This window comes from Leifsonia sp. Y878, assembly GCF_057669685.1.
In genome coordinates, this window is the sequence record NZ_JBYHFS010000004.1 from 284,506 (window position 1) to 399,848 (window position 115,343).

99 protein-coding genes (1 of these 99 running past the window's edge) are annotated in these 115,343 nt (G+C 65.1%); 54 read left to right on the forward strand and 45 right to left on the reverse strand.

From position 1 onward, the window contains the following. Window positions 1-195 precede the first annotated feature (195 nt). The 5 genes from dnaK (at window position 196) to AC25Y4_RS14670 (ending at window position 5,425) form a co-directional block, all read left to right on the forward strand. A complete protein-coding gene (gene dnaK, locus AC25Y4_RS14650; RefSeq protein WP_488121155.1) occupies window positions 196-2,064 on the forward strand; it encodes a molecular chaperone DnaK in 1,869 nt (622 codons plus the stop codon). Further along, complete coding sequence (locus tag AC25Y4_RS14655) at window positions 2,064-2,657, forward strand: nucleotide exchange factor GrpE (protein WP_488121156.1); 594 nt, start codon at window positions 2,064-2,066, stop codon at window positions 2,655-2,657. Before dnaK ends, AC25Y4_RS14655 begins: the two co-directional genes overlap by 1 nt. Beyond that, window positions 2,650-3,648: a DnaJ C-terminal domain-containing protein gene (locus tag AC25Y4_RS14660; protein ID WP_488121157.1), complete on the forward strand. Its 999-nt coding sequence runs from the start codon at window positions 2,650-2,652 to the stop codon at window positions 3,646-3,648. The genes AC25Y4_RS14655 and AC25Y4_RS14660 overlap by 8 nt, the downstream gene beginning before the upstream one ends. Before the next feature lies 1 nt (window position 3,649). Beyond that, the gene (locus AC25Y4_RS14665) at window positions 3,650-4,066 is read left to right on the forward strand and encodes a heat shock protein transcriptional repressor HspR (RefSeq protein ID WP_488121158.1); all 417 of its coding nucleotides are present in this window, start codon (window positions 3,650-3,652) and stop codon (window positions 4,064-4,066) included. Between the two features lie 207 nt (window positions 4,067-4,273). Then, the gene (locus AC25Y4_RS14670; RefSeq protein ID WP_488121159.1) at window positions 4,274-5,425 is read left to right on the forward strand and encodes a class I SAM-dependent methyltransferase; all 1,152 of its coding nucleotides are present in this window, start codon (window positions 4,274-4,276) and stop codon (window positions 5,423-5,425) included. On the opposite strand, the gene AC25Y4_RS14675 is transcribed toward AC25Y4_RS14670, so the two are convergent. Both AC25Y4_RS14675 and AC25Y4_RS14680 read right to left on the reverse strand, forming a co-directional pair. After that, window positions 5,403-6,725 carry a glycosyltransferase 87 family protein gene (locus tag AC25Y4_RS14675; RefSeq protein WP_488121160.1) on the reverse strand — a complete coding sequence of 441 codons (1,323 nt, stop codon included), beginning with the start codon at window positions 6,723-6,725 and terminating at the stop codon, window positions 5,403-5,405. The two genes, AC25Y4_RS14670 and AC25Y4_RS14675, sit on opposite strands and share 23 nt — an antisense overlap. A gap of 129 nt (window positions 6,726-6,854) precedes the next feature. Further along, window positions 6,855-7,676 carry an EI24 domain-containing protein gene (locus AC25Y4_RS14680; protein WP_488121161.1) on the reverse strand — a complete coding sequence of 274 codons (822 nt, stop codon included), beginning with the start codon at window positions 7,674-7,676 and terminating at the stop codon, window positions 6,855-6,857. Window positions 7,677-8,136: 460 nt separating this feature from the next. Here AC25Y4_RS14680 and AC25Y4_RS14685 point away from each other — a divergent pair, with 460 nt between their 5' ends. The 4 genes from AC25Y4_RS14685 (at window position 8,137) to AC25Y4_RS14700 (ending at window position 18,614) form a co-directional block, all read left to right on the forward strand. Beyond that, window positions 8,137-10,218: a purple acid phosphatase family protein gene (locus tag AC25Y4_RS14685; RefSeq protein WP_488121162.1), complete on the forward strand. Its 2,082-nt coding sequence runs from the start codon at window positions 8,137-8,139 to the stop codon at window positions 10,216-10,218. A 77-nt stretch (window positions 10,219-10,295) separates the two neighbouring features. Next, a complete protein-coding gene (locus AC25Y4_RS14690) occupies window positions 10,296-14,459 on the forward strand; it encodes a metallophosphoesterase (RefSeq protein ID WP_488121163.1) in 4,164 nt (1,387 codons plus the stop codon). Between the two features lie 181 nt (window positions 14,460-14,640). Next, on the forward strand, window positions 14,641-16,809 hold the full coding sequence (locus tag AC25Y4_RS14695) for an ATP-dependent Clp protease ATP-binding subunit (protein WP_488121164.1): 2,169 nt from the start codon (window positions 14,641-14,643) through the stop codon (window positions 16,807-16,809). Window positions 16,810-17,060: 251 nt separating this feature from the next. Further along, window positions 17,061-18,614, forward strand: a complete 1,554-nt coding sequence (locus tag AC25Y4_RS14700) for an amino acid permease (RefSeq protein WP_488121264.1) — start codon at window positions 17,061-17,063, stop codon at window positions 18,612-18,614. Here AC25Y4_RS14700 and AC25Y4_RS14705 read toward each other — a convergent pair. Then, window positions 18,611-20,083 (reverse strand): GntT/GntP/DsdX family permease, encoded by a 1,473-nt coding sequence (locus AC25Y4_RS14705; protein WP_488121165.1) that lies wholly within the window; start codon window positions 20,081-20,083, stop codon window positions 18,611-18,613. The genes AC25Y4_RS14700 and AC25Y4_RS14705 overlap by 4 nt on opposite strands. A gap of 17 nt (window positions 20,084-20,100) precedes the next feature. Beyond that, complete coding sequence (locus AC25Y4_RS14710) at window positions 20,101-20,676, reverse strand: gluconokinase (protein ID WP_488121166.1); 576 nt, start codon at window positions 20,674-20,676, stop codon at window positions 20,101-20,103. A 129-nt stretch (window positions 20,677-20,805) separates the two neighbouring features. On the opposite strand from AC25Y4_RS14710, the gene AC25Y4_RS14715 reads away from it, so the two are divergent. The 3 genes from AC25Y4_RS14715 (at window position 20,806) to AC25Y4_RS14725 (ending at window position 24,098) form a co-directional block, all read left to right on the forward strand. Then, a complete protein-coding gene (locus AC25Y4_RS14715; protein WP_488121167.1) occupies window positions 20,806-21,855 on the forward strand; it encodes a zinc-dependent alcohol dehydrogenase family protein in 1,050 nt (349 codons plus the stop codon). A 334-nt stretch (window positions 21,856-22,189) separates the two neighbouring features. Then, the gene (locus tag AC25Y4_RS14720; RefSeq protein ID WP_488121168.1) at window positions 22,190-22,888 is read left to right on the forward strand and encodes a M23 family metallopeptidase; all 699 of its coding nucleotides are present in this window, start codon (window positions 22,190-22,192) and stop codon (window positions 22,886-22,888) included. A 379-nt stretch (window positions 22,889-23,267) separates the two neighbouring features. Further along, window positions 23,268-24,098 (forward strand): M23 family metallopeptidase, encoded by an 831-nt coding sequence (locus tag AC25Y4_RS14725; protein ID WP_488121169.1) that lies wholly within the window; start codon window positions 23,268-23,270, stop codon window positions 24,096-24,098. 111 nt (window positions 24,099-24,209) lie between these two features. Here AC25Y4_RS14725 and AC25Y4_RS14730 read toward each other — a convergent pair whose 3' ends face one another. After that, on the reverse strand, window positions 24,210-24,791 hold the full coding sequence (locus AC25Y4_RS14730) for a TetR/AcrR family transcriptional regulator (RefSeq protein ID WP_488121170.1): 582 nt from the start codon (window positions 24,789-24,791) through the stop codon (window positions 24,210-24,212). A 175-nt stretch (window positions 24,792-24,966) separates the two neighbouring features. On the opposite strand from AC25Y4_RS14730, the gene AC25Y4_RS14735 reads away from it, so the two are divergent. After that, entirely contained in the window at window positions 24,967-25,347 is a 381-nt protein-coding gene (locus tag AC25Y4_RS14735) for a DUF1304 domain-containing protein (RefSeq protein WP_488121171.1), read from the forward strand. A 66-nt stretch (window positions 25,348-25,413) separates the two neighbouring features. Beyond that, window positions 25,414-26,466 carry an NADP-dependent oxidoreductase gene (locus AC25Y4_RS14740; RefSeq protein WP_488121172.1) on the forward strand — a complete coding sequence of 351 codons (1,053 nt, stop codon included), beginning with the start codon at window positions 25,414-25,416 and terminating at the stop codon, window positions 26,464-26,466. A 262-nt stretch (window positions 26,467-26,728) separates the two neighbouring features. On the opposite strand, the gene AC25Y4_RS14745 is transcribed toward AC25Y4_RS14740, so the two are convergent. The 3 genes from AC25Y4_RS14745 to AC25Y4_RS14755 all read right to left on the reverse strand — a co-directional run bounded on the left by AC25Y4_RS14745 (window position 26,729) and on the right by AC25Y4_RS14755 (window position 30,216). After that, complete coding sequence (locus AC25Y4_RS14745; RefSeq protein ID WP_488121173.1) at window positions 26,729-27,313, reverse strand: nitroreductase family protein; 585 nt, start codon at window positions 27,311-27,313, stop codon at window positions 26,729-26,731. Between the two features lie 141 nt (window positions 27,314-27,454). Further along, on the reverse strand, window positions 27,455-29,146 hold the full coding sequence (locus tag AC25Y4_RS14750; protein WP_488121174.1) for a long-chain-fatty-acid--CoA ligase: 1,692 nt from the start codon (window positions 29,144-29,146) through the stop codon (window positions 27,455-27,457). Beyond that, window positions 29,146-30,216, reverse strand: coding sequence for a threonine aldolase family protein (locus AC25Y4_RS14755; RefSeq protein WP_488121175.1), 1,071 nt, complete (start codon window positions 30,214-30,216; stop codon window positions 29,146-29,148). The genes AC25Y4_RS14750 and AC25Y4_RS14755 overlap by 1 nt, the downstream gene beginning before the upstream one ends. Here AC25Y4_RS14755 and AC25Y4_RS14760 point away from each other — a divergent pair. Beyond that, window positions 30,199-30,363 carry a hypothetical protein gene (locus AC25Y4_RS14760; RefSeq protein ID WP_488121176.1) on the forward strand — a complete coding sequence of 55 codons (165 nt, stop codon included), beginning with the start codon at window positions 30,199-30,201 and terminating at the stop codon, window positions 30,361-30,363. The genes AC25Y4_RS14755 and AC25Y4_RS14760 overlap by 18 nt on opposite strands. Here the strand turns inward: AC25Y4_RS14760 and AC25Y4_RS14765 are convergent. The 10 genes from AC25Y4_RS14765 to AC25Y4_RS14810 all read right to left on the reverse strand — a co-directional run bounded on the left by AC25Y4_RS14765 (window position 30,337) and on the right by AC25Y4_RS14810 (window position 40,698). After that, window positions 30,337-31,500, reverse strand: a complete 1,164-nt coding sequence (locus tag AC25Y4_RS14765) for an ABC transporter permease (protein WP_488121177.1) — start codon at window positions 31,498-31,500, stop codon at window positions 30,337-30,339. The genes AC25Y4_RS14760 and AC25Y4_RS14765 overlap by 27 nt on opposite strands. Then, window positions 31,497-32,381: an ABC transporter ATP-binding protein gene (locus tag AC25Y4_RS14770; RefSeq protein ID WP_488121178.1), complete on the reverse strand. Its 885-nt coding sequence runs from the start codon at window positions 32,379-32,381 to the stop codon at window positions 31,497-31,499. Before AC25Y4_RS14770 ends, AC25Y4_RS14765 begins: the two co-directional genes overlap by 4 nt. 149 nt (window positions 32,382-32,530) lie before the next feature. Beyond that, on the reverse strand, window positions 32,531-32,983 hold the full coding sequence (locus AC25Y4_RS14775) for an SRPBCC family protein (protein WP_488121179.1): 453 nt from the start codon (window positions 32,981-32,983) through the stop codon (window positions 32,531-32,533). Between the two features lie 58 nt (window positions 32,984-33,041). Continuing rightward, entirely contained in the window at window positions 33,042-33,410 is a 369-nt protein-coding gene (locus AC25Y4_RS14780; RefSeq protein WP_488121180.1) for an ArsR/SmtB family transcription factor, read from the reverse strand. Between the two features lie 286 nt (window positions 33,411-33,696). Beyond that, the gene (locus AC25Y4_RS14785; RefSeq protein WP_488121181.1) at window positions 33,697-34,620 is read right to left on the reverse strand and encodes an aldose 1-epimerase family protein; all 924 of its coding nucleotides are present in this window, start codon (window positions 34,618-34,620) and stop codon (window positions 33,697-33,699) included. Beyond that, entirely contained in the window at window positions 34,617-35,423 is an 807-nt protein-coding gene (locus AC25Y4_RS14790) for a response regulator (RefSeq protein WP_488121182.1), read from the reverse strand. The genes AC25Y4_RS14785 and AC25Y4_RS14790 overlap by 4 nt, the downstream gene beginning before the upstream one ends. Then, entirely contained in the window at window positions 35,420-36,910 is a 1,491-nt protein-coding gene (locus AC25Y4_RS14795; RefSeq protein ID WP_488121183.1) for a sensor histidine kinase, read from the reverse strand. Before AC25Y4_RS14795 ends, AC25Y4_RS14790 begins: the two co-directional genes overlap by 4 nt. Window positions 36,911-37,078: 168 nt before the next feature. Then, window positions 37,079-38,458, reverse strand: a complete 1,380-nt coding sequence (locus AC25Y4_RS14800) for a hypothetical protein (RefSeq protein ID WP_488121184.1) — start codon at window positions 38,456-38,458, stop codon at window positions 37,079-37,081. Between the two features lie 148 nt (window positions 38,459-38,606). Next, window positions 38,607-39,293 (reverse strand): SDR family NAD(P)-dependent oxidoreductase, encoded by a 687-nt coding sequence (locus AC25Y4_RS14805; RefSeq protein ID WP_488121185.1) that lies wholly within the window; start codon window positions 39,291-39,293, stop codon window positions 38,607-38,609. Further along, a complete protein-coding gene (locus tag AC25Y4_RS14810; RefSeq protein WP_488121186.1) occupies window positions 39,286-40,698 on the reverse strand; it encodes a DUF6421 family protein in 1,413 nt (470 codons plus the stop codon). The genes AC25Y4_RS14805 and AC25Y4_RS14810 overlap by 8 nt, the downstream gene beginning before the upstream one ends. A gap of 230 nt (window positions 40,699-40,928) precedes the next feature. Here AC25Y4_RS14810 and AC25Y4_RS14815 point away from each other — a divergent pair, with 230 nt between their 5' ends. Then, window positions 40,929-41,657 carry a DNA alkylation repair protein gene (locus tag AC25Y4_RS14815; RefSeq protein ID WP_488121187.1) on the forward strand — a complete coding sequence of 243 codons (729 nt, stop codon included), beginning with the start codon at window positions 40,929-40,931 and terminating at the stop codon, window positions 41,655-41,657. A gap of 145 nt (window positions 41,658-41,802) precedes the next feature. Here AC25Y4_RS14815 and AC25Y4_RS14820 read toward each other — a convergent pair whose 3' ends face one another. Continuing rightward, window positions 41,803-43,032, reverse strand: a complete 1,230-nt coding sequence (locus AC25Y4_RS14820; RefSeq protein ID WP_488121188.1) for a methyltransferase — start codon at window positions 43,030-43,032, stop codon at window positions 41,803-41,805. 276 nt (window positions 43,033-43,308) lie between these two features. Between AC25Y4_RS14820 and AC25Y4_RS14825 the strand changes: the two genes are divergently transcribed. Next, window positions 43,309-44,532 (forward strand): MFS transporter, encoded by a 1,224-nt coding sequence (locus AC25Y4_RS14825; RefSeq protein WP_488121189.1) that lies wholly within the window; start codon window positions 43,309-43,311, stop codon window positions 44,530-44,532. Here the strand turns inward: AC25Y4_RS14825 and AC25Y4_RS14830 are convergent. From AC25Y4_RS14830 to acs, 6 genes are all read right to left on the reverse strand, one after another. Next, window positions 44,525-44,890, reverse strand: a complete 366-nt coding sequence (locus AC25Y4_RS14830) for a MerR family transcriptional regulator (protein WP_488121190.1) — start codon at window positions 44,888-44,890, stop codon at window positions 44,525-44,527. The genes AC25Y4_RS14825 and AC25Y4_RS14830 overlap by 8 nt on opposite strands. Window positions 44,891-45,105: 215 nt before the next feature. Beyond that, window positions 45,106-46,098, reverse strand: a complete 993-nt coding sequence (locus AC25Y4_RS14835) for an LLM class F420-dependent oxidoreductase (protein WP_488121191.1) — start codon at window positions 46,096-46,098, stop codon at window positions 45,106-45,108. Window positions 46,099-46,143: 45 nt separating this feature from the next. Continuing rightward, window positions 46,144-47,055, reverse strand: coding sequence for an ABC transporter permease (locus tag AC25Y4_RS14840; RefSeq protein WP_488121192.1), 912 nt, complete (start codon window positions 47,053-47,055; stop codon window positions 46,144-46,146). A gap of 88 nt (window positions 47,056-47,143) precedes the next feature. Next, window positions 47,144-48,187: an aliphatic sulfonate ABC transporter substrate-binding protein gene (locus tag AC25Y4_RS14845; RefSeq protein ID WP_488121193.1), complete on the reverse strand. Its 1,044-nt coding sequence runs from the start codon at window positions 48,185-48,187 to the stop codon at window positions 47,144-47,146. 126 nt (window positions 48,188-48,313) lie between these two features. Further along, window positions 48,314-49,315 carry an ABC transporter ATP-binding protein gene (locus AC25Y4_RS14850; protein ID WP_488121194.1) on the reverse strand — a complete coding sequence of 334 codons (1,002 nt, stop codon included), beginning with the start codon at window positions 49,313-49,315 and terminating at the stop codon, window positions 48,314-48,316. 128 nt (window positions 49,316-49,443) lie between these two features. Continuing rightward, window positions 49,444-51,504, reverse strand: coding sequence for an acetate--CoA ligase (gene acs, locus AC25Y4_RS14855; RefSeq protein WP_488121195.1), 2,061 nt, complete (start codon window positions 51,502-51,504; stop codon window positions 49,444-49,446). 168 nt (window positions 51,505-51,672) lie between these two features. Between acs and AC25Y4_RS14860 the strand changes: the two genes are divergently transcribed. The 3 genes from AC25Y4_RS14860 (at window position 51,673) to AC25Y4_RS14870 (ending at window position 55,901) form a co-directional block, all read left to right on the forward strand. Further along, window positions 51,673-52,506 (forward strand): SDR family oxidoreductase, encoded by an 834-nt coding sequence (locus tag AC25Y4_RS14860; protein ID WP_488121196.1) that lies wholly within the window; start codon window positions 51,673-51,675, stop codon window positions 52,504-52,506. 154 nt (window positions 52,507-52,660) lie between these two features. Further along, on the forward strand, window positions 52,661-55,576 hold the full coding sequence (locus AC25Y4_RS14865) for an esterase-like activity of phytase family protein (RefSeq protein ID WP_488121197.1): 2,916 nt from the start codon (window positions 52,661-52,663) through the stop codon (window positions 55,574-55,576). 133 nt (window positions 55,577-55,709) lie between these two features. Then, complete coding sequence (locus AC25Y4_RS14870) at window positions 55,710-55,901, forward strand: hypothetical protein (protein ID WP_488121198.1); 192 nt, start codon at window positions 55,710-55,712, stop codon at window positions 55,899-55,901. On the opposite strand, the gene AC25Y4_RS14875 is transcribed toward AC25Y4_RS14870, so the two are convergent. Further along, on the reverse strand, window positions 55,898-56,587 hold the full coding sequence (locus tag AC25Y4_RS14875; RefSeq protein WP_488121199.1) for a nucleoside/nucleotide kinase family protein: 690 nt from the start codon (window positions 56,585-56,587) through the stop codon (window positions 55,898-55,900). The genes AC25Y4_RS14870 and AC25Y4_RS14875 overlap by 4 nt on opposite strands. A 42-nt stretch (window positions 56,588-56,629) precedes the next feature. Here AC25Y4_RS14875 and AC25Y4_RS14880 point away from each other — a divergent pair, with 42 nt between their 5' ends. Continuing rightward, entirely contained in the window at window positions 56,630-57,643 is a 1,014-nt protein-coding gene (locus tag AC25Y4_RS14880; RefSeq protein ID WP_488121200.1) for a serine hydrolase domain-containing protein, read from the forward strand. A 710-nt stretch (window positions 57,644-58,353) separates the two neighbouring features. Here the strand turns inward: AC25Y4_RS14880 and AC25Y4_RS14885 are convergent. Beyond that, complete coding sequence (locus AC25Y4_RS14885) at window positions 58,354-59,190, reverse strand: exodeoxyribonuclease III (RefSeq protein WP_488121201.1); 837 nt, start codon at window positions 59,188-59,190, stop codon at window positions 58,354-58,356. 159 nt (window positions 59,191-59,349) lie between these two features. Here AC25Y4_RS14885 and AC25Y4_RS14890 point away from each other — a divergent pair, with 159 nt between their 5' ends. Next, window positions 59,350-60,543: an alpha/beta hydrolase gene (locus AC25Y4_RS14890; RefSeq protein ID WP_488121202.1), complete on the forward strand. Its 1,194-nt coding sequence runs from the start codon at window positions 59,350-59,352 to the stop codon at window positions 60,541-60,543. On the opposite strand, the gene AC25Y4_RS14895 is transcribed toward AC25Y4_RS14890, so the two are convergent. Beyond that, window positions 60,432-60,692, reverse strand: coding sequence for a DUF1697 domain-containing protein (locus AC25Y4_RS14895; RefSeq protein ID WP_488121203.1), 261 nt, complete (start codon window positions 60,690-60,692; stop codon window positions 60,432-60,434). The two genes, AC25Y4_RS14890 and AC25Y4_RS14895, sit on opposite strands and share 112 nt — an antisense overlap. Before the next feature lie 103 nt (window positions 60,693-60,795). Between AC25Y4_RS14895 and AC25Y4_RS14900 the strand changes: the two genes are divergently transcribed. The 5 genes from AC25Y4_RS14900 (at window position 60,796) to cofC (ending at window position 65,823) form a co-directional block, all read left to right on the forward strand. Further along, on the forward strand, window positions 60,796-61,896 hold the full coding sequence (locus AC25Y4_RS14900) for an alpha/beta hydrolase (protein ID WP_488121204.1): 1,101 nt from the start codon (window positions 60,796-60,798) through the stop codon (window positions 61,894-61,896). Window positions 61,897-62,013: 117 nt separating this feature from the next. Beyond that, a complete protein-coding gene (fgd, locus tag AC25Y4_RS14905) occupies window positions 62,014-63,018 on the forward strand; it encodes a glucose-6-phosphate dehydrogenase (coenzyme-F420) (RefSeq protein ID WP_488121205.1) in 1,005 nt (334 codons plus the stop codon). A gap of 80 nt (window positions 63,019-63,098) precedes the next feature. Beyond that, on the forward strand, window positions 63,099-64,100 hold the full coding sequence (locus tag AC25Y4_RS14910; protein ID WP_488121206.1) for a TIGR03557 family F420-dependent LLM class oxidoreductase: 1,002 nt from the start codon (window positions 63,099-63,101) through the stop codon (window positions 64,098-64,100). Continuing rightward, window positions 64,100-65,122 carry a coenzyme F420-0:L-glutamate ligase gene (gene cofE / locus AC25Y4_RS14915; protein ID WP_488121207.1) on the forward strand — a complete coding sequence of 341 codons (1,023 nt, stop codon included), beginning with the start codon at window positions 64,100-64,102 and terminating at the stop codon, window positions 65,120-65,122. The genes AC25Y4_RS14910 and cofE overlap by 1 nt, the downstream gene beginning before the upstream one ends. Continuing rightward, on the forward strand, window positions 65,119-65,823 hold the full coding sequence (gene cofC / locus AC25Y4_RS14920) for a 2-phospho-L-lactate guanylyltransferase (RefSeq protein WP_488121208.1): 705 nt from the start codon (window positions 65,119-65,121) through the stop codon (window positions 65,821-65,823). The genes cofE and cofC overlap by 4 nt, the downstream gene beginning before the upstream one ends. Here the strand turns inward: cofC and cofD are convergent. After that, window positions 65,820-66,821, reverse strand: coding sequence for a 2-phospho-L-lactate transferase (cofD, locus tag AC25Y4_RS14925; RefSeq protein WP_488121209.1), 1,002 nt, complete (start codon window positions 66,819-66,821; stop codon window positions 65,820-65,822). The genes cofC and cofD overlap by 4 nt on opposite strands. A gap of 188 nt (window positions 66,822-67,009) precedes the next feature. Here cofD and AC25Y4_RS14930 point away from each other — a divergent pair, with 188 nt between their 5' ends. Beyond that, a complete protein-coding gene (locus AC25Y4_RS14930) occupies window positions 67,010-67,723 on the forward strand; it encodes a YceI family protein (protein ID WP_488121210.1) in 714 nt (237 codons plus the stop codon). Window positions 67,724-67,779: 56 nt separating this feature from the next. On the opposite strand, the gene AC25Y4_RS14935 is transcribed toward AC25Y4_RS14930, so the two are convergent. The 4 genes from AC25Y4_RS14935 to AC25Y4_RS14950 form a co-directional block, all read right to left on the reverse strand. Beyond that, window positions 67,780-68,721 carry an ABC transporter ATP-binding protein gene (locus tag AC25Y4_RS14935; RefSeq protein WP_488121211.1) on the reverse strand — a complete coding sequence of 314 codons (942 nt, stop codon included), beginning with the start codon at window positions 68,719-68,721 and terminating at the stop codon, window positions 67,780-67,782. Continuing rightward, entirely contained in the window at window positions 68,718-69,875 is a 1,158-nt protein-coding gene (locus AC25Y4_RS14940; protein ID WP_488121212.1) for a putative F420-0 ABC transporter permease subunit, read from the reverse strand. The genes AC25Y4_RS14935 and AC25Y4_RS14940 overlap by 4 nt, the downstream gene beginning before the upstream one ends. Next, window positions 69,872-70,888: a putative F420-0 ABC transporter substrate-binding protein gene (locus tag AC25Y4_RS14945; protein WP_488121213.1), complete on the reverse strand. Its 1,017-nt coding sequence runs from the start codon at window positions 70,886-70,888 to the stop codon at window positions 69,872-69,874. The genes AC25Y4_RS14940 and AC25Y4_RS14945 overlap by 4 nt, the downstream gene beginning before the upstream one ends. A 197-nt stretch (window positions 70,889-71,085) precedes the next feature. Next, a complete protein-coding gene (locus AC25Y4_RS14950; RefSeq protein WP_488121214.1) occupies window positions 71,086-72,453 on the reverse strand; it encodes an aminotransferase-like domain-containing protein in 1,368 nt (455 codons plus the stop codon). Between the two features lie 196 nt (window positions 72,454-72,649). Between AC25Y4_RS14950 and AC25Y4_RS14955 the strand changes: the two genes are divergently transcribed. The 13 genes from AC25Y4_RS14955 (at window position 72,650) to AC25Y4_RS15015 (ending at window position 87,804) form a co-directional block, all read left to right on the forward strand. Beyond that, window positions 72,650-73,498 carry a nitrilase-related carbon-nitrogen hydrolase gene (locus tag AC25Y4_RS14955; RefSeq protein WP_488121215.1) on the forward strand — a complete coding sequence of 283 codons (849 nt, stop codon included), beginning with the start codon at window positions 72,650-72,652 and terminating at the stop codon, window positions 73,496-73,498. Window positions 73,499-73,537: 39 nt separating this feature from the next. After that, window positions 73,538-74,998, forward strand: a complete 1,461-nt coding sequence (hydA, locus tag AC25Y4_RS14960) for a dihydropyrimidinase (RefSeq protein ID WP_488121216.1) — start codon at window positions 73,538-73,540, stop codon at window positions 74,996-74,998. A gap of 11 nt (window positions 74,999-75,009) precedes the next feature. Next, complete coding sequence (locus AC25Y4_RS14965; protein ID WP_488121217.1) at window positions 75,010-76,026, forward strand: TIGR03842 family LLM class F420-dependent oxidoreductase; 1,017 nt, start codon at window positions 75,010-75,012, stop codon at window positions 76,024-76,026. Next, a complete protein-coding gene (locus AC25Y4_RS14970; RefSeq protein ID WP_488121218.1) occupies window positions 76,023-76,907 on the forward strand; it encodes an ABC transporter permease in 885 nt (294 codons plus the stop codon). The genes AC25Y4_RS14965 and AC25Y4_RS14970 overlap by 4 nt, the downstream gene beginning before the upstream one ends. Further along, on the forward strand, window positions 76,904-77,755 hold the full coding sequence (locus AC25Y4_RS14975; RefSeq protein WP_488121219.1) for an ABC transporter ATP-binding protein: 852 nt from the start codon (window positions 76,904-76,906) through the stop codon (window positions 77,753-77,755). Before AC25Y4_RS14970 ends, AC25Y4_RS14975 begins: the two co-directional genes overlap by 4 nt. Continuing rightward, entirely contained in the window at window positions 77,752-78,516 is a 765-nt protein-coding gene (locus AC25Y4_RS14980) for an ABC transporter permease (protein ID WP_488121220.1), read from the forward strand. The genes AC25Y4_RS14975 and AC25Y4_RS14980 overlap by 4 nt, the downstream gene beginning before the upstream one ends. 124 nt (window positions 78,517-78,640) lie before the next feature. Beyond that, complete coding sequence (locus AC25Y4_RS14985) at window positions 78,641-79,795, forward strand: ABC transporter substrate-binding protein (RefSeq protein WP_488121221.1); 1,155 nt, start codon at window positions 78,641-78,643, stop codon at window positions 79,793-79,795. 160 nt (window positions 79,796-79,955) lie between these two features. Beyond that, complete coding sequence (locus AC25Y4_RS14990) at window positions 79,956-81,308, forward strand: aminotransferase class III-fold pyridoxal phosphate-dependent enzyme (RefSeq protein WP_488121222.1); 1,353 nt, start codon at window positions 79,956-79,958, stop codon at window positions 81,306-81,308. A 75-nt stretch (window positions 81,309-81,383) separates the two neighbouring features. Next, window positions 81,384-82,883 (forward strand): CoA-acylating methylmalonate-semialdehyde dehydrogenase, encoded by a 1,500-nt coding sequence (locus tag AC25Y4_RS14995; RefSeq protein WP_488121223.1) that lies wholly within the window; start codon window positions 81,384-81,386, stop codon window positions 82,881-82,883. 193 nt (window positions 82,884-83,076) lie between these two features. Further along, window positions 83,077-84,162: a sugar ABC transporter substrate-binding protein gene (locus AC25Y4_RS15000; RefSeq protein WP_488121224.1), complete on the forward strand. Its 1,086-nt coding sequence runs from the start codon at window positions 83,077-83,079 to the stop codon at window positions 84,160-84,162. A 94-nt stretch (window positions 84,163-84,256) separates the two neighbouring features. Continuing rightward, complete coding sequence (locus AC25Y4_RS15005) at window positions 84,257-85,078, forward strand: ATP-binding cassette domain-containing protein (protein WP_488121225.1); 822 nt, start codon at window positions 84,257-84,259, stop codon at window positions 85,076-85,078. Next, window positions 85,075-86,403 (forward strand): sugar ABC transporter permease, encoded by a 1,329-nt coding sequence (locus tag AC25Y4_RS15010; protein ID WP_488121226.1) that lies wholly within the window; start codon window positions 85,075-85,077, stop codon window positions 86,401-86,403. Before AC25Y4_RS15005 ends, AC25Y4_RS15010 begins: the two co-directional genes overlap by 4 nt. 165 nt (window positions 86,404-86,568) lie before the next feature. Further along, a complete protein-coding gene (locus tag AC25Y4_RS15015; protein ID WP_488121227.1) occupies window positions 86,569-87,804 on the forward strand; it encodes a trans-sulfuration enzyme family protein in 1,236 nt (411 codons plus the stop codon). A 77-nt stretch (window positions 87,805-87,881) separates the two neighbouring features. Here the strand turns inward: AC25Y4_RS15015 and AC25Y4_RS15020 are convergent, their stop codons facing one another. The 3 genes from AC25Y4_RS15020 to AC25Y4_RS15030 all read right to left on the reverse strand — a co-directional run bounded on the left by AC25Y4_RS15020 (window position 87,882) and on the right by AC25Y4_RS15030 (window position 93,271). After that, on the reverse strand, window positions 87,882-88,880 hold the full coding sequence (locus AC25Y4_RS15020) for an NAD-dependent epimerase/dehydratase family protein (RefSeq protein WP_488121228.1): 999 nt from the start codon (window positions 88,878-88,880) through the stop codon (window positions 87,882-87,884). Between the two features lie 25 nt (window positions 88,881-88,905). Beyond that, on the reverse strand, window positions 88,906-91,821 hold the full coding sequence (locus AC25Y4_RS15025) for a cell wall-binding repeat-containing protein (RefSeq protein WP_488121229.1): 2,916 nt from the start codon (window positions 91,819-91,821) through the stop codon (window positions 88,906-88,908). A 91-nt stretch (window positions 91,822-91,912) separates the two neighbouring features. Further along, entirely contained in the window at window positions 91,913-93,271 is a 1,359-nt protein-coding gene (locus tag AC25Y4_RS15030; RefSeq protein WP_488121230.1) for a nucleotide sugar dehydrogenase, read from the reverse strand. A gap of 242 nt (window positions 93,272-93,513) precedes the next feature. Between AC25Y4_RS15030 and AC25Y4_RS15035 the strand changes: the two genes are divergently transcribed. After that, the gene (locus AC25Y4_RS15035) at window positions 93,514-94,818 is read left to right on the forward strand and encodes a glycosyltransferase family 2 protein (protein WP_488121231.1); all 1,305 of its coding nucleotides are present in this window, start codon (window positions 93,514-93,516) and stop codon (window positions 94,816-94,818) included. 19 nt (window positions 94,819-94,837) lie between these two features. On the opposite strand, the gene AC25Y4_RS15040 is transcribed toward AC25Y4_RS15035, so the two are convergent. Together AC25Y4_RS15040 and AC25Y4_RS15045 are read right to left on the reverse strand one after the other, a co-directional pair. Beyond that, a complete protein-coding gene (locus AC25Y4_RS15040) occupies window positions 94,838-95,776 on the reverse strand; it encodes a hypothetical protein (RefSeq protein ID WP_488121232.1) in 939 nt (312 codons plus the stop codon). A gap of 79 nt (window positions 95,777-95,855) precedes the next feature. Continuing rightward, entirely contained in the window at window positions 95,856-96,782 is a 927-nt protein-coding gene (locus AC25Y4_RS15045; protein WP_488121233.1) for a LysR family transcriptional regulator, read from the reverse strand. 119 nt (window positions 96,783-96,901) lie between these two features. Here AC25Y4_RS15045 and AC25Y4_RS15050 point away from each other — a divergent pair, with 119 nt between their 5' ends. Together AC25Y4_RS15050 and pyrE are read left to right on the forward strand one after the other, a co-directional pair. Then, a complete protein-coding gene (locus AC25Y4_RS15050) occupies window positions 96,902-97,024 on the forward strand; it encodes a hypothetical protein (RefSeq protein WP_488121234.1) in 123 nt (40 codons plus the stop codon). A gap of 98 nt (window positions 97,025-97,122) precedes the next feature. Further along, on the forward strand, window positions 97,123-97,671 hold the full coding sequence (pyrE, locus tag AC25Y4_RS15055; RefSeq protein ID WP_488121235.1) for an orotate phosphoribosyltransferase: 549 nt from the start codon (window positions 97,123-97,125) through the stop codon (window positions 97,669-97,671). Here the strand turns inward: pyrE and AC25Y4_RS15060 are convergent. Then, window positions 97,668-97,883 (reverse strand): hypothetical protein, encoded by a 216-nt coding sequence (locus tag AC25Y4_RS15060; RefSeq protein ID WP_488121236.1) that lies wholly within the window; start codon window positions 97,881-97,883, stop codon window positions 97,668-97,670. The two genes, pyrE and AC25Y4_RS15060, sit on opposite strands and share 4 nt — an antisense overlap. A gap of 180 nt (window positions 97,884-98,063) precedes the next feature. On the opposite strand from AC25Y4_RS15060, the gene AC25Y4_RS15065 reads away from it, so the two are divergent. After that, window positions 98,064-99,515 (forward strand): hypothetical protein, encoded by a 1,452-nt coding sequence (locus AC25Y4_RS15065; RefSeq protein WP_488121237.1) that lies wholly within the window; start codon window positions 98,064-98,066, stop codon window positions 99,513-99,515. Between the two features lie 74 nt (window positions 99,516-99,589). Here AC25Y4_RS15065 and AC25Y4_RS15070 read toward each other — a convergent pair whose 3' ends face one another. Genes AC25Y4_RS15070 through AC25Y4_RS15085 form a run of 4 tightly spaced genes read right to left on the reverse strand, consistent with a single transcriptional unit; the run spans window position 99,590 to window position 102,585 of the window. Beyond that, a complete protein-coding gene (locus AC25Y4_RS15070; RefSeq protein ID WP_488121238.1) occupies window positions 99,590-99,724 on the reverse strand; it encodes a hypothetical protein in 135 nt (44 codons plus the stop codon). Between the two features lie 45 nt (window positions 99,725-99,769). Next, window positions 99,770-100,570, reverse strand: coding sequence for an HAD-IIA family hydrolase (locus AC25Y4_RS15075; protein WP_488121239.1), 801 nt, complete (start codon window positions 100,568-100,570; stop codon window positions 99,770-99,772). Window positions 100,571-100,630: 60 nt separating this feature from the next. Further along, window positions 100,631-101,275, reverse strand: a complete 645-nt coding sequence (locus tag AC25Y4_RS15080; RefSeq protein ID WP_488121240.1) for a metal-dependent transcriptional regulator — start codon at window positions 101,273-101,275, stop codon at window positions 100,631-100,633. Window positions 101,276-101,331: 56 nt separating this feature from the next. Then, complete coding sequence (locus AC25Y4_RS15085; RefSeq protein WP_488121265.1) at window positions 101,332-102,585, reverse strand: Nramp family divalent metal transporter; 1,254 nt, start codon at window positions 102,583-102,585, stop codon at window positions 101,332-101,334. A 115-nt stretch (window positions 102,586-102,700) separates the two neighbouring features. Between AC25Y4_RS15085 and AC25Y4_RS15090 the strand changes: the two genes are divergently transcribed. The 3 genes from AC25Y4_RS15090 (at window position 102,701) to AC25Y4_RS15100 (ending at window position 104,560) form a co-directional block, all read left to right on the forward strand. Next, on the forward strand, window positions 102,701-103,360 hold the full coding sequence (locus AC25Y4_RS15090; protein WP_488121266.1) for a TrmH family RNA methyltransferase: 660 nt from the start codon (window positions 102,701-102,703) through the stop codon (window positions 103,358-103,360). Between the two features lie 67 nt (window positions 103,361-103,427). After that, on the forward strand, window positions 103,428-104,120 hold the full coding sequence (locus AC25Y4_RS15095; RefSeq protein ID WP_488121241.1) for a TetR/AcrR family transcriptional regulator C-terminal domain-containing protein: 693 nt from the start codon (window positions 103,428-103,430) through the stop codon (window positions 104,118-104,120). Between the two features lie 71 nt (window positions 104,121-104,191). Beyond that, window positions 104,192-104,560, forward strand: coding sequence for a nuclear transport factor 2 family protein (locus AC25Y4_RS15100; protein WP_488121242.1), 369 nt, complete (start codon window positions 104,192-104,194; stop codon window positions 104,558-104,560). Window positions 104,561-104,583: 23 nt separating this feature from the next. On the opposite strand, the gene AC25Y4_RS15105 is transcribed toward AC25Y4_RS15100, so the two are convergent. Both AC25Y4_RS15105 and AC25Y4_RS15110 read right to left on the reverse strand, forming a co-directional pair. Further along, entirely contained in the window at window positions 104,584-106,482 is a 1,899-nt protein-coding gene (locus tag AC25Y4_RS15105) for a YhgE/Pip family protein (protein ID WP_488121243.1), read from the reverse strand. A 27-nt stretch (window positions 106,483-106,509) separates the two neighbouring features. Then, entirely contained in the window at window positions 106,510-107,277 is a 768-nt protein-coding gene (locus AC25Y4_RS15110; protein ID WP_488121244.1) for a hypothetical protein, read from the reverse strand. Between the two features lie 129 nt (window positions 107,278-107,406). Between AC25Y4_RS15110 and AC25Y4_RS15115 the strand changes: the two genes are divergently transcribed. The 6 genes from AC25Y4_RS15115 to AC25Y4_RS15140 form a co-directional block, all read left to right on the forward strand. Continuing rightward, entirely contained in the window at window positions 107,407-108,081 is a 675-nt protein-coding gene (locus AC25Y4_RS15115) for an ATP-binding cassette domain-containing protein (protein WP_488121245.1), read from the forward strand. A 2-nt stretch (window positions 108,082-108,083) separates the two neighbouring features. Further along, window positions 108,084-110,048 carry a YhgE/Pip family protein gene (locus AC25Y4_RS15120; RefSeq protein WP_488121246.1) on the forward strand — a complete coding sequence of 655 codons (1,965 nt, stop codon included), beginning with the start codon at window positions 108,084-108,086 and terminating at the stop codon, window positions 110,046-110,048. Window positions 110,049-110,066: 18 nt separating this feature from the next. Beyond that, window positions 110,067-110,639 carry a TetR/AcrR family transcriptional regulator gene (locus AC25Y4_RS15125; protein ID WP_488121247.1) on the forward strand — a complete coding sequence of 191 codons (573 nt, stop codon included), beginning with the start codon at window positions 110,067-110,069 and terminating at the stop codon, window positions 110,637-110,639. 72 nt (window positions 110,640-110,711) lie between these two features. Then, window positions 110,712-111,209 (forward strand): DUF3151 domain-containing protein, encoded by a 498-nt coding sequence (locus AC25Y4_RS15130; RefSeq protein ID WP_488121248.1) that lies wholly within the window; start codon window positions 110,712-110,714, stop codon window positions 111,207-111,209. A gap of 490 nt (window positions 111,210-111,699) precedes the next feature. Further along, window positions 111,700-114,390 (forward strand): M66 family metalloprotease, encoded by a 2,691-nt coding sequence (locus AC25Y4_RS15135; protein ID WP_488121249.1) that lies wholly within the window; start codon window positions 111,700-111,702, stop codon window positions 114,388-114,390. Window positions 114,391-114,503: 113 nt separating this feature from the next. Next, a protein-coding gene (locus tag AC25Y4_RS15140) for an adenylosuccinate synthase (RefSeq protein WP_488121250.1) crosses the window boundary here: on the forward strand, window positions 114,504-115,343 show its 5' portion. The gene runs 447 nt beyond the window's last position; 840 of the gene's 1,287 nt are visible here — the first part of the coding sequence; it begins with the start codon at window positions 114,504-114,506; the stop codon falls past the right edge of the window.

Consider the following 115,343-nt stretch of genomic DNA (forward strand, 5'->3'; position numbering starts at 1 on the left):
TACCAGGAACCGGCAGAAAACACCTCTGACCGGCATTCGCTCAAAGTTGAGCCATTCACACTCAACTTTCAGTTGGCCGTCTTGACAACAAAATCTCCGCGATGGAATACTTGAGCCAGCAGCGCTCAAGTCTTGAAGCGCCGCACAAGTTTGAAATACAGCACCACAACCGAAAGCAATGAAGGAGACGCACATATGTCACGTGCAGTAGGTATCGACCTCGGAACCACCAACTCGGTGGTTGCCGTTCTTGAGGGTGGAGAACCCACCGTCATCGCGAACGCCGAAGGCCTTCGCACCACCCCGTCTGTCGTCGCATTCACCAAGGACGGCGAGGTGCTCGTTGGCGAGACCGCCAAGCGTCAGAACGTCACCAACGTCGACCGCACCATCTCCTCCGTGAAGCGCCACATGGGCACCGACTGGACCGTCGCCATCGACGACAAGAAGTACACCCCGCAGGAGATCTCGGCACGTATCCTCGCCAAGCTGAAGCGCGACGCTGAGCAGTACCTCGGCGACAAGGTGACGGATGCCGTCATCACCGTTCCCGCTTACTTCAACGACGCTGAGCGCCAGGCCACCAAGGAAGCCGGTGAGATCGCGGGCCTCAACGTTCTGCGCATCATCAACGAGCCGACCGCTGCAGCCCTCGCATACGGCCTCGACAAGGGCAAGGAAGACGAGCTCATCCTGGTCTTCGACCTCGGTGGTGGAACGTTCGACGTCTCCCTCCTCGAAGTGGGCAAGGACGACGACTTCTCGACCATCCAGGTTCGCGCCACCTCCGGTGACAACCGCCTCGGTGGAGACGACTGGGACCAGCGCATCGTTGACTACCTGATCAAGAAGTTCAAGGAAACCACCGGCGTTGACGTCTCGAACGACAAGATCGCCAAGCAGCGTTTGAAGGAAGCCGCGGAGCAGGCCAAGAAGGAACTCTCCAGCAGCATGTCGACCAGCATCCAGCTGCCGTACCTGTCGCTCACCGAGAACGGCCCCGCCAACCTCGACGAGACGCTCACGCGCGCACAGTTCGAGCAGATGACCCAGGACCTGCTCGACCGCACCAAGAAGCCGTTCCAGGACGTCATCCGTGAAGCCGGCATCAAGGTCGGCGACATCTCACACGTCGTTCTCGTTGGTGGATCGACCCGTATGCCCGCCGTCTCAGAGCTCGTGAAGCAGGAGACCGGTGGACAGGACCCCAACAAGGGCGTCAACCCTGACGAGGTCGTCGCCGTCGGCGCCGCACTCCAGGCCGGCGTGCTGAAGGGCGAGCGCAAGGACGTTCTGCTCATCGACGTCACCCCGCTGTCTCTCGGTATCGAGACCAAGGGCGGCATCATGACCAAGCTCATCGAGCGCAACACGGCCATCCCGACCAAGCGCAGCGAGACGTTCACCACAGCGGATGACAACCAGCCGTCCGTGGCGATCCAGGTGTTCCAGGGTGAGCGCGAATTCACGCGTGACAACAAGAACCTCGGCACCTTCGAGCTGACCGGTATCGCACCGGCTCCGCGCGGCATCCCGCAGATCGAGGTCACCTTCGACCTCGACGCCAACGGCATCGTGCACGTGTCCGCCAAGGACAAGGGCACCGGCAAGGAGCAGTCGATGACCATCACCGGCGGCACCGCGCTGGCGAAGGAAGACATCGAGCGCATGGTTCGCGAGGGTGAAGAGAACGCTGCAGAAGACAAGCGTCGCCGTGAGGCCGCTGAAGTTCGGAACGGCGCCGAGCAGCTCGCGTACTCGATCGACAAGCTCATCAAGGACAACGACGACAAGCTGCCCGCAGACGTCAAGTCTGAGGTCCAGGCTGATGTCGACTCGCTCAAGTCGGCGCTCGCCGGTGACGACGATGACGCAGTCAAGACCGCGTTCGACAAGCTGAACGAGAGCCAGGGCAAGCTCGGCGAAGCGATCTACGCTGCCAGCCAGGCTGAGGGCGCTTCGGCTCCCGCCGGCGATGCAGGCGAGCAGCCGACATCCGCTTCCTCCGACGAGGACGTGGTTGACGCCGAAGTTGTTGAAGACGAAGACGAAGCGAAGAAGTAATGACTGACAACAGCCATGAGCACGAGCACGAGCCCGTGAACGAGCCCGTGGATGAGTCGTTGGCCGAAGGGGCGCCAGAGTCTGGCGCCCCCGAGGCGACGGCCGACGGGATCGAAGAAGACGAGTTGACGGTTCAGGACATCCTGGACGCGGCGAACATCGAGGCTGCAGATCCCTCGAACGAGCACCTTGCCGACCTCAAGCGCATCACGGCTGAGTACGCCAACTACCGCAAGCGCACCGAAGCTAACCGTGAGGTTGAGCGGGAGCGCATTGTAGGCGACGTCGTGAAGGTACTGCTGCCGGTACTCGATGACCTGCACCGCGCTGAGAAGCACGGTGACCTCGAGGGCGATTCGGCATTCGCCACCATCGCCGCGAAGTTGCGCAGCAGCGTCGAGAAGCTCGGACTCACCTCGTTCGGTGAAGTGGGGGAGCCATTCGACCCCACCATCCACGAGGCGATCTTCCAGCTGCCAGGCGCTGACGTAAGCACTGAGACCGTAGCGGATGTCGCTGAGACGGGTTACCGCCTCGGTTCCACTCTGCTTCGCGCGGCCAAGGTCGTGGTCCAGGTGCCGAGCGATGGCTAGCCAGGACTGGTTCGACAAAGACTTCTACAAGGTTCTCGGGGTCTCGAAAGACGTCACCCCGGCCGAGTTGAAGAAGGTCTACCGCAAGCTCGCGCGTAAGTATCACCCGGACTCCAATTCGGGAGATGCGACAGCCGAAGCGAAGTTCAAAGAGATCAGCGAGGCGCACTCCGTGCTCTCCGATCCAGAACAGCGCAAGGAATACGACGCGGTTCGCGCCATGGGCAGTGGAGCACGCTTCACTGCCCCTGGTGGCGGTGGCGGCCAGCAGGGCGGTTTCGACGATGTCTTCGGCGGAATGTTCGGCGGCGGCACCGGCGGGCGGCAGAGCTATTCGTTCCAGCAGGGTGGTTTTGACGACATCCTCGGTGGCATGTTCGGCGGCGGCAACCCCGGCTACGGAAACGCCAGCGGCGGATTCCGTGGCTATGGCGGGCCGAGTCGCGGACGCGATGTTGTGGCATCCGCAACGGTTGATTTCATTACGGCGACCAAGGGTGACACCATCACCCTGCAGACGCAGGATGGTCACCCGCTCAAGGTGAAGATTCCGGCTGGCGTTGCCGACGGTCAGAAGATCAAGCTGCGTGGCAAGGGCCAGCCGAGTCCGGATGGCGGCGAGAACGGAGACCTCATCTTGACCGTCAATGTGCGCAAGCATCCCGTGTTCGAACGTGACGGGCTGAACCTTCGGGTGGCCGTTCCCGTGACGTTCGCTGAGGCTGCACTCGGCGCGACCATCGAAGTGCCTACCCTCGGCGGGGACCCCGTGAAGTTGCGGGTTGCTCCCGGCACGCCGAGCGGTCGGGTGCTTCGGGTCAAGGGCCGCGGTGTCAGTTCTGCAAAGGGCACCGGGGACCTCCTCGCGGTGGTTCAGGTTGCCGTGCCATCACACCTGTCGAAGGAGGCAGAGGAGAAACTCGCTGCCTTCGTCGAGGCTCTGCCGAAGGAGAATCCGCGAGAGGATCTCCTGGCGAGGGCCAGAGGCTGACGTGGACGAGAATTCGCCGGTATTCGTGATTTCAACGGCGGCCGAACTGGCCGGGATGCATCCGCAGACCCTGCGCCAGTACGACCGGATCGGGCTGGTGAGCCCAGGCCGCACGCTCGGTAAGTCGCGCCGATACTCCATGCGCGATGTCGCGAAACTGCGCGAGATCGCCCAGTTGAGTGGCGAGGGCGTGAGCCTGGAAGGCATCCGGCGAATTCTCAACCTGGAAGACGAAGTGAACGGCCTGCGGGCCAGGGTGGGCGAGCTCGAATCGGCATTGGCCGACGAACTGCTCAACCGCCCTGGTCGGCGCGTGTTCGCGGCGGGCTCAGCAGGCGACGTCATCTCAATGCGGGCCGGCACGCGCACGCGGCGGTCGAACGCCGTGGCGATCTGGCGCCCGCTCGACCACAGGTAGCATCTGCGAACTCGCTCCTCTTTCGTTGATTGAGGAGCGCCCGAGGAACGAGGCCGCGTCTCGAAATCGAGCCACGCGGGTCGAACGCAGCCGCGCTGTAGTTACAACACCCGCAAAGCTGCGTTGGACCCGCGCAGCGGGTGCTGCGGGTGTCGAGGCACGCTCGCAGCATCCGCGGCGGTGCCCGGCTCGGGTACCGTTGCGTAAGTGACAGAATTCTCGTTCGAGCAGCTCCGCCGATGGCCAGACGTCGAAGCCGACAACCTCTTTGCGTTCGACGCCAGCGACCGACTGATCCTCGATGAGGCCGCCGCCGCACTGGAGGCGGTCGCCCCTGACGAGGTCGTGGTGCTCGAAGACCACTACGGCGCGCTCACGCTTGGTGCCGCAGCGCTGCATGGCGCAACCGGAATCCGGGTGCACCAGGACGGCATGTCGGGCGAACGCGCCCTCGCCGCCAACGCCGCTGCTGCAGGGCTGACGGATGCCTACCGCTCGCTCCCACTGGACGCCGCCCTGCTCGCAGGCGCCCGCGTCGTGCTGCTCCAGCTGCCGCGCAGCCTGGGGGCGCTCGACGAGATCGCCGAATCGATCGCCAGGTTCGCCGCTCCAGACGTGCGTGTCTTCGCCGGCGGACGCCTCAAGCACATGACCCCCGCCATGAACACCGTGCTTGCCCGGCATTTCGGCAGCGTCACGGCGTCGCTGGCCAGGCAGAAGTCCCGCGTGCTCATCGCGAGTGACCCGCTGAGCCCCGCCGCCAACACCTCTGATGCCACCGCCGCCCCCTCCGCGTGGCCGCACCGCGAGTACCACGCCGACCTCGACCTCACGGTCTGCGCGCACGGCGCCGCCTTCGCCGGCACGTCTATCGACATTGGAACCCGCTACCTGCTCGAGTTCATCGACCGGATGACGTCCGATGCGGCATCCGTCATCGATCTCGGCTGCGGAACCGGCGTCTTGGCCGTGTCCATTGCGCGGGCACGTCCTGACGTTCACGTGATCGCCAGCGACCAGTCGGCAGCCGCCGTGCTGTCGGCACAGGCGACCGCTGCGGCGAACGGTGTGTCTGAGCGCGTGGAGGTCGTGCAGGATGACGCGCTGAGTAGCCAGCCTGACGCATCCGCTGACTTGATCGTGCTGAATCCGCCGTTTCACATTGGCTCGTCGGTGCACGCCGGCATTGCGCTCAAGCTGTTTGAGGACGCGGCCAGGGTGCTGCGGCCAGGGGGCGAACTGTGGACCGTGTGGAACAGCCATCTCGGCTATCGGTCACCGCTCACGCGCATCGTTGGGCCGACGCAGCAGGTGGGCCGCAACACGAAGTTCACCGTCACGGTGTCGAAGCGCGCCTAGTCATCTGCGGTGATTGCTGCGCCATCACCGGTGCGGATGTGGGTGTGGAAGCCGTGATCAGCTGCCAGATCTTGCCGACCGACCAGGCGAAGACGGCGACCAGAAGTGCGTTCCGCACCGTGAGCAGCACCACCGCGAAGGGGTCGCCGTCGACCAACGGCAGGTAGAAGACGGGGAAGATGAGCGTGGTCAGCACGCCAATCGCCAACATGAGGTAGGCGGGGGTGCGCCAGCGGCGCCAGTTCTGGGTGATGCCGACGGCGACGATCGGCGCAATCCAGAGCATGTACTGCGGCGACCCGACCTTGTTGAACACGACGAAGGCCCCCGAGAGCGCGAGGGCACCGAGCAGCAGCAGCTCAGACCGCGCGGCCGTGCGCCTGGCGGCCAGCACCATGAGCACGAAGATCCCGGCGATCGCAACGAACATGAGTGGCGTCATGGCGGCCGCGACGGCATTCGCTCCTGGCCCCGCGATCTCCCGCGTCGCCATGGCGTAGTTCTGATAGATATACGTGTCCCGCTGCCCGAAGGCGGCCAGCCACACCCACGGCGTGGCGATGGGCGCTTCCAGCTGCAGCGAACGGCCGGACTGCATCGTGACGAAGCCGGCAATGAAACGGATGCCGCCTGCCGCCCACACAAACCCGACAATCGGGATGGTGACGGCGATCGCGGTCGCAATGACCGTGAGGCGGTGCTTCGACGCGACGACGACGGCGAGGATGACGGCCGCCGGCCATACCTTGATCCAGGTGGCGATGGTGAGAATCACGCTGGCCACGACAGGGCGCCTGGCCACGAGGACCAGGGCCAGGATGACGAGCGGGGCGGTGAGGCCTTCCAGTCGAAGCAGGCCGACCGGGCTGAGCACGAAGGTGAAGCCCAGCCACCACCAGGCCGCCGTGTAGCCGCGGACGCTGCGCCCCCAATTCGTGAGCGCGGCGACGGCGACGGCATTCAGCGCCGTCGTGAGCAGAAACCAGAGCAGTTGGTACAGGTACGGCCCGCCGAGTGCCGCAAAGACGATGGGAACCAGCGCCCCGATGGGATACACCCACTCCGTGTTGATGCCTTGCCAGACGCCAAGGTTCAGGCCCTGTTCGGCCCAGGTTCGGTAGAGCACCAGGTCGCCGAGTTCGTGCCCGGTGAGGATGACCGGCAGCAGGGCAACCAGGAAGACAACATGAACGGCGGTGAATCCGAAGACAAGACCGCGCGGCGTGTGCAGCCAGGTGCGCTGCTCCGTGGAGAGGGAACCATTGATCCTTCGGTCGACACGATCGAAGAAAGCGGACATAGCGTGCCTTTCAGCCGACGACTGTGGCAACCAGCGGCCACACCGTGGAGTTTAAGAGCCAGAGGTGAAAAGCACATGGCCGGTATCCGACGATGTGGGGTTTGCCCTGAGAGTGCTCTCAGCCGTTCCTTACAGGTTTCGCGGCTCCTGAAGGGGCTCTTGAAGGGTGGCGCGCGGCGCCGCTGCTGGTGCCTGGCCCACTGCCGTCGCACCCGCCACGCGTGCGGTGTCGAGCGCCAGGCGAGCGAGGAACGTCGATCCGGCAACGGCGGCCGGCATGCTGAAAACGGCGCCGAACGGAATCATGAACAGCAACTGGGTTCCAACGCCGAAGCCGAGCAACTGCCAGCGGATGCCGCGGCGCAGCATCCGCTGAGTCGCGCTCGGTATTCCGCGCGCCTCAAAAGCCCGCGAGCTCAGCTCAACGGCGAGCAATCGCCCGGAGAGAGTGACGCCAAGGACGGGCCCGAGCACTCCGCCGACGAGCGGCACGAACCCGACGAGCCCGACCCCGAGCGCGGTGACCACGCCAAGGCAGAGCAGCCAGAGCGAACTGCGCACCGCCCGCCAAAAGCCGGCTCCCTCCTCGGGAATGGGGCCGCCGGCCGCGTCTTCGGCCGCGCGCCAGATCCGCTCATAGAAGGGGTCGCCGATCGCGAGCGTGAGGGCGGTGAATGTGACGGCCGACAGCACTATGGCCGCACCGAAAAGCACGGCCGAGGTTGCCGTGGTGACAATGTTCTGCCACGGGCGCGGCCAGCTCTCGTCGAAGGGAGTGAGCCAGTCCACGATCGCCTGCAGGTTGAATCCGAGGGCGATCAGCGCGGCCAGCACCAGTGCGAACACGATGGCCGCTGGGATGAGGCCGAGCATCATGGCGCGTGGTCGGCGGCCCCAGAAGCCGAAGCCGCGCAGCAGCAGGCCAATACCGTTGAAGAATGCGCTCAGCATGGGCAGGGCCCCAGGGCTGTGCGGTCGTTTGGCGTCGAGTGGTCCACGCTGCAAGCCTAAGGGGATTGCGTGCTCCATCCACTAGTTGCGCGCAGGCGATGGCTTGCCCGATGTGGGTCGGCCCATTCCGCAGATAAACACGAAGTGACGCCTGCGTTCAGGAGCAGTAACGGCGATCTGAATCCTGTTGGGCTTCTATGAACTTCTGTTGAAGTTCCTGCCAACCAACCCGGATGCGATGAAGCGTCGCGATAGCTTGACCTTGTCGGCCGCCGAACTGTCGCGTCTGACTGCGCGCTCGCGTCGCGTTTCGCAGCACACTCATTCCTCCCGTCTCAGTCGGCCGATCTGTCGCGCCTGAAATCGGGTTCCGGAATGTGTACGGCAGGACAAGCGCACTCATGAACCACACCACTCAAAAGGGGCTTTCAGAGGCATGATCGGCGATCGATTGATAAACATGGTGAAATCACCACAGAAGCGCACTGCCGTACTGGCCTGCGGGATTGTGGCGGCGCTCGCCCTCACCTCCGTCGGCGGTGGCATTGCATACGCGGCGGGCGGCCTGGCTCCGCCCCCGGTCAATCCGGCGACGATTCACCTCGCCTCTGCCATCCCAGACCGGGTGATCCTGACCCCGACGACGACTCCCGCGACGAGCCAGAACGTGTCGTGGCGCACCTCGACCGACGTAACGGCTCCGCAGGCACAGCTCGCCGCGATGACCGACGGACCGATCACCCCGGCGTCAACGTTCACCGCAACGTCGACCACGGAATTCGCCACCGACCTGGGCTACACGATCAAGTACCACACCGCTGTACTCACCGGCTTGAGTGAATCGACCAGCTACGTCTACCGAGTCGGTGACGGCGAGACATGGAGCGAGTGGTTCGAGTTCGAGTCAGCGGCGGCCGGCATCGCGCCGTTCTCCTTCCTGGTGCAGGGCGATGCGCAGAACGACGTGAAGTCATACGCCTCTCGCGCGTTCAGGGCGGCGTACGAGGCGCGTCCATACGCGAAGGCAGTCGTGCACCTCGGCGACCTCATCGACACCGATGTCGCAGATGCCGAGTGGGGAGAGTGGTTCTCCGCAGCCGGTTACGAAAACGCCTACCTCAACGTGATGGCAACGCCGGGCAACCACGAGTACTACCCGGGGCCGCAGCTGACCAGATACTGGAAGGCCCAGTTCGAGTTCCCCGAGAACGGCCCGGCAGACACCCCGCAGATCAAAGCGCAGTTCAGCGAAAACACCTACTTCACCGACTACCAGGGCGTGCGCTTCATCTCGCTGAACGCCTCGCAGATCAACCCGGCCGACCTGAAGGCACAGACAGACTGGCTCGACCGAGTGCTGGCCGAGAATCCCAATAAGTGGTCGGTCGTCTCCTTTCACCAGCCCGTCTTCTCTGTGACCTCTGGCCGCGACAACAAGACCATCAGGGAGGCGTGGCTGCCCATTTTTGAGGCACACAACGTCGACCTCGTGCTGCAGGGCCACGACCATGCATACGGCCGCGGAAACCTGTTTGCCAACGAGCAGAACCTGCCGGCGGGTGCTGATCCGGCAACCAGCCAGACCGGTCCGGTGTACATGGTCACCGTTGCCGGCCCGAAGATGTACATCCCGGACGACCCTGCCACCAACAACTGGATCACCAACGGCGCGAACCTGCGCAGCATGAACCGCGGTACCCAGATGTACCAGACGGTCGATGTGACGGCGAACGAGATCCACGTCGAGAGCCACAAAGTGACGGGCGAGCTGTTCGACGCGTTCACCATCACCAAGTCGGACGACGGCGCCAAGCTCGTGACCGATGAGACCGTCGCCCGGGCATCCGGGCCCGGATCGACGCGGGAAACGATCAATGCCCCTGCACGACCGGATGTCGTCGTGCCAGGAAGTACGCCGACCACGCCACCCACCACGCCTGAGCCGACGACGCCACCAACGACCACCCCACCCACGACGCCTGAGCCGACCACCCCACCCACGACGGTGCCGACGGCAACTCCCACGACGCAGCCGACGGCAACTCCCACCTCGTCTCCGACGGCAAACCCAACCACGAGCCCGACGGCAACCCCCACCTCGACCCCGACCGCTCCGGCAGCAGGTCCTCTCCAGCTCTCTGCAACGGGCATCGCGGCAGGCGGCACGCTTCAGATGAAGGGATCGGGCTTCGCAGCGAACGAAGACATCGAGGTCATCCTGCACTCGGATCCGGTGGTCCTCGGCTACCCGAGCGCGGATGACGCGGGCAACTTCAGTTTCACCGCCCACATCCCCGCAGGAATCACGCCCGGTGAGCACACGGTTATCGCGCGTGGACTCGAGTCAGGCGTGGTGGTGACGGCGTCGATCACCGTACTGCCCGTCGGTGCGGCAAGCATCGGGGTGCGGGACCTCGCCAGCACCGGGTTCGCCTGGTTCGGCGTCTCTCTCGCCATCGCCGGGCTCACCCTGCTCGCGGGAATGATGGCGCTCATCGTGTCACGTCGCATCCGTCGCCCCGCAGCCGGTGACCGCGCATGATCCGTCTGCCCGGCAACGCAGCGACCGTTTCCCTACCCGTAGCCACACCGTCCAGCTCCAGGAAAGGCCGTTTCACCATGACGCATCCGTCATCACGGCGCAGCCGACGACCCCGACTCATCGCCGTGCTCACGGCGATGGCGGTGGCCGGCGCGCTGGCCACACCCGTGCTGGGAGATGTCGCACCGGCTTCGGCCGCGACGGTTCCCGCTTCGGTCGCACACGCTCCATCCCGGATTCCGGACCGAATAGTCCTCACTCCGGCCGGCGACCTGTCCAACTCGCAGGCAGTGACCTGGCGCACCAGCATGGGGGTCACCACGGCCCAGGCGCAGATCCGGGTCGCGACCGCCGAGCCGTATCGCACCGACTATTCGACGGTGAATGCGTCGAAGAGTGAAACTGTCTCGACATCCCTCGGCTACTCAGAGCTGTTCCACAGCGTGAATTTCACTGGCCTGAAGGCGGCCACCCAGTACATGTACCGGGTGGGTGACGGCACCAACTTCAGCGAGTGGCAGCACTTCACCACTGCAGCAGCGACGGCGGAGGACTTTTCGTTCATCTACCTGGGCGATGTGCAGAACGGCATCAAGTCCGACGCCTCGCGCGTCATCCGCAATGCGTTCAGGGATCGCCCTGACGCGAGCATCGTGCTGCAGGCCGGCGACCTGATCGACGACGCCAACGATGACACCCAGTGGGGTGAAGTCTTCGACGCCGCCGGCTACAACTTCGGCACGCAGAACTTCCTGGCCGCAGCGGGAAACCACGAATACGAGGGTGAACAGCTCTCGAAGCAGTGGCAGGCCCAGTTCTCCTACCCCCAGAACGGACCGACGGGTTCTGCCGAGATCGAAGCGCTGCTCGACGGCACCGTCTATTACAACGACTACCAGGGTGTGCGGTTCATCTCGCTGAACAGCAACATCACGGATGCCCCCGCGCTCGCCGTGCAGACCGCCTGGCTTAAGTCGACCCTCGAGAACAACCCGAACAAGTGGACGGTGGTGTTCTTCCACCACCCCGTCTTCTCGCTGGACGAGGGGCGCAACAACCGGGCGATCCGCGAAGCGTGGCTGCCGCTGTTCGAATCGAACAACGTCGACCTCGTGCTGCAGGGCCACGACCACAACTACGGCAGAGGAAACACCAACGCCGCAGAACAGGGCAACCCGGCCGACTGGAACTCCGAGCTCAACTACAACGGGCCGGTCTACGCCGTCTCTGTCGTGGGCTCGAAGATGTACTCGGGCGCAGGTCCGCGCCTGTGGACCTCGAACGACGCACACCTCAAGAAGCTCGGTGGCGGCATCGAGCTCTACCAGCTGATCGATGTGTCGGGAGACGAGCTGCGCTACGAGTCGCGCACGGCCGACGGCGAATACTATGACGGGCTGACCATCGTCAAGAACGCCTCAGGCAAGGCAGTGACTGACGACACGGTGCCGCAGGTCATCAAGCCGGGCGATGCCGGTCCGTGCCTGGGCTGCAACCCGAACCCGGATCCCGGCACCACCGATCCTGAGACCCCGGCAAAGACCGTCGACTACACCGTCATCGGCGGTGTGGAGTCGGTCAACAAGACCAACGCCACGCTCCCGGCCGGTTCTGCATACTCCGAGAGTAAAGACCTGCTGTACCTGGGTGACCAGAACTCGCGAAAGATCTTCGAAGTCGATCCAGACTCCGACGCGGTGACGCGCGAGATCACCCTGCCGGAGAACATCCGTGACCTGGGCATCGATGACGCGAAGCAACTGCTCTACGTCGGCCAGCAGAATCGCAACTGGGTTGTCGTGTCGATTGCGGATGCCACCTTCGGCCAGATCGTGCGCGGCCCGTTCCCGTTCATCGAGTCCAACAGGTCGATCGACATCGACCCGGTGCGTGGTTATGTCTATGGGGCGGTTCCGTCGAGGGGCATCGAGGTGCTCAACGCTGAAACAGGCGAGTCGATCGGTGTCGTGAGCGGCACTGCCGACGCCTACTACGTCGCGGCAGACCCTGAAGGCGGCCGCGTCTCGACCGTGTACTTCAGCGATGCGGCAGACGCGACCAACATCGAGACCTTCGATGTCGACCACGACTTTGCCTCAGTCTGGTCAACCACCAGCAGGGCGAACCCGCGTCAGCTCGACTACGACTCGACGAACGGCCTGCTCTATGTCGGTTACACCGGCACCGCTGTCGGATCCGGCGGATTCTCGGTGCACGACCCGAAGACCGGGACAGTGCTCGGCGACTTCGCAGACCCGTCATATGGAAAGGACGGCTACGGGATCTCGGTCGACGAAGAGAGCCAGCGGGTCTTCGTGTCGAACCGCGACTTCCGGTTGAACCCGCCGGGATCAGAACTCACCCCGGTTGCCGTGACGATCAGCGAGCGTGTGCTCGATGACAGTTACGACTACGCGAAGGAGGCCAGCCTCACCTCGGTGGCGAAGGGAACCGCCCAACTCCCGGCCGGTTCCGCGTACTCGGAGAGCAAGGACCTGCTGTATCTGGGCGACCAGAACTCACGCAAGATCTTCGAGATGAACCCAGACACCGACACTGTGACGCGAGAGATCACCCTGCCGGAGAACATCCGTGACCTGGGTATCGATGACAAGAACCAGCTGCTCTACGTGGGGCAGCAGAACCGCAACTGGGTTGTCGTGTCGATTGCGGATGCCACCTTCGGCCAGATCGTGCGCGGCCCGTTCCCGTTCATCGAGTCCAACAGGTCGATCGATGTCGACCCGGTCAACGGCTATGTCTATGGCGCAGTGCCGTCCAGAGGCATCGAGGTGCTGAACGCGCTCACCGGTGAATCCATCGGTGTCATCAACGGCACAGTCGGTGCGTACTACGTGGCCGCTGACCCCGAGAACGACATCGTGACGGCCGCCTATTTCGAGGACGTCCCCGATGCCATCAACATCGCTGCGTTTGATCTGAAGAATAGCTTCACCACGCTGTGGGAGAAGACGACCAGGGCCAATCCGCGTCAGCTTGACGTTGACTCGACCCACGGCCTCGTATATGTCGGGTACACCGGCACCGCGGCGGGAACCGGTGGGTTCTCGGTGCATGATGTGCGCACCGGGGCGATGCTGGCCGATATGAACGATCCGGCCTACGGCAAGGACGGCTATGGGATCTCCGTCGACGAGGAGCACCAGCGCGTGTTCGTCTCCAACCGGGACTTCAGGCTCAATCCGCCCGGATCAGAGCTCACGGCTGCTGCGGTGACGGTGAGCAAGCGCGTCATGAAGGGTGGAAGCACGCCCACACCCACGCCGACGCCAACGCCAACGCCAACGCCGACCCCGACCCCGACAATTGAACCCACGCCGACGCCCGCACCGACCGACCCGGCGACAACCCCGCCGGTCGGCCTGACGTACACGGCATCGTCACTGAAGGTGATCCCGTCGATGGAGTCGAACGCGGACCTCGACGTGAAGCCTGTCGGCTCGGTCGTCGACTCGGTGACCGGTCACGTGTTCGTCGGAAACGAGCAGCGCCCGGCTCGGGTGCTCGAGATCGACCCGGTCACCGACACCCTCGTCGCCACCCACCTCATCCCGGGCGGAACGGCTGAAGGGGTGCGCGATGTCGCCCTTGACTCGGCGAAGGGTGAGCTCTACGTGGCTTATGGAGCGTCGTTTGTGGTGATCGATGTGAAGACCGACGCGGTGCTCCGCGGGCCGTTCGCCTTCAGCGGCAACGTGCGCGGCATGGATGTCGACCTGGCCGGCAATCGGGTCTTCGGCACAACCCGTGCCACCGGGTTCGACGTGCTCAACGCCACGACGGGCGCGCTCATCACCACGGTGACGACAACCGGTGCGAACTGGAAGTCACACGGTGTTGCGTACGACCAGCACGCCAAGCGGATCTTCGTCAGCAACTCGGACGTCACTGATGCCACCGCATCAGTCCGGGCATACGACGACGCGAGTTACGCGGTGGTCGCCGAGGTGGCGACATCCGCTGCCCCTGACCTGCGGTCGATCGCCGTCGATCCGGTGGCTCACCGTCTATACCTGGGCCACCAGAGCGACGCGTTCGAGGCGAGCGGCGTGCTGATCCTGTCGTCGACGGATCTCAGCACCATCCACGACTACACGGCGACCGCCTACGGCAACAAGGTCTACGGGGTGTCGGTGGATCCGAAGCTCGGCACGGTCTATGTCTCAGCGAGGGACAGGTTCCCCACCGGTCTGATCGTGTTGCAGCGGGCGGCCAAGTAGGGTTCGCAGTTCGTCCAGCGGCGTCACTCGGTTCTCGGGTGGCGCCGCTGCGGCGTTGGCGGCCGTTGGTGTGCAATGCGCAGTCCTGCACGGGGCATCCGCTTTCGGCGGCTCCCTTGGCAGTATGCCGGTGCTGCGGCTAAAATTGAGTCCAGCAGACTCAACTTTGGAGGGAAGTTCGATGCAAGCAGGACAACAACCACCCCAGGAAGAGGCCAAGTCCGCCCTGGAGCTGTACGGCATCAATCTGACCGATGTCGCCAAGAGCGGCAAGCTCGACCCGGTGATCGGCCGTGACGCCGAGATTCGCCGGGTGAGCCAGGTGCTGACACGCCGAACCAAGAACAATCCGGTGCTCATTGGAGAGCCAGGCGTCGGAAAGACTGCGGTCGTCGAGGGGCTCGCGCAGCGCATCGTCGCCGGCGACGTCGCCGATTCGTTGAAGGGCAAGCAGCTGGTCTCACTCGACCTCGCCGCTCTCGTCGCCGGTGCCAAGTACCGCGGTGAATTCGAAGAGCGGCTGAAGGCCGTGCTCAAGGAGATCAACGACGCAGAAGGCGAGATCATCACCTTCGTCGACGAGCTGCACACGCTGATGGGTGCGGGCGGCGGCGAAGGTTCCGTCGCGGCATCCAACATGTTGAAGCCGATGCTGGCACGGGGTGAGTTGCGCCTGATCGGTGCCACAACGCTCAACGAGTACCGCGAGTTCATTGAGAAGGATGCCGCGCTTGAGCGCCGCTTCCAGCAGGTCTACGTCGGTGAGCCGTCGGTGGAAGACACCATCGCCATCCTGCGTGGGTTGAAGGAGCGCTACGAAGCCCACCACAAGGTGGCAATCGCCGACCAAGCGCTTGTCGCCGCGGCCGCGCTGTCGAATCGGTACATCCCGTCACGCCAGCTGCCCGACAAGGCGATCGACCTCATTGACGAAGCTGCCAGCCGACTACGTATGGAGATCGACTCCGCCCCCGTGGAGATCGACGAACTTCGTCGGAGCGTCGATCGGCTCAAGCTCGAGGAGCTGGCGCTCAAGAAAGAAAAGGACGACGCCTCCAAGGAGCGCCTCGTCAAGCTGCGCGAAGACCTCAAGACGCGCCAGGAGACGCTTGCCGAGCTGCAGGCCCGCTGGGACAAGGAACGCGCATCCCTCAACCGCATCGGTGAGCTGAAGGAAAAGCTCGACAACGCCCGCAGTCGCGCAGAGCGTGCGCAGCGCGAAGGTAACCTCGAGCAGGCATCACGCCTGTTGTATGGCGAGATCCCCGTCATCGAGCGCGAGCTGCAGGATGCCGAGCGGGCCGAAGCGAGCGGACCGCTCATGGTCAACGACCAGGTGACTGCCGAAGACATCGCCGCGGTAATCGCCGCGTGGACCGGCATCCCCGTTGGTCGGCTGCTGCAGGGCGAAAGCGAGAAACTCGTCAATCTGGAGGCCGAACTCGGCCACCGCCTGATCGGCCAGAAGGAGGCGGTGCACGCCGTCGCCGACGCGGTGCGCCGCAGCCGTGCCGGCATCGCAGACGCCGACCGTCCAACGGGGTCGTTCCTGTTCCTCGGCCCGACTGGCGTTGGGAAGACGGAGCTGGCCAAGGCGCTCGCCGACTTCCTGTTCGACGACGAGAAAGCCATGATCCGCATCGACATGAGCGAGTACGGCGAGAAGTTCGCCGTTTCCCGCCTCGTCGGCGCTCCTCCCGGCTATGTCGGTTACGAGCAGGGCGGCCAGCTCACCGAGGCTGTGCGCCGCCGACCGTACTCCGTGGTGCTCTTCGACGAAGTGGAGAAGGCGCATCCAGAGGTCTTCGACGTGCTGCTGCAGGTGCTCGATGACGGCCGTCTGACCGATGGCCAGGGCCGCACCGTCGACTTCCGCAACACCATCCTCATCCTCACGTCCAACCTGGGTTCGCAGTTCATGGTCGACCCATCGCTGACGCAGGCTGAGCGCGAGGAGTCGGTGCAGCAGCTGGTGCGCCAGGCGTTCAAGCCGGAGTTCGTCAACCGACTCGATGACATCGTGATGTTCTCGCCGCTGTCGATGGACGACCTCGGCCAGATCGTTGAGCTGTACATTGAGCGCCTCCAGGGTCGGCTCGCCGACCGCCGGCTGCAGCTCGCGGTGACACCGGATGCCAGGGCCTGGCTCGCCGAGCGCGGCTACGACCCCATCTACGGTGCGCGTCCGTTGCGTCGACTCATGCAGAAAGAGATCGACGACAAGCTGGCGATGGCGCTGCTCTCCGGAACGGTGCACGACGGCGAACTGGTGCGGGTCGACCTGGCGCCGGGGGGACAGGGCCTGGCCGTCGACTCCGAACCGGCACCGGTTTTCGATCCGGTCGAGTGATCACATAACGGATGCTGGATGTCGATGCTCAGCGGCGGCCACACCTCTGGCCGCCGCTCTTGGCCGGGCGTAGTCTCGTGATCTGACGTTCCGCCACCAGACCCAGCATCGGAGGGCACATGGCTGACCAGAATCCGCCGGGGCCGGGCCGCCCAGACGACGAACAATTCGATCCACACCTTCCTGAGCCCGACCCGCACGACGCTGCCGAACTCCTCGAGAACCCCAGGGAGCATCTCGGTGACGAGATCATGGCAGTGCAGGACTTCTCGTCCGAACAGGCTGGCTACCACACGGCACTGAAATCCAGGCAGCTGCAGATGATCGCCATCGGCGGCGCCATCGGCACCGGGCTCTTCTTGGGCGCCGGCGGGCGGCTCGCCATCGCGGGTCCCGGCCTGGTCTTCAGCTACGCGCTCTGCGGATTCTTCGCCTATCTCATCCTGCGCGCCCTCGGCGAGCTGGTGCTGCACCGCCCGTCATCCGGTTCATTTGTCTCATACGCCAGGGAATTTCTCGGCGAGAAGGCCGCCTTCATCGCTGGATGGATGTACTTCCTCAACTGGGCGATGACGGCCATTGTCGACGTCACGGCGGTGGCGCTCTACGTGCACTACTGGTCGTTCTTCACCTCGGTGCCGCAGTGGGTGCTTGCCCTCATCGCGCTCACCCTCGTGCTGGGCTTGAACCTGGTCTCTGTGAAGGTCTTCGGCGAGATGGAATTCTGGTTCGCCATCATCAAGGTCACGGCCCTCGTCGCATTCCTCATCGTCGGCATTGTGTTTCTCTCCTTCAATTTCCCAACGGATGTCGGCCCGACCGGAATCTCGATCCTCGCCGACAACGGTGGCTGGCTCCCGCAGGGCCTGCTGCCCGTGGTGATCGTGCTGCAGGGTGTCGTGTTCGCCTATGCGGCCATTGAGCTGGTGGGAACAGCGGCGGGGGAGACCGAGAACCCCCGCAAGGTGATGCCCAAGGCGATCAACACTGTCATCCTGCGCATCGCGGTGTTCTACGTCGGCTCGGTCCTGCTGCTCTCGCTGCTGCTGCCGTACACCGAGTATCAGGCGGGGCAGAGCCCGTTCGTCACGTTCTTCTCGCATATCGGATCCCCAGAGACGGCCGCCATTGCCGGATCGGTGATGAACTTCGTCGTGGTCACCGCCGCCATGTCGAGCCTGAACGCCGGGCTCTACTCGACAGGTCGCATCCTGCGCTCCATGTCGGTGAACGGGGCTGCACCGCGATTCACCGCGAAGATGAATTCGTCCGGGGTGCCGTACGGCGGCATCCTGCTGACGGCGGGGATCGCGCTGCTCGGCGTCGGCCTCAACGCGATCGTCCCCTCCCAGGCATTTGAGATCGTGCTCAACATTGCCGCTCTCGGCATCCTGTCGAGCTGGGCGACGATCATCCTGTGCCAAATGAAGCTGCAACGCTGGGCGGCCCAGGGACGCATGGAACGGCCGGGGTTCCGGATGCCGCTTGCCCCGTTCAGCTCGTACCTCACGTTGGCATTCCTCGTGTTCGTACTCGTGCTGATGGCGTTCGACTACCCGGTCGGCACGTTCACCGTCGCGTCACTTATCGTGGTGATCCCGGCGCTGCTGATCGGCTGGCATTTCGCCAAACCGCGCATCCTGGCGGCGGCTCTGCTGCGCGAGGGCCACACCGGCACATTTCCCGTGATCGCGGAGCGGCCTGGCATCGACAACGTGACGGGGATCAGCGGGGCCGACTCTGGCCACGGGCAGGGACCGCCACCGGAGTCACCAGATTCGGATGCGGACAAGCCCGGCAGCTAGAGGAAGAGCGAGAGCAGCAGCGTCAGCAGGAGACCCATCACGGAGATGATGGTCTCCATCACAGACCAGGTCTTGATGGTCTGGCCGACGGTGAGGCCGAAATACTCCTTCACCAGCCAGAACCCTGCGTCGTTCACATGCGAGAAGAACAGTGACCCAGCGCCAACGGCAAGCACCACGAGGGACAGCTGCCCAGGAGGAAGCCCGGCGGCCAGCGGCGCGACGATGCCCGCCGCGGTCACCGTGGCAACCGTGGCAGAGCCGGTGGCCAGCCGGATGAGCACGGCCACCATCCAGCCGAGGACCAACGCCGAGAGGCTGGCGGCCAGGGCGATCTTGGCGATGGCTGTTCCCGTGCCGCCGTCGATCAGAACCTGCTTGAACCCGCCGCCGGCGCCGACGATGAAGACGACGCCCACAATCGGCAGCAGGCTCTGCCCGATCTTGGCCGCGAGAACGGATGCCGAGAAGCCCACGGTCGTTCCGAACGTCACCATGGCCAGTAGTACGGCCAGTAGCAGCGCAACGACGGGGTCGCCGATGAAGTCGAGAATGGTGCGCGCGGGGGTGTCCTTCGGAAGCCAGATGTCGGCGGCCGCTTTCAAGAGCATGAGCACGAGGGGGAGCAGGATCGTGATCATCGTCCAGGCGAAGCTGGGGCTTCTAGTGGCCGTTGGGTCCTGCGATGCGCCGGCGTGCTCTGTCCCCTTGTCGGCATCGGCCTCCGCGCTTGACTCGGTCACGGCCAGTGCGGCGCCACCGGCACCGACGGGCACCCAGCGGGCGGCGAGACGACCGAAGAGTGGCCCGGCAACGATCACCGTGGGAATCGCAATGACCAGCCCGATCGCGAGCGTGAACCCGACATTGGCGCCCAGGATGCCGATCGCGGCGAGCGGGCCAGGGTGGGGCGGCACGAAACCGTGCAGCACAGACAGGCCGGCCAGCGCCGGAATACCGAGTCGCATCGCGGGCGAATTCGTGCGGCGGACCGCCAACATGACAATGGGAATCAGGAGCACGAGCCCGATCTCAAAGAACATCGGGATGCCGATGATCCCGGCGATCAGGGCCATCTTCCATGGCAGCGTGGCCGGGCGGCCCTTCAGGATTGTGCGCACCACGATGTCGGCGCCTCCCGAATCGGCCAGCAGCTTGCCCAGCATGGCGCCGAGCGCGATCAGCACCCCGACGTAGCCCAGCACACCGCCAACGCCCAGCTCGTACGAGGCAGTCACCTTGTCGAGCGGGATGCCAGAGCCGATGCCCACGAACAGGGCGCCGATGGTCAGGGCCAGGAACGCGTGGAACTTTGCCCACACAATGAGTACGACCACGATGGCGATACCCACTGCGGCCACGATCAACACTTGCGTGTCGTGGGCGTTCCACGGTTCGTCGACGGGGTCCGTTGCGCTGTGCGCACCGAGCCAGGTGAGCGCAGTCACTGCGCGATCCAGAACGTCCATCGCCTTCTCCAACCTGGTCAGTCGTGCTGTTTCAGGGCTCGCATGGGGATAGTCGGCACATCGGTGAGATGCAGTTCGGTGATGATCGCCTTGGCGATCGCCTTCGGCTTGCGTCCGATTTCGATGCTGATCGCTGGTTCATCCGCTGCGGGCTCTTCGAGGGCGGCGAACTGGCTGTCGAGGAGGGCCGTCGGCATGAAGTGGCCCTGCCTGGCGGCCATCCGGCTGGCGATCAGGTCGCGGCTGCCGGAGAGATACACGAAGATCACGCCGGCGTGCCGGCGGTTGAGCAGCTCGCGGTACGAGCGCTTGAGGGCTGAGCAGGTGATCACGCCGTTCTCGCCGGCAGCGTGGCGGTCATCGATCCAGTCGGCGACCTTCTCGAGCCATGGCATCCGGTCTGCATCCGTGAGCGGATGCCCCGCAGCCATCTTCTCGACGTTTGCCGGCGGGTGTAACGAGTCACCCTCCTCGAACTCCCAGTGCAAGCGACCGGCAAGCAGGGCAGCAACGGTCGACTTCCCACAGCCGGATACGCCCATCACCACGAGGACGAGAGGGCGTTGCGTTGCGATCTTCTGCCAGTCGCTCATGGTCACATCCTGCCCCTGTTCCCGTGCAGAAGGCGCGACATAGCCATCGGCGCGCCGGTCGCGGACTCACGACTGGCCACGGACGCCCGGCGATACCGCCACTCGCGCTAAGAGGCATAGGCTGTTTTCATGCGCGCAACAGTGATTTACGGTGAACGAGACGTCCGAGTCGAAGAAGTCCCAGACCCCGAACTATCCACCGGGAGTGACGCGATTGTTCGAGTCGTCGCGGCCTGCGTGTGTGGGTCAGACCTGTGGCCGTATCGCGGAGTCACACCGGTCACCGAGCCGCACCGCATCGGCCACGAGTTCGTCGGCATCGTCGAGGAGATCGGCCACGACGTGACGCTGCTCGCCCCAGGCGACTTCGTCATCGCGCCTTTCTACCACTGCGACAACACGTGCATCAATTGCCAGAACGGCGTCAGCACCTCGTGCTTGAACGGCGGCTGGTGGGGCGCCCCCGATCGCGCAGGTGCATTCGCGGATGGTGGCCAGGGCGAACGTGTGCGGGTTCCGCACGCAGAGGGCACGCTCGTTTCCACATCGCGGATGCCGGAAGAGGAACAGATCGCCGGCCTCCTCGCCCTCTCCGATGTGATGGGCACCGGCCACCATGCCGCGGTCTCGGCAGGCGTCACTCCCGGCAGCACTGTCGTCGTCGTCGGTGATGGAGCAGTCGGGCTGTGCGCGATCATCGCCAGCAAGCGCCTGGGCGCATCGCGCATCGTGGCAATGTCCCGGCACGCAGACCGCCAGGAAATTGCGCGGGAGTTCGGTGCAACAGACATCATCGAAGAGCGCGGCGACGAGGGTGTCGCGCGGGTTCAGGAACTCTTCGACGGCATCGGAGCCGACTTCGTGCTCGAATGCGTGGGAACCAAGGAGTCGATGGACCAGGCGATTCGCTCGGCTCGACCCGGGGGAATGGTCGGCTACGTTGGAGTGCCGAATGGCGGTGCTGAGCTTCCCATTCGCACACTCTTCAACCGCAACGTTGGTGTGAATGGTGGTGTCGCGCCGGTGCGCGGTTACATCGAGGAGCTGCTCCCTGAGGTGCTGGCTGGCGAGATCAACCCCGGACGAGTCTTCGATCTCTTGCTCCCGCTTGACCAGGTCGCCGAGGCCTACGCGGCCATGGACGAGCGTCGTGCGGTGAAGGTGATGCTGCGCCCATAGCGAGGGCGATTGACGGCATCCCTGTGGGAAGTGGGGACGCTCTGGTGCTGGTCCGCGCCATTTTTGAGGCAGCGAGCCCAGATATTTCAGACGTAGTACACAGGTGAAATACACTCATCTTCGGGGTTTCTTGCAGCCCTGCAAATTAGGGTACTTGAAGTGTTGCGGGCAGTACTGGCCGATCTGAGCCTGGCTCCCGCGCATGCCCGGTGCTTCACCGAAGTCCGGATGGGTGCGTCCCCACGCGCCCCGGATTCTTTCCCACAGGCGAGGATCCCACCTCAACCACGCCGTCCCCGGCGAGATTCAGGATGATTCTTTGCTCAACTTCCGCTTGTCCCCTTCTGTCCTTTCCCGTAAGTCCGCCGTTCTTGGCATCGCGTCGGCGCTTGCTGTCGGTGCACTGTCGATCAGCACGGCTGCCCCTGCCGCTGCTGCGGAATCCGACGCAGCAGCCTCGATGGAGGCCGTGAGCTCGGTCGCGCCGCTGGCCCAGACGATTGACGTGACCGGCTCGATTGCCGCCTCTGCGATTCAGCGCGATGGTTACACGGCGGCAGCTGCACTCGCTGAGGTCGCCGAAGAGACTGTCGCCGAAGAGGCTCCTGCCCCTGCTCCCGTTGTCAGCTGGGTCAACCCCGCCACGGGGACGATCACGAGCCCATACGGCCCGCGTCCGAATAAGCCGGTGCCAGGTGTCAGTGCCTTCCACAGGGGCACAGACGTCGCAGCCGCATCCGGCACACCCCTCTATGCCGCCTTCAGTGGCACTGTTGTCCAGGCCGGTGCTCTTGGGTCATACGGCAACTGGGTACTCATCGACCACGGCAACGGCATCCAGACCGGATACGCCCACAACAGCTCAATCAACGTCAGCATTGGCCAGACTGTCGCGGCAGGCGAGCTCGTTGCATTGATGGGCAGCACGGGCGCATCGACCGGCCCGCACCTCCACTTCGAAGTACGTGTCAATGGCGAAGCCATCGACTCCGTCCCGTTCCTGAGCGAGCGAGGCGTGACCCTGGGAAGCTAAGCCAGGCAGCAGTGGCCACAGGGGCCGCAGTGACCATCGCGGTCACTGCGGCCTTTGTCATGTGTGGCACTGACGAGCTGGCCCATGTGGGCCGATTGGCTGGTCGGAGCCACGAGACCGTAAGCGTTCGCGGGCAATGTGAAAATAGTTCAGCTTGATTCACAAGTCCGCTTAATTGCTGGTCAGCCGCCATTTTAAAGCGGGCAGAGAAGTCGCTTTAGGCGTAGTACACAGGTGAAATACATTCATCTTCGGGGTTTCTTACAGTCGTGCAACTTACGCTAGTTCGAATGTGTTGCGGGAAAGGCCGGCCAGATTCGGCCTGATTCCCGCACATGGCCCGGTACTCCAGCGAAGTTCGGGTGGGCGCGTCCCCCACGTGCCCCGAATTCTCCCCACGGGCGAGGATTCCCACCTCAATGACGCCGTCTCCGGCGAGATTTCGGATGATTCTTTGCTCAGCACCCGCTTGTCCCACCTCCTTTCCCGTAAGTCCACCGTTCTCGGTATCACCTCGATGCTTGCTGTCGGTGTGATGTCAGTAAGCACGTCCACCCCCGCCGGTGCCGTGGAATCCGAAGCAGTGGCCCCGATGGAGACCGTGAGTTCGGTCGCCCCGCTTGCCCAGACGATTGAGGTGACCGGCTCGGTCGCAGCGTCCGCCATCCAGCGCGATGGATACACGGTGGCTGCAGCCCCGGTGGAAGCTGCTCCCGTTGTCGAGGAAGCCCCCGTGGCTGAGGTGGCTGCGGTTGTCGAGGAGGCTCCTGCTCCCGCCCCGGCGCCCGCTCCCGCACCTGTCGTCAGCTGGATGCTGCCCACCGTTGGGCACATCAGTAGCCCGTTCGGCCCGCGTCCGGACAAGCCGGTTGCTGGCGTGAACCCGAACCACAAGGGCACTGACATCGCAACGGCGTCCGGCACGCCCGTCGTCGCGGCCTTCAGCGGAACCGTTGTCGAAGCCGGCCCTCAGGGCTCATACGGCAACTGGATCCTCATTGACCACGGCAACGGCGTTCAGACCGGATATGCCCACAACAGCTCAATCAACGTAAGTGTTGGTCAGACCGTCTCTGCTGGCCAGGTCATTTCAGCCGTCGGCATGACGGGCGCAGCCACTGGCCCGCACCTGCACTTCGAAGTACGCGTGAATGGTGTAGCCATCGACGCCGTTCCGTTCATGGCCGAGCACGGCATCGCCCTGGGCTAATCCCCAGCGCCGCGACCCTGAAGGCCGCAGTGACCATCCCGGTCACTGCGGCCTTCAGTCGTTAACGCGGCCTGATGCGACGGCAGCCGGGCGTCTGGCGCGGCGCGGGAGTCACTCCCAGGTCGCAAGCAGATCCAGGGCGCTCTGCAGGATCGCGACGGCCTCTCCCCGATTAATGCGCGCAATCACCAGTGCGCTGACGGAGAGCGATGTGAGAAGTCGCGCACGCTCCGCGATCGTCTCGGCGGGGGCATCCGTGAATCTGCTGCGCAACGCCTGCTCCATTGCCCCCGTCAGCTCAGCGCGGTAATCCTCGATCACGGCGCGAAGTGCGTCGTCATGCGACGCGATGCCCGAGCTGTTCACGAGCAGGCAACCGCGGCGGGGTGAATCATCGGGCAGCGTGTCAATCGCCTGCATGAGCCCGGCAAAATAGCGCTGGGCGGCATCCGCTGGGATCGGCTCCGTGATGAGTACGCGAAGTCGCGGGCGAATGATGGTGTCGAGGTAGTCCTGTACGGCGGCATCGAACAGCCCTCGCTTGCTCGCGAATGCGTGATACAGGCTGGACCGGCTGAGGCCCGTGGCCGCTTCGAGGTCGGGCAGAGATGCGCCGTCGAAGCCCTTGTCCCAGAACACGTCACGGGCGGCATGAACCACCTCGCTCGTGCGAAAAGTCTGGGTTCGGCCCATCAGTTTGCCTCTCAAGAGTTGCGTATCGTTCGATCCAGTATATATTGGAACGAACGGTACACAAACGGATGACGCCGTGCAGGGCATTCCCACACGGCGTCGGCCACGACACACTATTGGCCACAACACACTATTGGCCACGACATGCTGTTCGCCCAACACAGAGAGAGCGCCCATGACCATCCTCGGACTCGTCCTCATCGGCGTGGCTGCCCTCATCCACGTGTACATCTTCGTGCTCGAGTCCGTCCTCTGGACAACACCTCGCGCCCGTAAAACCTTTGGGACCACAAGCGGCGAAGCAAACACCACCAAGGCGCTCGCGTTCAACCAGGGTTTCTACAACCTGTTCCTTGCGATCGTGTCGGTCATCGGAATCGTGTTGTTCGCCACTGGTGCCACCGTCGCCGGCGTGGCGCTGCTCTTCACCGGAGCCGGCTCGATGGTGCTCGCCGGCCTCGTGCTGATCATCTCGTCCCCAGACAAGGCGCGCCCGGCGCTCGTGCAGCTCGTCCCACCGGCGCTGGGCTTGATCGCACTCGTGATCGGCCTCTAGCACCGCGCTGCACTGAACTAGATCCACAGAACAAGCTGCACAGAACAAGAAAGAAGTAGCTCAACCATGAATTCAGCAACACCCAGCAACACCAGCAACTCCGGCACCGCCATCAGCACCCAGATTCAGCTGGTTACCCGCCCGGTCGGCTGGCCGACCCACGACGACTTCCGCACGGTCACCGTCGAGCTGCCGGAACTCGCGGCCGGCCAGGTTCGTGTTGTCAACGAGTTCGTCTCCGTCGACCCGTACATGCGTGGCCGGATGAACGACGTCAAGAGCTACACCCCGCCATACGTGCTGGGCGCGACCATGACCGGTGGCGCGGTCGGCCGCGTCGTCGCATCCGCTAGCGAGACTGTCGCCGTCGGCAGCGTTGTCGTGCACGACTTCGGATGGCGCGACGTCGCTCAGGAAGACGCAGCGAAATTCCGCGTCGTCTCCGAGATTCCCGGTGTGCCGTTGTCTGCCTACCTCGGCATCCTCGGCATGACCGGCCTCACCGCCTATGTCGGCCTGCTCGATGTCGCCGCGCTCAAGGAAGGCGACACCGTCTTCATCTCCGGCGCTGCCGGCGCCGTGGGAACCGCAGCCGGCCAGATCGCCAGGCTCAAGGGCGCCAAGCGGGTCGTCGGCTCAGCGGGAACGGCCGAGAAGGTCGCGCTTCTCACCGAGAAGTACGGCTACGACGCCGCGTTCAACTACAACGACGGACCGGTGCGCGACCAGCTCGCCGCTGCTGCACCAGACGGTATCGACGTGTTCTTCGACAATGTTGGCGGCGATCACCTCGAAGCAGCCCTCGCGGCATTCAGCGACGGTGGGCGTGCAGCACTCTGCGGCGCGATCGTCGGTTACAACACCACCGAGCGCACACCCGGCCCCGACAACATGGTCAACATCATCACGCGCGGCCTGACCCTCAAGGGCTTCACTGTCGGCAACTACGTGCACCACTTCCCCGAGTTCATGCGCGAGATGACCGGCTGGTTCCAGAACGGCGAGGTCGTCTTTGACGAGACCGTCGTCGACGGCATCGACCACACCGTCGACGCATTCCTCGACCTCATGCGCGGTGGCAACATCGGCAAGATGGTCGTTCGCGTCGGCACCAACTAAGAGGCCGGTCGGACGCGCGTACCTCCACGCCGTTGGTCGAGGAGGCCGGTCGGACGCGCGAACCTCCACGCCGTTGGTCGAGGAGGCCGTTCACGGCCGTCTCGAGACCCACAGTGAGGTAATTGGCCGGTGGGATTTCGAGACACTCGCTGGCGCTCGCTCCTCAATCAACGGGGCATCTGAACAACAGCCGCACTTAACGCAGAAGGGCCGGCGCTCATCACCGTGAGGTGACGAGCGCCGGCCCTTGTGGCGCGTGTGCTTAGTCGTTGACGAGCAGCAGTTCCGCGAGCGACTTGCGCGTGCGGGGTGCTGACTCGCGCTCGAGAATCTCGGGAGTCAGGGTCTCGACCGCGGCGAGCACACCGAGTGCGGTGACGGAGACCACGACCTGGTTCTCCTTGAGCTCGAACGCCCTGGCGAGTGCAGCGGCGTCGAATCCACCCATTTGGTGGGTGTGGATGCCCTCGTGCTGCGCCTGGATGGTGAGGTGGGCAACGGCCTGGCCGAGGTCGTATGCACCCCATGGGGTGGGCGTCTCGCCGCTCTCGACGACGTTGGCGATCAGCACGGATGCCGAGTCGGCCCATGCCTGGTTGAAGCCGAGCAGTGCTGCGTGGATCGCGGTGAAGCTCTCAGATCCGCGGCGGGCAACGATGAAGCGGGCCGGCTGCGAGTTGGCGGCTGACGGCGCCCAGCGCGCTGCCTCGAGGATGGTGGTGAGGACGTCGTCGTCGATGACGGCGTTCGCATCGTAGCCGCGTGGGCTCCAACGCTCAGCGAGCGTGGCGAGGAGGGGAGCGTCGGTGTTCGCGGCGCGACTGATCGTGTCAGTGATGAGGGTCAAGTGCTGCTTCTTTCAATGCGAGGAATATGGCTGGGGGCAACGCTGACCCATCAGCAGACAACCGACGTCAGGGCGCGGCTATTCCATGCAATCGCACAGACCTGACGGATGTCGGCCACATAGACGCTCCGTGGCGGCGGGCTAGGCGCCCTTCAGGTGCTCGCGCACCTGGCGGCGCAGTACTTTGCCGATCATGGAGCGAGGCAGGTCCTGCACTTCGATGATCTGCTTCGGTACCTTGTAGGCCGACAGTCGGGATCGGCAGTGGTCCCGCAGCGCATCGACGTCGAGTACGGCGCCTGGCCGCAACACCACAGCGGCCGTGACGTTCTCGCCGCCGCCGGCAGCTGGCAGACCGACAACGGCTGCATCTTTGACGTCGGGGTGCGACAGCAACGCCTCTTCCACCTCGGTCGGGGCCACATTGAATCCACCGGTGATGATGAGTTCCTTCATCCGGTCGACGATCGTGATGAAGCCATCCCGTGAGACGCGCACGATGTCCCCGGTACGCAGCCACCCGTCGGCCAGCAGCACGGCGGCGGTCTCTGTCGGCCGATTCCAGTAGCCGGAGAAGACCTGTGGGCCGCGGATGAGAAGCTCGCCCTCCTCGTCGTAGCTGCGCTCGATGGCCGAGTTCTCTGGGTCGACAACCTTGATCTCGGTGCTGGGGAACGGGACGCCAACAGTGCCAGGTCGGCGCGTTGGCCCCATCGGATTGCCGGCAGCAATCGGTGAGGATTCCGTCATGCCGTAGCCCTCGACCAGCAGCCCCCCTGTGGCGCTTTCCCACCGCTCGACCGTGGCGATGGGCAGGTTCATGGCGCCGGATATGGCGTAGCGGATGCCAGACAGGTTCACATTGCGCTCGGCTGCGGCGCGAACGAGGCGGTCGTAGATCGGCGGAACCGCGGGGAGGAACGTCGGAGGGGTGCGCTTGGCGGCGGTGAGCACCAGCTCTGGATCGAACTTCGGGAACAACACCAGACGTGCGCCGATGCTCATCGCTGTGGTGAGGCAGAGGGTGAGGCCGTAGGCGTGGAACATGGGCAACACCCCATAAAAGACCTCTTTGCCTGGGCGGAGGCCGGGGACCCATGCCTGGCCCTGACGGGCATTCGCGCGCAGGTTGAAGTGGCTGAGGATGGCGCCCTTCGGCGTACCCGTCGTGCCGCTGGTGTACTGCAGAACGGCTGTGTCGTGGAGGCGAGGCCGGGGATGAGACCGCTTGAGGCGTCGGTTCTCGAGGAGAGACTCCCAGATGAGCGCGTCGCGACCGAGCGGGCCGCTGGTCAGCGCGTTCCGTGACGTTTTTGCCTTCTTGACCGGAAGTTTGAGGGCCAGACGCGTGCTGAGCGGCATCCGTTTGGTCACGTCAACGGCGATGACGGTGTTGATGCCGAGGTCGGACGGGAAATCGGAGACCGTGGCGTGCACCTTGTCCCAGACGATCGCGACGCGGGCGCCGTGGTCCTCGAACTGGTGGCGCAGCTCACGCTCTGTGTACAGCGGGTTGTGTTCGACTGCGATGGCGCCGAGCCGCAGGATGGCGTAGAAGGCCACGATGTGCTGTTGGCAGTTCGGCAGCACGAGAGCAACGCGATCGCCGGCCTTCACGCCGAGCTTCCGCAGTCCATTCGCGGCGCGGGCGATCTCGTCGCCGAGGTCACGGTACGTCGTGGTCGCGCCGAAGAACTCGAGAGCGATAGACGACCCGAATCGCTTGATGGAGGCATCCATCATGTCGATGAGCGTTTCGGTGGGCGGGTCGATGGTTGCTGGCACGCCCTGGGCGTACGAGGCGATCCACGGCTTGCTCTCGAAAACATTCATTACACAGCTAGCTCCTGCTTCAGGGCCGAGATGAACGCGTCGATGTCGTCTTCTGTGGTGTCGAAGCCGCACATCCAGCGAACTTCACCGGTGGCCGGATTCCAATCGTAGAAACGGAAGTGCTCGCGCAGGCGATCGGCGACACCGGTGGGGAGCACGACGAAGATCGCGTTGGATTCGGTGGCCTGGGTGAACGAGACGCCCTGGATCTCACCGGACGCGACGCCAGCTTCGAGTGCGCCGCGCAGGCGCTGCGCCATGGCGTTGGCGTGGCTGGCGTTCTGCAGCCAGAGATCGCCCTCGAGCAGGGCGATGAACTGCGCGGAGATGAAGCGCATCTTCGAGGACAGCTGCATGTTGAGCTTGCGGAGGTAGCTGAGGCCGGTCGCAGCATCGGGGTTCAGCACCACGACGCATTCGCCGAGCATGAGGCCGTTCTTGGTGCCGCCGAAGCTCAGCACGTCGACGCCGGCGTCGCGCGTGAATGCACGCAGCGGCACACCAAGGCTGGCGGCGGCGTTGGAGATGCGGGCGCCATCCATGTGCAGTTTCATGCCGAGCGCGTGTGCGTGGTCTGCGATGGCCTTGACCTCGTCGACGGTGTACGCGGTGCCGAGCTCTGTGGTCTGGGTGATGGAGACGACGAGGGGCTGTGCGCGGTGCTCATCGCCCCATCCCCAGGCCTCCTGGTCAATGAGTTCGGGGGTGAGCTTGCCGTTCGGGGTGACGATCGGCAGCAATTTCAGGCCGCCGATGCGTTCTGGGGCGCCACCCTCATCCGTGTTGATGTGCGCGGTTGCGGCGCAGATGACCGCGCCCCAGCGTGGCAGCATCGCCTGCAGTCCGAGCACGTTGGCGCCTGTGCCGTTAAACACCGGGAATGCCTCGACGCCCTCGCCGAAGTGGTGAGCGAACACATCCTGCAACTTCGCCGTGTAGACGTCCTCGCCGTACGCAATCTGGTGCGCTCCGTTTGCGCGGGAAATCGCGTCCAGGATGTCTGGGTGGATGCCCGAGTAGTTGTCGGAGGCGAAGCCGCGGGAAGTCAGGTCGTGGAGTTCATCAGTCACCCCACTATCTTCCCGCACATCGGCACGCCGATTCTGTGCGTGCGCTGCATGAAAGCTGCGGGCGGGCAAGCGGATGCCGGTGAGCGGATGCTCGCCGGGCATCCGCTCACCGGGCCGGGCCTAGCCGCGCAGCGCCTCGCGGTATGACACCCGGGTGCCCATGCGCAGCAGGGAGTTCGAGTAGATGCGCGAGCCGAGGAGGATGACGACCAAGGTGGTCGCGAGCAGGATCAGCAGGGAGAGCAGCGGTTCCCACCACTCTGCGGTGCCCATGAAGATCCGCATCGGCATGCCCACCGGGGCTGAGAATGGCACGTACGACATGATCGCGAGCACCGTGGGGTTGTCGTTGAAGAAGATGACGAGGAAGTACGGAATCATCACGAGCATCATCACCGGCGCCGTTACAGAGCCAACGTCTTCCTGACGCGACACCATCGATGCCGTCGCCGCATACATGCCGGCCAGCAGCACGAAGCCGAACGCGAAGAAGACGGCGAACCAGATGATGGCTGGGCCGACATCCGCCAACAAGACCCGTTGCCCGGTGATCGCCATGCCAGCTGAGACCAGTAGCCCGATCAGCACGATCTGGCCGAACGCCATGATGCTGTTGCCGAGGATCTTGCCGGCCAGCAGCGCGCGCACCGGAATGGCCGACATCAGGATCTCAACGACGCGCGTCTGTTTCTCTTCGACGACGCTCTGCGCGATGGTCGAGCCGAAGGTGATGGCCGACATGAAGAAGACCAGGCCGAAGCCGAGGGCAACGAGATAGGCGAGCATCCCGCTTTGGCTCGCAGGTTCAAGCAGGGTGATCTCCGGGCTCACGCTGAGGGCCCCCAGCACATCAGAGGGCGGCGAGTCGAGGGCGATCACCGACACCGCCAGGGGCGAGGTCGGGGTGGGCTCGACTGGAATGATGGCGGCAGACACGTCGCCGCTTCTCACCAGCTTTTCGGCCGCGGCCACGTCGGCCGCCTCGACGATCTCGAACGAGTTCGTGCTCAGGGCGATCTCGCTCGCACTGCCGACCACGGCGACCTTGGGCAGGGTTGGATTCGCGCTGACCAGTCCACCGACCACAACGGATGCGATGGCCGCGAACAGCAGGATGCCCGTCGAGATCAGGAACGCCTTGCTGCGCAGCCGCGCCATGATCTCGCGCACGGCGACGAGCCAGACGCTCTGCCAGAAGGTGGGTGCTGGATGCCGTGCGACCCGGGCTGCCTGGGTCGTGTTCCCGGCCTGCGGCTGGTTTTCGGAGTGGGTCTGGGTGCTCACTTCACGACCTCCTTGAAGATGGTGGCTAGCGACGGGCGTTGCAGCCCGAAGGATTCGACGGCTCCGCCGGTGATGGCGCGCTGCAGGACGTGCTGGCTGGCGGCATCCGTTTCAGCTTCGAAGACCGCGTAGCCGCCGTCGAAGTCGATCACGGAGATGCCGGGGACGTCGCGGATCCAGCCGGTGTCTCCAGCGGTGTGGATCTCATAGCGGGCGGTGCTGTACTGGTCGCGGAGGGCGTCGCGCTCGCCGTTCGCCCTGATCTCGCCGGCCGCGATGATCACCAGGTCGTCGCAGAGGCGCTCGACGATATCAAGCTGGTGCGAGGAGAAGAGCACGGGAACACCCTGCGCTGCGTAGTCGGTGAGCACGCTCTGCACCACCTCGACCGCCATCGGGTCGAGACCGGAGAACGGCTCGTCGAGCACCAGGAACTCAGGGTCGTGCACGAGCGCTGCGGCGATCTGGGCGCGCTGCTGGTTGCCAAGCGAGAGCGCTTCGACGGCGTCGTTGCTGCGCTCGCCGAGTCCGAGCCGCTCGAGCAGGGTGGTCGCGTTTCGCTTGGCCGCCGCTGGCGTGAGGCCGTGCAGCCTGGCCAGGTAGACGAGCTGCTCAAGAACCTTCATCTTCGGGTAGAGCCCGCGCTCCTCCGGCATGTAGCCGAAGCGGCGTCGGTCGCTCGCCGTCAGTGGCGTGCCGTCGAGCAGCACGGTGCCTGAGTCGGCGTCGAGCACGCCGAGGATGATGCGCATCGTCGTGGTCTTGCCCGCACCGTTGCCCCCGACGAAGCCGGTCATGCGGCCGCTGCCGACGGTGAAGCTCACATCGTGGAGCACCTGGCGGCTCCCGTAGTGCTTGTTGACGTCTCTGATCTCGAGCATGGGCGCCCTTTCGTCGCTGGTGCTTCCACGCTACAAAACCAGCCGGCCACGCGCATCCGTCGCGCGGGTGAACGTGCAGGGGGCCTGCACTCAACCACACGACGGATGCCGCGCCTCGGCCGATCGGGGTCGTCAGTCGAACTCGTCCGTCAGTCGAACTCGTCCGTCAGAATGTCGAAGGCGCTCGACCAGCCGTCGAAAACGGACCCGTCGCCTGGCGCCCCCGCGATGCCTGCGACGTGGAAGGTCATCTCGGTCTGCTCGCCCACCTCGCGCAGGGTGATCGAGATGACGGGCGCGTCCTCATCGCCCGGGTTGCCCCAGGTGAAGACGAGGCGCTCTGGCTCCGAGATCTCGATGTAGGTTCCAGCCGTCGGGTACTCCTCACCCGTCGCGTCGTTGACCATCGTGTACGAGTAGTGGCCTCCGACTCTGGGGTCGAGGTGCACGGAATTCGCCGGTGTGGATATGCCGCGTGGATGCCACCACACGGATGCCTGCACCGGGTCTGTCCAGGCCCGCCACACGGCGTCACGGGGTGCGTCGAAGACGCGGGTGATGGTGAACTGGGGCGCTGTTGTCGTGCCCGTCTGGTCATCCATGGGATGGCCTCCTTCTCAACTCGACAGGAGTTGCCGACGTGGCCGCGGGTGCCGAAGGTCAGCCGCTGGCGTGCGGGCGCTGCTGCTGGTGCTGCTGATTCTGCTGCAGACCCTGCAGGTGTTCATCGAGCAGGTCGAAGCGCTCGTTCCACGCGGTCCGATGCTGGTCGACCCAGACGGATGCCTCGTCCAATGGTTCGGTGCGTATGGTGCACCTGCGCCACTGCGCTTCGGTCGTTCGTTCGATCAGGCCAGCGGCTTCCAGAACCCTCAGGTGCTGGGAGACAGCTGGCCGACTGATCGAGAATGGTGCGGCCAGCTCTCCCACCGTCGCCGGACCCTGCGCGAGACGCGACAGCATCGCACGCCTGGTCGGATCGGCGAGAGCAGAGAAGACGAGACTCAACTCGTCCTTTGCGCCAGCCACGTAACCAACTCCTTATTTAATGAATTGCTTAAACGTAAGTCGGTCGCAGCCCGCAGTCAACCCCCCCCTTTTTTGCATAACTCCTGCAGAACGCGCGTCCTGTGCGGGGCTGGCCCGTGAGTCCGGGTCGGCCGGAGAGAGCGGATGCGTTTTGCAGGAGTTATGCGACACGGGTGGCTATTGGCAGACACGGCCGGCTACTGGACGGCTATTAGGACGGCTACTAGGCCGGCGCGGCGGCTACGGCGCGGCGGCTACAGGGCGGCGATGCTACAGGGCGGCGATGCTACAGGGCGGCGATGCTCCACGAGGCGAAGGTGACCTCGCCCGGCTGCAGCACGATCAGGTCGTCGTGGGAGTTGAAGACGTCGGGCGGGCACGTCATCGGTTCGATCGCCAGGCCGCGTCGGCTGGTCTCCGGGGTCGGCTGGTCGGCCGTGTGCACCTGGACCCAGGGGCAGGAGGAGTCCCAGTGCATCACGACGCCGGTGCCGGATGGCGCGGTCAGGCGCACCTCTGCTGTGCGGTTCTCGTTGCGCACCAGGCCGGTGAATGCGTGGTCGATGAAGAGGTCGCCGATGACGCGGGGCGTGCGGAAGTCGAACGATCCGGCCGCCTCTGTGGCGACATCCGCTAGCGCAACCGGAATCAGGCGGTCTTCGGTGACCGTGAGCACCTTCTCGGCGGGGAGGAGGAAGGTCCAGTCGTCGACGGTGCCTTCGCCGGCGACGAGGTACGGGTGGGGTCCTGTGCCATAGGGAGCGGCGGCGTTTCCGGTGTTGCGGGCAGCAACCGTGGTGTGGAGGCCGTCGGCGTCGAGCAAGAATTCGACGCGCACCTGCACGCGGAACGGATAGCCGTCCTGGGCTTCAATGGTGGTGGCCAGCATCACGCGGTCGTCGGCTTCGTCGAGGGCGATGAAGTCGTGCCAGGCGACGAGGCCATGCAGGGCGTGGCCGCGGCCGGGCTCGGTCAACGGAAGCTGGTAGTCGTTGCCGTCGAAGCTGTAGTGGCCATCGACCACGCGGTTCGGCCACGGAGCGAGGGTGGCGCCGCGGTATGCCGGACGCATCTCATCGGCATCGAACGGAACGACGAGGTCGCGCCCCTTGTGGCGGAGCGCCCGCAGGGAGGCGCCGACACTGGCGATGGAGGCGGTGTACTCGCCGCTGGTGAGCTCGAACTGGGTGCCGGAGAGGGGGATGGTCATGGATCAATTCTGCCGTTGATTTGCGTGTGCTCGTGCACATCCTGAACAGCGGTTCCGACGGCGGTTCCGGCAGCCGGGACCACGATGCCATGTTCGTACGCGAAGACCACCGCCTGGATGCGGTCGCGCAGGCCCAGCTTCATCAGCACCTTGGAGACGTGCGTCTTGACGGTGGCCTCGCCGAGATAGAGGCGCCCAGCGATCTCGGCATTGGCCAGGCCGAGTGCGAGCAGTCCGAGCACCTCTGATTCGCGGTCAGTGAGCTCGGCAGTGAGCTCGGCGGTGGCAGCGGCAGTGGCAGCGTTAGCGCGTCCGACGGATGTGCCACCGGCGACGGGTATGTGGACAGGCGTCGCGCCGGGCGCCAGGGTGCCGGTGAATCTCTCGATGACCCTGCGCGTGACATCCGGTGCCAGCAGGGCATCACCGCGGGCGAGCACCTGCACCGCCTCGATGAGGGCCTCAGGGGTCGAATTCTTGAGGATGAAACCGCTCGCGCCATGCTGCAGGGCGGCAAACAGGTAGTCCTCGCGGTCGAACGTGGTGAGCACCAGCACCGCAGAGGCAATGGCGGGGTCTGCCACTATGACTTGGGTTGCAGCGAGGCCGTCGATGCCGGGCATCTGCACGTCCATGCAGATGACGTCGGGGTTGAGGAGACGAGCCTGGTCGATGGCGCCTTGGCCATCGGATGCCTCGCCGACAACAACGATGCCAGGTTCAGACTCGAGAATGGTGCGGAATCCGGCGCGCAGCAGCGCCTGGTCGTCGACCAGCAGGACCCGAATCGCGTCGGCGGTCATGAGGTGGCTCCCGGCGAGGTGAGGACGGTCGTGGTGGTGGTGGTGGTGGTGGTGGTGGTGGTGGTCGGAGCGTCGGTCTCGGCGTTGGTCGGCGCGTTGGTCGGTGCGTCGGACGAAGGGTCGACCGGGGGGTCGGTCACAGCGTCACCACTCGCACTGTCACCAGGGACCGCACGATGCGTCGGGAAGCGGGCGCGAACGAGATAGCCGCCGCGGGGCCGGGGACCGAGCTCAATATCGCCGCCGACGGCCGCGACCCGCTCACGCATGCCGAGCTGTCCGAGCCCGCTGGCAGACGCGGCCCGGCTGCCGCTGCCGTCATCCGTCACCTCGAGCTCAATGGCATCCGCTTCGTAACGCAGCCGCACATCGGCGCGGACACCGGCACCGGCGTGTTTGCGGGTGTTGGTGAGCGCCTCCTGGGCTATCCGATAGATGCAGAGTTCGATGGTTCTCGACACATCGCGAGCCGAGCCGACGACCGTCACAGTGGCCGGCACGCCTGCGGCGGTGCATTCGTCCGCGAGCTCGGCGAGTTGGGCGATTCCGTGGGTACTGGTGGTGGCGCGGTTGGCGTCATCGCCGTCGGCGGAGCGGAGAGTCCCGAGCATGGTGTGCAGTTCATCGACGGCCGTGCGGGCACTTCGCTCGATCGATTCGAGAGCCACGACGGCCTGCTCAGGATCGCGGGCCAGGATGCGCCTGGCCGCGCCGGCCTGCACGCCCATCACCGAGACATGGTGCGCCACAACGTCGTGGAGCTCTCTGGCGATGCGCACGCGCTCCAGCGTCACGGCCTGGCCGGCGCTCCGCTGTCGTTCGTCAGCCAGCTCCTGCGTGCGGGCGCTCAGGGCAGCAGACTGTCTGGCCGAGCGCCACGCGGTGTCGCCGAAGTAGTACGCCGCGCTGAAGTAGAGCAGGTTGATGAGCACCTGCAGAAGGCCGTATGCGGCGAACGGTGAGAAGAATCCGTCACGCGACAGGTCGGGCATGGTGCTCACCTGGTTGGCAGAGATGAGCAGGTTCCAGAACAGCCAGATGAACATGCCCGCGATGATCAGGGCGCGCACCCAGGCTGCGCGGGTGCGATTGCGCGACCAGGCACCGACCGAATAGATGGCGACGTACAGGCAGATGTTCGCGAAGAGCAGGTCCATGCTGCCGAGCATTGCGCCGCCGCTGAACACCACAGCGATGACGACGCCAACGAATTCAGGCCAGCGCCGCCGCACAGCCAGGGGAAGGGTGATGGCGGCGACCCAGATGACGACCAGCCAGGTGGGTGATTCGTCGAAGACGCCTGCCACCCGGGTGAGAGTGGCGCTCACGGCGGTGCCGGCGAGCAGGGCGAGCGCTGCCCAGGCATCCGTTCGATACCCGCGTGCGCTGGGAGCAGGGCGCACCCAGTCGGCGCCGAGCGAGTCGGAATCGCGCGGATCGGGCCCGCGCAGATCGAGATGGCGCAGATCGGCGGTGCTGTCGGTCATGCTGACACGCTAGCGGCTGAGGCGCCGTGGCGGATCCGTCGCGCGGGGGAATCTGCGGGGGAATCTGGGTGGCAGCGGCATGACGAAGGGCACGACCTTTCGGCCGTGCCCTTCGTTCGGAACTGCAGACTAGGACTGCAGACTAGGACTGCAGACTAGGACTGCAGACTAGGCGTGCAGGCCGCGACGACGCAGTACCAGTGCGGCGCCGAGCAGCAGGATCAGCGCAGCGGCGCCGAACGGCACGGCGGGGTTGAATCCGGTCTCTGCGAGAGAGGCGCTAGTGGCAGCGACATTGATCGCAACGCTCGACACGTCACCGTCGAACTGTCCGACGACGACGAGCGTGTGCGAGCCAGCAGCCAGCTGGCTGAGCACGCTGGCGCTCAGGGTGACCTGGACGACGCCGTTCACGACGGGGAACGTGCCGACACTGATGGGCGACGAGTAGAGGTACGCGTCGACGAAGGTGTCAGATCCCGTGAACGGGACGTTGGCGGTGTGGCCCTTGTTCGGGTCCAGGCTACCGGCCGGCAGGCCGACGGACGTCTGGGACGCCGGCGTGGAGCCCTTGGCCGCCAGGAATGCCGCCAGATCGGCTGAGTTCGCGACCGGAGCGGCTGCGATCGGGATCTGCGGGGTGGCGGCGAAGGCAGGGGCAGAGTAATTGTCTGCGAAGCCGTCCAGGTGGCCAACGGCCTCTACCCAGATTCGCTTGTTCACGATGTCGGCGGTCACGGGCAGGGCCGCTGCGTCGAACCCGAAGATGTCGCCCGAGTTCTGCTGGCCCGGAGCAACGGCGCCCCAGTTGTAGGTGAACGTGGTGCCTGCAGGCCAACCGGCGGCGCTCGCAGTGAGCGTGCTGCCCAGGGTCTGGGTGCCGGAGAGTGAGACGGTGCCGGCCACCAAATTGGGCAGGAGTTCGATCGCCACAGTGACGTCCGCGTCGGCGATCGGGACAGCCACGACCTCGGTGCCGTATCCCGCTGCTGAAATCGTCAGCGACAGGTCGGCGCTCGGGTTGAGGTACTGAAACGTGAAGTGTCCGTCTGCGTCTAGCGGGGTCTGCCACGGGGAGGAGTCCTTGATGCCGCTGAGCAGAACAGTGGGGGCGAACGCCGGGTTGGCGTCCTTGGCCGTGACTACGCCGCTGATCGAGAACGTTGCAGGTGCGGGAGGCAGGTCCTGCGTGAGATTAAACTCGCCGAAATCAATGGCTGCGCCAACCACGTCGAAATCTCCTGAGTGGGGGAGGTAGCCGACTGCGGAAATTGTGTAGGTGTAGTGGCCATCTTCGACTGACAGAGCGAAAGCGCCTGCGTTGTCCGTGACGGCGGTCGGGCCACCGTCGACCGCGAACTCAGCTCCGGCCAGGGGCCCATGGCCAGCCACGGTCACGCTGGAGACTGTTCCGGTTACCGCGTACGTCGAAGGCACGGGCACAGCCGACGCGGGCGCCGCGGCGACGAGGGAGAGGCCGCCGACCATGGCGAGGCTCAGGCCGATGGCGGCAATGCCGCGCAGCCTGCTGATGGGGTTGTTCTTCACGTGTCTTGGTCCTCATTCACTGGTGAAAGTTGTCTGTAAACGGAGACTGACGACAAATGAACACTACACATTGTTCCGAAAAGGCTCCGTCGTGAGCCTATCGGCGGGGGCGCGGGTTTCACGGACCCAAGCCCCGAAGTGGGGGTAGCTACGCGCCGAGCCGCACCCGTGAGTTGTTGACGGATGCCGCATCCGCGTTCCAGAGTCCGACTACCTGGGTTGCCAGCTCGGCTTCGAGCCCCTCAAGTGAGCGCACAACGAAGATGACCGCGGCGGCCTCGGGGGCGGTCTTCGCAAAGCCCTGCCCGACCGCGCGGGTCCACGTCTCGGCCGCGGCTTTCGCCGCTGCGTAGTTCGCGCCGCCCGGCGCCGGCTTGTCGACAGACACGCTCGACACAATCGCCAGCCGACCGGCCGGAGAGGCCAGCAGGTCGGCGTTGAACGCGCGGGTCGTGTTGCGCAGCGTCGTGACGACGTTGCGGTGCAAGAAGTCCCAGTCGTCGTCACTCTGGCCGGAGAGTCCGCCGCCACCGCGCCATCCGCCCACCAGGTGAATCAGTCCGTCGACGCTGCCATGCCCGTGCTTGGCTGCCGTCTCGCGAACCTCGGCGGCCAGCGCGGTCACCGCCGCGAAGTCTGCCAGGTCGCAGACGCGGGTGATGGCATCCGGAACCTGCTCGGCGAACCCGGCCAAACGCTCGGCGTTCGAGCCGACGCCGATCACGCGCGCGCCGGCGGCCGTGAGCGCGCTCGCGACCGCGATTCCAGCAGCGCTGGTCGCACCGGCAATGAGCACGGTGCGACCAGCGACTGAATTGGGCCGGACGTTAGTCACGGCCGGTGATTCCAATGGTGGATTCGATGACGGGCTTCATTTTCTTGTCGAGTGCTTCGAAGAACATCGACAGCGGGAATTCGTCGTCGAGCACGGCATCCGTGTAGCCCTTCGGCAGCCCGGCGAGCACGTCGTCACTCAGGCCCCGCGCCCACACGGATGCGGGATTGGGAGTGAGCGTCTCGGTGAGCATCTCGTACGCAGCCAGCCAGTGTGCCTTCTTCGGCCGGTCGATCGACTTCCAGTACAGCTCGTCGATCTGGGCTCCGAGCGCGATGACGACGTCTGGCACGGCGTCCCAGTCGAAGCTGAGGCTCGTGTCCGTCCAGTGCAGCACATGGTGCTGGTGCATCCACGCGAACAGCAGCTGGCCGCCGAGCCCGTCGTAGTTGCGCACCCGGCTGCCGGTGATCGAGAACCGGAAGATCCGGTCGAAGATCACGCCGTACTGCACGAGCTTGGCGTGCTTTCGGGCCTCGGGGCTGGCGTTCTCGTCATGCTCGATCTTCACCGACTCGCGGAACGCGGTGAGGTCGCAGCGCAGTTCCTCCAGTGAATAGAGGAAGAACGGCATCCGCTGCTTGATCATGAACGGATCGAACGGCAGGTCACCGCGCATGTGCGTGCGGTCGTGGATGAGGTCCCACATGACGAACATTTCCTCGGTGAGGTGCTGGTCGTCGAGCATGGCCACCGCATCCTCCGGCAGGTCGAGACGCGTGATCTCGGATGCCGCGCGCACGACCCGACGGAATCTCGCGGCTTCGCGATCCTGGAAGATCGCTCCCCACGTGAAGGTCGGAATCTGGCGCATTGCGACGCTTTCCGGGAACAGCACAGCTGAGTTGGTGTCGTAGCCTGGCGTGAAATCAAGGAAGCGGATGGGCACGAACAGCTTGTTCGTGTACTCCTCTTCCAGCTCGCCGATGAACTCTGGCCAGATGACCTCGACCAGCACGGCCTCGACGAACCGGTTGGTGCTGCCGTTCTGGGTGTACATCGGGAAGACGACCAGGTGGCGGACGCCGTCAGCGCGGTGCTCCTGCGGCTGGAAGGCCATCAGCGCATCCAGGAAGTCGGGCACACCGAAGGCGGCCGTCTCGTCGTATCCGGCGGCCCAGCGGTCGAAGTCGACCACGAGCGCGTCGAGATAGGCGGCATCGTGCGGAAACAGCGGGGCGAGTTCGGCAATGGCGCCGGTGATCGTCTCGACGTTGGCCTGCGCGTTGGCGTGGTCGGCGGCATCCGGAATCGAGCCATCCTGCACCTGTACGGCCTGCAGTGCGGTCGCGGCGTCCTTGAGGCGCAGCCAGGCCGGATGTGATTCGACACCGGCGGACAGGGAACGGGCATCCTCGACGACCTCGGGCTCACCGACCAGTGCTTCTGCAATGTAATTCGACATGGGAACCTCCCGTCCTCGTGAATCGGCCGCCCGTGTGTGAACGTGGGTCGGCACTGACAGCGCGGTGTGCGCATCACCTCCAGCGTATCGGGGTCTAACCCGCGTTTTCGTGCGTGAGTCCGCAAGGAATCTGCGTCACATTTCAGCGGGCGCGTTCTTTCACTGCCGATGGGTGTCGCGGGCGCAGGATACGCGCACGTGAGATGGCCGCCGGCGCATAGACTCGCGGGATGCCGACTGCAGACGATGTGAAGGCGGCGCTCGCCGCCGTGGCCGATCCAGAGCGGGCCGTCGGCGCCATGCGGTTCTTCAAGACGGCGCCGGGCGAATATGGCGAGGGCGACATCTTCATCGGCGTGCGGGTTCCCGACACTCGCCAGGTTGTCAAGCGGCATGCAGGACTGCCCCAGTCAGAGATCGACGCGTTGATGAACAGCGAGATTCACGAGCATCGCCTCGCCGGGCTTCTCATCCTGCTCGCCCAATTCGAGCGCGCGAGTGCCGCGCGCACCCGCGACGACGCCAAGCGCGCAGCCATTGTCGACTACTACCTCACGCTCGTTCGACGTGGTCGGGTGAACAACTGGGATCTCGTGGATGCCTCAGCACCCGGCATCCTGGGCGCCTACCTCGTCGACCAGCCTCGTGATGTGCTGTTCGAGCTCGCGGCGAGTGCCGTGCTCTGGGAACGCCGGGTGGCGATGGTGTCGACGCTCTGGCTGATTCAGGCTGGCGACGCCACGACCACCCTTGAGCTGGCCGCCCTGCTGCTCGACGACAAAGAACCCCTTATGCACAAGGCCGTCGGATGGGCCCTGCGCGAAGTGGGCAAGCGGATCGACCGGGAACTGCTCACCGGCTTTCTCGACGAGTACGCCAAGCGGATGCCGCGCACGGCGCTCAGCTACGCCACAGAGCACCTGTCGCCGGAGCAGCGCCTGGCCTATCGCCAGCGCTGACCTTCCGTCGGTCGAGGAGGCTGCCGTCCCCGCTGGTCGAGGAGGCCGCCAGGCCGTCTCGAGACCTGCGCGGGCTGAACGCAGCGTCGCGGTAGCTACAACACCCGCACGGCTGCGTTCGACCCGCGGCGGTGCTGCGGCCTATTCAGCCAGCCGCGCGGAGCCGCCACAGTGACGTGACCTCTGCCGCCCGAGCCGCGTGCAGCGGGTCGGTGGCATCGAAGGCGCGCGGATGCGTCGGCCTCGTGTCGAGGCGCGCCACGATCTCGAGTCCGGCCGCGTCGATCAGGTCGAGCAGTTCGTCGCGCGAGCGCAGTCCAAGGCGCTCTGCGATGTCGGAGATGATGAGCCAGCCTTCGCCGCCGGGATTCAGGTGCGCAGCGAGTCCGCTGAGGAAGCCGCGCAGCATCTGGCTGTCTGGGTCGTAGACGGCGTGGTCGGTTGAGGTGGTTGCCGGGGCGGGAATCCACGGCGGGTTGCAGACGATGAGGTCGGCGCGGCCCTCGGCGAAGAGATCGGCGCGCACGATCGAGACGCGGTCGCTGAGCCCGAGGTTGGCGACGTTGGCGCGGGCGCAGTTGATCGCCCGATCGTCGAGGTCGGTGCCGATCACCCTGGTGACACCGCGGGTGGCGAGGATGGCGGCCAGCACACCGGTTCCCGACCCGATGTCGAAGGCGGTTCCGGTGGGTGCGGTCGCGGCGGCCGGCAGCGGAGCCGTGGCAACCAGGGCGAGGTATTCGCCGCGAATGGGCGAGAATACCCCGTAGTGCGGGTGGATCTTGGCCCCGAGCGCCTCAACGAAGACGCCCTTGGTGCGCCACTCGTGGGCGCCGATCACGCCCAGGAGTTCGCGCAGCGACAGCACGGAGTCTTCGGATCCGCCCACCGCGCCAAAGGTTTCGATGCAGGCGGCAGCAACGTCCGGTGCCCGGCGGAGCGGCACGACGTACCCGGCGTCGAGAGGAACGAGCAGCATGCCGAGCAGGCGAGCACGAGTGACGGCATCCGTTCGGTGGGTGTGGAACGCGGTGGTCAGGTCGGTGCGTGACGAGCGCTTCCGCTGGTCGATGCGCCTGGCCAGCGCGCTCAGCAGCTGGCGGGCGTTGTTGAAGTCGCCGCGCCAGAGCAGCGACGTGCCCGACTTCACGAGGCGGTAGGCGGCATCCGCTGTGGTGGTGTCATCGGCGATGACGACGCGGGTCGGCGCCGGCCAGCCGCCTTCTGCACGCCAGAGCGCTCGGTGATGGCCGTCGGCCTCATCCCACTCCACATAAGTAGGAGCGGAAGGGCGAGCGGATGTCGAGGGGGCAGCTGTCGCGGCGACGGATGAGTCGGGCTGCGATGCTGCTGCGGAGGAGGGTGTGCTGGACATGGTGCCCGTTCCTGTGACACGACACTACGGGGACAACCCAGCCCCCGTTCGTGCACGCGGGACGGTGCGGGCGGAACGCGTCGCTGTCTGCTCCAGTATCGCAGCCTCAGCTGGATGCGCCCCCTGTTGAATGCGCTCCGCCTGCCCTTGACCTTGACATTAGTGCGAAGGTTGCACACTGCAGATATGTCTCCTTCAGCAACCCCATCCAGGCTTCCGATCGATCGTGTCAAGTCCGATCCAGCGCCCGATCCAGCGCCCGCGATGGCGCCTGCGATGACAGCCTCACCCACCCCTCCCGCGACCCGATTCCCGCTCAGCGGGCTGCTCGCCCTCGCGTCGATCATCTTCCTCGTGGTGCTCACCGAAACGTTGCCGGCCGGGCTGCTGCCCCAGATGAGCAGCTCGCTCGGCGTCTCCGAATCTCAGATCGGGTCGCTGGTCAGCGTGTACGCCCTGGCCACGGCGTTGGGGGCCATCCCGCTGATTGCGGCGACCCGCGCCGTTCCGCGCCGCGCCCTGCTCATCGCGGTCGCGCTCGGATTCCTCGCCGTCAACGTGGTCACGGCCATCTCGGCCAGTTACACGGTCATCCTCATCGCGCGCATGGTCGGTGGAGCGCTGGCCGGCCTGCTGTGGGCGATGATGGCTGGCTACGCGATGCGGATGGTGCCGGCGGCTCAGGCCGGACGCGCGCTGTCGGTCGCCATGGCCGGCACACCCATCGCGTTCGCTCTGGGCCTGCCGCTTGGCGCCCTGCTCGGCTCGCTCCTCGGCTGGCGGATGATCTTCGCCCTCATTGCCGTCACGACGGTGGCGGCTATCGTGTGGGTGCTGATCGCTGTTCCGCGCTTCCCTGGCGAACGGGCAGCAGGCCGTGCAACGCTCGGCCAGGTGCTGCGCACTCCGGGGATTCTCGCAATTCTGGTCGTCACGGCGACCTTCGTGCTCGGCCACAATGTCGCGTACACGTACATCGCTCCGCTGATGCGGGCCTCCGGCTGGGCCGACCGGGTCGACGTCGTGCTCCTGGTCTTCGGGCTGAGCGCCATCGCCGGACTCGTGGTGGTCGGCATCCTCATCGACCGCCACCTGCGGATGCTGGTGCTTGTCGCATCCGCTGCCCTCGGTGTTGCCATGCTCGCCATCGGAATATTCGGCGGGAACCCGATCGCCACGATCGTCGCTGTCGGCCTCTGGGGTGCGGCCTATGGCGGTGCGCCGTCGCTGCTGCAGAATGCCCCTGCCCGCGTGGCCGGACCCGCAGCGGATGTCGCGCAATCCCTGATCGTCACCGCATGGAATGGCGCGATCGCGGGAGGGGCCTTCCTCGGGGGCCTGGTACTCGATGGCGTGGGGGAGAGCGCGGTACCGTGGGTTGCCCTCGGCCTGGTTCTGGTCAGCATTGCCGTAGTGCTGGGCTCCCGGCGTGGTTTTGCGGCGGCACCTGGGGATTCTGTGCCGGGGGTTCCGCGCCTGGGCGTTCCGCGCGCTAGTTGAGCGTCTTCACCGCATCGGTGAGGTACGCATCGACCGCATCATGGTTTCGGGTGAGGCACGCGATCTTGCGGGCGAGCTGCTCGCGGCGCAGGCTCAACGTCTCGATGATTTCAGGTGTGACCTGCTCTACCTGGGTCGACTGTGTGCCGCGCAGGCAGGGGATCATGTCCTTGATCAGTGCGGTGGGGATGCCGGCATCGATGAGTCCGCGGATCTGGGTCACGCGGTCGACGGCTGACTCCGCATAGTCGCGATACCCGTTGCTGCCCCTGGTTGACTCGAGGAGGCCCTGCTCCTCGTAGTACCGCAGCAGCCGGGTGGAGACCTCTGTGCGGGCCGACAGTTCGCCTATCTTCACGGATGCCGCCTCTCGCATCTCAGGTCGCGCAAGGGTCAGCGCGTCCCCATCACACTACCTTCACATGAGTGTCAAGGTAACCGGGTGGTTCCACGCAATCCACTCGCAAGAAATCGACCTATACGTGAATTTTTGGGTCGATTTTTTGCGAGCGGATGCGCGTTGTCCGTTGGTCGAGGAGGCCGGCCACGGCCGTCTCGAGACCCCGCATCCGGCTACTGCAGCGCCGGCATGACCTCGCGCTCGAAGAGCTCGATTCCGGAGCGGTCGTACGCCGCCTCTGGGAAGTAGTGGATCGCGTAGCCAAGGCCGAGGTTCTTCAGCTCGGTCAGGCGCTCAACGACCTGCTCAGGGGTGCCGACGCCGATCGCCGTGCCACTGCGGTACTCAGACACGAACTCCGCGGCCGTCTCTGCGCCGAGGTACGGCGTCACGCGGGCTTCGATGGCGTCGATCCGCTGGGCGACCTCGGCCTCGGTCGACGCGACGATGGTGTTGTAGTTCGCCGAGCGGGTGATGGCATTGAAGTCGGTGCCGAGCGTGTCGCAGTGCCCGCGCAGGATGGCGCTCTTGTGCGCGAAGCCAGCCGCTGTGCCGTCGAAGTTCGTGTAGTTCGCGTACTGCGCGGCGATGCGCAGCGTCACCTTCTCGCCGCCGCCGGCGATCCAGATCGGGATGCCACCCTCCTGCAGTGGGAGCGGCCGCACGATGGCATTGTCCACCTGGTAGTGCTCGCCGTTCAGGGTGGCGCGACCGGTGGTCCAGGCCTGCTTCATGATCTGCACGCCCTCATCGAGGTGGGCGAGGCGCTCGCCGGCGCGCGGGAATCCGTAGCCATATGCGCGCCACTCGTGCTCGTACCAGCCGGCGCCGATACCCATCTCAACGCGTCCTCGAGAGATGAGGTCGGCCGTGGCCGCGACCTTCGCGAGGTATGCCGGGTTGCGATAGCTCATGCACGTGCACATCTGGCCGAGACGCACCCGCGAGGTGGTGGCGGCGAAGGCGGCCATGAGGGTCCAGGCCTCGTGAGTGGCCTCATCCGTTGCCACTGGAACGGTGTGGAAGTGGTCGTATACCCAGATCGATTCCCAGGGGCCGGCATCAGCGTGCGCGGCCAGGCCACTCATGGTGGCCCACTGCTCTGCGGGGTCGATTCCGACTAGATCGTGTCGCCAGCCCTGGGGTACAAAGAGTCCGAATCGCATGCGATCAGCCTAGAGGGACGGGACCGGCCGTTCGTTCGCCGCGCGCTACGCCCAGCGCTTGTTCGCCCAGCGTTCGAGCACGCCGATGAGGGCATCCGTTATCTTGCCGAGCACGGCCAGCAGCACGATGGCGAGCAGGATGCGATCGATCCGGCCGTTGCCGCCCGATTCGGTGAGCAGGAAGCCGAGACCCATGGAAGCCGCCAGCAGTTCGGCTGCCACCAGGAACAGCCACGACTGGGCGAGAGCGAGTCGAAGGCCGGAAATGACAGTGGGCACGACGGCCGGCAATTGCACAGTGCTGAACAATTTCACCCCGCGCAGGCCAAACGCTCGGCCTGCCTCGACGAGGTGCGTGTCGACGTGCCGCAGCGCCTGCGCGACGGTCGTGTAAACGGGAAAGAACGCACCGATCGCGACGAGCGTGATCTTGGAGTCTTCGCCGATCCCGATCCAGAGCAGCAGCAGCGGTACCCAGGCCAGCGACGGCACAGCCCTGATCGCGCCCAGGCTCGGGGCGAGCAGGATGTCTGCGGCACGGGAGAGGCCGACGAGCGCGCCGAGGGCCAGGCCGAGGCTGGCTCCAATGGCGAAACCGATCAGCACCCGCTGGGTTGAGATCGCAACGTAGAGGGTGAGCTGTCCGCGGTTGTAGAGGTCGACTCCGGCATCCCAGACCATCACGGGGGAGGGCAATTGCGACGTGCGCACCAGGCCTGTCGTCGTGACGAACTGCCAGACCGCGAGGATCAGCACGGGCAGCAGCAGCCCGCCAAGGACGATGACCCAACGACGCTGACTGAACGCACGGGGCGAGCGATCGGTCGTGGACGAGTCCTGCCCACCCGGTGGGGTCGGCAGGTGTGTCGAGCCGTGTGTCGAGCCGTCGCCAAACGCGGCCGTCGCGGCCGACGAGCTCAGGGCGAGCGCATCGGTAGGGGCGTTGGTGTCAGTCATCGTTCCGGTCCTGGTGAGAGGAGGTCCTGGTGGGTGCAGGTCCTGGTGAGCTGGGTGGGGCGGAGCGAGCCACCCCACCCAGAGGGAACTACTTGATCGCTCCGGCGTCGGCCTTCGTGGCGAAGGTCTGGTTGATCAGGCTGGACAGCGCGTCGTCGATCTGGGCCTGGTTGGGAACATCGCCGGTTTCGACGAAGATCGGGCCGATCGTGGTGAGCACCTTCAGCTGCGCGTCACCGGGAACGTTGTCGACGTCGAGGTTCGTGCGCTCGGCGATGACCTTGGTGGCGACGGCAATATCGAGACCCGCGACATCCGACAGGATCTGTGCTGTCTTGTCTGGGTTGGCCAGTGCCCACTCACGAGCGTGCTCGTAGGCGTTGACGACTGTCTGGGCGACATCTGGCTTCTCTTCCAGGAACGACTCGGTCGCATTCAAGAAGCCGTAGCTGTTGAAGTCGACGTTGCGGTAGATGAGCTGGGCGCCGGCCTCTTCTGCGCCGGCCATGATCGGGTCGAGTCCTGCCCAGGCGTCGACAGCGCCGCTCTGCAGGGCAGCCCAACCGTCGGCGTGCTGCAGGTTCTCCACCACGATGTCTTCCTGGGTGAGGCCCGCCTCTTCCAGCGACTGCAGCAGGAAGAAGTAGGGATCGGTGCCCTTGGTGGCTGCGACGTGCTTGCCCTTGAGGTCGGCGACCGAGGTGATCGCCGATCCGTCTGGGACCACGATGGCTGCCCACTCCGGCTGGGAGTAGATGTCGATCACCTGGATGGGTGACCCGTTCGAGCGGGCGAGCAGCGCGGCTGACCCGGCAGTTGAGCCCACGTCGATGGCACCGGCACGCAGAGCCTCGTTGGCCTTGTTCGAGCCGGCTGACTGCACCCAGTTGACCGTGATGTCCTGCTCGGCGAGGGCATCCTCGAGCCAACCCTGGTCCTTGATCACCAGGCTGAGCGGGTTGTAGGTGGCGAAGTCGATGTTGAGGGTGCCGCCCTGGGCGACGGTGGCATCTTCAGAGGCGGCATCGGCATTGGCCGACTGGTTCTCACCGGCAACGCAGCCGGTCAGCAGCAGGCTGGCGGCGGCTGCGGCTGCGATGAGGGCGGATGCTGTCACGCGTCGTGTTGTCATGGGATTCTCTCGGCTGGGTGGGGCGATGGATGCTGTGTGGGATAGATGTTGGGTGGGGCGGATGCTGTGTGTGTGATGAATGCTGTCGGGCGGTGAGTGTGTGGGACGGATGCGGTGTGGCTCGGGCTAGGCGCCGCTGTGCCGGTCGATTCCGAGTCCGGCGAGCAGGTCGGCCCGCAGCTCGGCGAGCTCTGCTGAACCGCGGTCGCGGGGGCGGTGGCCAGGCACAATGATTTCCTGGCGGATGCCGGCGGCACTGTCGGCGTCTGGGCGTCCGAGCAGGATGATCCGGTCGGCCAGCTGAAGCGCCTCGTCGACGTCGTGCGTCACGAGCAGCACAGTCGTCGGGGCCGCCTGATGCACCTCAAGCAACAGGTCCTGCATCTTGAGCCGGGTAAGTGCATCGAGCGCGCCGAACGGTTCGTCAAGCAGCAGCACACCGGGGTTGCGGGCCAGCGCGCGGGCCAGTGACGCCCGTTGCGCCATGCCACCGGAAATCTCGCGGGGACGGTGCCCGGCGAAGTCGGTAAGGCCGACAAGTTCGAGCAGTTCGGTGACGCGGACCCGACCTGCGGCGCGACCAGAGCCGCGAGGCAGACCGAGGGCGATGTTGTCGGCCACTGTGCGCCAGGGCAGCAGCCGCGGTTCCTGGAAACCGACGGCGCAGCGCGGGTCGATTCCGCTCACGGGAGTTCCATCGATCAGCACCTGGCCGGATGTCGGGCGGTCGAGGCCGCCGGCAATGCGCAAGAGCGTCGACTTGCCGCATCCGCTGGTGCCGAGGATCGCGAGGATCTCGCCGGCGTGCACGGTGAGTGAGACATCCTGCAGCACGCTCAGCGAGCTCTGCACGCCGCGGGTGGCAGCTCGCGTGCCGCCGCGGCGCGCTCCTGTCGCGCGTCTGGTGGCTGTGCGCTTCGGGTCGGCGGCGAAGTCACGACCGACCCCGGCGAACTCGATGGTGAACGAGGTGTTGTCGGCCGGGATCGCCGCAGTGGTTGTTCCGGTGGCATTCAGGTGGGCGGCCGGGGCGACGCTGGCGGGGCCGCTCGACGCGGACGCGGACGCAGGCGCGGCGGCGGTCGTGGCAGCGCCTGCGTTCCGACGGGATGCGGTGTGAATGGACATGGTGGGAATCAACAATCGGTTTGGAAGATTCTTCGACGTTATCCAGCACTGGGCAGTTCGTCTGCGGGCAACGAAACCCGGCGTAACACTCCGAAGCGAGGCTGTGCCGTGGTGTGTGGCGGCCGAAATTACCCGCGGATGCCGCTACGAGACGCCGCCACGACTGCGGAGATATGGCCGGGAACGGTGTCGTCCTGCAGCGAGGTCACATCGCCGAGGGGGCGTTGGTCGACCAGATCGCCGAGCAGGCGTCGCAGGATCTTTCCCGATCGGGTCTTCGGCAGGTCAGAAACGAAGAAGATGTCGCGCGGTTTGGCGATCACCCCGATCTCCCGCGTGACGTGAGCCCTCAGCAGCCTGGCCAGCGCGGTGGCGGCATCCGAATCCGGTGCGTGGCCGAGGATCGACGCATCGGTCGGGATCACGAAGACCGCGATGGCCTGGCCTGTCATGGCATCATCCACGCCCACCGCCGCAGCCTCGCCGACGGCAGGATGCGAGACCAGCGCCGACTCGATCTCGATCGTCGAGAGGCGGTGGCCTGAGACGTTGATGACGTCATCCACTCGGCCAAGCAGCCAGATGTCGCCGTCGTCGTCATATTTGGCGCCATCGCCGGAGAAGAAGTAACCCTGTTCAGCGAATTTCGCCCAGTACGAGTCGCGATAGCGCTCTGGGTTGCCCCAGACGGTGCGGGCCATGCCCGGCCAGGTGCCGTCGATGACGAGGTAGCCGCCTGAGCCGTTCGGCACCTGCACCCCGGCATCGTCGACGACGCGAGTGGTGAGGCCGGGGATGGCGCGCAGGGCAGAGCCGGGTTTCAGCGTGCTCACGCCGGGCAGCGGTGCCATCACCGCCGCTCCCGTCTCTGACTGCCACCAGGTGTCGACGATGGGGGCGGTTCCTGCCCCGATGGTGTCGCGGAACCACACCCAGGCCTCCGGGTTGATCGCTTCACCCACCGAGCCGAGCAAGCGGATGCTCGACAGGTCGTGTTCGGCCGGCAGCCCGTTCGGGAACCAGGTCATGAATGTGCGGATGAGCGTTGGTGCCGTGTAATACGTCGTGACGCCGTAGCGCTCGATGATCTCGAAGTGCCTGGCCGGATGCGGAGTGTTCGGGGTGCCTTCGTAGATGACCGACGTCGTTCCGTTCGAAAGCGGCCCGTAGTGCACGTAGGTGTGTGCGGTGACCCAGGCGAGGTCGGCCGTGCACCAGTGCACGTCGTCGCCTTTCGCGTCGAAGATCGCCCAGTGGCTCCAGGAGGCGTGGGTGAGATAGCCGCCGCTGGTGTGCACGAGGCCCTTGGGTTTCCCGGTCGTGCCAGAGGTGTAGATGATGAAAAGCGGCGTCTCGGCGTCGAAGAACTCTGGCTCGTGCTGCGCCGGGGCCGAATCGACGATGTCGTGCCACCAGACGTCGCGGCCCGGGGTCCAGGGAACATGGGCGCCCGGTTCGCCGGTGCGCCGCACGACGAGCACGTGCTCGATGGATGTGACACCGGCGACCGCTTCATCGGCGGCCGCCTTCACCGGTACAGCCGCGCCGCGCCGGAACTGGCCGTCTGTGGTGACCAGCAGTTTCGCGCCGGTGTCTTCAACTCGGAAGCGCAGCGCTTCGGCCGAGAATCCGCCGAAGACCAGCGAGTGCACGGCGCCGAGGCGCGCGATCGCCAGGGTGATGATGATGGTCTCTGGGATGACCGGCAGGTAGAGCACCACCCGGTCGCCCTGCACGATGCCGAGCGCGGTGAGGGCATTGGCTGCTTTGTTCACCTCGCTCTGCAGGTCGCTGTAGGTCAGCGTGCGCCGATCGCCCGGCTCACCCTCGAAGTAGAACGCCACCTTGTCGCCCTTGCCAGCGGCCACGTGCCGATCGACGCAATTGACCGCCACGTTGAGCGTGCCGCCGGCGAACCACTCGGCGCGGGGGATGCCGAGCGCGCCGGCACCGTCTGCACGGACGCCATCGGTGCCGGGTTGACGGGCCGGACGCCAGCTGTGATCGGTGTGCCACGGCGTTTCCCAGTCCAGGCGTCTGGCCTGCTCGGCCCAGAAGGCGACCGGGTCGGCATCCGCTCTCTCCCACCAGCCTGCGTCCACGTTGGCCTGGGCGGCGAACGTGGGATCGGCGGGATAGCGACGGTTCTCGGTCGCCAGGCTGGAGATTGTCGGGCTGGTCGTCGTCATGGTGATGTTCCTTGTGATCCCTGGTGTGGTGCAGGCGGTCGCGTGTTATGGAGAGGCGACTCCTCCAGCAGCATGACGGCAGCGCTGGGTGCTGGCCATTCGGAGTGCAACGCAAAGTAACAGCGCACTCGGTGCGGTGTTTCCCGCAACTGTTGGGATGATGGAACTATGACTCGAACCGTTGCCGGAGCCCGCGTGTTGATCACTGGTGCTGCGATGGGAATGGGGCGGCTCTACGCAGAGCGCGCCGTTGCAGAAGGCGCCAAAGCCGTCATTCTCTGGGACCGTGACTCCGCGGCGCTCTCCGCGACGACCGCAGAGCTGAACGACCTGGCCTGGCCTGGCACCCGCATCGCCCCATACGTCGTCGACATTGCCGACATGGGCGCGATCGCCCAGACTGCCCAGCGCGTTCGCATGGAGGTCGGCAACCCCGACATCGTGATCAACAACGCCGGCATCATCCGCGGCAAGTACTTCTGGGAACACGACAACGGCGAAGACACCCGCCCGACCATGCAGATCAACGCGCTGGCCCCGATGTACATCACCCGTGAGTTCCTGCCGGCCATGATGGAGAACCCGAACCGGGAATCGCGGATTGTGAACATCGCATCCGCTGCCGGCACCCTGTCGAATCCTCGCATGAGCGTGTACGCGGCCTCGAAGGCTGCACTTATCTCGTGGAGTGATTCGCTGCGCCTCGAACTGGTGCAGCAGGGTCATGAGTACGTGAAGGTGACCACAGTCTGCCCGAGCTACATCTCGACCGGTATGTTCGCTGGGGCACGAGGCCCCCTGCTCACCCCGATCATGACGCCCGAATATGTGGTCAACCGGGTGTGGAAGTCGATGCTCGCCGGCAGTCCACTGCTGCGGATGCCCTGGAGCGTTGGCCTCGCCCAGGCTCTTCGTGGCACCCTTCCGCTGCCGGTGTGGGATGCCGTCGCAGGCAACGTCTTCGGTGTCTACCGCTCGATGGAGAAGTTCACCGGGCGCTGATCATCGGGCTTCCCGCTGATTGAGGAGCGACCGAGGAACGAGGCCGCGTCTCGAAATCCAGCCGACGCCCCAGACACCCCTTGTTCACCTCTACGCAATCCGTCGTCCATCTGCGAGCCCGCTCCGGTTTGGACGTCATTGCCACGTTGAGTGCATGCGCGCACCCACTGCCACCACATCTCAGCGTCAGACAACGTTCACCCGAGGAGCCACCGCGCTCCTGGCCGGGGCGATCGTGGTCGGGGCCTTCGGTACCATTCCTGGGCAGGGAGCGGATGCCGCCCAGGCCGCGCCGGCCGCATCTGCCTACAACAGGGTTGCTACCTACCCCGTTTTCCAGAATGTGCCCGCCAGTGTGGATGCCGCGCTGCCGACGGTCGCCGAGATTTCCGCCGTCACCGATGACGGCAACACGGTGATCTACACGGACGCCCTCGGCAAACGGATCGGGTTCCTCAACATCACCGATCCTGCGGCGCCCACCGGCCTCGGCACGATCTCCCTGGCCACCCTCGGTCACGCAGACGACCAGCCAACGTCTGTCGCTGTCTATGGCGACTACGTGCTCGTGGTGATCGACGAATCTGGCGGCGACTTCGCCAACCCGTCAGGACGGCTCGACGTGCTGAGGATCTCCGACCGCACTCGCGTTGCCTCGATCGACCTGCACGGCCAGCCAGATTCCATTGCCATTAGCGCAGACAAGCAGTTTGCGGCCATCGCCATCGAGAACCAGCGCGACGAGAATGCCACCCCGGCCGGCCGCGCGAAGGGCGATCTGCCGCAGCTCCCCGCCGGATTCGTGCAGGTGATCGACCTGAACGCCAGCCCGACCAGCTGGGTGGCCACACCCATCGACCTGGTCGCGCACGACGGCTCCGCGCTGCCGGCATTCACCACCGCCGGCATTGTCGAGGCCACCGACCCAGAGCCGGAATACGTGGCGATCAACAGCAAGAACAAGCTGGCGCTCACGCTCCAGGAGAACAACGGCATCGTCGTGATCGACCTGGCGACGCGCGCGATCGAGAACGTGTTCAGCGCAGGATCCGTTGCCGTCTCCGGCATTGACAGCAAGAAGGACGGCAAGATCGACCTGACAGGTTCGATTGCCCCCACGCCCCGCGAGCCAGACTCCATCGCCTGGGTCGACGACACTCATGTCGCCACGGCCAATGAGGGCGACTGGAAGGGCGGCACCAGGGGCTGGACCATCTTTGACGCCACAAGCGGCACGGTCAGCTGGGACGCCGGCAACACGTTCGAGCGCCTCGCCGTGCAACACGGTGTCTACAACGACGACCGGGCAGCAAAGAAGGGTTCAGAGCCTGAGGGCCTGGCCGTATCGACGGTCAACGGGGTCCGCTACGGTTTCGTCGCGAGTGAGCGCAGCAACTTCGTCGCCGTCTACGACCTGAGCAACCCGGTCAACCCGGTGTTCCAGCAGCTGCTGTTCACCACGAATGGCCCTGAGGGCGTGCTCAGCATTCCGTCGCGGGATCTGCTCGTCGTCTCCAGCGAGACCGATGACGCAAGCGTCGGCGTGCGCGCATCCGTTGCCATCTACCAGCGGGGATCCGCTGTCGCCCAGGCGCCCACCATCATCTCCGACACCGTCGACGGCACTGCGACTGGCGCACCGATCGGCTGGAGCGCCCTCGGCGCCCTCAGTGCAGCGCCCGGCAAGCCAGGCACCCTGTACACGGCGAGCGACAGCGCACTCAAGCCGAGCACCATCTTCACCGTTGACACCACAAAGAAGCCCGCCCGCATCACGACTGGGCTTGTCGTGACGCAGGCCGGCACGCCGGCGAACTTCGACATCGAGGGACTCTTCGCACGGCCGGAGGGCGGATTCTGGCTCGCCTCAGAGGGCGCGACCGGTGCGGCGAATAAGCTGTACCGAACGGATGCCGCCGGCGCCGTCGTCGAGACCGTCAACCTGCCGACCGAAATCTCAGACCACATCAACAAGTGGGGCTACGAGGGTGTGACGGCCATCACAAATGCAGACGGACACGAGCAGGTATTCGTCGCCATCCAGCGTCCGCTCTGGACCGACCCGGCATCCACTGCCTCCACGGTTGACGGCGACGGGGTGACCCGCATCGGTCGCTACGACGTGACGACGTCGAGCTGGACCTGGTTCGGCTACCAGCTGGAGGCCCCCAGCACGCCCTCCGACTGGGTCGGTCTCTCTGAGATCGTCGCCGTCGATTCGAACACGCTCGCCGTGATCGAGCGTGACAAGCTCAACGGTCCCGCCGCCGTCAACAAGCGGATCTACACCGTCGAACTGCCTGCAACCGATCCGGTTGCAGGCGCTCCACTCCCGGTGTTGAAGAAGACCCTCGCCTTTGATGCCCTTCCGGCCCTGCGTTCGCTGAACGGCTGGACCCAGGAGAAGCTCGAAGGCCTGACCATCGGCGCCGACGGAAACGTCTACATGGTCACGGACAACGACGGCCTGAAGGATGCGACCGGCGAGACGGTGTTCCTGAACATCGGTACCGCAGCGGCGATTTTCGGCACCGGCGCACCGACTGCGACGCCGACGCCGACTGCAACACCGACTCCGACGCCAGCGCCGACTGCGACACCGAGCCCAACTGCGACGCCGACGCCGACAGGAACGCCGACTACGACTCCAACACCAACCGATTCAACAGCGCTCTCCCTTGGCACGGGAATCGTCGCTGCCGGTGCCAGCGTGGCCATCTCCGGCACGGGCTTCGCGTCAGGTGCCAGCGTTGACTTCGTCCTCCACTCCGCGCCGGTCGCCCTCGGCTCGCTCAGGGCCTCGACGGCCGGTGTCGTGACGGGAACGCTGCAGATTCCGGCAGCGACGCCGGCAGGTCAGCACACGATCGTGGCATCGGTCGGCGGTGTCGAGGTCGCCAGAATCGCAGTGACCGTCGCCGCGCTCACCGGCGCGGGCAGCGTGGCAGACAGCCTGGCATCGACCGGCGTGCAGAACCTGGTGCCCTGGCTGGGCGCAGCAGGCGCGCTCATCCTCGCCGGACTCGCCGGTGTGCTCATCCGCGTGCGTCTTCGCCGCCGCAGCGCCTAACCGAGGTCTCGAGACGCTCGTTGGCGCTCTCTCCTCAACCACCGGGGACCAATCCGGTGGTTGAGGAGCGCCCGAGGAACGAGGCCGCGTTTCGAAATCCAGTTGACGTCCGCCGACACCGTAGGCTGCCCTGATGGATACAACGACGATCTACGACAACAGCGGCTGGTGGTTTGCGCTCGCCATCGTCACGGCTGGCCTCGCCGAAACGAAGGGGCGCCGGCGCTGGATCTGGTTCGTCCTCGGGCTGCTCTTCGGGCCGATCGCCACTGCCCTGGTCGTGATTTGGGCTCGCCCCACTCCGTCGTCGGTGCGGCCCCGCTAGGTCAGCGTCACCCGGTACGTCGCCGCGGCGGCCGTCGCCTCGATCAGTGTGGCATTGGCCTCGTCTGGCCCTGTTGCCCAGGCCAAAGCGTCAGCCGGGCTCTTGCCGAAGCGTTCATGCCGGGCAACGAGCCTGGCTAAGCGGATGTCGTAGCCGACGTCCACGAACAGGCTCACGTCCAGAAGCGGTGCGATGGGCTCCCAACCGGTGTTGTCGAGCAGCAGGTAGTTGCCTTCGACAACGACGAGCCGATGCGTTGGGTCGATGGTGATGGCATCCGCTACCGGCTCCTCGATGCTGCGGTCGAAGGTGGGCGCCGGCACAGGGCCGGTATCGGCGCGGATGGCGAGCAGCGTCCGTACGAGGGCCGGGGCGTCGAAGGTGTCCGGTGCTCCCATGCGGTCCCGGCGCCTGAGTTCGACGAGCCTGGCCTGCGGCAGATGGAAACCGTCCATGGGCAGCAGGATGGCGCTGGGGGAGTCTGGCGCGCCCGCATGCCGGTTCAGTTGCGTCACGAGATCGGCGCCGAGGGTGGATTTCCCTGAACCCGGCGACCCGGCGATCCCTACAATCACGCGGGAATGTTGCGGGGAGGCCGACGCGACCCGCGCCTCGATCACTGAAACGACGTCGTCGAGCGAGCGCAGCGTTGGCCCGAAAGAGTTGGGCGGCGAGGACGAGGGCACCCGACGATGCTAACCCGGCTGGTACTTACGTAAACTTAGGGAGTGGATACAACAGGATTGAACGAGTTTCTCGCCGACAACGAATTTTCGGGGGTTGTTCTCGTCAAGAAGGGCAACGCGACCGTCTTCGAGGCCGCTGCCGGTCTCGCGACCCAGCGCTGGGGCATCCCGAACGCGCTTGACACCCGTTTCGACATCGCGTCGATCACCAAACTCTTCACCAGCGTCGCCGTGCTGCAGCAGGTTGAAGCCGGTCGTCTCGACCTCGAAACGTCGATTCACCACTACGTCGACCTCACGGGCACGACGATTGGCACCGACGTCCAGCTGCTGCACCTGCTGACCCACACGAGCGGTATCGCCGACATCGTCGACGAGGAAGCCGGCGAAGACTACGCGGCGCTCTGGGCGAAGACCCCGATCTACACGCTGCGCAACACCGCCGATTTCCTGCCGCTGTTCGCGCACAAGGAGCCGATTTCCGGCCCCGGCGTCGAGAGCAACTACTCCGATGCGGGCTACATCCTCGCCGGTCTCGCCCTCGAGAAGGTCACCGGCCAGAGCTTCCGCCAGTACGTTTACGACGAGATCTTCACGCGCGCCGGCATGTCCAACGCTGCCTTCTATGAGCGAACGGATGTCGCCCCTCACGTCGCAGAGGGCTGGGACCAGGGCGAGAACGGGCTGTGGACCTCCAACCTGTACAGCGCGCTTCCCGTCGGCGCCCCGCACGAGGGCGCGCACGCCACCGCGGGCGATCTCATCGTGTTCCTGCAGGCGCTGCGCAACGGTGAACTGCTGAACGCGGAGCTCACCGAGGAGTTCTTCAGCCCCCAGGTTGAGCTCGATGAGGCCACCCGGTACGGCTTCGGCTTCGAATTCGACCTCGAAGAAGACAACTCCGTGCGCTCATACTTCACCGATGGCGTCGCGTCAGGCGCCAGCGGCATCCTGCGGCACTACTACGAGGCCGAACTCGACGTCGTCGTGCTGAGCAACTCCGAAGAGGGCGCCTGGGACGTCGTGCGCGAGCTCGACGAGCGCCTGGGCGGCTAACCGCACTTCACCATTCCCGCGTCGTGCCTCTGGGCACGTGGCCACGAGGCCTCGCACCAACATGGCGGCAAGGCAGCTACCCGGCTACCCGGCTAGCCCACGCCCACGCCGACGCCGACGTCGTCGGCCAGGCTCGCCGCAGCCGGAGAAGATCATCGGGTTCGGGTTCGGGTTCGGGTTCGAGTTCGGGAGTTCCCAGGTTCTTGCGGGCAAGCGCCGCCCCAGTGCATAACTCCTGCAATTCGAGGACGTCCGGGGGCAGCCTCCGCATGATTCCGGGCGGGACGAGAGACGGGCCACTCGTTCTGCAGGAGTTATGCAGCACGACGGCCCGAGACCGTCCGGAATACACGACGGCCCGAGACCGTCCGGAATACACGACGGCCCGAGACCGTCCGGAATACGCCCCGCCCCGCCGAATCCGAGCCCGCCGAATCCGAGCCCGCCCGCCCCGTCCAGCCGCGCCGAGTCCGAGCGCACGCACGCATAACTCCTGCAATTCGGTGCGGCTCGTTCACTAGCGCCCCGTAAATCCGCAGGCTGCAGTCGGGGGTCCGAGCAATCTGCAGGAGTTATGCACTCGCGAACGCAGAAAGCGGTGTTGTGCAGCGCACAACCCTGGGCCTGGGCCTGGGCCTGGGCTTGAGACTGGGCTAGAGCCAGAGCCAGAGCCAGAGCTGGCTAGGGCTAAAGCCAGATCGGGCCCGGCCCTAGAAGATCATCGGGCGGTCGTCGTCCTCGCCGTCGAGCGCCAGATCGACGACCACGGGCACGTGGTCGCTCGGGGCGTCGCCCTTCCGCTCATTGCGGTGGATGCTGGCATCCGTCACGAGGTCGGCGAACGCGTGTGAGCCCAGGATGAAGTCGATGCGCATGCCCTCGTTGCGCGGGAAGCGCAGCTGCTTGTAGTCCCAGAACGTGAAGCCCTCCGGCACGATCGGCCGCACGACATCGGTGAGCCCTGCGGCCTCGAAGGCCTCGAACGCGGCGCGTTCCGGCGCAGAAATGTGGGTGGACACCCCGGGAACGAACGAGGGGTCGCCGGCATCGGCATCCGTCGGGGCGACGTTGAAGTCACCCATCAGGGCGAGCGCGAGGTCAGGGTTCTTGGCGAGTTCGTCGCGAGCGTGCGCGTCGAGCCTGGCCAGCCAGTCGAGCTTGTAGATGTAGTGCGGGTCGTCCACCGCGCGGCCGTTCGGCACATACAGGCTCCACAAGCGGATGTCTTCAACGGTCACACCCATGGCCCGCGCTTCGAGCGGCTGGTCTGGGCCCTCCTGGCCTTTCAGGAAACCGGGCATGCCGGGGAAGCTGGTGGCGACATCCGTCATAGGAAGGCGACTGGCGAACGCCACGCCGTTCCACTGGTTGAGGCCGTGGATGACCAACTCGTAACCGGCTTCTTCGAAGGGCTCTGTCGGAAACTGCTCCGGCTTGCACTTGATCTCCTGCATGGCGAGCACGTCGATGTCCTCGCGCACCAGCCAGTCGACGACTCGGCCGGATCGGGCACGGATGGAGTTGACGTTCCAGGTGGCAATGCGCATAGGCCCAGCCTATTCGGTGACGCCGACTGAGCGGCTGTGTCGGCCGAGGCCTCGGCACCTGTGTCTGACGGCCGAGCTGGCCCGTTCAGACCAGCCCATAGGATGAACGAATTGCCGTATGCCGTCGGGCCTGCGAGCTCAACGGGTAAGGGGCAAGCAGTGGCCGACACTATTTCAGATTCCGGTGCGCAGCCAGCAGAGCTGGACGTCGAGTCAAGCGCAAGAACCGAAACTCTGGACACCACCACCCCGGAGGCGCCCAACGACAGGGTTCCGGACACCGAAACCGCCGCCAGCGCCCCCGAGTCTCAGCCGCCACAGCCACAGCCCCTGTCCCGCACGTCGCGCCGTCGTCGTCGCGCACGCCGGGGGCTCCTCGGCTTGGCCTCCGTTGTCGTGGTCATCGGCATCGTGTCCTCGGTGACGCCGTGGCCCTCAGCACTGCTCATCCGCACGGTATTCGAAGCCGGCGCACGTGCCACCGTCGCCGAGATGAAACCATACGTACCGGATGTCCCGCTCGACGAGAAGCTCGACATCAGTTACGGAGACGGTGGCACCAATACCACCCTTGATGTCTTCAGCCCCGCTGGCACCACTACACCGTTGCCGACAGTGGTCTGGATTCACGGCGGCGCCTGGATCTCGGGAGACAAAGACGACGTCGCCCCGTACCTGCGTATCCTGGCCGCTCAGGGCTACACCACCGTCGGCCTCAACTACACGGTGTCCCCGGAGGTGACGTATCCGAGTGCCGTCACCGAGCTGAATGACGCCATGGGCTACCTCGACACGCATGCCGCGGAACTCGGGATCGACAGCAGCAAGATCGTGCTCGCCGGCGATTCGGCCGGCGCCCAGCTGGCCAGCCAGCTCGCGATCCTCACGACAAACGCCGAATACGCTCACCTGCTCGGGATCTCACCGACGGTTCAGGCCGACCAGATCATCGGCACCATCCTCAACTGCGGAGTCTTCGACCTCACAGCAATGGCCGACCTCAACGGCATCGCATCCTGGGGCTTTAAGGTGGCGCTCTGGGGGTACACCGGCACCAAGGGCTGGTCAGGCACCTACGCGGGGTCGACGATGTCGAGCATCTCGTACATCTCGCCCGAGTACCCGCCCACTTTCATTAGTGGCGGCAACGGTGACCCACTCACGTGGATCCAGTCGATCCCAATGTCCCAGGCGCTCACGCGGAACAACGTGGAGGTCACGGAACTGTTCTGGCCGGCCAATCACGAGCCAGCGCTGCCGCACGAGTACCAGTTCCACCTCGACCTCGAAGAGGCGCACACAGCGCTTGACCAGACGCTGAGCTTTCTCGACACACTCACGACCGACGGCTGAGGCTGCCGACGCCCACGCAGGGCGAACTCCCCAAATTCCAGCATCACCCGGTTCCCATCATGTGCCGTGAACAGGACGTTCCTGCTCTGGATGTAGGTTCGCTCATCCTGATACCCGGCATCGCGAAACGTGGCTGCGAGCTCTGGCATGCCAACGCGGTTGGGAGACCGGCGTCATAAGATGAGCGAGCAGGCGATCGAGAGCGCAGCTCCCTTCGCCCAAGGTAAGGCTCCACCGTGAGAGGGGTGACCCATGGTCGATGTGATTTCGGATGCCGGGCAGCCGCTGAGCCCCGACCCCGGCCAGGCCGTTCCCCAAGGCTCTGACAGGCGTCCGCCCTTGCTGAAGACGCTGCGTGTGGCATCCGCTGGCATCGTCGGCGCCATGCTGTCGTCGTTCACGCCCAAGCCGTCTGCGATGCTCATCCGCTCAGTGTTCGAGGAGGGCGCGCGGGCGACGATCGCCGAGATGGAGCCCTTCATACCGGATGTCCAGCTCGTCGAAAAGCTCGACCTCAGCTATGCAGATGGCAGCAATGCCGACGAGGGTGACGCCGGCAGCGCGAGCACCACGCTCGATGTCTTCCGCCCCGCCGGAATCACAGGCCCGCTGCCGACCGTGGTGTGGATTCACGGCGGCGCGTGGATCTCTGGGGGCAAGGAAGACGTGGCCCCGTACCTGCGCATCCTGGCCTCACACGGCTATGCGACTGTCGGGGTGAACTACACGATTTCCCCCGAAGCGATCTACCCGGTCGCGATCACCGAGCTGAACGCCGCACTCGGCTACCTCACCGCGCACGCCGCTGAACTCGGCATCGACAGCAGCAGGATCGTGCTCGCCGGGGACTCGGCAGGCGCACAGCTGGCCAGCCAGCTCGCCACGCTCACGACCAACCCAGAGTACGCGCACCTGCTCGGACTCACGCCGGGGCTGCGACCCGACCAGCTGGTGGGCGCCATCCTGCACTGTGGCGTTTACGACCTGGGTGCGATGACCGACCTCACCGGCATCGAGGCGTGGGGATTCAAGATCGCGCTGTGGGGCTACACCGGCACCAAGAAATGGTCGGCCACCTATGCGGGCGCGACGATGTCGAGCATCCGCTTCGCTTCTGCGACTTTTCCGCCCACGTTCATCAGCGGCGGCAACGGTGACGCCCTCACGTGGATCCAGTCGGTCCCGATGTCGAATGCGCTCAAGCAGAACGGAGTGGATGTCACCGAGCTGTTTTGGCCCGCCAGTCACGAGCCGGCCCTGCCGCACGAGTACCAGTTCCACCTGCGCCTCGATGAAGCGCAGCACGCGCTCACCGAGACGCTCGCCTTCCTCGCGGCGCGCACCGGCCAGTAGCGGTTCTGCGCAGGCGTTCGGAGTGGGAAAGTAGTACCTGTACTCGTTCGCGAGTGCGTGCAGGGCACAAGTCAGGAATCGGATGGGGCATTGGCGTCCCGGTAGCGGAGGCATGAAGTGCTGAAATTGGGAGTGAAGGCATCGGCAGAACAGTTCGCGCCACGCGAGCTGGTCGAACTCGGTGTCATGGCCGAGGAACACGGGTTCGACAGCGTCACGGTGAGCGATCACTTCCAGCCGTGGCGGCACAACGGCGGTCACGCACCGTTCTCGATCGCCTGGATGACGGCCGTCGGTGAGCGAACCTCGAACATTCAGATCGGCACCTCGGTGATGACGCCGACGTTCCGCTACAACCCCGCCGTCGTGGCGCAGGCGTTTGCGACCATGGGCTGCCTCTACCCTGGACGCATCATGCTCGGCGTCGGTACCGGAGAGGCCCTCAACGAGATCGCCACCGGTTTCGTCGGCGAATGGCCCGACTTCAAGGAGCGCTTTGCCCGGCTGCGCGAAGCCGTCACGCTGATGCGCGAGCTCTGGAACGGCGACCGCGTCGACTTCGAGGGTGAGTACTACACGACCAAGGGCGCATCGATCTACGACGTACCGGAGGGCGGCATCCCCGTCTACGTGGCAGCGGGCGGCCCCGTCGTTGCCCGGTACGCCGGCCGCGCCGGCGACGGATTCATCTGCACCTCCGGCAAGGGCATGGAGCTCTACACCGAGCAGCTGCTGCCTGCCGTGGCCGAAGGCGCAGAGAAGGCCGGACGCGACGTCAACGACATCGACCGCATGATCGAAATCAAGCTTTCCTACGACACCGATCCCGCCGTCGCCCTGGAGAACACCCGATTCTGGGCGCCATTGTCGCTCACCCCTGAGCAGAAGCACTCGATCGACGACCCGATCGAAATGGAAGCGGCAGCGGATGCCCTCCCCATCGAACAGGTCGCCAAGCGCTGGATCGTCGCCTCAGACCCCGACGAGGCCGTCGCGCAGATCAAGCCGTACATCGACGCCGGCCTGAACCACCTCGTGTTCCATGGTCCAGGCGCAGACCAGAAGCGATTCCTCGACCTGTTCGAGCGCGACCTGGCGCCGCGCCTGCGCGCGCTGGGGTAGTTCCCCGGTGGTCGAGGAGGCCCGCCAGGGCCGTCTCGAGACCTCGCTCCCGCTTCTCGATTACGTACGAAAATGGACACATGACCAACGTTGAGATCGGTTACGCCGCCATGCTCGCGCAATTCGCGCCGGCAGAGGCTGTGGCGCTGTCGGCATACGCAGAGGCACACGGTTTCGTCGGTGTGATGGCGACCGACCACTTTCAGCCGTGGGTCCCAGCGCAGGGTGAATCGTCGTTTGTGTGGAGTGTGCTGGCGGCGGTGGGAGAGCGCACCGCAGGCAATTTCGGGCCAGGGGTGACCGCCCCGACGTTCAGGTGGCACCCAGCGATGGTGGCGCAGGCATCCGCAACGCTGGCCTCGATGTACCCAGGCCGGCACTGGCTCGGCCTCGGCTCCGGCGAGGCGCTGAACGAGCACATCATGGCGACGTATTGGCCAGAGGCGCCCGAACGCATCAACCGGATGTTCGAGGCCATCGAGATCATCTCGAAGCTGTTCTCGGCCTCGATCGCCGGCAAAGACGTGAAGCACTCCGGGCAGTACTACAAGCTGGAATCGACCCGGCTGTGGAGCATGCCGCCGGTGGCACCGGAGATTCTCGTGGCCACGGCCGGCCCTCTCACCGCCAAGCGCGCCGGACGCGTGGCCGACGGCCTGATCACCGTCGAAGCCGCACCGGAGAAGATCTCAATGCTGTTGGCCAAATTCGGCGAGGGCGCGCGTGATGCTGGCAAAGACCCATCGACCATGCCCAAGGCGCTGCAGCTGCACCTGAGCTGGGCCGAAACCGATGAGCTCGCGATGGCCAATGCCATGCACGAGTGGCCGAACGGTGGCATGCGGTTTCCGAAGTCCGACATCCGCTCGCCGTATGAGTTCGAGCAGATGGCCAAGATGGTGCGGCCGGAGGATTTCAGCGGGCGCCTAACGGTGTCTGCCGACCCCGATGTGCACCGGGCGTATATCCAGAAGTATGTGGACCTCGGGTTCGACCGCATCTACCTGCACAACGTTGGCCGCAACCAGCGTGAGTGGATTGACGTGTTCGGTAGCGATGTGCTGCCAAAGCTGGTGCGCTGATGAGTGGGGAGACCGCGATGACGGGTTCTGCGGGACTTGAGGTCTTCGTGCTCACGGGTATCGGTGAGGTGGCACCGGGGGATGACCTTGCGGCGCTGATTCTCGGTGCCGCTGCGGCGGGCGATGAAGGTGCTGGCGCTAGTGCTGCCGCTGCAAGTACTGCCGCCAGGACCGTACTGCGTGATGGCGATATTCTCGCCGTGACCAGCAAGATCGTGTCCAAATCTGAGGGCAGGATTGTGGCGGCCGCCGATCGTGAACGGGCGATCACCGACGAGACAGTTCGGGTCGTCGCGTCGAGGGCGACGCCGAACGGCATCACGCGCATCGTGGAGAATCGGCAGGGGCTCGTCATGGCGGCCGCAGGCGTCGACGCCAGCAATACCGCCGATGGCACCGTGCTGCTGCTGCCGGAGGATCCGAACGCCTCCGCTCGCGCGCTCTGTTACGCCCTGCGGGTGTCGACAGGCCTGCTGCTCGGTGTGATCATCACCGACACCGCCGGGCGCGCCTGGCGCGACGGTCAGACCGACATCGCCATCGGGTCGGCCGGCGTGCTCGTGCTCGACGACCTACGCGGCACAACGGATGCCTTCGGTCGCCCACTCGACGTGACGGCCGCTGCCGCCGGCGACGAGATCGCAGGAGCCGCCGACCTCGTGAAGGGCAAGACCAGCCAGAACCCGGTCGCCGTGGTGCGCGGCCTGGCGCGACTGGTTGTTGCCGATGCGACGGCGGGAGGCCAGGACGCTCGCATTCTGCAGCGGCCGAGTGAGAAGGACATGTTCCGGCTCGGCAGCACAGAAGCGCACGCCGAAGGATATGCGGCCGGATTCGAGGAGGGCATCTCCCAGGGCCAGGCCGCGGGGTTCACTGCCGGAATGGCGGCGGCACGCGCGAGCGCCCGCCTCGGCCAGGCGTCGACGCCAGGGAGCGACAGCGCCCGTGCCCCCGAAGCTGAGACCGACGCCGACTCGCCCGCATCTGGTGACAAGCCTGAGTCTGGGGACGCACCCGCGTGAGCTGGGCTGCCATTGTGCCGGTGAAGGGCGCTGCCGGTTCCGAAGCGCCCAAGAGCCGACTGGGCGATCATCCAGAGCGGGCCCGCCTTGCCGATGCCTTCGCCCTCGATACCGTCGCCGCGCTGATGGCGGCGCCCTCCGTTTCCCGCGTCTGTGTCGTCACGGCCGATGAGGTCGTGGCCGCTCGGATGCTGCACCTCGGCGCCATGGTCATCCCAGAGGACTCCGGGCGGGCGGCCAGGCAGCGCGCGGCATCCGCTGCAGGGGATGCCGCGCCCATCGACCCGCTGAACTGGGCGATCAGCCAGGGCGTGGATGCGGCGCGCGAGGCATGGCCGCAGCTCAACCTGCTCGTCGTCACGGGGGACCTGCCCGCACTGAGCGTCCCCGATCTCGAAGCCGCCCTTGCCCTGGCCGCGACGCATGAGCTGTCGATGATTCCCGATCAGGAGGGCACCGGAACGACAACCCTGCTCGCCCTGGCCGGGAAATCGCTGGTTCCGCGCTTTGGCGGCGGTTCGCGTCAGGCCCACGAAGCGGCAGGACACGTTCCGCTGGATGTGCCGCCCACCGCCTCGATCCGGCGCGACGTCGACACCGTGGCGAACCTGGCCGATGCGCTGCGCCTCGGCGTTGGCCGCTACACGAGTGCGCTCATCGCGAGCACTGCGCCGGCGATCGCGCCTCTACCGAACCCTTAGTCTCGCCCGCTGATCGCGAGCACCTGCCTGGCAATCTCCGCCGTCGTCGCGACGTCGCGCATCCACAGCGGTACGGCAGCAGCACGGATGCCGGCGGCCTCCAACGCCGGAATGGCTGCGGCATCCGTTTCGTCCACAAGCCAGGCATCGAGCACGCCGTCGGCTGCCCGCGAGCCGAAATGCAGCCCGACGGCCTCGGCCGACGTCTCGACACCGATCGTCTGCAGGCAGTGGTCCGCCATGCCGCGCACGGCGGCGCCGCCGATGATGGGCGACACCCCGACGACACGCGCGCTCGTCGATAGGAGGGCCGCACGAACACCGGGCACGGCCAGGATTGTGCCCACGGACACCACGGGGTTCGACGGCGGCAGCACCACCAGGTCGGCCTCCAGGATCGCCTCGATCACGCCCGGCGCCGCCGTTGCCGTCTCGAGTCCGACCTGCACGAACTCGGTCACGTCGGCGTGGGCGCGGTAGCGCACCCACCACTCCTCGAAGTGGATCAGGTCACCTGCCGCATGCTCATCGATGGCCGTGGCCAGGCGAACGTGGGTCTCGACGGGCTGGTCGCTCATCGGCAGCAGCCGTGCACCAGGCTGCCAACGCTCGCACAAGAATCGGGTCGCTTCGGTCAGCGTCGATCCGCTTCGCAACAGGTCGGTGCGCACGATGTGGGTGGCCAGGTCAAGGTCGCCCAGCGTGAACCACGACCAGCCGCGGCCATACGCTGCGATCTCGTCTGAGGTGCGCCGCGATTCGTCTGGCCGCCCCCAGCCCTGCTCCTCGTTGATTCCGCCGCCGAGCGTGTACATCACGGTGTCGAGGTCGGGGCAGACGCGCAGGCCGTTCAACCACATGTCATCGCCGGTATTCACGATGACCGTGACGGATGCCGCCTCGGTGATTGCCTCGGTGCGCTCCCCGAGCAGGTGCAGCAGCCCGCGGCTGAACCGCGCCCCGCCAACGCCGCCGGCCAAAACCGTGATCTTCTGCATGCCGTCGATTCTCCCACCGGGAGGGGCGGCATCCGCTCACGTACGGGGCGGCATCCGCTTTCGCGGCCGGGTCGCTGCTCGCGGACCCTCATGGCCAATCCATAGCGGATGCATATGCGAGCCGGTTACATTGGATGATCGCCACTCGCATTCTGCCTCCGAGAGTGAAGACGAAGAGAGAAGACACGATGAAGCGCATGAGCACCAGGGCCAAGGTCTTCACCGGCATCGCGGCGGTCATTGTCGTGCTGGGCGGGGCTGCCCTGGTCTTCGGGCCTGCTTTCTACCGTGATGTCATCGTCGGTCCTGCCGCCGCCGATCCTGTCGACGACCTCGGCACTCTCGAACCCAGCACCCTCACCGCCGCCGAACTCACTGGCGATTGGGCGGTGGGCGCAGGGTCATATGCCGGCTATCGCGTTGACGAGGTACTGAACGGCACGGATGTCACGGTCACCGCCCGCACCGAAACCGTCACCGGAACGGTCACGGCAACGACCAGCGCGACGACGACCGAGATCACGGCCGCATCCGTTGAGGTGGATGTCGCCTCCATCTCCACCGACCAGCCGCCGCGTGATGCGTACTTCCGCAGCCAGGCCGTCGACACAGCCACGTACCCAACGGCCACCTTCGTGTTGACAGAGCCGATCACATCGGAGACCGATCCGACGTCTGGTCAGCCGCAGACGGTCTCCGCCACCGGCACCCTCACGCTGAACGGGGTGAGCCGCGACGTGACGGTCGACATCACGGCCGCCCTCGACGGCGACACGGTGAAGGTGGCTGGCCAGATCCCGATCACCTTCTCCGACTTCAACGTCACCGCACCCAACCTCAACTTCGTCAAGGTCGAAGACACCGGCTTCGTCGAATTCTTGCTCGACCTGACGAAGAAGTAGAGCAGACGCAGAGCAGCACCCGCTCGAAGGGTGCACGGGGGGTGCGGGGTGCTCGCCTACGACGCAGCGGTCGGCGAGTACACAATCACCGGGTGCCCGCCCCGCGGATGCGGGATCACATCGCAGTCCACCCCATAAACGGATGCGATGATCTCCGGTCGCAGCACATCCTCCGGCGGCCCGGCGGCCACGACGCGACCCTCCTGCAACAGCAGTATGTGGTCGCAGTACGCAGCAGCGAGGTTGAGGTCGTGCAGGGCCGCGACCGAGGTGAGCCCGAGGCCGCGCACCTGCGCGAGCAGCGAGAGCTGGGCGCTGATGTCGAGGTGGTTGGTCGGCTCATCGAGCAGCAGGATCGTCGGCTGCTGGGCCAACGCCCGCGCTATCTGCACGCGTTGCTGCTGTCCGCCAGAGAGGGTGTGCCAGCCGCGCTCGGCCAGATCGACAGAGCCGACAGCGGCGAGGGCATCGAGGGCGAGCTGGCGGTCGTCGTCTCCGCCGAAACTGCCGAGCAGGCGGGAGCGGTGCGGGATCCGACCGAGCAGCACCACCTCGAGCACCGACAGGTCAACGTTCGGAAAGGCTGTCTGCTCAAGCAGTGCGATGCGCTTGGCCACCTCGCGGCGCGGGAGGGACGTGAGGGCGATGCCAGCGCCAGCGCCTGCAGCAGCAGCCCCGGCGTTAGCGCCGCTGGCCGGATCCTGCAGGAGAACCGACCCCGCTGAGGGGGTTTCAATGCCGGCGATCAACCGCAGCAGGGTCGACTTGCCGGCGCCGTTCGGGCCGAGCAGACCGGTGACCGCCCCGGCGGGGAGGTGTCCAGAGACCTCCTGCAGCACAGGGGAGCCGCCGATGGCGAACGAGACCCGGTCGATGGTCACCGCCGTTCCAGCGGCAGTAGGGGAGGCGGTACGGGTGGCGGTCGTGGCGGCATCCGCTTCACCGTGCGCGCCTCTGAACTCGCCGGTGTGTGCGTGGCGCACGGTTTCGGCGCTCATGCCCAGGCCGCCGATCGCTTGCGCTTGATCAGCACGATGAAGACCGGCACCCCGATGAACGCCGTCACGATACCGACGGGCAGTTCACGCGGGTCGAACACCGTGCGGGCCAGGGTGTCCGCGATGACGAGGAAGATCGCTCCGGCCACGATCACGAGCGGAAGCAGGCGGCGATGACCGGGGCCGGTGAGCCCGCGCACAAGGTGCGGCAGGATCAGCCCGACGAACCCGATCGCCCCGCTCACCGAGACCATGGCGCCGGTCAGCAGGGCCACCGCGGTCAGGAGGCCCCACCGGGTGGCATTCACGTTGATGCCGAGCGACGCCGCGGCCGTGTCGCCGAATGCGAAGGCGTCGAGGCGGCTGGCGGTGAAGAGGATGCCGGTGCCAACGACCACTAGCGCGCCGACGGAGATCGCGACGCTCTGCCACGACGCACCGGCAACAGACCCCAGCAGCCAGTTCAGGATTTCGCGGTAGGAATCACCCTTCGCCGCCCAGAAAATGACGAACGAGGTACCGGCCGCAGCCAGCTGGGCGATGGCGAGCCCGGAGAGCACGGCCCGCCCTGGCGTGATGGTGCCGCCGACTCGCGCGATGCTGAGGGTGGCAACGAGCGCGAGCAGTGCCCCAACGAAGGCGGCGGCTGGCAGGGCGAAGCCGACGCCGAGAATGAGCACGGCCACGGCGCCGAGCGAGGCCCCAGACGACAGCCCGAGCAGGTACGGGTCGGCCAGCGGGTTGCGTGTCACGCTCTGCATGACGGCGCCGGCCAGCGCGAGTCCGGCTCCGACGGCGGCGGCGGTCAACACCCGCGGCAGTCGCAGCTGCCAGACGATCGAGTCGGTCAGCGGCGGGATCCCAGCGGCGGCATTCGGCAATCCAAGGTGTCCGGCAACGCTGCCCCAGACATCCGCCAGTGAAATGTCGGCCGGGCCGATGGTGACGGCAACGCCGATCACCAGCAGCAGCAGGGCGACCCCTGCAGCCAGCAACCAGCCGAAGCCGCCGCGTCGGCCGGTGCCCGTGCCCCTGCCAGTGCCAGTGCCAGCGGCCCCGCGCTCACCGCCGAGAGTCGCCGTTTCCGCCGAGAATCGCTGGTGCAACGGCGATTCTCGGTCGTACGGGCGACTCTCGGCGTTGTGGGTCATCATTCGCCGTCGAGCTCGTTCAGCTGGTCGATAACGGATGCCGCAGCCTCCACATTGCGCGTGCCGGCTTCGGTCGCGGCGAACGGCAGCACGATGTAGCGCTTGTTCTGCACGGCCGACAGGCCAGAGGTCGCCGGGTTCGACTCCAGCGAGGCGATCTTCGACGCGGCGGTGTTCCAGGTGGCGTCGACGAGCACGATCACGCTCGGGTCTGCTGCGACGATCGATTCCCAGCCCACCGACGTCCAGCTGTCGTGCACGTCGCCGAAGATGTTGGTGAGTCCGGCGGCGTTCATGATCATGGCGGGGGCACCGGTGCCTGCCCCGACGTAGGGGGTGTCGGTCCCGCTCGAGTACCAGAGGGCTGTCGGGCTGTCGGCGGCCGGCTCCAGTGCGGCCAGCTGTGCCTCCTGGTCGGCGACGAGCGCGGCCGCGGCATCCGTTGCCCCGAACAGGGCGCCGGCCTCCGTGATCTCTGCGAAGACCGTGTCGAACGTGAGCGGGTCTGGAGCGTAGCCCTCTTCCTTGCACGCGGAAGGTGACACGTACGTGCCAACATTCATGCTGGCCAGCTGGTCGCGCTCTCCGACGCCGTCCGCGCTGAAGTTCGACTCCCAGCCGCCGTAGATGAAGTCGGGGGTGAGCGCGAGTGCGGCCTCCTGGCTCGGCAGGAAATCGCTCACGACGTTGAGCGATGAGCCGCCTGGCATGTCGGCCAGCGCGTCGGGCAGGGGCCCGTCGAGGAAGGCTGCTCCCACGATGTTGTCGCCGAGCCCGAGCGCCAGCAACAGCTCGGTGGTCGTCGACTTCACCGTCAGAATTCGCTTCGGCGCGGCCGTGACTGTCACGTCAGTGCCGCAGTTGTCAACGGTGACCGGATAGCTCGCGGTTGCGGGCGCCGTGGCTGGGGCCGCCGAGTCAGGCCCTGGCGCGGCGGTCGATGCGCATCCGCTGAAAAGGAGCGCGGGAAGCAGAGCGGATGCTGCAGCCAGGCTAACGATGTGACGACGCTTCATGAGTCCTCTGGATGATGGTCGGTCTGTGACGGGGTGCCGGCGGGACATGCATGCGCCGTGCTGCCCGACAGTGACGGGGTGGGGCCGGGCACGCCGGCAGGTACGGATGCCGCAGAAGAGGCGGCTAACAACGTGACCCGCTACCCAAATCCGGGATTGCTCATCCGGTCAGATCTAACCGGTGGTCTTCTTCCAGCCTAGGCCCATCTCGTTTCCAACGTGTGAACGCCGGGGCGGGGTCCGGCAGCCGCGCTCGCCAGCGCCTGGGCGACAGGGCCGATGTCGTCGGCCAGCGCCCCCACCGTCACGCGAACGTGGGGCTGGGCTGGGTCGGTGGCGCAGAAGGGGGAGCCGGCAGAGACACGAATGCCCGATGCCGCCAGCTGCACAATCGCGTCACGCTCGTCGTCGACGGGGAGCCACATGTTGATGCCATCGCCCTGCACGACGTCGATTCCGAGCCCAGAGAGCGCATCTGCCAGCGCCTTTTGCCTCGCGTAGTAGATGCGCATGGCGTCGTTGATCTGCTCGATCGAGTCGGTGTTGGTGAGGAGGTCGTAGAGGATCTTCTGCAGCATCCGGCTGGTCCAGCCGGGGCCGAGCATCCGCCTGGCCACGATGGGGTCGACCAGGGCAGACGGGCCGCCGAGGGCTGCGATCCGCAGGTCAGGTCCGTGCGATTTCGAGAAGCTGCGCACATGCAGGGTGCGTTCAGGCAGCCACTGGCCAAGGCTCACGTCTGGCGAGATGCTGATTGCGCCGGAGTGGTCGTCTTCGATCACGACGGTCGTGGCATTGCGCTTGTTCGCCGTGAGTAGTTGCGCCAGCTGCTCTGCCCGCTCTGGCGTCATCGACGCCCCTGTCGGGTTGTGGGCGCGTGGCTGCAGGATGATGGCCGTCGGTGACGCCGAGAGCGCAGCTTTGAAGGAGGCTGGCACGATCCCGAACTCGTCGACCTCGACCGGGATGCGCTCCAGGCCGAGCTGGTCGAGCAGATCGAAGAACGGCGGGAAGCCGGGGCTCTCGACAATCACCTTGTCGCCGAAGCGGGTAACGGCCTCAAGGCTCCGCGAGATCGCGTCAAGGGCGCCGTCGACGACGGTGATGGACTCCACCGGGTACGGCCACGACGTGGTCAGCAGGTCGAGCAGCTCCGGAATGACCGGCAGGTCCTGATAGGTCGGGGTGGCCGCGCGCTCTGAGACCCGTGACAGCGCAGGCCCGAGCGGTGGCAACAGTTCTGGATCAGGGGTTCCCCTCGACAGGTCGATGCGGGTCTGTTGCTGGTGCCCGGCCATCGACTGGCTCCTCGCCGGCAGCCAGTGCGGCGTCAGGTCGCGCACGAAGGTGCCGCTGCGCCCCTTCGATTCGATCAGCCCGACGGAGGCGAGTGCCTGCCACGCGTGGCTGATGGTGGCTGGGCTCACGCCGAGGGCCGCGGCCAGTTCGCGGACCGTCGGCAAACGGTCGCCAGGTGCCAGACGGCCAGCGGCGATGAGTCGGCCGAGTGCCGCGGCAATCCCTGCCGGCGTGCGGTGCTCGATCTCGTCGAGGAAAGTCTGCATATTCTCTTGCTCTTACCTGTTCTGCTCGACAGGATGATTAACGCGTGCGTCATACACAGAAACACATCAGAAATGTTTACGTCGAATAATAACAAAACCGGACAACGCAGTTCGGTTCGACTCAACTAATTTCGGCGCTGCACTGCAACCTGCATACTGCACTCGCTCAGCGCCGAGCACGAAGTGGAGACAACACATGACCGTAGTACGAACCGCCATCACCCAGACCACGTGGACGGGTGACAAAGAATCGATGATCGTCAAGCACGAGCAGTTCGCTCGAGATGCTGCGGCCGACGGGGCCCAGATCATCTGCTTCCAGGAGCTTTTTTACGGCCCATATTTCGGCATCACGCAGGACAAGAAGTACTACGACTACGCGGAGCCGGCCGACGGGCCCATCGTGCAGCGCTTCGCCGCGCTCGCCAAGGAGCTGAACCTCGTGATGGTTCTTCCGATCTACGAGGAAGACATGCCGGGTGTCTACTACAACACCGCCGTTGTGGTCGATGCCGATGGCAGCATCCTCGGCCAGTACCGCAAGCACCACATCCCGCACCTCGACAAGTTCTGGGAGAAGTTCTACTTCCGCCCGGGCAACATGGGCTACCCGGTCTTTGAGACGGCCGTCGGACCGATCGGCGTCTACATCTGTTACGACCGCCACTTCCCGGAAGGCTGGCGCGAGCTCGGCCTGAACGGCGCGCAGATCGTGTTCAACCCGAACGCGACGAAGCCCGGCCTGTCCAACCGGCTCTGGCAGCTCGAGCAGCCGGCCGCAGCCGCGGCCAACGGCTACTTCGTCGCAGCCCCCAACCGGGTGGGCACGGAAGACAACGAGTACGGCGATCTCGCCGTCACCTTCTATGGCAACAGTCAGTTCGCCGACCCGCAGGGCAACATCGTGGGTGAATACGGCAGCGGAGACAGCGAAGAAATCGTCATCCGCGACCTCGATCTCGACATGATCCGCCAGGTGCGCGACGACTGGCAGTTCTACCGTGACCGTCGCCCGGAGTCCTACACGTCCATCCCCAAGCCGTAGCGCCAGCCCCACACGGGAAACGACACAGAGGAGAAGACGATGAAGACTCTCATCAAGAACGGAACCGTCGTCAACGCCACCGGCGCTGGAGCGGCCGATGTGCTCATCGACGGCGAAACCATCGCGGCCGTGCTGGCGCCGGGGTCGACGCTGCTCGGGTTCGACATCGAGAACAACGTTGACACCGTCATCGACGCTCGCGGCAAATACGTGATCCCCGGCGGCATCGACGCGCACACCCACATGCAGATGCCGTTCGGTGGCACAGAGGCCTCAGACACCTTCGAGACGGGCACCCGGGCCGCGGCGCACGGCGGCACCACGAGCATCGTCGACTTCGTCGTGCAGTACGCCGGGGAGAACGTGCTCGACCAGTACCACCTGTGGCACGAGAAGGCGCGGAGCAACTGCGCGATCGACTACGGCTTCCACCAGATCCTCTCCGACGTGCAGGACTCCTCCCTCACGGCGATGGATGAGCTGGTCAAAGAAGGCGTCTCGAGCTTCAAACTGTTCATGGCATACAAGGGCGTGTTCCTCTCTGACGACGGCCAGATCGTCAAGGCCATGCAGCGAGCGAGCCAGAACGGCAGCATGATCATGATGCACGCCGAGAATGGCAGCGTGATCGACCTGCTCGTGCAGCAGGCGCTCGAGGCGGGCAACACCTCTCCCTATTACCACGGCGTGACGCGTCCGTGGCAGGCAGAGGAGGAGGCCACCCACCGCGCGATCATGCTGGCCAACCTCACCGGTGCCCCGCTCTACATCGTGCACGTCTCGGCCAAACAGGCCGTCGACCAGATCGCCATCGCCCGCGACAACGGCCAGAACGTCTTCGGCGAGACGTGCCCGCAGTACCTCTATCTCTCCCTCGAAGACCAGCTCGGCGCCCAGAGTGAGGAATGGGGCAGCTTCGAAGGCGCGAAGTGGGTGTGCTCAACGCCGCTCCGCTCCAAGGCAGAGGGCCACCAGCACCACATGTGGCAGAGCCTCCGCACGAACGACATCCAGATGGTTTCCACCGACCACTGTCCGTTCTGCATGAAGGGCCAGAAAGACATGGGCCTGGGCAACTTCTCCAAGATCCCCAACGGCATCGGCTCCGTCGAACACCGGATGGACCTGCTCTACCAGGGCGTCGTCGACAAGAAGATCTCCCTGGAACGCTGGGTGGAAGTCACCTCGACCACCCCGGCGCGCATGTTCGGCATGTACGGCAAGAAGGGCGTCATCCAGCCAGGTGCAGACGGCGACGTGGTGATCTACGACCCGAACGGGCACACCTCCATCGGCCTGCCCGTCGATGCCAATGGTCAGCCAACCGGCCGCACGCACCACATGAACATGGACTACTCGGCCTGGGAGGGCTTCGAGATCGACGGCCACGTCGACACCGTGCTCTCCCGCGGCAAGGTCATCATCGACGACAACCAGTACCTCGGCACCACGGGCGACGGCAAGTACGTCAAGCGCGGTCTGAGCCAGTACCTGATCTAGGACGGAACCAGATGGATTTCGGCGCAGTGCTCCAAACCAATCCACCGTCGGCCAGGACAGTTCAGTTGGCCAAGCTGGCGGAGAACCACGGATTCAGCCATGTCTGGACCTTTGATTCGCACCTGCTGTGGCAGGAGCCCTATGTGATCTACAGCGCGATTCTCGCCGAGACGCGCAAGGTGATCGTCGGGCCGATGGTGACCAATCCGGCCACCCGCGACTGGACCGTCACGGCATCCACGTACGCGACGCTCAACGAGATGTATGGCAACCGCACCATCTGCGGCATCGGCCGTGGCGACTCTGCGGTGCGCGTCACCAACGGTGCACCGACAACGCTGAAGACGCTGCGGGAGTCGATCCACGTTATCCGCGAGCTGGCGAACTCTCGCCCTGTCGAGTACAACGGCGCCACGCTGCAGTTCCCCTGGAGCACCGGCTCAACCCTCGACATGTGGGTGGCCGCATACGGTCCGCTCGCCCTGAAGCTGGCGGGTGAGGTCGGCGACGGGTTCATCCTGCAGATGGCCGACCTCGACGTGGCCGAGTGGATGATCAAGACGGTTCGGGATGCCGCAGCCAACGTCGGTCGTGACCCCATGTCCGTGAAATTCTGCGTCGCAGCTCCGATGTACATCGGCGATGACTGGGAGCACATGCGCGACCAGTGCCGTTGGTTCGGCGGGATGGTTGGCAATCACGTGGCCGACATCGTGGCGAAGTACGGTGCCGATTCAGAGGTGCCAACAGCCCTGACCGACTACATCAAGGGTCGCGAAGGCTACGACTACAACGAGCATGGCCGTGCGGGTAACTCGCACGCTGACTTCGTGCCAGATGAGATCGTCGACAGGTTCTGCCTGCTCGGCACTGCAGAGCAGCACATCGAAAAGTTGAAGGCGCTCAAGGACATCGGCGTCGACCAGTTCGCAGGATACCTCCAGCACGACAACAAGGAGCAAACCCTGCGCGTGTACGGGGAAACGGTGATCCCGGCACTCGCCAACCACATCGTGGCCAAGGCATGACAGAGCGCCAGCGTGCATGGGGCGGGCGACTCCTCTGGGGCGCGCTCGGCATCGTGCTGCTCGGCGTGATCTGGGAGCTCTACAAGTTCCTCGGCCCAGCGGATGGCGTCGTCGTCGGCGGGCTGACCATCCTGCCGCGCACGAGTGATATCGCCATGCCGCACCTCTGGACGATGTGGGAGCGCGTGCTCGAACCCGTCACCGGCGCGGCCAACGCGGTGCCGATGTGGCAGGCGGTGCTGTCCGCGTCCTTATTTACCTTGGGCATCGCGGCCGTCGGCTGGCTGGTCGGCGTGACGGTTGGACTCGCCCTCGCGCTGCTGATGCAGCGGTTCAAGGTTGCCGAAGCGGCGATCCTGCCGTGGATCATCCTCAGCCAGACCGTGCCGCTCATCGCGATCGCCCCGCTTGTTCGCCGCTGGGGTGCGCAGATCCACTTCGGCGAGTTCTCCTGGGAGAACTGGATGTCGGTCGCTCTCATCGCGAGCTACCTTGCCTTCTTCCCGGTCTCCGTCGGCGCATTGCGAGGCCTGGCCTCACCAGAGGCCGCCCACGAAGACCTGATGCGCTGCTACGCGGTCGGCTGGTGGAAGACGCTGTGGCGCTTAAGGCTCCCGGCCAGCGTCGGCTACCTGCTGCCGGCCTTGAGGCTCGCTGCGGCCAGCGCCGTGATCGGCGCCGTTGTCGCCGAGGTGTCCATCGGGCTGCGGGGCGGCATCGGCCGGCTCATCATCGAGTACGCCGGCGCAGCGGGCGGCGACCCTGGCAAGCCATGGGCGCCCATCTTCGGTTCCATCCTGGTCGGACTGGTCGCGGCCGGCTTCGTCGGGCTGATTGGTTTGTTCCTTCGTCGATTCCGTAGGGGAGAGGTTGCAGCATGAGCGTGCAGACACCGACAACGGCGGCGGCTTCGGCCACCCCCAAGGCCACGTTCGCCGTGCAGGTCACCGGCGTCAGCCGGATCTTCCCCGGCAAGCGTGGGGCGGTCACCGCCCTCGACAACGTGAGCCTCACCGTTTCTCCCGGCGAGTTCGTCTCGCTCATCGGGCCGAGCGGATGCGGCAAGTCAACCCTGCTGCGCCTCATTGCCGATCTCGACACCCCAACGATGGGCAGCATCGAGGTGTTCGGTACGTCCGCTCGCCAGGCTCGCCTCGACCAGGCATATGGCATCGCCTTCCAGCAGGCCGGATTGCTGCCGTGGCGCACGGTCACCGGCAACATCGAGCTGCCGCTCGAGCTGCACGGGGTGGGGAAGGCGGCCCGCAAGGCCAGGGCTGTCGAGCTGCTCGAACTCGTGGGCCTCACCGACTTCGCGAACCACTACCCAGACCAGCTGTCTGGCGGAATGCAGCAGCGCGTGGCCATCGCCAGGTCATTGGCCGAGCGCCCCAGCCTGCTGCTCATGGATGAGCCGTTCGGCGCCCTCGACGAGATGACGCGTGAGCGGATGCAGAATGAGCTCGTCCGGATCTGCGGCGAGACCAACGCCGCCGTGGTCTTCGTGACCCACTCGATCCCCGAAGCGGTGTTCCTCTCAGACCGGGTCGTTGTCATGTCACCGCGCCCCGGCCGCATCCGCGACATCCTGAGCGTGAAACTCGGCGACACCGGCCAGCGCGGCGAGAACCTGCGCGAAGAGGCTGGCTTCTTCGAGGGAGTCAGCCAGGTGCGCGAGCTGCTGCATGGGGAAGCGCCCACCGGCATCCGTGGGGTAGAAACGCGATGAGGCAGGGAGCGTTCGGTCGCACGATCTGGCCCCCCATCATCCTGGGCGTCCTTGCCGTGCTGCTCTGGCAGGGCGCGGTGACGGCGTTCGCCATCAAGCCGTTCATCCTGCCTGGCCCATTCCAGATTTCCACTGAGTTCGTGAACAACTTCGCCAGCGTGCTGACCGGTGTTGCGGTGACGGGCTGGAATGCGTTCGTCGGCCTCGTGATCGGGTCGATCCTCGGCGTCGCCTTCGCGATCATCGCAGCGCTGGTCAGGGTCGCCGACGCCATGTTCGCCCCGATCGTCGCCGCTCTTGCCGTCGTGCCGATCGTGGCGCTGGCGCCCGTGCTGTACACGATGTTCGGGGCAGGAGCGGAGACCGCGCGTCAGATCGTGGCTGCGCTCGCCGTCTTCGTGCCGGTGTTCTTCAACACGCTGAAGGGCCTCCGCCAGGTGCGTCCAGTACATCGCGACCTGATGCGCTCCTATGCAGCCACCCGCTGGCAGGCCACTCGCACGGTGACGTTGCCGACCGCGGTGCCGTATGTCTTCACCGGCCTCCGCATCGCGTCGTCGCTGGCCGTCATCTCCTCGCTCGTCGCCGAGTACTTCGGCGGACCTGTCGGCGGACTCGGCCGCTCCATCACCTCATCCGCATCCAGCAGCAACTACGGGTTGGCCTGGGCATACGTGCTCGGGTCCATCCTGCTCGGACTCCTCTTCTACTCGGCCGCTCTCGGCCTGGAGAAGCTGGTAAGCCGCCGATCTGGCGGCTAAACGGCCTGTGCCGGTACGCACCACCGCACCAATCCACTGCACCAACACCGCCCCAACACACGCACCATCATGAATCGCACCACCACGAGCAGCATTTCCCACGATCTCTCACCTGGAGGAAGTCATGAAACACAGCACACGATGGCTCACAACATTCGGCGCCATGGCAGCAATCAGCGCCCTCGCCCTCACCGGCTGCACCAGCGGTGACAGCGGCGGCGACGACACGTCAACCAGCGCCTCCGGCGAGCTCACCCCGGTGAAGCTGCAGCTGCAGTGGGTCGCACAGGCCCAGTTCGCCGGTTACTACGCCGCCGTTGACCAGGGCTTCTACGAAGACGAAGGCCTCGACGTCACCATCGTCGAGGGTGGCGCCGACATCGTCCCGCAGGACGCCCTGGCGGCCGGCGACGTCGACTACGCGATCTCCTGGGTGCCGAAGGTGCTCGGCTCGATCGAGCAGGGCGCCAACATCACCGATGTCGCCCAGATCTTCGAGCGCAGCGCCACCACGCAGATCTCGTTCAAGGACAAGAACATCACGACGCCTGCCGATCTCAAGGGCAAGAACGTCGGCAGCTGGGGCTACGGCAACGAGTGGGAGCTCTTCGCCGGTATGCAGAAGGAAGGTGTCGCAGTAGACGACATCTCGCTGGTCCAGCAGGCATTCGACATGAACGGATTCCTCTCCGGCGACATCGATGCAGCGCAGGCCATGACGTACAACGAGTACGCGCAGGTGCTTGAGACCATCAACCCGGCAACGGGCGAGCTGTACCAGCCCGATGAACTCAACGTCATCAACTGGAACGACGTCGGAACAGCCATGCTGCAGGATGCCATCTGGGCCAACGCAGACAAGCTCGCCGACGATGAGGCATACGCCGACCAGACGGTGAAGTTCATCAAGGCCTCCATCCTGGGCTGGATCTACGCCAGGGACAACGCGCAGGAGTCAGCCGACATCGTCGCTGGCGCCGGTTCAACGCTCCCAGCCGGCCACCAGCTGTGGATGACCAACGAGGTCAACAAGCTGATCTGGCCGTCCACCAACGGCATCGGCCTGATCGATGAGGCTGCATGGGCCAACACGGTCGACATCGCCATGAACACCAAGAACGAGACCGGCGCAACGATCATCACCGCAGACCCGCCCGCAACCGCATACTCCAACGAGTACGTGCAGAAGGCGCTCGACGAGCTCACCGCAGACGGAGTCGACGTCACCGGCGCCGACTTCACGCCGCTCACCGTCACCCTGAAGGAGGGCGGCGAGTAACCAGTCTCACCCATGGGTGGGCGGCCACGCGGCCGCCCACCCTGCACCACCAGCACGATCGCACGACCGGCACGAAACCGAACAACCAGCATCATGCTCAGCGCACCATCCGCACCATGAACCATCTGAGAAAAGGACCACGATATTTGTGAATGACACCATGCCAGAATCCCCGGCCTCTGGCTCTGGCCAGGCTCTCGATGCACGAACAGTTGAGCTCGATCGGGCTCATGTCTTCCACTCCTGGTCTGCGCAGGCAGCGGCCGCGGTGCAAAACCCGCTCGTCATCGCCGGCGGCAGTGGATGCCGAGTCTGGGACCACGCCGGCCGCACCTACCTCGACTTCTCCAGCCAGCTGGTCAACGTGAACATCGGCCACCAGCATCCTGCCGTCATCAATGCGATCACTGAGCAAGCGAAGACGCTGACCACGGTCGCACCTGCAACGGCCAACCTCGTGCGCGGCGAAGCAGCCAGGCGCATCGTTGACCGCGCCCCTGACGGCTTCAACAAGGTCTTCTTCACCAACGGCGGTGCGGATGCCAACGAGAACGCGATCAGGATGGCCAGGCTCCACACCGGGCGCGACACAGTGCTGTCGACGTACCGGTCGTACCACGGCAACACCGGTGCCGCGATTGTCGCCACAGGGGACTGGCGCCGGATCCCCAACGAGTTCGCCCGCGGACACGTGCACTTCTTCGGTCCATACCTCTACCGCAGCGAATTCTGGGCGGAGACGCCGGAGCAGGAGTCCGAGCGCGCGCTGCATCACCTCGAACGAGTGATCCAGAGCGAAGGAGCGACCTCCATCGCGGCCGTGCTGTTGGAATCGATTCCAGGAACGGCTGGCATCATGGTGCCGCCGCCCGGCTACCTGGCCGGAGTGCGTGAGCTCTGCGACCGCTACGGGATCATCCTCATCTTCGACGAGGTGATGGCCGGTTTCGGCCGCACGGGCCACTGGTTCGCCTTCGAGGAATTCGGGGTCACCCCCGACCTCATCACCTTTGCCAAGGGTGTGAACTCCGGCTATGTGCCAACGGGTGGCGTCATCATCTCTGACGCCATTGCTGCCGATTTCGACAGCACCGTGTTCCCCGGCGGACTGACGTACAGCGGGCATCCGCTGGCCATGGCGTCCATCGTCGGCGCGCTCGACGCCATGGAGAGCGAAGGCATCGTCGAGAACGCGGCCCGCATCGGCCGTGACGTGCTCGCGCCGGGGCTCGCCGCCCTGCAGGAGAAGCACGAGATCATCGGCGACGTACGGGGCCTCGGCGTCTTCTGGGCTCTGGAACTCGTCGCCGACCGCGTCACCCGGGAACCGGTGAGTGCCGCGGTGATGGGCAGGATCAAGGCTGAACTGCTGTCGCGCAACCTGTTGCCATTCCTCCAGGACAACCGAATCCATGTCGTGCCGCCGTGCGTCGTCACCGACGCAGAGGTGGCAGAAGCCCTGGCCATCTACGACGAGGTTCTGAGCCTCGATCTCCTCACCCTCGCTGGTTGAGGAGGCCGCCAGGCTGTCTCGAAACCACTCCACGTAAGACCACAACACATCGAACGTAACGAAAGAAGCACTCCCATGAACGACATCCCCACCCTCAGTCACTGGGTCAATGGCGCCGCACACGATGGCGCGTCCACTCGCACCTCTCCCGTGTTCAACCCGGCCACTGGCCGTGTTGCCAAGAATGTCCGCCTGGCCAGCACAGGCGACGTCGACACTGCTGTCGCCGCCGCCCATGCCGCGTTCCCGGGCTGGCGCGACACCTCACAGGCCAAGCGCCAGAGCATCATGTTCAACTTCCGCGAGCTGTTGAATGCCCGCAAGGGTGAGCTCGCCGACATCCTCACCGCCGAACATGGCAAGGTGACCTCCGACGCGCTCGGCGAGATCGCTCGCGGTATCGAGGTCGTCGAGTTCGCACTCGGCATGCCGCACCTGTCGAAGGGTGAGTTCTCCGAGAACGTCTCGACCGGCGTCGACGTGTACACGCTGCGCCAGCCACTCGGCGTTGTCGGCATCATCAGCCCGTTCAACTTCCCCGCCATGGTGCCCATGTGGTTCTTCCCCATCGCTATCGCCGCCGGCAACACCGTCGTGCTGAAGCCCAGCGAGAAGGACCCGTCGGCGTCGAACTGGATGGCTGAGCTCTTTTCAGAGGCCGGTCTGCCCGACGGCGTCTTCAACGTCGTGCACGGCGACAAGGAAGCCGTCGACGCCCTGCTCGTGCACCCAGACGTGCAGTCGATCTCCTTCGTCGGCTCCACCCCGATCGCGCGTTACATCTACGAGACCGCATCGAGCCACGGCAAGCGCGTGCAAGCACTCGGCGGTGCCAAGAACCACATGCTGGTGCTGCCGGATGCCGACCTCGACCTGGCAGCGGATGCCGCAGTCAACGCCGGCTTCGGATCCGCTGGTGAGCGTTGCATGGCCATCAGCGTCATTCTGGCCGTTGAGCCTGTTGCCGACGAACTCGTCGCCAAGATCACCGAGCGGATGAGCGGCCTCAAGGTCGGCGACGGCATGCGCGGCTGCGACATGGGCCCGCTCATCACAGAGGCGCACCGCGACAAGGTTGCCACGTACATCGACATCGCCCTCGAGGACGGCGCCGATGTCGTCGTCGACGGCCGCGGCATAGAGGTGGACGGCGAGGAGACAGGCTTCTGGCTGGGCCCGACGCTGTTCGACAGGGTTAGCCTCGACTCTGCGGTGTACCAGGACGAGATCTTCGGCCCTGTGCTCTCCGTCGTGCGGGTGGAGAGCTACACAGAGGGCCTCGACATCATCAACAACGGCCGGTACGGCAACGGCACGGCCATCTTCACCAACGACGGCGGCGCTGCACGGCGGTTCCAGAACGAGGTGCAGGTCGGCATGGTCGGCATCAACGTTCCGATTCCCGTGCCCGTCGCGTACCACTCGTTCGGTGGCTGGAAGGATTCCTCCTTCGGCGATGCCAAGGCATACGGCCCGAGCGGCGTCGCCTTCTTCACCCGCGAGAAGGCTGTGACCAGCCGCTGGCTCGACCCGAGCCACGGCGGAATCAACCTCGGTTTCCCGCAGAACCACTAGCGCGGCATCCGCTCGCAGTCGTGACTCGCGAGGCCCGCCGGCCAACCGTGCAAACGCGGTTGGCCGGCAGGGCGCAGGAGCCCGGCGAGCCGCTGGATGTCGGCCCGATAACGTTCTTGTTGCCAACGCCTTGACCACTTTCAGCCCCGAGAGCAGGCTCGTACCACGCTGATTGGGCGCTCAGAGTGGAGGCATGGCAATGAGAAGACCACAGGGACGATTTGCCGTCCTGGCAGTCGCGTTGATCGCAACTGCCACACTATTGACAGGGTGCACGTCCGGCGGCTCGAGCGAATCGACGTCGAGCTCCTCCGGCGATGCCATCAAGATCGGGCTTCTCCTGCCCGAGACCAAGACTGCGCGATACGAGGCTTTTGACCGGCCGCTCTTCGAGTCGAAGCTCACCTCCCTCGGAAACTTTGAGGTCATCTACGCCAACGCAGACCAGGATGCCGCCAAGCAGCAGCAGCAGGCTGAATCCGCCCTCACCCAGGGCGTGAAGGTTCTCGTGCTCGACCCGGTCGATGCGGCCGCCGCAGCCAGTATCGTCGCTGAAGCCACGGCGCAGAACGTGCCCGTCATCTCCTATGACCGCCTGGTCACCAGCAAAGACCTCGCGTACTACATCTCCTTCGACAATGAGGAGGTGGGCGTGCTGCAGGGCACCGCGCTGGTCGAGAAGATGAAGGCCGACAACACGGTCAGTGGGCTCATCATGATCAACGGCTCACCCACCGACGGGAACGCCGCTCTCTTCAAGAAGGGCGCGCTGTCGGTGATCGAGCCGAGCGGAATCCCGATCCTGGCGTCGTATGACACCCCAGACTGGAGCCCGGACAAGGCCCAGGACTGGGCTGCTGGCCAGATCACCCAGTTCGGCACGGAGATCCAGGGGGTCTACGCCGCAAACGATGGCACAGCAGGTGGCGCGATTGCCGCCTACCAGGCGTCGGGCGTCACCCCCATCCCGCCCGTCACGGGGCAGGACGCGGAGCTGGCGGGTATTCAGCGCATTGTCGCCGGTACGCAATACATGACCGTGTACAAAGCGATCAAGGCTGAGGCTGAACAGGCTGCGCAGCTTGCTGCAGACCTCGCCAATGGCAAGACCCTGACAGGGGACACCACGGTGGACGGCGTTCAGGCCACCCTGCTGACACCGGTCGTGGTCACCGTCGACAACATCAAGGACACCGTCATCAAGGACGGCTTCTACACCGTGGAGCAGATTTGCACCCCGGACTACGCCGAAGCCTGCAAGACCGCCGGGCTTGAGTAGCCCAGGCGCACAACAAGCACACCACGCAGCATGAGATAACGGGCCGGAGTCCACCGACATGGTGGACTCCGGTCCGAACAGGCTTCCAGGAGTCATGATGAGCATGCCAGTCCCCGTTCCCCCAGTCGCTGTGCCGCGTGGCGAGCTGGTGCTCTCCCTTCGTGGCATCGATAAGAATTTCGGTGCCGTCCAGGCGCTGACCGACATCGACTTTGACATCTACAGCGGCGAGGTCGTCGCGATTGTGGGCGACAACGGTGCGGGCAAGTCGACGCTCGTCAAGATCCTGGCTGGCGTGCACCCGCAGGACGGCGGTGAAATCCGCACCAGTGAGAAGCAGGTGACGATCGCCAATCCTGCTGAGTCCGGCGCTCTTGGCATTGCCACCGTCTACCAGGACCTCGCGCTGTGCGACAACCTCGACGTGGTCGCCAATCTCTACCTCGGCCACGAACTGAGGGGCGCGACTCTCAACGAGGTCGAGATGGAGAAGCGCTCCTGGAGCCTGCTCAAGCAGCTCTCGGCCAAGATCCCCTCTGTGCGCATCGCGGTTGCCTCGCTGTCTGGTGGGCAACGCCAGACCGTGGCGATCGCCAGGTCACTCATCGGCGAACCGAAAATCGTGATCCTCGACGAACCAACGGCCGCCCTCGGCGTCGCACAAACCGCTGAGGTATTGAACCTCATCGAACGCCTGCGGGAGCGCGGGCTGGCCGTGGTGCTGATCAGCCACAACATGGCGGATGTCCAGGCTGTCGCTGACCGGGTGGTGGTCTTGCGACTTGGTCGGAACAACGGTGAGTTCAAGGTCGGTGAGGTCAGCTCAGAAGAGATCATTGCTGCCATTACAGGGGCAACAGACAACGCAGTCAGCAGGCGGGCCAGCGCACGAGCCGCAGAGGAGCCGAAACCATGACGATCCCGACAGCACCTGGTGGCCCAGACGCTCCAGAAGGGCCGAATCCATCCAGTGTCAACAAGGTGTCCAGCGTCAATGAGGAAGAGCCGCCGGCCGCGGTCGCCGCCGATCTTCAGGACGAGCGACTCGTCCAGTCTCACGGTATTCGCGGATCGCTCGCGGCCTTCCGGACCCGCATCCGAAGCGGTGACCTCGGATCGCTTCCCGTCATCGTCGGGCTCGTCGTCATCTGGATCGTCTTCCAGCTGATCAATCCAACGTTCCTCTCGAGTATCAACCTGGTGAACCTCACTCTGCAGTCCGCCGCGACAGGCACGATCGCCATCGGGGTTGTCCTTGTCCTGCTGCTCGGTGAAATTGACCTGTCCGTCGGCTCGGTCAGCGGGCTGGCCTCCGCAATCCTCGCCGTCGGATTCGTCACCCTTGGCTGGCCGCTGGCCCTCGCCGTGGTGTCGGCCGTCATCGCTGGAATCCTGGTCGGACTGCTTTATGGCTTCCTCTATACCCGATTCGGCGTACCGAGCTTCGTGATCACGCTGGCCGGATTGCTCGGCTTCCTAGGGCTGCAGCTCTGGGTTCTCGGTGACACCGGCTCCATCAACATCCCGTTTGATTCCTGGATCGTCCAGTTCGCGCAGCAGTGGTTCCTCCCAGCCTGGTTGTCCTATGTGATCGTCGTGGTCGTCGTCGTGGCGTACGGGGCGCAGCTGTTCGTCACCGCGAGGAGCCGGGGGCGGGCAGACCTCTCCGAGATGACGACAACATCGATCATCGTGCGGTGCGTTGGCCTGCTGATCCTGCTCGGTGTGCCGGCTTGGTATCTCAACCAGGCCCGCGGCGTCGGGGTAATGTTCCTGTTCTTCCTGGCGCTTGTGGTGATCATGAACTTCTTCCTGACGCGCACCAAATGGGGGCGGTCAGTCTTCGCGGTCGGCGGGAATGTCGAGGCCGCCAGGCGCGCGGGTATCCGCGTCAACCGGATCTATGTATCGGTATTCGTGCTCTGTTCCACCTTCGCGGCAGTCGGCGGCATCCTGGCCGCTGCGCGGCTGGCGGCCGCCAATCAGGGCAGCGGTGGTGGCGACACCAACCTCAACGCGATCGCGGCTGCGGTCATCGGCGGTGCGAGCCTGTTCGGTGGTCGCGGCAGCGCGTTCTCCGCGCTGCTCGGCATCCTCGTCATCCAGTCCATCTCCAGCGGATTGACCCTGATGAACCTCGATTCGTCGGTGCGGTACATGGTCACCGGTGTCGTCCTGCTGCTCGCCGTGATCATCGACTCGCTCTCACGGCGAACGCGCGTCTCGCACGGCCGCGCCTAGCTGTCGACGCACGAGCGCAACGCCCTGCCCGCGACAGCGCGAAAGATCCTGCAGCTCGCGGGTTACCACCGGCAATCGAGCGCAGGGTGTGTGGCCTGAGCCGCTACTTATGCAGGAGCTTCACGACCAGTTGACCAAACTCGCAGCATCTGCTTGATTGACCGAATGAAGTCACCGAACCTTCGAATTGAGACTGTTGCCGTGCACGCCGGAATGGCGGGGGTCGGCGAATCCGGATCCCACGTTCCGACGATCGACCTGTCGACGACCAATCCGCTTCCCGACGTCGAGCGCGGCGGTGACTCGTACGAGAACCTGGCGACAGGCGGCGACCTCGGGCCGGGAGACTCCGCCGTCTATCAGCGACTGTGGCAGCCAGGGGTTGCGCGCCTCGAAGACGGCATCGCGGCACTCGAGGGCAGCGAGCGGGCAGTGGCATTCGCGACAGGGATGGCGGCGCTCAGTGCCTGCCTCATCGCATCCGTTTCTGCTGGCAAACCACACATCGTCGCGCTGCGACCGATCTACGGCGGGACGGACCACGTGCTCGACTCATCGCTGCTCGGCACAGAGGTGACCTGGGTCGATGAAGATGGCGTCGCTGCCGCGATTCGTCCGGACACCGGACTCGTGATCTTCGAGACCCCTGCCAACCCGACGCTTGAACTCATCGACATCAGCAGGGTCGTCGCGCAGGCGAATGGTGTACCGGTTTTGGTCGACAACACGTTCGCCACGCCCATCATGCAGCGCCCGATCGAACACGGGGCCACACTCGTGCTGCACAGCGCGACGAAGTACATCGGCGGGCACGGAGACGTCATGGGCGGCGTGATCGCCACCGATATGGAATGGACGCGGCGCCTGCGCGGGATTCGCGCCCTGACGGGTGGATTGCTGCATCCGTTTGCGGCATACCTGCTGCACAGGGGGCTGCGGACGCTGCCCGTGCGCGTCCGGGCGCAGCAAGCCACCGCTTTCGAGCTCGCCCGTCGGCTGGAGGGGCACCCAGCTCTCACGCGAGTTCTCTATCCGGGGCTGGAGGGCCAGGACCCCAGGGGATTGCTGGGGCGACAACTCGACGGCCCCGGTTCACTCATCACCCTTGAGCTCGCGGGCGGCTACGAGTCTGCCAGTCGGTTCGCCGAGTCGTGCACGCTCATCACCCACGCCGTCTCACTCGGCGGGGTGGATTCGCTGGTGCAACACCCGGCCTCACTCACGCACAGGCCCGTCGCCCCCGACGCCAGGCCAGGAGCCGGCATCGTCCGGCTGTCGATCGGCCTCGAACACGTCGACGACCTGGCCGACGACATTCTCTTCGCACTCGAGCAGGCGGCACGCTCGTCGGAGAATGCCCAGGACAGCGGCATCCTCCCCATGCTCAACCACATGGGCTAGCCGCACCGTTGCGGCGCAGTCCACACACAAGGACGGCCGCGCCGGGGGCGCGGCCGTCCTCCTTTCGGGTGACCCGACTATGCGTGCTCCACCAGTAACCCGGTTTCAGCCAGGTCTTCGCGCGGCAGACCGGACGCCACGCTCAGGATGAGCTCATCGAGCGTTGTGTTCGGGTGGAAGCCGACGAGAGCGCGTGCACGCGAGTTGTCTGGCACCCGGCGACGCATGTCTTCGTAGCCGTCGCCGTATGCCTGGTCGTATGGAATCAACTGGATGCTGCTCCGACTGCCGAGTACTTCGATGATTCGGCTGGCGAGGTCGAGAATCGATACCTCGAAGGTGCCGCCCAGGTTGTATGCCTGTCCAATCGCTGACGGCTCCTCTGCGATGCGCACCATGGCCGGCACCACATCAGTCACGAACGAGAAGCATCTGGTCTGCTGGCCATCCCCGAAGACGGTCAACGGATCACCGCGCAGTGCTTGAGCGACCAGGTTGGGCACAACCATGCCATACCGCCCGGTCTGGCGGGGCCCCACGGTGTTGAAGAGCCGCACAATCGCAACCCGCAACCCGAGCTCGCGCCAATACGCATGCGCGAATGCCTCATCGATCCCCTTGGCCGCCGCATACGTCCACCGCGACTTCAACGGTGAGCCCAGAATGCGGTCGGCATCCTCTGAGAGGCTGTCGGAGGTGTTCTTCCCGTAGATCTCACTGGTCGACGTGAGCAGCAGGCTGGCGCCGACTTCCAACGTCGCGTCGAGAACAACCTCTGTGCCATGAATGTTGGTGCGCAGGCTCTCGAGCGGATGGTCGACGATGTTCCGGACGCCGACTGCTGCGGCGAGGTGGAACACCCGGTCGGCACCGTGCATGACCTGTCTGACCGTTGCGCGATCACGGATGGACCCGATCACCACGTGCAGCCGAAGGTGGCCATTCACGGCGCGGAGGTTGTCGAGGGAACCGGTGGAGAGGTCATCGAGGACGGTCACATAGTCGCCGCGCTCCAGCAGGTGCTCGACGAGGTGCCCGCCAATGAAGCCGGCCCCTCCGGTTACTACAGTGTGCATGTCGTGGTTCTCCTGTCGAATCGACTCAACGGACATAGCCGTCGAGTTGTGTCTGCACGCCGCTACTGATGGCATTCGGTCCACCGAGGATCACGATCTTCGTTGGCTTGAGCCTGGTCAGTTCAGCGGCAATGACGGGCGGGATACTCGTGCTCGTGACGAGCAGGACCGTGCCGCCGTGGGTGCCGGCTACGGCGCCGCCTGACAGCGCATCGGGGAAGTCGCCCCCTGAAGCGATGTAGACGACCCCGCCGGTGCTGGACATTGAGCCGGAGACCGCCGCCGATGTCCCATACCGGTCAGATCCCGATGTCCTGCTCGTGGGAGCAATGGTGGTCAGCGCGGACTGGACGGCGTTGCTGATGGCGTCAGGACCACCGAGGACAACAATCTTCTTCGGCTTCAGCCTGTTCAGCTCAGCGACGATGACGGGTGGAACCGACGAGCCAGTGACGAGAAGCACCGGTCCCTTGTTGGCGCTCGCCGCGGCCGACCCAGAGAGGGCGTCGGGGAAGTTCGTGCCGGATGCCACGTAGGCGACCTCAACTCCCGTCGTGTAGTTCGCCGCCGACACTGCCGCCGATGTGGCGTACCGGTCAGCCCCTGACACCCTGCTTGTGGGCGCAACTGCTGTCAGTGCTGACTGGACCGCGTTCGACACTGCTTCCGGCCCCCCAAGGAGCACGATCTTCTGGGGCTTGAGCCTGTTCAGTTCGGCAGCGATGACGGGCGGGATCGACGTCTTCGTGACGAGGAGCACCGGTCCCTTCTCCCTGCCGGCGACGGCAGACCCTGAAAGGGCATCGGGGAAATCAGTGCCGGATGCGATGTACGCCACCGCAACCCCTGTCGCGAAGTTCGCGGCCGAGATGGCAGCTGACGTGCCGAAGCGGTCAGAGCCGGACAGTCGCGACGCCGTTGGTGTTGGCGGGGGAGTCGTGGTGGCCGCAACCACCGCAGCGGTGTTCACGCTCGACACTGTCGCAGGGGTGTAGTCCGCCTTGGTGCCGGTGACGGCGACGGCGACGGGCTTGCCGACGTCGGCCGGTGTCGGGGTGTACGTCACGGCCGTTGCTCCGGTCACTGCTGCGCCGCCGACCCACCATTGGTAGGCGAATATAACCGGTGCCGGTCCCCAGGCCCCAGGCTCGGCTGTCAGTACTGAACCCACTTTCGCGGTACCGCTGATCGTCGGGATGGCAGATGTGACGTTGGGAATCGCGGCGGCGGTGACGGCGGCAGTTGGGGCGCTGGTCGTCGTCGCCGTGTCGTATCCGACCTTGGTTTCGGTCGCTGTCACCGTGATGGTCTTACCAACCTCTGCCGCAGTCAGTGTGTATGTCGTTGCGGTCGCACCCGTGATGGGGGCGCCGCCGGCAAACCACTGGTACGCGACGTTGTCCGCTGCAGGGACCCAGGGCGCGGTCGCGGCGGTGAGGACGGATCCGACCTGTGCGGTTCCGGTGATGGTGGGCGCCGATGTGGTCGTAAACGGAAGGCCAATGACGGGAGCGCCAACCGTGTTGTACATCGCGTAATCGTCGGTCGTGAGCGTTCCATTGCTGAACAGGCTGAGACCGAAGCTGATGGCCGCGGTGCCTGCCGGGATAGCTGGTGTGATCCACTCCGCTTGCGTGTACGTAGCGGATGCCGCGAACCATGGGCTGGCCGTGGCGTAGACGAGGCGACCGTTGATATCGATGTAGTACAGGGCGAACTGGGTTGGCACGTCAGACTTGTACCAGGCACGGAGTGAATAGGTTGCGCCGGCCGTCACACCTGGCGAGCAGGACGGTGACGTTTGCATTGCCTTCGCGTCCCCGTCCACTCGGTTGGCGACTGTAGCTGTGACCGCGACGGAGCCGGTGTGACCCGGCGTCACTGGCGCGAGCGTGGACGTGTTGTTTCCTGAGGGGTAGCTGCTCCAGCACTGGGGGAACCCGGCGGTTCCTGCTGTTTCGAGGCTCGGGTTCTGCACGCCGTTGACTCCGGCGCCGGGTGCCGGAAGAAGTACGAGCGGAGGGCCGGTGACCGTCGGCTTGACGGCTCCGCCGACCACCGCGTTGACCGTCTTCACGGTGTGGTTGGTTCCGTTCTCCCACTCTGCAAGCCAGGTGGTGAACTCACCGAACAGGGCGGGTGTGATCGCCAGCGACGGCGTGGCACCGTCGCACTGGTTCTCGCAGACGTGGTGGAAGGTCAACTGGACCCAATTGCCAGCCGTTGTGTTGTTGTCTGATGCCTGCGTCACGTAGCGCTGCAGGTCGGCCAGTGTCCATGTGGAGTCGACCTGGTCAGCTGCCTTCGTGAGGAAGGGGTCTGCCGGAGGTACGCTCTCGCCGAACGCGCAGTCAGCGCAGGTTCCGCCGGCTGCGGTTCGCAAGTCGCCGAGGCCACGCGCGCTGTTGTAGCCGCATTCTGCGGCAAGGGTCTCGACCGCGGGGTTCACTTCTGCGAACGGATACGCGAAGCTCGTGACGCTGTAGCCCCACTCCGTCAGTGCTACCCGGTCGTTGCAGATCTCACGTTTGGCGTCGGCTGTGGGCAGCGTGGGCAGATTTGGGTGGGTGACCGAGTGTCCGCCGATCTCGTTTCCGAGACCGGCGATCGTGGCGACATCCGCTTGGGTGAGATGCCCCGCCGATCCAACAAACCCGGTGGGAATGAAGAACGTGCCGGGGAGCGCCTTCGCCTTCATGGTCTGGGCGGCGGCCAGCTGATCTGCGTTGGCGTCGTCGAAGGTCAGCGAGACGACGGTGTCGCCGGCAGCTGCCTGGGCCGGCAAGGCGAATCCGACTGCCGCGCAGAGGGATGCCACGACGGCAAGCACTGTTCCAGAGGCGAGGAGCCTCAGCCGACGTTTGGCTCGTCTGGCCGAATGATGGCCGACCACCTCTGTCGAGGTTGAACCTGCAGCGGGGTGGTTGTGGACGAGTTTCATCGGGCTCTCCGTCGAATTCGGGTGGGGCGGGAAGTGGAGCAGGGAACGCACAGGTGTAGCAAGAAAACACACGGCGACAGGCGCCGCTCACTCAGAGGCGTACGGCCTGAGGGACACCGGTGAGGCGGAACGTCGTGTCGATGACCTCAGGCACACGATGCAGCCACGACAGGTCAACGGAGTCATGGTCGGTGTGGAGCACGACAACGTCGGCGTTAAAGCTCTGCGGATCGCCGACGCTGTCGAGGCCCCTACCGTTCGGGAGCGTGATCGCGGGGCACAGCGGGTCGTAGTACCCGACAATTGCCGCCTCGTCGATGAGCTCCTCGATGATCTCCAACGCGGGGGATTCCCGAACGTCCTCAACGTTTGGCTTGTAGGCGACGCCCACAACCAGCACGCGTATTCCCGCTATGCCCCTGCTGTGGCCGGAGAGAACCTGTCGCACCCGATCCACAACTCGACGTGGCCGCGCGGCGATCGCCGTCATAGCCTGTTCGATGATCGGGGCGCCCAGTCGTGCCTTGTGAAGCTGCCACAGCAGGTAGTGCGGGTCGCACGGAATGCAGTGGCCGCCGACGCCGGGCCCCGGATAGAACGGCATGAACCCATAGGGCTTGGTGGCCGCCGCGTCGATGACGTCGACGACGTCGAGCCCGAGGGCCCGGCAGACGTCGGCCAGCTCATTGGCCAGGGCGATGTTGACGGCCCTGAAGATGTTCTCGGTGAGCTTTGTCATCTCCGCGGCCTCCATCGAGCCAACGGTGTGCACGAGCTTGACGTATGCGCCGAGTACCGCGCCGGCTGATTCGGAACAGGCTGGTGTTGCGCCTCCCACGACACGTGGGACGTCTTCATGCGCGAATCCGTCGCTCCCAGGGTTGATGCGCTCGGGGCTGAAGGCAACGAAGAGGTCGACGCCGGCGATGAGGCCGCGGTCTGCGAGCGGGCCGAGGATCATGTCCCTGGTGCTCCCGACGTACGTCGTGGAGGTCAGGATGATGGTCTGGCCGGGGACGGCGTGCTCGACAACGCTCGCGCATGCTGCCCGCAGGATCGCCAGGTCCGGCACCAGATACGTGTCAACCGGGGTCGGCACACACACGATCACGGCCGCGGCATTGCGCAGCATGGACAGGTCGCTCGACATCTCGAACGACGGATCGTCGAGGGCGCGAGCCAGTCGCTCCCTGTCTTCGCTCAGCAGGTCGGCGCGGTCTTCCCTGATGGTCGCGAGGCGTTTCTCGCTCACGTCGAGACCGAGAACGCGTGAGCCGCGTTCGCTGAATGCAAGGGAGGTTGGAAGGCCGACATATCCCAGTCCGAGGATGGCAACGTCGAAGGCGAACGGGGTTTCCGTGGCATCGGAATCGCCCGCGAACCGGGTCTCTGTTGTGGGGAACCAATTGCGCGGGCGCACTGTGGTGAATTCCGAAGTCTGAATGACCATGGGGGATCTACCTTGTCTAGGAGTGCTCATGTCACACCGGGATTCGGGTTCCAGATAAATGAGCAATCCTTAGTTGTGCGATGAAAAGTACCACCGGCCACCACGGCCACCCAGTGGGAAAATTACCCCCACAACGGGGGGTTGGGGTAGGCGGTACTGGTCTTAAGCTGGTCAAACATGACCCCGGCCCCCACGGAGTTTCGGCGGTCCGACCGGGAGTAACAGGCCATGAGGGGCAGACAATGACCGTTCTCCTGCTGGTGCTGACCCTGGGGGTGAGCACCACCTTCTGGTTGGTCGTTGGGGGGCTCCGTTTCCTCGCAGAGCACACGTTCCTCGGGGGGCCGAGCGCAGCGATTCCGGGTGAAGCGGATGCTGTCCACGGCGCCCACGCCGCTCATGCGATCCAGGGCGCGATTCCGACGCCGGCGGAGGTCGCCGTCATCGTTGCCGCGCACAACGAAGCTCTGGTGATCGGGGACACTATTCGCTCGGCGGTCGCCCTGGTTCCGCTGGAGAACATCCATGTCATCTCGGATGGATCGAGCGACGATACGGCAGAGGTCGCGCGGGAGGCCGGCGCGCAGGTGCTTGAGCTCAACCCAAACAGGGGCAAGGCGGGAGCGCTGGTTGCCGGTATCGAGCATTTCGAACTCGGTACCCGGTTTGAAGTCGTGCTCCTGCTGGACGCGGATACCCGGCTCTCTCCCAATTACCTGACCACAGGCCTGCCGTCGTTCGCCGATCCGACCGTGGTGGCCGTTGCCGGGAGGGTGAGCACGATGGAAAGGCCGCATCCGTCGACCCTGCTCGGCCGTTTTCTGGTGGCCTACCGGGAGCGTCTCTACGTCATCGTGCAGCTCATGCTGAAATACGGACAAGCCGCCAAGCGCGTCAACGCCATCTCGATCGTGCCCGGCTTCGCCAGCATGTATCGGGCGAACGTGCTGTCGAAGATCGACATCGGAGCACCTGGCCTCGTGATCGAAGACTTCAACATGACGTTTGAGATCCACGACAAGCAGCTCGGTCGCATTGCCTTTCATCCGCAGTCGGCTGTGGCGTACACCCAGGATCCAGATCAGCTGCCCGAATACGTGAAGCAGGTGAATCGGTGGACGCTGGGCTTCTGGCAGACCGTGCGCCGGCACCACTTTCGGGCTCGCACCTTCTGGGTGGCGCTGGGGCTGCACATCGTCGAACTGATCACGAGCAGCGTCATGTTGATTCTGCTGGTTCCGCTGCTGCTGCTCACGCTGACCGCCGGAATACTGGCGGATGTCGCGGCCAATCCCAGTGAGACGCTGGTGTGGTTCTCGCACGTGTTGAAGCCTGAGCATGTGTTGATCGGGGTGATCCTGCCCGACTACATCCTCACCGCCGTCACCGCACTCATTCTGAAGCGGCCCCTCTACCTCTTGTATGGCATCTTCTTCCCGCTCATGCGAGTCGTTGACGCGTGGATCTGCCTGCGGTCGCTGCCGCGTGCGTGGTACGCCCGCTCGTCTGGGGTGTGGACGAGCCCGGTGCGGCGGGCATCGTCGTAGCCGAGGCGTCGAGGCTCGGCTAGTTCGTGATTCCACTCGTCGTGACGACGTTGAGCCAGGGGCCTGGGGGCACGTCGGACGCCTCAACGAACTGCCAGCTGACGACGTCATTCTCGCCATTGAGGTCACGGAAGCCAAGGCATCCGTTCAAAGCCGGGGAGACATCCATGCCGGCGCCGTTGAACTCGGTATTGGCCGGCCGCGCGTCGGTGCTGCCGAACACGTACGCGACGTCGTTGTACTGGCCGGGACCCGCGTCCTGTATCTGTCCGTAACACGTCTGGTTGCCGAGGGTAATGCGAACCCAGCGGTTCTTCATGTACGAAAATGAGCTGTCGGTTTCGTGCCCCGCATAGCCGGGGTCGCCGGCCCAGGGGATGGTGGTGCTCCGGCTCGCGAAGGCCGCCGCATTGTTCAGGTCGTCATACGGCAGGTCGAGGTAGAACGGGTTCTGCCGGGGCGTCATGGCCGTTGGAAAGTAGCCATTGGCTGCTGTCCTGGCCTCTGTCTGGCATCCGCCGGCCGTGGTGATCCCATCGCAGCCGCCGTAATTCGCGAACCATGAGCCGTCGTAGGTGGACAGCATCTGGCTGCCATCGCTGGCGCTCGGGTCGAAGATCTCGCCCACCCAGAATGTGGTGGCCACGATGCCGGTGTGCACCGGGTAGATGCGGCTCGCGCTCACTGCGGGCTCAGGGGTTGGCTGGTTCGGTGTGGCAGTGCCGGGGGTCGGGGTCTGGGTGGGGCTCTGGGGCGGAGCGGGGCTGGCGCTCGTCTGCGGCAGAGTCTCGCTGGGTGACGCGGTCGGAGCCTCTGTCTCCGCTTCTGGCGTCGTGGCACTCCTCGTCAAGGCAGACGTGATGCCGAGCGTGAGAGCGACGACCATCGCAACAGCAAGCACCGCGCCAGCGATGGCGGGCAGCGGATGCCGACGCAGCCAACCAAAGAGCGGTCCCATGCACCTACCTCATCCTGTTGGCAGCCATCCGGCTTCGCTGATGAATCTAGGTTCTTCCGCGTGGAGTGGCAATGGCCGCTCAGGGCGCTGGCACCGTATGTTCAGCCTGGACCGCGGCGGCGCGGGCCTGGAGGGCGCGCACGACAGTGCGCACCGCCAGACGCTCGGCCTTGTCTGGTCGCATCAAGGCGACGATCTGGCGCTCTGAACTGACCTCGCGCAACGGCTTCAGCACGATCTTGCCTGGCTGGCTCCCGCCCGACGTGTACCGAGGGACCAGCGCGATGCCGAGCCCGGCCATGATGAAGGCCTCGATGATGCGCATGTCGGAGAACCGTTGCGACACGGTGACGCGTGTGCCTGCCAGTTGCTCGACCTCGTGCAGGATTCGCTGGAAGGGGAACCCGTCGGGGACACCGATCCAGGTTTCGCCCGCTACATCCGCTGAATTCACCCAGGCGCGAGCGGCCAGCCTGTGATCGGCCGGCAGTCCAACGTCGAGTGGCTCTGTCATGAGCGGGATGACGGCCAGCCCCCTCCCGCCCCAGCTCAGGTGTCCGCTCATGCTGTGCGCGAGCACGATGTCGAAGTCGGAGGTGAGGGCGGGGAAGTCGGCGAGTTCCGGATCCTGGTCTGTGCAGTGGACGATCAGGTCAGAGGTCGCTGCCAGGTCGTTCAGGACGCCGGGAAGCAGCATCTGCCCTGCGGTCGGAAAGGTGACGAGACTGACTTCGCCGGTGGCATGGTTGCGGAACTCGTCCCACAGTGCCGTTGCGCGTTCGCGGGCAACGGCCACATCGGTCGCGCTCCTGGCCAGCGCGCGACCGGCATCCGTGAGAACGAGGCCTCGACCTGCCCGCTCTGTAAGGGGAACACCGGCCTCGCGCTCAAGCACCTTGAGCTGCTGCGACACCGCTGACACCGTGCGGTGGGTAGCGCGGGCGACCTCGGTGACCGTGCCGCGCTCAGAGAGCTCACGCAGTAGCTCGAGGCGTTGTACATCCATGTAGCCAAGCTACACAATGAGTGCAAAATAATTCGATTGTCGTAAACAGTTGTTGCTGCTCAAATAAGAGGGATGCGCCGAGAACCCTCGACATGCGCAGACTTCTGAAAGGCATTCTCGTGGTTGTTTTCTTCTCGGCCCTCGGCCTCATCGCTGTTGCAGCAATCGTTCTCAGCGTCATTGAAGTGAGCAAAGACGGCTACCGAGCTGCCCCTGAGCGTCCCCTCGTTCGCATCTACTAGCCGAGATTGCGCCGGGTCTTCGATTCTGTGGCGATGCGCGTGTCGCATGCCCGCGTAACGCGGCGCATCTCGCTGCTTCGTACTCTAAAGTTGTGGACGTGACAGACGCACGCACCCAGCTCATCGACCACATCTCGAACAAGGCAGTCTTCCATGGTGACTTCACGCTCACCAGCGGCAAGAAGGCCACCTACTACGTAGATCTGCGTCGAGTAAGCCTTGACCACGAAGTGGCACCCTTGATCGGCCAGGTCATGCTCGACCTGATCGCCGATATTCCGGATGTCGCCGCCGTCGGCGGCATGACGATGGGCGCAGATCCCGTTGCCGCCGCCGTGCTGCACCAGGGCGCAGCCCGCGGTGCGAGCTATGACGCTTTCGTCGTACGCAAGGAGCCCAAGGACCACGGCCGCGGCAAGCAGGTCGAAGGACCTGACTTGAACGGGAAGCGCGTCATCGTGCTCGAGGACACCTCGACCACCGGTGGGTCGCCGCTTGCGGCCATCGAAGCGCTGCTGAAGGTCGGAGCGATAATTGCCGGCGTCGCCGTGGTCGTTGACCGCAACACGGGCGCCAAGGAGATCATCGAAGCAGCCGGCTACCCGTACTACGCTGCGATCGGGTTGGAAGACCTGGGGCTCAGCTAGTGCCGGAGGGGCATGAACGGGAGCCCGGCGACCTCGCCTGGCTGCAAGCTCAGCTGGGCGCAGGCGCAGGCGACGGCGTCGACGACGCGGCCGATGTTGCAGGCGCAGCAGATGCAGCAGAGGTAGCTCAGGCTGATGACGGTGCAGAGACCGTTGCACCTGTCGAGGCAGTCGCAGCCCCGGTTGTTCCAGTTGTTCCTGCTCCTCCTCATGTCCCGGCAGCGGCCCCATCGCCGAGCGCCGCGGCGCCTCAGCCGTGGGGCCCAGGGCAGATCGCCGTGCCGCGACAGATCCCCGCTCCTGCTGCATCTGCTCCCGTAGCGTCGACTCCCGCTGCATCTGCTCCCGCTGCGTCTTCTCTCACTCAGCCTCCGGTCACTCCGCCCGCTGACATGCCTGTGCCCGCCGACGTAGCCGTGTCGGTCGAAGCGACCGCTCCTGTTTTCGAGGTGGCTGACCAGCCGGCACCCGGCATCCGTGCCGTCGCGGCTGACCCAGAGCCGTGGTGGACCACTGCCGCCAGGGCCCCACTGGTTCTCACCCCTGAGGAGGAGGCTGCCCGTCGCGGTGGCGCACCGGTGCCACCGCTCTACGTCGCGCCTGTTGCCGCGGTTGCCCCCGCTGCCAAGGTCGGGCTTTTCGGACGACGCCGTCCACTCGAGCCAGCAGCTGAGATCGAGGCAGAGACCGAGATCGAGATCGAGGCCGAGGCCGCGATTGAGACGGGGATCGAGGCCGAAGCGCAGGCCGAGGTTGTTGACGACGCCACTCCAGATGCAACCGCCGAGACCGCACTGACGGCGGGGATCGAGGCTGAGGCCGACGCTGAGGCCGAGAAGACCCAAATCCTCGATGCGGTTCCTGCTGCCGCACAGATCGCGGCTGACTCCCCGCAGAGCAACCAACGCACGGATGACCTGGACCCGTTCAGCGCGCTGCTGGCAGGGCCGGCCGTCGAGTTCGGTGCGATCGACACCGCGGCGAGCAATGATGCCTCGGCCGCTGGCACAGCAGAGGCGCCCATTACGTTCTCACCGTTCGGACTGACCCCTGAGCGACCTGCGGCGGCGACCACGGTCATGCCCGCCGTTCCCGTAGTCACGTCGGCCACCGTCGACGCCATGCCGGTTGCCACGAAGCTCATGACGCCCACACCCCTGACGCCGGTGGGCAGCAACGGCAGCGGCATTGGTAACGGCGCAGGCGCATCAGGTCCCGGTATTCCTGCGGGCGATTCCGGAAGTGGGGGCCAGAAGCCGCCAGCCGCAAAACACACCGTTCTGTTGTTGAGCGTTGCGGCTGCGCTCGTCGGCGTGCTCGTTCTGGTCGGGCTCTTCTTCTTGGGGCAACGCGTGGTCGGCGACCCGATCGCGGAGTCGACGCCCACGGCGCCAGCGACTCAGACCGCGACTCCCACACCGACACCCACCCAGACGCCGGCGGTCACCGCGCCGCAGGCACCTGGCGTGCACGCGTGGAACACCATGTTCGGCACAGAGTGCCTGCAGCCATTCGGATCGCCGTGGGACGAAGAGTTCACGGTCGTCGACTGTGCAGAATCGCACTCGGCCCAGCTGGTATCCCGTGGTTCATTCGGCGACGACCCGGCAGCCGAGTTCCCGGGCGACGCAGCCCTGGCCGCCCAGATCAATGTGCTCTGCACCGTGCCAGGCATCATCGACATGAGCGCGGCAGGTGCCTTCCCCGACCTGCAGTTGCAGGGCACCTACCCCATCACAGCCGAGCAGTGGGCGAATGGCGAGCGAAGCTACTACTGCTTCATCACCCGTTCATCTGGTGAGCCGCTGACCGGGAGTGTTGCCGGTCCTGGCCCCACGGCCTGACCCACGGCATCCGTCTGACACAAAACGCCCCCGATCTCCGATGGAGACGGGGGCGTTTCAGTACGTGCGTGTGGCTAGTTGAAAATGAGGCTGAGCACGGTCGCGCCGCCGCTGCCGAGCACCAGCACGATCACGATCGTCCAGACAATGACGCGCTGGCGTCGCTTGCGCTTGTCGCTGTAAATCGTGGTGTCGTCATCGCTGCTCATGGCGTCGCCCTTCGTAAGTTATCTCTGGCCCAGATTTCGTCAGACTCAGATTTCGTCTGACTCTACGGGCTCTTTGGCAACCAGCACGTGAACGCCGTCCAGAATCTCGTCTGGGCGGAACGGGTAACGGTTGATCTCTGCTTCGTCGCTGATTCCGGTCATCACCAGGATGGTGTGGAGGCCGGCTTCAATTCCGGCCACAATGTCGGTGTCCATCCGGTCACCGATCATGCCGGTGTTCTCGGAGTGCGCGCCGATACGGTTCATGGCCGACCTGAACATCATCGGGTTCGGCTTGCCGACCACGTACGGCTCCATGCCGGTGGCCTTCGTGATGAGTGCGGCAATCGCGCCGGTCGCCGGCAGCGGGCCGTCGGCGCTCGGGCCGGTGGCATCCGGGTTCGTCACGATGAATCGGGAGCCGCCAAGAATCAAGCGGATGGCCTTGGTGATCGCCTCGAACGAGTAGTTGCGCGTTTCGCCAACCACCACGTAGTCGGGGCTGGTCTCCGTCATGATGAAGCCGGCTTCGTGCAGGGCAGTCGTGATCCCAGCCTCGCCGATGACAAAGGCGCTGCCGTCCGGCTTCTGCGAGCGCAGGAAATCGGCTGTCGCGAGCGCAGAGGTCCAGATGCGTTCCTCTGGAACGATCAGCCCTGAAGCCCGGAGGCGCGCACTCAAGTCGCGTGGGGTGAAAATTGAGTTATTGGTGAGTACCAGGAACGGGGTTCCGGAGTCGGTCCACTGCGCCAGTAGCGCTGCGGCTCCCGGCAGTGGGCTGTTCTCGTGAACCAGTACACCGTCCATGTCGGTGAGCCAGCATTCGATCTCGTCACGGCGTGCCATGGGAGCTCCTCTCGTCGGTCCCCAGCCTATCGGCGGATGGTTTCGCCCTTGTGACGTTTGCTAGGCCGAAACCCAGATAGCCGCGCAGGCCTCCGCTGGCAGGTTCACTGTGGTTCCGGATGCCAATCTCAGCGTTCCGGCATCGGCCACGGTGACGGGCGTGCTGGGGCTGACCCCCGCGGAAGCGAGTAGCCGCAGCACCGCTGGGTCCCTGTCGCTCACCCGCAGGACGGTACCGGAGTGGCCGAGCGGGGCATCCGTCAGCACGATCGCTGTCGGCAACAGCACCGTGCCATCTGACGCTGGGATCGGGTCGCCGTGCGGGTCAGACGACGGATGCCCGAGTCTGGCCGACATCGATTCGAGGAGCCGGTCTGAGATCGAGTGCTCCAAAACCTCGGCCTCGTCGTGGACTTCGTCCCAGGCATAGCCCATCTCGCTCACCAGCCAGGTTTCAATCAGGCGGTGGCGACGGACGACGGCTGTCGCCTGCTGGCGTCCGGCAGCTGTCAGGGTGAGCGGACCGTATGGCACGTGCGTCAAGAGGCCCGCCGCTGCAAGTTTCTTCACCATTTCTGTCACCGACGACGGGGCGACTCCCAGTCGGGTGGCCAGCGCTGAGGGCGTGATCGGCTCGGTCTGCCACTCGGTGTGGGAGTAGATGGTCTTGAGGTAATCCTCAGCGGCCGGGGTGGTCTGCTTCATTGGCCCTCGGTTTCATTGACTCTCAGACTAGCTAGGGCGCTCGGCGCGCGGGTTTGCTATGCGCCGCTGAATACGAGGACGAGCAGCATGACGTTCAGCGCAACGAGCAGCACCGCGGCGATGGCGCCGGCCGCTGTCGTGTACCAGCGGTTGCGGAACGCGCCGAGAATGCCCCGCTTGGCCGTGATCCACACGAGCGGGATGAGGGCAAACGGTATGCCGAATGACAGCACCACCTGGCTGAGCACGAGGGCTTGAGTGGGGTCGAAGCCGGAGCCAAGAATGAACAGTGCAGGGATCAGCGTGACCAGGCGGCGGAGCAGCAGCGGCATCCGGATGCGCAGCAGCCCATGCATGATCTCGGCTCCTGCATAGGCGCCTACAGACGTCGATGCGAGACCGGATGCCAGCAGGCCGACAGCGAAAATCGTCGCGATGGCCGGTCCGAGCGTCGTATAGAGCGCCTGGTATGCGCCCTCGAGGGTGTCTGTGCCCGCAACGCCCTGGAGCGCCGATGCGGCCAGCAGCAGGATGGCGAGGTTCACCGTTCCGGCGATCAGCATGGCGATCGAGACGTCCCACTTGGTCGCCCAGAGCAGTCGACGCGTGTCAGAGCGCCCGACGAACTGGGGGAATCGGTCGCGGGCCAGTGCGGAGTGCGCGTAGATGGCGTGCGGCATGATTGTCGCTCCGAGGATCGACGCCGCGAGCAGCACGGAGTTGGTGCCTTCGAAACGGGGGACGAGCCCTGACGCCACGCCAGCGACATCCGGTGGGGAGACGAAGACGCCGGCCGTGAAGCCGACGGCGATGATGAGAAGCAGCGCGATGATGACGCGCTCGAAGACGTGTGGGCCACGGCGGCTTTGCACGGTGAGCACGAGCATGGAGATGGTGCCCGTGATGATGCCGCCGAGTAGGAGCGGAACGTTGAACAGCAGGTTGAGCGCGACCGCGCCGCCGATGATCTCCGCGAGGTCTGTCGCCATGGCGACGAGTTCGGCCTGCAGCCAGTAGAGCCGCCGGGCGGCTGGGCGACGGATGCGCAGGCCGAGGATCTCGGGCAGGCTCTTGCCTGTGACGATGCCCAGCTTGGCCGAGAGGTACTGGATCAGCCAGGCCATGATGTTTCCGGCAATGACCACCCACACCAGCAGGTAGCCATAGGCCGCGCCCGCCGTCATGTTGCTGGCGACGTTTCCGGGGTCGAGGTAGGCGACCCCGGCCACCAGTGCAGGACCAAGCAGCCAGACGAGGCGCACGGATGCCGTGCTGCGGACGGGCGTACCCGTGGCAGGAGACTCTTCCATGGTCTGGTCAGATTTAGGCATGCCGAAAGCCTAACCTGATTTAGGGATACCGAAAAGGGGTGAGGATGCCTCGGTACAGCTGCTCATCCGGGCCAGCTACGGTTGAACTGTGGAAATCACAGACGTGCAGCAGCCCCAGAATCCGAGTGCCGAATCGAACCCGACCGCGGAATTGTCGACCCATGGAGTGGGCCCGTGGCAAGGCGAATGGCCGGACGAGCCGCAGTACGACCCCGAACTCCTCCGGACGGGCGACACTCGGAACGTGATCGACCGTTATCGGTACTGGACGATGGAGGCCATCGTCGCGGATCTCGACGAGCACCGGCATCCGTTTCACGTTGCCATTGAGAACTGGCAGCACGACATGAATATCGGGTCGATCGTGCGCAGCGCCAACGCGTTCGCAGCCGACACCGTGCACATCATCGGGCGCAAGCGCTGGAACAAGCGTGGCGCCATGGTCACCGACCGCTACCAGCACGTGCTGCACCACCCGGACGTCGCGGACTTCCTGGCCTGGGCGAAGAGTGAAGACCTCCCGGTCATCGCCATCGACAACGTGCCCGGTTGCGTGAAGATCGAGACATTCGCTTTCCCTGAACGGTGCGTCCTGGTGTTCGGTCAGGAAGGCCCCGGTCTCTCCGACGAGGCAATCGCCGCGTCGGATGCGGTGGTCGAAATCACGCAGTTCGGCTCCACTCGCTCGATCAATGCATCGGCCGCTGCGGCAGTGACGATGCACAGTTGGGTCATGCAGCACGTCACCTTCTGAGTGTTGTTCGTGAGCCGACTAGACGTGTCGTTCTACGGGTGCGTTCCTGTGGGGCACAATAGGCACCATGGTTGTTGGCTGGGGGACGCGGCGACTCGTGAAGACGAGTGCACCGGTTGGTCGTGAGATGCTCATTGACGCGGGGATGGTCATTGCAGCGCGCCAGGGAACCAAGGCAGTGCGCTTTCGGGATATCGCCGCGGAAATCGGCTTGGATGCAGGCACTGTCAGCAAGCAGTTCAGGGATCATGACGATCTCACGGCAGCCCTGTTCGACCGTCTCATTCGCATCGTCATTGAACGAGTCACCGTTGACCCGGCACGGTGGCGAGAACTGCTGACGACCGGCGCAGAGACATGCCTTGAGGTCTTTCTCGAGTATCCGTGCCTGGGCGCCGAAGCTGCTGCGGGAAGAACCGTCGGTACTGCCGAGCTCGACATGATGGAAGCGGTGCTTGGCGCTCTGAGGGCGGCCGGGCTGAACGACAGCGAAATGCTGCGCTTTTACGCGGCGTACTCCAGCTTCACCTTCGCGTTCTGTGCAACAGCATCCCGCAATCTACTGGCTCCACGCACGCAGGCCAGCGTGCCTGGTTGGGTTCAGCCGGCGGCCATGCTCAGTCGTGACGAGCATCCGAACGCCACTGCCCTGTGGGCCCGACTCATCGCGCTCGACTACCACAGCACCTTCCTGAATTCGTTGTCTGTCATCTTCGACGGCATTGAAGCTTCGGCTGCAGGGGCTCGCGCCCAGGAGTAGAGTCGGCAGCCTTCCTGAGGTTTGTGAGAATCAACTGAGCCGACGGCGACCTGCTGCGCTAGCGTGGATTTATGACTGAGATCACTGATGATCTGCCCGCCCGCCTTCTTAACGAGGAACATGCCGGATGGCAGGCGATTCTCGCCGGTCGCGGTGGCAACTATTACCAGCGCCTCATGACGAAGGATGCCCTGACCATCGTCCCCGATGGCGTCTACGACCGCGAGGGAGTGGGAAAAGCATTCGAATCGTTCGTGCCATGGGATAGCTACGAGCTCATGGAGCCCGCCATCATCCGCCTCGGAACTCACGCAGGTGTCGTCGTCTATCGCGCCATCGCCAGCCGCGGGGATGACACGCGCCAGTTCCGGATGTCGACGACTTACCTGTACGAGGGCGGTGGCTGGAAAGTCGCGGCACACCAACAGACGCCCCTGTAGCCCGCTGCGGTGCTCGCCATGACCTACTCGATCAGGCTCGGCTCCAGGTCTCGCAGGGTGCGGAAGTGCGTCATCCGTGCCACGCCGAGAGCCGCGATGACCAGGGCGCCGACCAGCCAGATGGCCAGAACCGCCATGTCATTCATGGCGTAGGCCATATTGCCGCCGTACATGAGTTGTCGAAGGCCGTCGACCGCGAACGACATCGGCAGGAAATGGTGAACGTCTGCGAGCGGGGTGGGCAGCGTTTGCCAGGGGAAGGTGCCGCCGGCTGTCACCAATTGCACCACCATGAACACCAGCCCCAGGAATTGGCCCACACTGCCCAGCCAGATATTGAGGGCAAGGATGATCGCAGCTGCGGTGGCAGAGAAGAGCGCCATGAGCAGATACGTCTGCCACGGACTTTCGACCTTGAAGCCGAGTACGGCCGACACGACGAAGAAGAGTGCGACCATCTGCAGCGCCCCGATTCCGGCGGGGGTCAGCCAGCCAGCCAGGGTGATCTTGATGGGGGAGTGCAGCGCGGTGATCGCTCGACGTGATGCTGGCCTGACGATGAGGAACAGCGAATAGATTCCGATCCACGCCGCCAGGGCCACAAAGAACGGCGCGAGGCCGGCGCCGTAGGTACCGGCCTGCGCAATCGTCGAGGTCTGCACGTCGACGGGGTTCGCGATGTTCTTGGCCTGCGCCGCGCGGAGCTCCGGCGATGAATCCGGAATCTTCTCGATCCCAGAGTTCAGCCCCGTCAGCAGCGTATTCAGTCCGCTGACCAGTTCAGGGAGGCCGTTGGACAGCTCGGTGGCGCCAGAGCTCGCCTGGGCTGCACCGGTGGCCAGGGTGTTCGAACCGGATGCCGCCGTCGCTATGCCGCGGGTCAGCGCTGGAGCAGCATTGGCGAGTTCTCGAGCACCAGAGGCCACCTCTGCTGCCCCACCGGAGAGTTCATTGAGTTGGCCGACGACCCCCTGCACGCGGGAGTTTCCCTCTTTCACCCGCGTGCCGAACTCGTCAAGGGTTGCAAGGACCTGGTTGATCTGGTCCGCCGTCAGCACTCCCGAATTGGTCAGTTGCTGCGCGATATCCGCGCGCGCCTGCGGAAGCCGATTGACGACATCCTGCGACACCGCACCCACGTCGTTCCCCACCGTGGCGATCCGCGCATCGCCGGCGGCGACTTGGGCTGCCCCGCTCGCAAGCTCAGCGGATTCCGATGGAAGCGTGGCGGTTGCAGACGCCAGTGTCTGCAGTCCGTTCCGCAGGGTCGCCGATCCGGTCGCCAGTTCAGCGTTGCCGGCGGCCAGCTTCGCTGCTCCGGTTGCCGCTGTCGTGGCACCGTCCACGAGCTTCTGCGTGCCATCCGCTGCCTCGACAAGGCTGACCCTGATGGTGGCGAGTCCATCAAGGAATTGGAGGGCGGCCTCCTCGTTGACCTTCGCCACGATGGCGGCCTCGATGGTTTTCACCGCCTGTTCGCCGATAGTGGTGCCCAAATAGCTGTTGGCATCGTCAGTGGTGAGGATCACCTGCGCCTGCGTCGGGGAATCCCCGGACGATGACGCAATATCCTGCGAGAAATCGGCTGGCAGTGTGAGGCTGAACTCGTACTTCTGGTTGTCGACACCCTTTTGGGCGTCCTCGGCCGACACCCGATGCCAGTCGAAGACCTTGCCCTTCAGCAGTTCGGTGGCGATCTCATCGCCGTAGTTCGTCTCAGTGCCGTTGACGGATGCGCCCGTGTCCTCCACGACGAGGGCGACGGGAATCTCGTCGAGTTTTTGATAGGGATCCTGGTTGGCCCAGAGGTACAGGCCGCCATACAGAAGTGGCACGATCCCGAGGGCGATCAGGGCAAGCACGGCCATGGGGGTGCGGGTGAGGCGACGAAATTCGGCCGCGATCATGGCTGGAATCTTCATGACTCCTCCTTGCTGATGCTGCTGACGTTACTGCTCGGTATCTGCATCCCTGGCGGTGTAGTCCGACTGGTCGGACAGACCTGGCCGTTCGTGTTCGAGTTCCACTTCGCGATCGCGTTCAAGGGCGAGCTGGGCTTCGCGTGTCGCGATGGCCTGGGGGCTACTCGCGCCAAGGGCCGGCGCATGAAAGACCCCGCCCGCGATCGTCGGCAGTCCGAGAGCGGTTGCGGAGGCCACGCCGGCGATGACAAGAACGGCAAAGCCCCTGGCGGCAAGATCGGTCGCCCGTGTCCACCAATCTGCTGGGTCTCCGCCGTGCCGGTCGGGGGCCGTGATCACGAGGGCGTCGACGTCCTGGCGCATGGTGGCCAGTTCCGTCAGCAGTCGAATGCGCACGATGGCGGGAACGGTACCGATGGTCCAGCTCTGCCAGTCGTGGTAGCCGAGTTCAGAGATGGCGCGACGCACAGAGACAGGTCCGGCCGGTCGCCCTGCGAACATCAGCTCCTCGGCGACGATGGCGTAGACGGTGACGTCGACGTCTGGGTCGTTGACGTCCGGTGCGTCAATCAGGGCGATTCGCCTGCGCATCTGGGCGTAGTCGGTTTGCCCATCGATGGACACCTCGCCGGTGTCTGGTCGCATGCGGCCAGAGGCGAGGAGGCCGAGGACGCTGGGCCGCTGGGCGGTCTCGGCCACCGCGAGACTCGCACGCCCACTGCTGAACTCGATTGAGGTTTCGGGCAGCGCGGATCCTCGGCGGCCCTTACTCACCCCGGTGAGCGTGATAATCATGCGCCCTCCCACCTGCAGTGCACTCAGCCTAGGCGGGCGTTGTCGAACTTGTTAGGAGTAGTCCCGCATTGACATTGGTGGTAGTGGGGTTAGACTGACTGGTCAGTACAAAAGAAAGAAGGATTCGACGTGCAGTCGACTATTTGGACGGATGGCCTTGCAGTGCAAGCCAAACGTGGCCCCGTTTTCGGGCCGGTCAGCCTCGACATCGGGTCGGGCGTCACCGCCCTCTGCGGACCATCCGGCAGTGGCCGCACCAGCTTGCTGCTCACCCTTGCCGGCCGAATGAAGCAGTCGTCTGGCTCAGCAGAGGTTCTCGGCCACTCACTTCCGGGTGCTGCCCGCCGCGTGCAGAAACGCACTGCCATTGCCGGTTTCGACGGCATCGACTCCCTGGAAGAGTCCGTGAGCGTCGGCGCGGCCGTGCGTGAGCGCGAATCCTGGATCGCACCCTGGTGGAAGTTCATATCGAAGCCGAGTGACCGGCGTTTCGCCGCCATGGCCACGCCGATCTTCGGCTCAGCACCGCTGCCGAAGGTCAGTGACACCATCTGGGACCTCACCGAGCTGCAGTCCCTTCTGCTCCGCATCACCCTGGCCATGCTGTCGAACCCCGAAGTCCTCTTCGTCGACCAAATCGAGCAGCTCCACGAATCCGCATCTCGCCGCATTCTTTGGGAGAGCCTCGCGGCCATCGCGGAACGCGGCACTGTCGTCGTCGTTGCGGCCACCGCAGGAGAGCCAGAGCTCTGGACCACCCTGCGCGACATCCCCACCGTCATCGCGATCAGCGAGGAGAACTAACCGTGTTTGCCTTCCTTTCCTCCGGCACCGAACTGCAACGGTTCCGCAAGGGCACCCTGCCGAAGATCTCGCTGGCCGTGCTCCTCTTTATCCCACTCATTTACGGCGCCCTCTATCTCTGGGCGTTCTGGGCTCCAACCGATGAGCTGACGAACCTGCCCGTTGCCCTCGTCAACGAAGACGCAGGTGCAGAGCGTGATGGTGACCCTCTCACGGCGGGCGACGACCTCGTCGACAAGCTGCTCGACGGCCACGACCTCGACTGGCAGGTCACGGATGCGGCCGACGCGGCCGCTGGTGTGTCAGACGGCGGATACTACTTCTCGGTGACCATCCCGGAGAACTTCTCCGAGAACGCCATCTCTGCGGGCACCGACACTCCGACGCAGTCTGTCTTGCAGGTCAACTACAACGACAGCAACAGCTTCCTGGCCTCCACGCTCGGCAAGCAGGCCATGGTGCAGCTGCGCGACACGGTCGCCCTCACCATCGGTGACCAGACGGTCAACACTCTTCTCGTCGGGCTGCACGATGCAGGAGCCGGTCTCCAGGATGCAGCCGATGGTGCGCTCCAGCTGGCCGACGGCCTCGATACGGCCAAGGCGGGCGCCGGTGACCTGGTTGTCGGCCTGTCCACCCTGGCTGATGGCACCGCGTCCCTGAACGACGGCGCCGGCAAGCTCGCCACGGGAGCGGATTCCCTGTCGAATGGCCTTGGCACGTTGTCGACCGGCGCGTCGACTCTTTCCGCCAAGTCTGGTGAGCTTGCTGCTGGTGCGGGCACCCTCGCGTCCGGGGCGGAAACGCTCAAGGACGGCACCGGACAGGTTGCTGCCGGAACCGCCCAGGTTACGGGCAGTGTGCAGGCCATGATCGACACCATCAACTCGCTCCCCGCTGGCACTCCGGCGGCAGCAATCGTGCCGAAGCTCACCGAGCTGCAGCAGGGCGCGGCGAAGGTTGAGGCTGGCGCGGCGCAAGCGGATGCCGGCGCAGCACAGCTGGCAGCCGGCAGCGGAACGCTGGCGACCGGTGCGAGCCAGCTCAGCGCTGGTGCACAGCAGGTATCGGCTGGAATCTCGACCGCCCAGTCTGGTGCGGCAACACTGGCTACCGGCGCCCACAGCCTGCTCACCGGAACTGAGACGCTCGTCGACGGTTCCGAGGCCCTGCTCGACGGCGGAAGCCAGCTGGAGAGTGGAGCCACCCAACTCGTCGATGGCAGTCACACCCTGGCCGACGGTCTCACCGATGGTGCAGCACAGATTCCGAATGACTCAGAATCGCTCATCAACGAAAAGTCGTCGATCATCTCCGACCCGGTCACCCTCGACCAGACCTGGGATAACGAGTCATCGACCTTTGGTGAAGGTTTCGCCCCGTTCTTCATCGCACTCGCCACGTTCGTCGGTGCTTTGATCTCGTGGTTGATCCTGCGGGCGCTGCCCACCCGCGCCCTGGCGACATCCGCCAGTGGACTCCGCACAGTGATGACCGGGTTCCTCCCGGCCATGGCGATCGGCCTTGGCCAGGTCATCATCATGGTGCTCGTGCTGGTCTACGGGGTCGGTCTCGAACCCGTGCACTGGCTGGCGACCAGCGCGTTCATCTATCTGACAACGCTCGCGTTCCTCGCCCTGCAGCAGATGTTCATCATCCTGCTTGGCTCTGCGGCCGGCCGCGTGGTGAGCCTGGTGCTCCTGATGCTGCAGCTCAGCTCGTCTGGTGGCACATACCCGGTCGAAACGACGCCGACGTTCTTCCAGGTGCTGCACCCGTACATGCCGGCGTCATGGGTCGTCAGTGGGCTGCGAGAACTGATCACGGGCGGGATCGACTATAGGCTGTGGCTTTCGGTGGGATTACTCGCCGTGCTCCTGGTCGCCTCACTTGCCATCAGCTCGTGGAGTGCAGCCAGGCAGCGGATGTGGACGATCGCTCGCCTGCACCCCGAACTCACGATCTAAGCGCGGAAAGGTGCTGCCATGCCACGGGTGAGCGGAACCAAGAAGGCCATCCTCGACGCAGCCCTTCAGATTGCGGCGTCGAAAGGCATCACCGGAACGACCATGGACGAGGTCGCCGAGCTCGCCGGCGTGGCCAAAGGCAGCCTGTATTACAACTTCACGAACAAGGACCAGCTGTTCGAGGAGTTGCTGGAGGAAGGAGTCGGTGCCCTCGCGGAGATTCTTCGCGAGGCCCGCTCCGGCCTGCACGGCTGGGAAGCCATTGAAGTACTCGTCGACACCCTGCTGCTCCGTATCTCAGAGAACACGGCGCTGGCCAAACTGATGGCCGCGGAGATCTTCCGAACGGATCGGGCCTGGCAGGAAACGCTCTTTGCCCTTCGCCACAACGCGCTGGGTGAATTTGCGTCAGCCATCGCGGAAGCTTTGCCGGAGTCAGAGGCGCGCTCGACGAGTGACCTGATGGCCAGCAGCGTCTTCGGTGCGGTGCTGATGGGCGGACTCGAATGGCTGGTGTTCGAATCGGAGCGGTCACGCGACGACGTGGCTGCGATCATCCTGAGCTCACTCAGCGGGAGCCTGAAACCCTGATCTGTCGCGTGTTCGAGCGCTCACGAAGAATCAACCGCCAGCATTCACAGGGTGGCGCGGTAGCCTGAGCAGGTGACCGGCAAAAATCTGCTCGACAAGCCAGAGACCCTTCTTCCCGCTGAGGCTGACGTACTAGCGGCGCTGAGCGCGGGTACCCGCGATGATGTGGCGGCTGTTGTCATCGCGCATCCGACGTCACCGATGGCATGGGCGGAGCTTGCCGATGTCGCGCACTCTGAGGGGCGCTACCTCGAGTCGTACGCGTATGCCAGAGTCGGGTACCACCGCGGACTCGACGCGCTGCGCAAGGCCGGATGGCGTGGAGCAGGCTCGATTCCCTGGAGCCACGAGCCCAACCGTGGCGTTCTGCGGGCCTTCTTCGCGCTTCGCAGGGCCGCCAGGGAAATTGGTGAGCTCGACGAGGTTGAGAGACTGACCGCTCTTCTCAATGATTCCGACGATTCAGCGATCGCTCGCATTGAATCGCTGCACACCAGCACGCAGCTGATCTCCGTGATCAGGCCAGAAGAGCTGGCTTCCGCCCTCGACCAGGCTGATTCCTCGAACTAGGCGCCCCGCCGGCTCCGGCTGCTTCGGTAGCGACTGGCCACCACGGTGTATCCGGCCGACGAAAATGCGGCACCCCCCAAATACGGGGTAGGGGTATTGTTGGCATCCATTGTCTGACGTCATACTTACGTCCGTGCTGCTGCAGCAGTTATGACTGACTCCCCAGCGTTCATGAGTGCGAGGGATCCGAGCCCCGAGGACACCGATGCCCCGCCACTCACATCTCAACACCCGTCTGACCAGACGGATCGTCTCCATTGCCGGTGCTGGAGCGCTTCTCCTCGGAATGAGCGCGTGCTCGGGGATTGCATCGGATGGCGCCACTGACGTCTCATCGTCCAACGCGGAATCGGTGACACAGGCCGCCGCCAATTCGGCCGCATCGCGCCCGGGGCCGACGGGGGCCCCGAAATCCCCATCGAGGCCACACGCGAAGCCAGCGCCACGCCCCACAACCACGCCGACCGCGATACCCACAACGCAACCGACGGTGAGCCCGGCGCCGAGTGCGTCCCCGAGCCCTGCGGCGACGGCTGTTCCAGAGCCGGCTCCAAGTCCAGCACCGACGCCGGCTCCGACGCCGGCTCCGACGCCGGCTCCGACGCCGTCTCCAACGCCGACTGCGACACCGTCGCCGACGCCGGCCCCTGCACCGATTGACGGCTACGACCTGTCGACGCTTGCTGCCACTGGGTTCTACGACACCACGGCCACCGGTGCTGAGCGAGTGCTTCGCAACGACCTGTCTGGGGCGCTGAGCGGCCAGGTGCAGTTCGCCCAAAGCCACACGATTGACGCGAATGGCAATCGCGCGAAGAACATGCCGACCCTCGTCACGCAGCGCGCTGCACTGTTGCTGTTCTCCCCGGCGAAGGCTGCACGTTCAGTGAAAGTCGAGGTCAGTATCGGTGGTGTCGTCACCCGCACGATCGCACTCGACGACCCCACCAGGATTCCGCGCTCCGACATGGACATCACGGGTAACAGGGAAGACGTCGTCTACACGCGGATGGCCTGGACAACCGAGCTTCCGTGGGACGTGATGAAGACCGGCCTGTCCCTGAAGTTCACAACCGATACCGGCGAGACAGGCGTGCTGGCTGCGGACAAATTCGAGTTCGCCGCTCCCACTGAGCTCATCCTCAGCTCCATCGAACTCGGAATGCTGACTGACGCGCCGAAGTCCAGTGGCCACTACCTGCTCAACGAACCGGAAGAAGCCGGGTCAGACTACTTCCAGACAGTTCCCGTCGCCAAGATGATCGTCGCCAAGTACGAACCAGTGAGCCTCTCGAAGGTCATCGTGGCGAGCGGCGCGATCTACACCGATGCCAGTACAGGAACGGGCGACGTCTACAGCGGCGACCTGCGTGAGAACGTGGGCAAGGCCCAGGTGAGCACAGGCATCAACCTCGCAAACTTCGGCACGTCGAGCTCCAGCATGAACCAGGTGCAGCCGGGCACGTTCAATGAGCGGATCATCCACCACTCGGCTGGCAAATACTCCAACGGTGTGCAGACGCATGGCCTGAGCGGTGGCAACGGCATGGCGACGCTCTACGACTCCATGGGCAACGAGTTCAGCCACGAACTCGGCCACTCCTACGGTCTCGGCCACTTCCCCGGAGTCGACAGTTCCAAGACCGGTGATGACAAGGTCATCAACGCGAGTCACCACAGCGAAAGCGGCTGGGGTTACATCGCCTACCGCGATCGGATGCGGTCCAATCTGGCGGGCAGCAGCGCATTCCTGCCCGGTGGGTTCGACGTGAATGGCGATCCGTTCCTGCAGAACTACCTGGGCGCCTACAACTACAACCGTGACTCGATGGCCGGTGGCTGGGTCACCAGCACGCTCTCGGAGTACACCCACTACACGGGTTACAGTGCTGACATCATCCAGCGCTCGCTCAAGACTGTGGTGCCCGACCTTGCCTACCCGAGCGGATACCGCGACTGGGACACCACGACCGGCACGTATGTCGATGCCAAGGTTCAGAACCCGACGTTCAGCTCGCCGAAGCCCAGCAAGGTCGGCGTTCCCGTCTTCACCCTGCTCGGCGGATACAACCCGGCCAAGGACGACCAGACCGTGATGTACCCGGCCTTCCGCAGCAACTACGGAAACGTCTTCACTCCGGCTACTGGGTCAGTAGACACGACCGTGATGAATTCGACGCGCCAGTGCTGGATCTCCGTGTCCTTCCTCGACGGACACGTAGAGAACAGTGCACTGCTGGCCACCGATGGCGTCAAACAGTTCAACGTCAACATCGCAGACGGCGACAAGCCGACCGGTGCTGGAATCAACTGCCGCACGGATGGCGTAACCACCCAGCTGGGCGACTCGATCACGATCGCTACCGACCTCGCGGCGCTAAGCCCGGCCGTCATCGTGGGCGAAGCCCAGGGCTACAGCGCACTCCGAGCGGTCGAGATCGTCGAACTTGAGACGTCGTTGCAGAAGCTGGTCGGCGCAGCCGTCCCTATCCTGCCCGCACCAGCGGCTCTCCAGCTCTCCAGCTGGGCGAGCGATCTCAGCGGCTTGAGCGCGACATCCGCAGAAGTGGTCGTACGCTACATGTCCCAGCAGGTCGCAGCGAGCGACGTTGAATCGTTCGTGAAAAAGAACAAGGTGGCGCTGGTGGCCGGCGATGCGGCAGCGAGGGACAAGCTGGTTGAGGTGCTGGTCAACAACCGCATGACGGAGAACGGATCCGTTGGACTGCCACAGGGTGCCCAGCTCACCGTGGACGGCGGGCGGTGCCTGAGCGTCGACGATGTCGGCGGGAAGAACAGCGTCGTTGCCACGGCCACGAGTAAGTTGTGTGCCGATGTGGAGGAACAGCGCTGGATCACGGACGAGCGCGGCGCTATCCACAACGCTGCGCTACCTGGTCTGTGCCTCACCGCAGGCACGCCGGCGACACTCACGTCGTGCTCTGTCACGACCGGGTCGCAGGTCTGGACTCTGGAAAGCGACGGTCACCTGAAGAGTGCGACGTCGAGTTACCTCGATTTGTACAAGCACCTGACCCCGAGCACGCCCGGGATGTACAGCAGGCAAAGTGGTGCCAACCAGATCTGGAAGGGACTGACGTCGAGCTCGCATCCCGCGCTGGTCTTGTTGAGCGCTGACACGCTTTCGCTGCTGCATTCCCTGAAGCTTCCTGTTTCATAGCGGAGCCACCCCAGCAGGCCGGGGGCAGCGCCCGGGTAAGATGGGGTGAATTCTGCGCTGCACGGCGCCGCTTCGGGGGCCGGCCAGCGAGTTCATCAGGAGGAGCACGACACATGCCAGCGATCGTTCTGATCGGAGCCCAGTGGGGCGACGAAGGCAAGGGAAAAGCGACGGACCTTCTCGGTCCTCGCGTCGACTACGTTGTGAAGTTCAACGGCGGCAATAACGCCGGGCACACAGTGGTCGTCGGCACTGAAAAGTACGCCTTGCACCTGCTGCCCTCCGGCATCCTGACTCCCGGGGTCACGCCGGTTATCGCAAACGGCGTGGTGGTCGACATTGAAGTTCTCTTCGAAGAGCTCGATGCGCTGAGCGCCCGCGGAGTCGACGTCTCCAAGCTCAAGGTGAGCGCAAACGCTCACGTCATCACCCAGTACCACCGCACGATCGACAAGGTCACCGAGCGGTTCCTTGGGAAGCGCCAGATCGGAACGACAGGCCGAGGCATCGGCCCAACGTACGCCGACAAGATCAACCGCGTCGGCATCCGCATCCAGGACCTGTTCGACGAGAACATCCTGCGCCAAAAGGTCGAGGGCGCGCTCGAGCAGAAGAACAACATGCTCGTCAAGATGTTCAACCGTCGTGCGATCACGGTCGACGAGATCGTGGAAGACCTGCTGAGCTACACGGAGCGCCTGCGCCCCATGGTCGACGACACCGCGCTGACGCTGCACAACGCACTCAACGACGGCAAGACCGTGCTGTTCGAGGGTGGACAGGCAACGATGCTGGATGTCGACCACGGCACATACCCATTCGTCACGTCATCGAACGCCACGTCGGGCGGTGCGATCACCGGTTCGGGAATCGGGCCGAACCGTATCGACCGCATCATCGCCGTGGTCAAGGCGTACACGACGCGCGTCGGAGCCGGACCGTTCCCCACAGAG

Coding starts and splice junctions, on each gene's coding strand:
- cofE (WP_488121207.1), top strand. CDS start 64,100: ATGAGTGGGGAGACCGCGATGACGGGTTCTGCGGGACTTGAGGTCTTC.
- AC25Y4_RS15075 (WP_488121239.1), bottom strand. CDS start 100,570: ATGGCACGCCGTGACGAGATCGAATGCTGGCTCACCGACATGGACGGT.
- AC25Y4_RS15030 (WP_488121230.1), bottom strand. CDS start 93,271: ATGGTCATTCAGACTTCGGAATTCACCACAGTGCGCCCGCGCAATTGG.
- AC25Y4_RS14775 (WP_488121179.1), bottom strand. CDS start 32,983: ATGGATGACCAGACGGGCACGACAACAGCGCCCCAGTTCACCATCACC.
- AC25Y4_RS14945 (WP_488121213.1), bottom strand. CDS start 70,888: ATGAAGCGTCGTCACATCGTTAGCCTGGCTGCAGCATCCGCTCTGCTT.
- AC25Y4_RS15110 (WP_488121244.1), bottom strand. CDS start 107,277: ATGATTATCACGCTCACCGGGGTGAGTAAGGGCCGCCGAGGATCCGCG.
- AC25Y4_RS14970 (WP_488121218.1), top strand. CDS start 76,023: ATGACAGAGCGCCAGCGTGCATGGGGCGGGCGACTCCTCTGGGGCGCG.
- AC25Y4_RS14835 (WP_488121191.1), bottom strand. CDS start 46,098: ATGCGATTCGGACTCTTTGTACCCCAGGGCTGGCGACACGATCTAGTC.
- AC25Y4_RS14740 (WP_488121172.1), top strand. CDS start 25,414: ATGAATTCAGCAACACCCAGCAACACCAGCAACTCCGGCACCGCCATC.
- AC25Y4_RS14995 (WP_488121223.1), top strand. CDS start 81,384: ATGAACGACATCCCCACCCTCAGTCACTGGGTCAATGGCGCCGCACAC.
- AC25Y4_RS14715 (WP_488121167.1), top strand. CDS start 20,806: ATGCGCGCAACAGTGATTTACGGTGAACGAGACGTCCGAGTCGAAGAA.
- AC25Y4_RS15025 (WP_488121229.1), bottom strand. CDS start 91,821: ATGAAACTCGTCCACAACCACCCCGCTGCAGGTTCAACCTCGACAGAG.
- AC25Y4_RS14825 (WP_488121189.1), top strand. CDS start 43,309: ATGACAGCCTCACCCACCCCTCCCGCGACCCGATTCCCGCTCAGCGGG.
- AC25Y4_RS14770 (WP_488121178.1), bottom strand. CDS start 32,381: ATGCTCGAGATCAGAGACGTCAACAAGCACTACGGGAGCCGCCAGGTG.
- AC25Y4_RS15095 (WP_488121241.1), top strand. CDS start 103,428: ATGGTTGTTGGCTGGGGGACGCGGCGACTCGTGAAGACGAGTGCACCG.
- AC25Y4_RS14655 (WP_488121156.1), top strand. CDS start 2,064: ATGACTGACAACAGCCATGAGCACGAGCACGAGCCCGTGAACGAGCCC.
- AC25Y4_RS15005 (WP_488121225.1), top strand. CDS start 84,257: ATGATGAGCATGCCAGTCCCCGTTCCCCCAGTCGCTGTGCCGCGTGGC.
- AC25Y4_RS14695 (WP_488121164.1), top strand. CDS start 14,641: ATGCAAGCAGGACAACAACCACCCCAGGAAGAGGCCAAGTCCGCCCTG.
- AC25Y4_RS14900 (WP_488121204.1), top strand. CDS start 60,796: ATGGTCGATGTGATTTCGGATGCCGGGCAGCCGCTGAGCCCCGACCCC.
- dnaK (WP_488121155.1), top strand. CDS start 196: ATGTCACGTGCAGTAGGTATCGACCTCGGAACCACCAACTCGGTGGTT.
- AC25Y4_RS14965 (WP_488121217.1), top strand. CDS start 75,010: ATGGATTTCGGCGCAGTGCTCCAAACCAATCCACCGTCGGCCAGGACA.
- AC25Y4_RS14750 (WP_488121174.1), bottom strand. CDS start 29,146: ATGAATGTTTTCGAGAGCAAGCCGTGGATCGCCTCGTACGCCCAGGGC.
- AC25Y4_RS15060 (WP_488121236.1), bottom strand. CDS start 97,883: ATGAGGAGGAGCAGGAACAACTGGAACAACCGGGGCTGCGACTGCCTC.
- AC25Y4_RS15125 (WP_488121247.1), top strand. CDS start 110,067: ATGCCACGGGTGAGCGGAACCAAGAAGGCCATCCTCGACGCAGCCCTT.
- AC25Y4_RS14685 (WP_488121162.1), top strand. CDS start 8,137: ATGGTGAAATCACCACAGAAGCGCACTGCCGTACTGGCCTGCGGGATT.
- AC25Y4_RS14930 (WP_488121210.1), top strand. CDS start 67,010: ATGAAGCGCATGAGCACCAGGGCCAAGGTCTTCACCGGCATCGCGGCG.
- AC25Y4_RS14690 (WP_488121163.1), top strand. CDS start 10,296: ATGACGCATCCGTCATCACGGCGCAGCCGACGACCCCGACTCATCGCC.
- AC25Y4_RS15035 (WP_488121231.1), top strand. CDS start 93,514: ATGACCGTTCTCCTGCTGGTGCTGACCCTGGGGGTGAGCACCACCTTC.
- acs (WP_488121195.1), bottom strand. CDS start 51,504: ATGACGACGACCAGCCCGACAATCTCCAGCCTGGCGACCGAGAACCGT.
- AC25Y4_RS14870 (WP_488121198.1), top strand. CDS start 55,710: ATGGATACAACGACGATCTACGACAACAGCGGCTGGTGGTTTGCGCTC.
- AC25Y4_RS14730 (WP_488121170.1), bottom strand. CDS start 24,791: ATGGGCCGAACCCAGACTTTTCGCACGAGCGAGGTGGTTCATGCCGCC.
- AC25Y4_RS14810 (WP_488121186.1), bottom strand. CDS start 40,698: ATGTCGAATTACATTGCAGAAGCACTGGTCGGTGAGCCCGAGGTCGTC.
- AC25Y4_RS15020 (WP_488121228.1), bottom strand. CDS start 88,880: ATGCACACTGTAGTAACCGGAGGGGCCGGCTTCATTGGCGGGCACCTC.
- AC25Y4_RS14710 (WP_488121166.1), bottom strand. CDS start 20,676: ATGAGCGACTGGCAGAAGATCGCAACGCAACGCCCTCTCGTCCTCGTG.
- AC25Y4_RS14865 (WP_488121197.1), top strand. CDS start 52,661: ATGCGCGCACCCACTGCCACCACATCTCAGCGTCAGACAACGTTCACC.
- AC25Y4_RS14795 (WP_488121183.1), bottom strand. CDS start 36,910: ATGACCGACAGCACCGCCGATCTGCGCCATCTCGATCTGCGCGGGCCC.
- AC25Y4_RS14850 (WP_488121194.1), bottom strand. CDS start 49,315: ATGTCCATTCACACCGCATCCCGTCGGAACGCAGGCGCTGCCACGACC.
- cofD (WP_488121209.1), bottom strand. CDS start 66,821: ATGCAGAAGATCACGGTTTTGGCCGGCGGCGTTGGCGGGGCGCGGTTC.
- AC25Y4_RS14935 (WP_488121211.1), bottom strand. CDS start 68,721: ATGAGCGCCGAAACCGTGCGCCACGCACACACCGGCGAGTTCAGAGGC.
- AC25Y4_RS15065 (WP_488121237.1), top strand. CDS start 98,064: ATGCCTGTGCCCGCCGACGTAGCCGTGTCGGTCGAAGCGACCGCTCCT.
- AC25Y4_RS15085 (WP_488121265.1), bottom strand. CDS start 102,585: ATGGAAGAGTCTCCTGCCACGGGTACGCCCGTCCGCAGCACGGCATCC.
- AC25Y4_RS15015 (WP_488121227.1), top strand. CDS start 86,569: ATGAAGTCACCGAACCTTCGAATTGAGACTGTTGCCGTGCACGCCGGA.
- AC25Y4_RS14955 (WP_488121215.1), top strand. CDS start 72,650: ATGACCGTAGTACGAACCGCCATCACCCAGACCACGTGGACGGGTGAC.
- AC25Y4_RS14680 (WP_488121161.1), bottom strand. CDS start 7,676: ATGCTGAGCGCATTCTTCAACGGTATTGGCCTGCTGCTGCGCGGCTTC.
- AC25Y4_RS14860 (WP_488121196.1), top strand. CDS start 51,673: ATGACTCGAACCGTTGCCGGAGCCCGCGTGTTGATCACTGGTGCTGCG.
- AC25Y4_RS14840 (WP_488121192.1), bottom strand. CDS start 47,055: ATGACTGACACCAACGCCCCTACCGATGCGCTCGCCCTGAGCTCGTCG.
- AC25Y4_RS14940 (WP_488121212.1), bottom strand. CDS start 69,875: ATGATGACCCACAACGCCGAGAGTCGCCCGTACGACCGAGAATCGCCG.
- AC25Y4_RS15080 (WP_488121240.1), bottom strand. CDS start 101,275: ATGAAGCAGACCACCCCGGCCGCTGAGGATTACCTCAAGACCATCTAC.
- AC25Y4_RS14675 (WP_488121160.1), bottom strand. CDS start 6,725: ATGTCCGCTTTCTTCGATCGTGTCGACCGAAGGATCAATGGTTCCCTC.
- AC25Y4_RS14985 (WP_488121221.1), top strand. CDS start 78,641: ATGAAACACAGCACACGATGGCTCACAACATTCGGCGCCATGGCAGCA.
- AC25Y4_RS15040 (WP_488121232.1), bottom strand. CDS start 95,776: ATGGGACCGCTCTTTGGTTGGCTGCGTCGGCATCCGCTGCCCGCCATC.
- AC25Y4_RS15070 (WP_488121238.1), bottom strand. CDS start 99,724: ATGAGCAGCGATGACGACACCACGATTTACAGCGACAAGCGCAAGCGA.
- AC25Y4_RS14895 (WP_488121203.1), bottom strand. CDS start 60,692: ATGCCAGAGCTCGCAGCCACGTTTCGCGATGCCGGGTATCAGGATGAG.
- AC25Y4_RS14885 (WP_488121201.1), bottom strand. CDS start 59,190: ATGCGCATTGCCACCTGGAACGTCAACTCCATCCGTGCCCGATCCGGC.
- hydA (WP_488121216.1), top strand. CDS start 73,538: ATGAAGACTCTCATCAAGAACGGAACCGTCGTCAACGCCACCGGCGCT.
- AC25Y4_RS14980 (WP_488121220.1), top strand. CDS start 77,752: ATGAGGCAGGGAGCGTTCGGTCGCACGATCTGGCCCCCCATCATCCTG.
- AC25Y4_RS14660 (WP_488121157.1), top strand. CDS start 2,650: ATGGCTAGCCAGGACTGGTTCGACAAAGACTTCTACAAGGTTCTCGGG.
- AC25Y4_RS14950 (WP_488121214.1), bottom strand. CDS start 72,453: ATGCAGACTTTCCTCGACGAGATCGAGCACCGCACGCCGGCAGGGATT.
- AC25Y4_RS14975 (WP_488121219.1), top strand. CDS start 76,904: ATGAGCGTGCAGACACCGACAACGGCGGCGGCTTCGGCCACCCCCAAG.
- AC25Y4_RS15045 (WP_488121233.1), bottom strand. CDS start 96,782: ATGGATGTACAACGCCTCGAGCTACTGCGTGAGCTCTCTGAGCGCGGC.
- AC25Y4_RS14820 (WP_488121188.1), bottom strand. CDS start 43,032: ATGTCCAGCACACCCTCCTCCGCAGCAGCATCGCAGCCCGACTCATCC.
- AC25Y4_RS14815 (WP_488121187.1), top strand. CDS start 40,929: ATGCCGACTGCAGACGATGTGAAGGCGGCGCTCGCCGCCGTGGCCGAT.
- AC25Y4_RS14735 (WP_488121171.1), top strand. CDS start 24,967: ATGACCATCCTCGGACTCGTCCTCATCGGCGTGGCTGCCCTCATCCAC.
- AC25Y4_RS14990 (WP_488121222.1), top strand. CDS start 79,956: ATGCCAGAATCCCCGGCCTCTGGCTCTGGCCAGGCTCTCGATGCACGA.
- AC25Y4_RS14790 (WP_488121182.1), bottom strand. CDS start 35,423: ATGACCGCCGACGCGATTCGGGTCCTGCTGGTCGACGACCAGGCGCTG.
- AC25Y4_RS14705 (WP_488121165.1), bottom strand. CDS start 20,083: ATGGACGTTCTGGATCGCGCAGTGACTGCGCTCACCTGGCTCGGTGCG.
- AC25Y4_RS14785 (WP_488121181.1), bottom strand. CDS start 34,620: ATGACCATCCCCCTCTCCGGCACCCAGTTCGAGCTCACCAGCGGCGAG.
- AC25Y4_RS15010 (WP_488121226.1), top strand. CDS start 85,075: ATGACGATCCCGACAGCACCTGGTGGCCCAGACGCTCCAGAAGGGCCG.
- AC25Y4_RS14845 (WP_488121193.1), bottom strand. CDS start 48,187: ATGACAACACGACGCGTGACAGCATCCGCCCTCATCGCAGCCGCAGCC.
- AC25Y4_RS14700 (WP_488121264.1), top strand. CDS start 17,061: ATGGCAGTGCAGGACTTCTCGTCCGAACAGGCTGGCTACCACACGGCA.
- AC25Y4_RS15105 (WP_488121243.1), bottom strand. CDS start 106,482: ATGAAGATTCCAGCCATGATCGCGGCCGAATTTCGTCGCCTCACCCGC.
- AC25Y4_RS15000 (WP_488121224.1), top strand. CDS start 83,077: ATGGCAATGAGAAGACCACAGGGACGATTTGCCGTCCTGGCAGTCGCG.
- AC25Y4_RS15100 (WP_488121242.1), top strand. CDS start 104,192: ATGACTGAGATCACTGATGATCTGCCCGCCCGCCTTCTTAACGAGGAA.
- AC25Y4_RS14910 (WP_488121206.1), top strand. CDS start 63,099: ATGACCAACGTTGAGATCGGTTACGCCGCCATGCTCGCGCAATTCGCG.